This is a genomic window from Enterococcus sp. LJL120 (assembly GCF_054871765.1).
The window spans coordinates 57,672-173,014 of the sequence record NZ_JBTXLV010000006.1; the positions used below are offsets into that span (position 1 = coordinate 57,672).

The 115,343-nt window shown below is 38.5% G+C and carries 115 protein-coding genes and 1 pseudogene (2 of these 116 cut by a window edge); 91 read left to right on the forward strand and 25 right to left on the reverse strand.

The window, feature by feature from the left end; all coding sequences use genetic code 11:
* Positions 1 to 285, forward strand: partial view of an N-acetylmuramoyl-L-alanine amidase gene (locus tag ACYSNU_RS10930; RefSeq protein WP_461737237.1) — the 3' portion only. The gene continues 189 nt to the left of window position 1, outside the view; 285 of the gene's 474 nt are visible here — the last part of the coding sequence; the start codon falls outside the window, past its left edge; it ends in the stop codon at positions 283 to 285.
* Between the two features lie 38 nt (positions 286 to 323).
* Here ACYSNU_RS10930 and ACYSNU_RS10935 read toward each other — a convergent pair whose 3' ends face one another.
* The 3 genes from ACYSNU_RS10935 to ACYSNU_RS10945 form a co-directional block, all read right to left on the reverse strand.
* Positions 324 to 707, reverse strand: coding sequence for an MmcQ/YjbR family DNA-binding protein (locus tag ACYSNU_RS10935; RefSeq protein WP_461737238.1), 384 nt, complete (start codon positions 705 to 707; stop codon positions 324 to 326).
* Between the two features lie 202 nt (positions 708 to 909).
* On the reverse strand, positions 910 to 2,730 hold the full coding sequence (locus tag ACYSNU_RS10940) for an ABC transporter ATP-binding protein (protein WP_461737239.1): 1,821 nt from the start codon (positions 2,728 to 2,730) through the stop codon (positions 910 to 912).
* The gene (locus tag ACYSNU_RS10945) at positions 2,720 to 4,486 is read right to left on the reverse strand and encodes an ABC transporter ATP-binding protein (RefSeq protein WP_461737240.1); all 1,767 of its coding nucleotides are present in this window, start codon (positions 4,484 to 4,486) and stop codon (positions 2,720 to 2,722) included. Before ACYSNU_RS10945 ends, ACYSNU_RS10940 begins: the two co-directional genes overlap by 11 nt.
* Positions 4,487 to 4,713: 227 nt before the next feature.
* Here ACYSNU_RS10945 and ACYSNU_RS10950 point away from each other — a divergent pair, with 227 nt between their 5' ends.
* Entirely contained in the window at positions 4,714 to 5,487 is a 774-nt protein-coding gene (locus ACYSNU_RS10950; protein WP_461737241.1) for a MerR family transcriptional regulator, read from the forward strand.
* A gap of 75 nt (positions 5,488 to 5,562) precedes the next feature.
* Here the strand turns inward: ACYSNU_RS10950 and ACYSNU_RS10955 are convergent, their stop codons facing one another.
* The 4 genes from ACYSNU_RS10955 to ACYSNU_RS10970 all read right to left on the reverse strand — a co-directional run bounded on the left by ACYSNU_RS10955 (position 5,563) and on the right by ACYSNU_RS10970 (position 9,530).
* Positions 5,563 to 6,543 (reverse strand): tRNA dihydrouridine synthase, encoded by a 981-nt coding sequence (locus ACYSNU_RS10955; protein WP_461737242.1) that lies wholly within the window; start codon positions 6,541 to 6,543, stop codon positions 5,563 to 5,565.
* A 228-nt stretch (positions 6,544 to 6,771) separates the two neighbouring features.
* Complete coding sequence (locus tag ACYSNU_RS10960; RefSeq protein ID WP_461737243.1) at positions 6,772 to 7,218, reverse strand: hypothetical protein; 447 nt, start codon at positions 7,216 to 7,218, stop codon at positions 6,772 to 6,774.
* Positions 7,219 to 7,468: 250 nt separating this feature from the next.
* Positions 7,469 to 8,743 (reverse strand): sensor histidine kinase, encoded by a 1,275-nt coding sequence (locus ACYSNU_RS10965; protein WP_461737244.1) that lies wholly within the window; start codon positions 8,741 to 8,743, stop codon positions 7,469 to 7,471.
* Between the two features lie 16 nt (positions 8,744 to 8,759).
* A complete protein-coding gene (locus tag ACYSNU_RS10970; RefSeq protein WP_461737245.1) occupies positions 8,760 to 9,530 on the reverse strand; it encodes a LytR/AlgR family response regulator transcription factor in 771 nt (256 codons plus the stop codon).
* Between the two features lie 789 nt (positions 9,531 to 10,319).
* Between ACYSNU_RS10970 and ACYSNU_RS10975 the strand changes: the two genes are divergently transcribed.
* From ACYSNU_RS10975 to ACYSNU_RS11070, 20 genes are all read left to right on the forward strand, one after another.
* Entirely contained in the window at positions 10,320 to 11,441 is a 1,122-nt protein-coding gene (locus tag ACYSNU_RS10975; protein ID WP_461737246.1) for a tyrosine-type recombinase/integrase, read from the forward strand.
* Positions 11,442 to 11,752: 311 nt separating this feature from the next.
* Positions 11,753 to 12,499: a winged helix-turn-helix domain-containing protein gene (locus tag ACYSNU_RS10980; RefSeq protein ID WP_461737247.1), complete on the forward strand. Its 747-nt coding sequence runs from the start codon at positions 11,753 to 11,755 to the stop codon at positions 12,497 to 12,499.
* A gap of 120 nt (positions 12,500 to 12,619) precedes the next feature.
* Positions 12,620 to 15,841 (forward strand): pectate lyase-like adhesive domain-containing protein, encoded by a 3,222-nt coding sequence (locus ACYSNU_RS10985; RefSeq protein WP_461737248.1) that lies wholly within the window; start codon positions 12,620 to 12,622, stop codon positions 15,839 to 15,841.
* 14 nt (positions 15,842 to 15,855) lie between these two features.
* Complete coding sequence (locus ACYSNU_RS10990; protein ID WP_461737249.1) at positions 15,856 to 16,182, forward strand: LPXTG cell wall anchor domain-containing protein; 327 nt, start codon at positions 15,856 to 15,858, stop codon at positions 16,180 to 16,182.
* Complete coding sequence (locus tag ACYSNU_RS10995) at positions 16,175 to 16,990, forward strand: WxL domain-containing protein (protein WP_461737250.1); 816 nt, start codon at positions 16,175 to 16,177, stop codon at positions 16,988 to 16,990. Before ACYSNU_RS10990 ends, ACYSNU_RS10995 begins: the two co-directional genes overlap by 8 nt.
* Before the next feature lie 66 nt (positions 16,991 to 17,056).
* A complete protein-coding gene (locus ACYSNU_RS11000) occupies positions 17,057 to 17,878 on the forward strand; it encodes a WxL domain-containing protein (RefSeq protein WP_461737251.1) in 822 nt (273 codons plus the stop codon).
* 110 nt (positions 17,879 to 17,988) lie between these two features.
* Positions 17,989 to 19,092, forward strand: coding sequence for a DUF916 and DUF3324 domain-containing protein (locus ACYSNU_RS11005; protein ID WP_461737252.1), 1,104 nt, complete (start codon positions 17,989 to 17,991; stop codon positions 19,090 to 19,092).
* A gap of 38 nt (positions 19,093 to 19,130) precedes the next feature.
* Positions 19,131 to 19,820, forward strand: coding sequence for a hypothetical protein (locus ACYSNU_RS11010; protein WP_461737253.1), 690 nt, complete (start codon positions 19,131 to 19,133; stop codon positions 19,818 to 19,820).
* Positions 19,789 to 20,583 carry a signal peptidase I gene (lepB, locus tag ACYSNU_RS11015; RefSeq protein WP_461737254.1) on the forward strand — a complete coding sequence of 265 codons (795 nt, stop codon included), beginning with the start codon at positions 19,789 to 19,791 and terminating at the stop codon, positions 20,581 to 20,583. The genes ACYSNU_RS11010 and lepB overlap by 32 nt, the downstream gene beginning before the upstream one ends.
* A gap of 25 nt (positions 20,584 to 20,608) precedes the next feature.
* The gene (locus tag ACYSNU_RS11020) at positions 20,609 to 20,992 is read left to right on the forward strand and encodes a hypothetical protein (RefSeq protein ID WP_461737255.1); all 384 of its coding nucleotides are present in this window, start codon (positions 20,609 to 20,611) and stop codon (positions 20,990 to 20,992) included.
* Between the two features lie 228 nt (positions 20,993 to 21,220).
* Positions 21,221 to 22,243, forward strand: a complete 1,023-nt coding sequence (locus ACYSNU_RS11025) for a helix-turn-helix domain-containing protein (RefSeq protein WP_461737256.1) — start codon at positions 21,221 to 21,223, stop codon at positions 22,241 to 22,243.
* A 324-nt stretch (positions 22,244 to 22,567) separates the two neighbouring features.
* A complete protein-coding gene (gene ttdA, locus ACYSNU_RS11030; protein WP_265460117.1) occupies positions 22,568 to 23,494 on the forward strand; it encodes a L(+)-tartrate dehydratase subunit alpha in 927 nt (308 codons plus the stop codon).
* Complete coding sequence (gene ttdB / locus ACYSNU_RS11035; protein ID WP_461737257.1) at positions 23,491 to 24,102, forward strand: L(+)-tartrate dehydratase subunit beta; 612 nt, start codon at positions 23,491 to 23,493, stop codon at positions 24,100 to 24,102. The genes ttdA and ttdB overlap by 4 nt, the downstream gene beginning before the upstream one ends.
* 23 nt (positions 24,103 to 24,125) lie before the next feature.
* A complete protein-coding gene (locus ACYSNU_RS11040) occupies positions 24,126 to 25,490 on the forward strand; it encodes a citrate:proton symporter (protein WP_461737258.1) in 1,365 nt (454 codons plus the stop codon).
* A 194-nt stretch (positions 25,491 to 25,684) separates the two neighbouring features.
* On the forward strand, positions 25,685 to 26,020 hold the full coding sequence (locus tag ACYSNU_RS11045; RefSeq protein ID WP_461737259.1) for a hypothetical protein: 336 nt from the start codon (positions 25,685 to 25,687) through the stop codon (positions 26,018 to 26,020).
* Positions 26,021 to 26,036: 16 nt separating this feature from the next.
* Positions 26,037 to 26,435: an acetyl-CoA carboxylase biotin carboxyl carrier protein subunit gene (locus ACYSNU_RS11050; protein ID WP_461737260.1), complete on the forward strand. Its 399-nt coding sequence runs from the start codon at positions 26,037 to 26,039 to the stop codon at positions 26,433 to 26,435.
* 84 nt (positions 26,436 to 26,519) lie between these two features.
* Positions 26,520 to 27,638 carry a sodium ion-translocating decarboxylase subunit beta gene (locus tag ACYSNU_RS11055; protein WP_461736740.1) on the forward strand — a complete coding sequence of 373 codons (1,119 nt, stop codon included), beginning with the start codon at positions 26,520 to 26,522 and terminating at the stop codon, positions 27,636 to 27,638.
* Positions 27,639 to 27,733: 95 nt separating this feature from the next.
* Positions 27,734 to 27,859, forward strand: a complete 126-nt coding sequence (locus ACYSNU_RS11060; RefSeq protein ID WP_265456672.1) for an OadG-related small transporter subunit — start codon at positions 27,734 to 27,736, stop codon at positions 27,857 to 27,859.
* 12 nt (positions 27,860 to 27,871) lie between these two features.
* The gene (locus ACYSNU_RS11065; RefSeq protein ID WP_461737261.1) at positions 27,872 to 29,263 is read left to right on the forward strand and encodes an oxaloacetate decarboxylase subunit alpha; all 1,392 of its coding nucleotides are present in this window, start codon (positions 27,872 to 27,874) and stop codon (positions 29,261 to 29,263) included.
* A gap of 150 nt (positions 29,264 to 29,413) precedes the next feature.
* Positions 29,414 to 29,815, forward strand: coding sequence for a DUF805 domain-containing protein (locus tag ACYSNU_RS11070; protein WP_461737262.1), 402 nt, complete (start codon positions 29,414 to 29,416; stop codon positions 29,813 to 29,815).
* Positions 29,816 to 29,873: 58 nt separating this feature from the next.
* Here the strand turns inward: ACYSNU_RS11070 and ACYSNU_RS11075 are convergent, their stop codons facing one another.
* Positions 29,874 to 30,248, reverse strand: coding sequence for a hypothetical protein (locus tag ACYSNU_RS11075; protein ID WP_461737263.1), 375 nt, complete (start codon positions 30,246 to 30,248; stop codon positions 29,874 to 29,876).
* Between the two features lie 464 nt (positions 30,249 to 30,712).
* Between ACYSNU_RS11075 and ACYSNU_RS11080 the strand changes: the two genes are divergently transcribed.
* From ACYSNU_RS11080 to ACYSNU_RS11175, 20 genes are all read left to right on the forward strand, one after another.
* Positions 30,713 to 31,393: a response regulator transcription factor gene (locus tag ACYSNU_RS11080; protein WP_461737264.1), complete on the forward strand. Its 681-nt coding sequence runs from the start codon at positions 30,713 to 30,715 to the stop codon at positions 31,391 to 31,393.
* Positions 31,394 to 32,299, forward strand: coding sequence for a sensor histidine kinase (locus tag ACYSNU_RS11085; protein ID WP_461737265.1), 906 nt, complete (start codon positions 31,394 to 31,396; stop codon positions 32,297 to 32,299).
* A gap of 76 nt (positions 32,300 to 32,375) precedes the next feature.
* Positions 32,376 to 33,068 carry an ABC transporter ATP-binding protein gene (locus ACYSNU_RS11090; RefSeq protein WP_461737266.1) on the forward strand — a complete coding sequence of 231 codons (693 nt, stop codon included), beginning with the start codon at positions 32,376 to 32,378 and terminating at the stop codon, positions 33,066 to 33,068.
* Positions 33,065 to 35,518 carry an ABC transporter permease gene (locus tag ACYSNU_RS11095; RefSeq protein ID WP_461737267.1) on the forward strand — a complete coding sequence of 818 codons (2,454 nt, stop codon included), beginning with the start codon at positions 33,065 to 33,067 and terminating at the stop codon, positions 35,516 to 35,518. The genes ACYSNU_RS11090 and ACYSNU_RS11095 overlap by 4 nt, the downstream gene beginning before the upstream one ends.
* A 105-nt stretch (positions 35,519 to 35,623) precedes the next feature.
* The gene (locus ACYSNU_RS11100; protein ID WP_461737268.1) at positions 35,624 to 36,064 is read left to right on the forward strand and encodes a hypothetical protein; all 441 of its coding nucleotides are present in this window, start codon (positions 35,624 to 35,626) and stop codon (positions 36,062 to 36,064) included.
* 229 nt (positions 36,065 to 36,293) lie between these two features.
* Complete coding sequence (locus ACYSNU_RS11105; RefSeq protein WP_461737269.1) at positions 36,294 to 36,521, forward strand: hypothetical protein; 228 nt, start codon at positions 36,294 to 36,296, stop codon at positions 36,519 to 36,521.
* Between the two features lie 971 nt (positions 36,522 to 37,492).
* On the forward strand, positions 37,493 to 38,500 hold the full coding sequence (locus ACYSNU_RS11110) for a serine hydrolase domain-containing protein (protein ID WP_461737270.1): 1,008 nt from the start codon (positions 37,493 to 37,495) through the stop codon (positions 38,498 to 38,500).
* A gap of 123 nt (positions 38,501 to 38,623) precedes the next feature.
* Positions 38,624 to 38,974, forward strand: coding sequence for a VOC family protein (locus ACYSNU_RS11115; protein ID WP_461737271.1), 351 nt, complete (start codon positions 38,624 to 38,626; stop codon positions 38,972 to 38,974).
* 126 nt (positions 38,975 to 39,100) lie between these two features.
* On the forward strand, positions 39,101 to 40,072 hold the full coding sequence (locus ACYSNU_RS11120; protein ID WP_461737272.1) for a MerR family transcriptional regulator: 972 nt from the start codon (positions 39,101 to 39,103) through the stop codon (positions 40,070 to 40,072).
* A gap of 125 nt (positions 40,073 to 40,197) precedes the next feature.
* Complete coding sequence (locus tag ACYSNU_RS11125; RefSeq protein WP_461737273.1) at positions 40,198 to 40,647, forward strand: hypothetical protein; 450 nt, start codon at positions 40,198 to 40,200, stop codon at positions 40,645 to 40,647.
* Between the two features lie 71 nt (positions 40,648 to 40,718).
* The gene (locus tag ACYSNU_RS11130) at positions 40,719 to 41,258 is read left to right on the forward strand and encodes a hypothetical protein (protein ID WP_461737274.1); all 540 of its coding nucleotides are present in this window, start codon (positions 40,719 to 40,721) and stop codon (positions 41,256 to 41,258) included.
* A gap of 155 nt (positions 41,259 to 41,413) precedes the next feature.
* A complete protein-coding gene (locus tag ACYSNU_RS11135; protein WP_461737275.1) occupies positions 41,414 to 42,037 on the forward strand; it encodes a hypothetical protein in 624 nt (207 codons plus the stop codon).
* Positions 42,038 to 42,196: 159 nt separating this feature from the next.
* On the forward strand, positions 42,197 to 42,667 hold the full coding sequence (locus ACYSNU_RS11140; protein ID WP_461737276.1) for a GNAT family N-acetyltransferase: 471 nt from the start codon (positions 42,197 to 42,199) through the stop codon (positions 42,665 to 42,667).
* Between the two features lie 31 nt (positions 42,668 to 42,698).
* On the forward strand, positions 42,699 to 43,241 hold the full coding sequence (locus ACYSNU_RS11145; RefSeq protein WP_461737277.1) for a flavodoxin domain-containing protein: 543 nt from the start codon (positions 42,699 to 42,701) through the stop codon (positions 43,239 to 43,241).
* 78 nt (positions 43,242 to 43,319) lie between these two features.
* Entirely contained in the window at positions 43,320 to 43,547 is a 228-nt protein-coding gene (locus ACYSNU_RS11150; protein WP_461737278.1) for a hypothetical protein, read from the forward strand.
* A gap of 52 nt (positions 43,548 to 43,599) precedes the next feature.
* Positions 43,600 to 44,271, forward strand: a complete 672-nt coding sequence (locus ACYSNU_RS11155; RefSeq protein WP_461737279.1) for a response regulator transcription factor — start codon at positions 43,600 to 43,602, stop codon at positions 44,269 to 44,271.
* Positions 44,259 to 45,416: a HAMP domain-containing sensor histidine kinase gene (locus ACYSNU_RS11160; protein WP_461737280.1), complete on the forward strand. Its 1,158-nt coding sequence runs from the start codon at positions 44,259 to 44,261 to the stop codon at positions 45,414 to 45,416. The genes ACYSNU_RS11155 and ACYSNU_RS11160 overlap by 13 nt, the downstream gene beginning before the upstream one ends.
* 305 nt (positions 45,417 to 45,721) lie before the next feature.
* On the forward strand, positions 45,722 to 46,600 hold the full coding sequence (locus ACYSNU_RS11165; RefSeq protein ID WP_461737281.1) for an ABC transporter ATP-binding protein: 879 nt from the start codon (positions 45,722 to 45,724) through the stop codon (positions 46,598 to 46,600).
* A 1-nt stretch (position 46,601) separates the two neighbouring features.
* Positions 46,602 to 47,801 carry an ABC transporter permease gene (locus tag ACYSNU_RS11170; RefSeq protein ID WP_461737282.1) on the forward strand — a complete coding sequence of 400 codons (1,200 nt, stop codon included), beginning with the start codon at positions 46,602 to 46,604 and terminating at the stop codon, positions 47,799 to 47,801.
* Positions 47,785 to 48,414 carry a hypothetical protein gene (locus tag ACYSNU_RS11175; protein WP_461737283.1) on the forward strand — a complete coding sequence of 210 codons (630 nt, stop codon included), beginning with the start codon at positions 47,785 to 47,787 and terminating at the stop codon, positions 48,412 to 48,414. Before ACYSNU_RS11170 ends, ACYSNU_RS11175 begins: the two co-directional genes overlap by 17 nt.
* A gap of 65 nt (positions 48,415 to 48,479) precedes the next feature.
* Here the strand turns inward: ACYSNU_RS11175 and ACYSNU_RS11180 are convergent, their stop codons facing one another.
* Positions 48,480 to 48,728, reverse strand: coding sequence for a DUF3781 domain-containing protein (locus tag ACYSNU_RS11180; RefSeq protein ID WP_461737284.1), 249 nt, complete (start codon positions 48,726 to 48,728; stop codon positions 48,480 to 48,482).
* Positions 48,725 to 49,303, reverse strand: a complete 579-nt coding sequence (locus tag ACYSNU_RS11185; protein WP_461737285.1) for a hypothetical protein — start codon at positions 49,301 to 49,303, stop codon at positions 48,725 to 48,727. Before ACYSNU_RS11185 ends, ACYSNU_RS11180 begins: the two co-directional genes overlap by 4 nt.
* Positions 49,304 to 50,077: 774 nt before the next feature.
* On the opposite strand from ACYSNU_RS11185, the pseudogene ACYSNU_RS11190 reads away from it, so the two are divergent.
* Positions 50,078 to 50,191: pseudogene (locus tag ACYSNU_RS11190) on the forward strand (helix-turn-helix transcriptional regulator); the annotation flags it as partial.
* Between the two features lie 395 nt (positions 50,192 to 50,586).
* Here the strand turns inward: ACYSNU_RS11190 and ACYSNU_RS11195 are convergent.
* Positions 50,587 to 51,225, reverse strand: a complete 639-nt coding sequence (locus tag ACYSNU_RS11195) for a helix-turn-helix transcriptional regulator (RefSeq protein WP_461737286.1) — start codon at positions 51,223 to 51,225, stop codon at positions 50,587 to 50,589.
* A 256-nt stretch (positions 51,226 to 51,481) separates the two neighbouring features.
* On the opposite strand from ACYSNU_RS11195, the gene ssnA reads away from it, so the two are divergent.
* From ssnA to ACYSNU_RS11340, 29 genes are all read left to right on the forward strand, one after another.
* A complete protein-coding gene (gene ssnA, locus ACYSNU_RS11200; protein WP_461737287.1) occupies positions 51,482 to 52,816 on the forward strand; it encodes a putative aminohydrolase SsnA in 1,335 nt (444 codons plus the stop codon).
* Between the two features lie 21 nt (positions 52,817 to 52,837).
* On the forward strand, positions 52,838 to 55,843 hold the full coding sequence (gene ygfK, locus ACYSNU_RS11205) for a putative selenate reductase subunit YgfK (protein ID WP_461737288.1): 3,006 nt from the start codon (positions 52,838 to 52,840) through the stop codon (positions 55,841 to 55,843).
* A gap of 61 nt (positions 55,844 to 55,904) precedes the next feature.
* A complete protein-coding gene (hydA, locus tag ACYSNU_RS11210; protein WP_461737289.1) occupies positions 55,905 to 57,278 on the forward strand; it encodes a dihydropyrimidinase in 1,374 nt (457 codons plus the stop codon).
* Positions 57,279 to 57,418: 140 nt separating this feature from the next.
* Positions 57,419 to 58,618 carry a diaminopropionate ammonia-lyase gene (gene dpaL / locus ACYSNU_RS11215; RefSeq protein WP_461737290.1) on the forward strand — a complete coding sequence of 400 codons (1,200 nt, stop codon included), beginning with the start codon at positions 57,419 to 57,421 and terminating at the stop codon, positions 58,616 to 58,618.
* Between the two features lies 1 nt (position 58,619).
* Complete coding sequence (locus ACYSNU_RS11220; RefSeq protein ID WP_461737291.1) at positions 58,620 to 59,939, forward strand: YgeY family selenium metabolism-linked hydrolase; 1,320 nt, start codon at positions 58,620 to 58,622, stop codon at positions 59,937 to 59,939.
* Between the two features lie 18 nt (positions 59,940 to 59,957).
* Positions 59,958 to 61,151, forward strand: coding sequence for a knotted carbamoyltransferase YgeW (gene ygeW, locus ACYSNU_RS11225; RefSeq protein WP_461737292.1), 1,194 nt, complete (start codon positions 59,958 to 59,960; stop codon positions 61,149 to 61,151).
* Between the two features lie 209 nt (positions 61,152 to 61,360).
* Positions 61,361 to 62,299, forward strand: coding sequence for a carbamate kinase (gene arcC / locus ACYSNU_RS11230; RefSeq protein WP_461737293.1), 939 nt, complete (start codon positions 61,361 to 61,363; stop codon positions 62,297 to 62,299).
* A gap of 17 nt (positions 62,300 to 62,316) precedes the next feature.
* On the forward strand, positions 62,317 to 62,700 hold the full coding sequence (locus ACYSNU_RS11235) for a RidA family protein (RefSeq protein ID WP_461737294.1): 384 nt from the start codon (positions 62,317 to 62,319) through the stop codon (positions 62,698 to 62,700).
* Positions 62,701 to 62,855: 155 nt separating this feature from the next.
* The gene (locus ACYSNU_RS11240; RefSeq protein WP_461737295.1) at positions 62,856 to 64,172 is read left to right on the forward strand and encodes a nucleobase:cation symporter-2 family protein; all 1,317 of its coding nucleotides are present in this window, start codon (positions 62,856 to 62,858) and stop codon (positions 64,170 to 64,172) included.
* A 238-nt stretch (positions 64,173 to 64,410) separates the two neighbouring features.
* Positions 64,411 to 64,977 (forward strand): nucleoside-triphosphatase, encoded by a 567-nt coding sequence (locus ACYSNU_RS11245; protein ID WP_461737296.1) that lies wholly within the window; start codon positions 64,411 to 64,413, stop codon positions 64,975 to 64,977.
* Between the two features lie 77 nt (positions 64,978 to 65,054).
* A complete protein-coding gene (locus ACYSNU_RS11250) occupies positions 65,055 to 65,426 on the forward strand; it encodes a winged helix-turn-helix domain-containing protein (RefSeq protein WP_461737297.1) in 372 nt (123 codons plus the stop codon).
* Entirely contained in the window at positions 65,407 to 66,402 is a 996-nt protein-coding gene (locus ACYSNU_RS11255) for an XdhC family protein (RefSeq protein WP_461737298.1), read from the forward strand. The genes ACYSNU_RS11250 and ACYSNU_RS11255 overlap by 20 nt, the downstream gene beginning before the upstream one ends.
* Positions 66,403 to 66,422: 20 nt before the next feature.
* A complete protein-coding gene (locus tag ACYSNU_RS11260; protein ID WP_461737299.1) occupies positions 66,423 to 67,445 on the forward strand; it encodes a FecCD family ABC transporter permease in 1,023 nt (340 codons plus the stop codon).
* A gap of 2 nt (positions 67,446 to 67,447) precedes the next feature.
* Positions 67,448 to 68,239 carry an ABC transporter ATP-binding protein gene (locus ACYSNU_RS11265; protein ID WP_461737300.1) on the forward strand — a complete coding sequence of 264 codons (792 nt, stop codon included), beginning with the start codon at positions 67,448 to 67,450 and terminating at the stop codon, positions 68,237 to 68,239.
* Complete coding sequence (locus tag ACYSNU_RS11270) at positions 68,223 to 68,954, forward strand: Rossmann-like domain-containing protein (RefSeq protein WP_461737301.1); 732 nt, start codon at positions 68,223 to 68,225, stop codon at positions 68,952 to 68,954. Before ACYSNU_RS11265 ends, ACYSNU_RS11270 begins: the two co-directional genes overlap by 17 nt.
* A 3-nt stretch (positions 68,955 to 68,957) precedes the next feature.
* Positions 68,958 to 70,082 carry an ABC transporter substrate-binding protein gene (locus ACYSNU_RS11275; RefSeq protein WP_461737302.1) on the forward strand — a complete coding sequence of 375 codons (1,125 nt, stop codon included), beginning with the start codon at positions 68,958 to 68,960 and terminating at the stop codon, positions 70,080 to 70,082.
* 413 nt (positions 70,083 to 70,495) lie between these two features.
* Positions 70,496 to 73,066: a selenium-dependent xanthine dehydrogenase gene (gene xdh, locus ACYSNU_RS11280; RefSeq protein WP_461737303.1), complete on the forward strand. Its 2,571-nt coding sequence runs from the start codon at positions 70,496 to 70,498 to the stop codon at positions 73,064 to 73,066.
* A 50-nt stretch (positions 73,067 to 73,116) separates the two neighbouring features.
* A complete protein-coding gene (locus ACYSNU_RS11285) occupies positions 73,117 to 73,704 on the forward strand; it encodes an NTP transferase domain-containing protein (protein ID WP_461737304.1) in 588 nt (195 codons plus the stop codon).
* 1 nt (position 73,705) lies between these two features.
* Positions 73,706 to 74,848, forward strand: a complete 1,143-nt coding sequence (gene sclA / locus ACYSNU_RS11290) for a selenocysteine lyase SclA (RefSeq protein ID WP_461737305.1) — start codon at positions 73,706 to 73,708, stop codon at positions 74,846 to 74,848.
* Positions 74,845 to 75,882, forward strand: a complete 1,038-nt coding sequence (gene selD / locus ACYSNU_RS11295; RefSeq protein WP_461737306.1) for a selenide, water dikinase SelD — start codon at positions 74,845 to 74,847, stop codon at positions 75,880 to 75,882. Before sclA ends, selD begins: the two co-directional genes overlap by 4 nt.
* A gap of 21 nt (positions 75,883 to 75,903) precedes the next feature.
* Positions 75,904 to 76,494 carry a sulfurtransferase-like selenium metabolism protein YedF gene (yedF, locus tag ACYSNU_RS11300; RefSeq protein WP_461737308.1) on the forward strand — a complete coding sequence of 197 codons (591 nt, stop codon included), beginning with the start codon at positions 75,904 to 75,906 and terminating at the stop codon, positions 76,492 to 76,494.
* Positions 76,495 to 76,511: 17 nt separating this feature from the next.
* The gene (locus ACYSNU_RS11305; RefSeq protein ID WP_461737309.1) at positions 76,512 to 76,763 is read left to right on the forward strand and encodes a DUF3343 domain-containing protein; all 252 of its coding nucleotides are present in this window, start codon (positions 76,512 to 76,514) and stop codon (positions 76,761 to 76,763) included.
* A 17-nt stretch (positions 76,764 to 76,780) separates the two neighbouring features.
* A complete protein-coding gene (gene yqeC, locus ACYSNU_RS11310) occupies positions 76,781 to 77,500 on the forward strand; it encodes a selenium cofactor biosynthesis protein YqeC (RefSeq protein ID WP_461737310.1) in 720 nt (239 codons plus the stop codon).
* Positions 77,473 to 78,294 (forward strand): selenium-dependent molybdenum cofactor biosynthesis protein YqeB, encoded by an 822-nt coding sequence (yqeB, locus tag ACYSNU_RS11315; protein WP_461737311.1) that lies wholly within the window; start codon positions 77,473 to 77,475, stop codon positions 78,292 to 78,294. Before yqeC ends, yqeB begins: the two co-directional genes overlap by 28 nt.
* A gap of 34 nt (positions 78,295 to 78,328) precedes the next feature.
* The gene (locus tag ACYSNU_RS11320; RefSeq protein WP_461737312.1) at positions 78,329 to 79,168 is read left to right on the forward strand and encodes a sulfide/dihydroorotate dehydrogenase-like FAD/NAD-binding protein; all 840 of its coding nucleotides are present in this window, start codon (positions 78,329 to 78,331) and stop codon (positions 79,166 to 79,168) included.
* Positions 79,161 to 80,582, forward strand: a complete 1,422-nt coding sequence (gene gltA, locus ACYSNU_RS11325) for an NADPH-dependent glutamate synthase (RefSeq protein WP_461737314.1) — start codon at positions 79,161 to 79,163, stop codon at positions 80,580 to 80,582. Before ACYSNU_RS11320 ends, gltA begins: the two co-directional genes overlap by 8 nt.
* A gap of 517 nt (positions 80,583 to 81,099) precedes the next feature.
* Positions 81,100 to 81,867 (forward strand): SDR family NAD(P)-dependent oxidoreductase, encoded by a 768-nt coding sequence (locus tag ACYSNU_RS11330; protein ID WP_461737315.1) that lies wholly within the window; start codon positions 81,100 to 81,102, stop codon positions 81,865 to 81,867.
* A gap of 177 nt (positions 81,868 to 82,044) precedes the next feature.
* Positions 82,045 to 82,980 (forward strand): ABC transporter ATP-binding protein, encoded by a 936-nt coding sequence (locus ACYSNU_RS11335; RefSeq protein ID WP_461737316.1) that lies wholly within the window; start codon positions 82,045 to 82,047, stop codon positions 82,978 to 82,980.
* Complete coding sequence (locus tag ACYSNU_RS11340) at positions 82,973 to 83,743, forward strand: ABC transporter permease (protein ID WP_265455506.1); 771 nt, start codon at positions 82,973 to 82,975, stop codon at positions 83,741 to 83,743. The genes ACYSNU_RS11335 and ACYSNU_RS11340 overlap by 8 nt, the downstream gene beginning before the upstream one ends.
* 596 nt (positions 83,744 to 84,339) lie before the next feature.
* Here ACYSNU_RS11340 and ACYSNU_RS11345 read toward each other — a convergent pair.
* Together ACYSNU_RS11345 and ACYSNU_RS11350 are read right to left on the reverse strand one after the other, a co-directional pair.
* Positions 84,340 to 84,963 carry a DUF6796 family protein gene (locus tag ACYSNU_RS11345; protein ID WP_461737318.1) on the reverse strand — a complete coding sequence of 208 codons (624 nt, stop codon included), beginning with the start codon at positions 84,961 to 84,963 and terminating at the stop codon, positions 84,340 to 84,342.
* Between the two features lie 352 nt (positions 84,964 to 85,315).
* Positions 85,316 to 86,665, reverse strand: a complete 1,350-nt coding sequence (locus ACYSNU_RS11350) for an FAD-dependent oxidoreductase (RefSeq protein WP_461737319.1) — start codon at positions 86,663 to 86,665, stop codon at positions 85,316 to 85,318.
* Positions 86,666 to 87,015: 350 nt separating this feature from the next.
* Between ACYSNU_RS11350 and ACYSNU_RS11355 the strand changes: the two genes are divergently transcribed.
* From ACYSNU_RS11355 to ACYSNU_RS11400, 10 genes are all read left to right on the forward strand, one after another.
* Positions 87,016 to 88,101, forward strand: coding sequence for an MFS transporter (locus ACYSNU_RS11355; protein WP_461737320.1), 1,086 nt, complete (start codon positions 87,016 to 87,018; stop codon positions 88,099 to 88,101).
* Positions 88,102 to 88,504: 403 nt separating this feature from the next.
* The gene (locus ACYSNU_RS11360; protein WP_461737488.1) at positions 88,505 to 89,278 is read left to right on the forward strand and encodes an NAD(P)-dependent oxidoreductase; all 774 of its coding nucleotides are present in this window, start codon (positions 88,505 to 88,507) and stop codon (positions 89,276 to 89,278) included.
* 635 nt (positions 89,279 to 89,913) lie between these two features.
* The gene (locus tag ACYSNU_RS11365) at positions 89,914 to 91,389 is read left to right on the forward strand and encodes an adhesive domain-containing protein (protein WP_461737321.1); all 1,476 of its coding nucleotides are present in this window, start codon (positions 89,914 to 89,916) and stop codon (positions 91,387 to 91,389) included.
* 46 nt (positions 91,390 to 91,435) lie between these two features.
* Positions 91,436 to 91,654, forward strand: coding sequence for a hypothetical protein (locus ACYSNU_RS11370; protein ID WP_461737323.1), 219 nt, complete (start codon positions 91,436 to 91,438; stop codon positions 91,652 to 91,654).
* Positions 91,627 to 92,058, forward strand: a complete 432-nt coding sequence (locus ACYSNU_RS11375; protein WP_461737489.1) for a WxL domain-containing protein — start codon at positions 91,627 to 91,629, stop codon at positions 92,056 to 92,058. Before ACYSNU_RS11370 ends, ACYSNU_RS11375 begins: the two co-directional genes overlap by 28 nt.
* Positions 92,059 to 92,099: 41 nt before the next feature.
* The gene (locus tag ACYSNU_RS11380) at positions 92,100 to 93,071 is read left to right on the forward strand and encodes a DUF916 and DUF3324 domain-containing protein (protein WP_461737324.1); all 972 of its coding nucleotides are present in this window, start codon (positions 92,100 to 92,102) and stop codon (positions 93,069 to 93,071) included.
* A gap of 241 nt (positions 93,072 to 93,312) precedes the next feature.
* Positions 93,313 to 93,774 (forward strand): hypothetical protein, encoded by a 462-nt coding sequence (locus tag ACYSNU_RS11385; RefSeq protein ID WP_461737326.1) that lies wholly within the window; start codon positions 93,313 to 93,315, stop codon positions 93,772 to 93,774.
* Positions 93,775 to 93,987: 213 nt separating this feature from the next.
* Positions 93,988 to 94,422, forward strand: a complete 435-nt coding sequence (locus ACYSNU_RS11390; protein WP_461737327.1) for a DUF3788 domain-containing protein — start codon at positions 93,988 to 93,990, stop codon at positions 94,420 to 94,422.
* Between the two features lie 254 nt (positions 94,423 to 94,676).
* A complete protein-coding gene (locus ACYSNU_RS11395; protein ID WP_461737328.1) occupies positions 94,677 to 95,675 on the forward strand; it encodes an effector binding domain-containing protein in 999 nt (332 codons plus the stop codon).
* A gap of 302 nt (positions 95,676 to 95,977) precedes the next feature.
* The gene (locus ACYSNU_RS11400) at positions 95,978 to 97,327 is read left to right on the forward strand and encodes an MATE family efflux transporter (RefSeq protein ID WP_461737329.1); all 1,350 of its coding nucleotides are present in this window, start codon (positions 95,978 to 95,980) and stop codon (positions 97,325 to 97,327) included.
* 385 nt (positions 97,328 to 97,712) lie between these two features.
* On the opposite strand, the gene ACYSNU_RS11405 is transcribed toward ACYSNU_RS11400, so the two are convergent.
* The 3 genes from ACYSNU_RS11405 to ACYSNU_RS11415 form a co-directional block, all read right to left on the reverse strand.
* Positions 97,713 to 98,120, reverse strand: a complete 408-nt coding sequence (locus ACYSNU_RS11405) for a cupin domain-containing protein (protein ID WP_461737330.1) — start codon at positions 98,118 to 98,120, stop codon at positions 97,713 to 97,715.
* A 68-nt stretch (positions 98,121 to 98,188) separates the two neighbouring features.
* Entirely contained in the window at positions 98,189 to 98,761 is a 573-nt protein-coding gene (locus ACYSNU_RS11410) for a hypothetical protein (protein WP_461737331.1), read from the reverse strand.
* 85 nt (positions 98,762 to 98,846) lie between these two features.
* A complete protein-coding gene (locus ACYSNU_RS11415) occupies positions 98,847 to 99,308 on the reverse strand; it encodes a MerR family transcriptional regulator (protein ID WP_461737332.1) in 462 nt (153 codons plus the stop codon).
* Between the two features lie 134 nt (positions 99,309 to 99,442).
* Between ACYSNU_RS11415 and ACYSNU_RS11420 the strand changes: the two genes are divergently transcribed.
* Together ACYSNU_RS11420 and ACYSNU_RS11425 are read left to right on the forward strand one after the other, a co-directional pair.
* Entirely contained in the window at positions 99,443 to 99,991 is a 549-nt protein-coding gene (locus tag ACYSNU_RS11420) for a cyclophilin-like fold protein (RefSeq protein WP_461737333.1), read from the forward strand.
* A gap of 41 nt (positions 99,992 to 100,032) precedes the next feature.
* On the forward strand, positions 100,033 to 100,941 hold the full coding sequence (locus ACYSNU_RS11425) for a MurR/RpiR family transcriptional regulator (RefSeq protein WP_461737334.1): 909 nt from the start codon (positions 100,033 to 100,035) through the stop codon (positions 100,939 to 100,941).
* A gap of 40 nt (positions 100,942 to 100,981) precedes the next feature.
* Here the strand turns inward: ACYSNU_RS11425 and ACYSNU_RS11430 are convergent, their stop codons facing one another.
* The gene (locus ACYSNU_RS11430) at positions 100,982 to 102,487 is read right to left on the reverse strand and encodes a glycoside hydrolase family 1 protein (RefSeq protein WP_461737335.1); all 1,506 of its coding nucleotides are present in this window, start codon (positions 102,485 to 102,487) and stop codon (positions 100,982 to 100,984) included.
* Positions 102,488 to 102,733: 246 nt separating this feature from the next.
* Here ACYSNU_RS11430 and ACYSNU_RS11435 point away from each other — a divergent pair, with 246 nt between their 5' ends.
* The 6 genes from ACYSNU_RS11435 to ACYSNU_RS11460 all read left to right on the forward strand — a co-directional run bounded on the left by ACYSNU_RS11435 (position 102,734) and on the right by ACYSNU_RS11460 (position 109,083).
* Complete coding sequence (locus ACYSNU_RS11435; protein ID WP_461737336.1) at positions 102,734 to 104,617, forward strand: beta-glucoside-specific PTS transporter subunit IIABC; 1,884 nt, start codon at positions 102,734 to 102,736, stop codon at positions 104,615 to 104,617.
* Between the two features lie 119 nt (positions 104,618 to 104,736).
* Positions 104,737 to 105,372, forward strand: a complete 636-nt coding sequence (locus ACYSNU_RS11440) for an NAD(P)-binding oxidoreductase (protein ID WP_461737337.1) — start codon at positions 104,737 to 104,739, stop codon at positions 105,370 to 105,372.
* A gap of 24 nt (positions 105,373 to 105,396) precedes the next feature.
* Positions 105,397 to 106,311 carry an AEC family transporter gene (locus tag ACYSNU_RS11445; protein ID WP_461737338.1) on the forward strand — a complete coding sequence of 305 codons (915 nt, stop codon included), beginning with the start codon at positions 105,397 to 105,399 and terminating at the stop codon, positions 106,309 to 106,311.
* Between the two features lie 14 nt (positions 106,312 to 106,325).
* Positions 106,326 to 107,546: an MFS transporter gene (locus ACYSNU_RS11450; protein WP_461737339.1), complete on the forward strand. Its 1,221-nt coding sequence runs from the start codon at positions 106,326 to 106,328 to the stop codon at positions 107,544 to 107,546.
* The gene (locus ACYSNU_RS11455) at positions 107,533 to 107,757 is read left to right on the forward strand and encodes a tautomerase family protein (RefSeq protein ID WP_461737340.1); all 225 of its coding nucleotides are present in this window, start codon (positions 107,533 to 107,535) and stop codon (positions 107,755 to 107,757) included. Before ACYSNU_RS11450 ends, ACYSNU_RS11455 begins: the two co-directional genes overlap by 14 nt.
* 582 nt (positions 107,758 to 108,339) lie before the next feature.
* Entirely contained in the window at positions 108,340 to 109,083 is a 744-nt protein-coding gene (locus ACYSNU_RS11460) for an SDR family oxidoreductase (RefSeq protein ID WP_461737341.1), read from the forward strand.
* A gap of 137 nt (positions 109,084 to 109,220) precedes the next feature.
* Here the strand turns inward: ACYSNU_RS11460 and ACYSNU_RS11465 are convergent, their stop codons facing one another.
* The 4 genes from ACYSNU_RS11465 to rplS all read right to left on the reverse strand — a co-directional run bounded on the left by ACYSNU_RS11465 (position 109,221) and on the right by rplS (position 112,428).
* Positions 109,221 to 109,538 carry a carboxymuconolactone decarboxylase family protein gene (locus tag ACYSNU_RS11465; RefSeq protein WP_461737342.1) on the reverse strand — a complete coding sequence of 106 codons (318 nt, stop codon included), beginning with the start codon at positions 109,536 to 109,538 and terminating at the stop codon, positions 109,221 to 109,223.
* Positions 109,539 to 109,955: 417 nt separating this feature from the next.
* On the reverse strand, positions 109,956 to 110,537 hold the full coding sequence (locus ACYSNU_RS11470; protein WP_461737343.1) for a helix-turn-helix domain-containing protein: 582 nt from the start codon (positions 110,535 to 110,537) through the stop codon (positions 109,956 to 109,958).
* A 738-nt stretch (positions 110,538 to 111,275) separates the two neighbouring features.
* The gene (locus ACYSNU_RS11475; RefSeq protein ID WP_461737344.1) at positions 111,276 to 111,437 is read right to left on the reverse strand and encodes a hypothetical protein; all 162 of its coding nucleotides are present in this window, start codon (positions 111,435 to 111,437) and stop codon (positions 111,276 to 111,278) included.
* A gap of 643 nt (positions 111,438 to 112,080) precedes the next feature.
* Positions 112,081 to 112,428, reverse strand: a complete 348-nt coding sequence (rplS, locus tag ACYSNU_RS11480; protein WP_265456693.1) for a 50S ribosomal protein L19 — start codon at positions 112,426 to 112,428, stop codon at positions 112,081 to 112,083.
* Positions 112,429 to 112,630: 202 nt separating this feature from the next.
* Here rplS and ACYSNU_RS11485 point away from each other — a divergent pair, with 202 nt between their 5' ends.
* Entirely contained in the window at positions 112,631 to 113,122 is a 492-nt protein-coding gene (locus ACYSNU_RS11485; protein ID WP_461737345.1) for a GNAT family N-acetyltransferase, read from the forward strand.
* Between the two features lie 71 nt (positions 113,123 to 113,193).
* On the opposite strand, the gene ACYSNU_RS11490 is transcribed toward ACYSNU_RS11485, so the two are convergent.
* The 4 genes in view from ACYSNU_RS11490 to ACYSNU_RS11505 are tightly spaced (at most 19 nt apart) and all read right to left on the reverse strand, a layout consistent with a single transcriptional unit that may run on beyond the window.
* Entirely contained in the window at positions 113,194 to 113,958 is a 765-nt protein-coding gene (locus tag ACYSNU_RS11490) for an ABC transporter permease (RefSeq protein WP_461737347.1), read from the reverse strand.
* Entirely contained in the window at positions 113,955 to 114,866 is a 912-nt protein-coding gene (locus ACYSNU_RS11495; protein WP_461737348.1) for an ABC transporter ATP-binding protein, read from the reverse strand. Before ACYSNU_RS11495 ends, ACYSNU_RS11490 begins: the two co-directional genes overlap by 4 nt.
* A complete protein-coding gene (locus ACYSNU_RS11500) occupies positions 114,866 to 115,057 on the reverse strand; it encodes a PLD nuclease N-terminal domain-containing protein (protein ID WP_265456701.1) in 192 nt (63 codons plus the stop codon). Before ACYSNU_RS11500 ends, ACYSNU_RS11495 begins: the two co-directional genes overlap by 1 nt.
* 19 nt (positions 115,058 to 115,076) lie before the next feature.
* Positions 115,077 to 115,343, reverse strand: the 3' end of a protein-coding gene (locus ACYSNU_RS11505) for a PH domain-containing protein (RefSeq protein ID WP_461737350.1). 1,110 nt of this gene lie beyond the right edge of the window; only the last 267 of its 1,377 coding nucleotides appear in the window; its start codon lies beyond the right edge, outside the window; it ends in the stop codon at positions 115,077 to 115,079.

Sequence of the window (115,343 nt, forward strand, 5' to 3'; positions counted from 1 at the left end):
GAAATCCGGGCCTACGTTGACGAAGAAAAACGAGCATGGCACGCGAAAGATGAAAATAGTCGTTCGATTGGCATTGAGTGCTGCAATGTCAGCGGGGAACCTGATTGGTTAGTGTCTGATGAGACAGTCGACAGTTTAGTTAGATTAATTCAAGATATCCAGACTCGCTATGATATTAAAATAATTGAAGGCCATTGCGATGCGCCGGGAAATGAGACCGCCTGCCCAGGACCATCTCTTTATCCCAGATTAGCAGAAATTCGTCAGCGGGTGGGGCTGAAATAAAAAAGACCGGCAATTTTTTCAAAATGCCGGCACTGATACTAACTATTTAATTCTGCCTTCTGGGCCTTCGTTAATTTAGCGAAAACTAACTCATATGAAGTCTTAATCATCGCTTCAATCATTTCATCGGAAATTTCAGGAGCCGTTAAGCGAATCGAGTTCCAATGTTTTTTGTTAGCATAATATCCCGGGATGATGATATCTGGATATATTTCCCGCAGTTCTTCATTTTTTTCAGGAAGATTTTTTAAGGTAATCAAGCTCTCAGCGCTAGCTTCTGGGCTCATCATGCCAAACTGTTTGCCTAATAAATCAAAATAAATCGTACCCCAGTCCTCACGAAAATAAACCTTGGCCCCAGGTAGAGAATTGCCATAGTCTTTAAAATGTTCAATTCTTTTTGTAATCAACTGTGTCTCCATCTCAATACTCCTTAGCTTTTCTTCAAGAATATAATGAAAAAAGTTAGGCTGCAAGTAAATTTTGTGTAGAAATTTACTTGCGGCCTAACTTTTTTTTCGTGAAATTAATTTTCGTTAGAAAGCGAATCCCAGTGTTTACCAGTAATAGCCGCTGATTTTTAGAATTGTTCTGAAAATCAGCGGCTATTTTTTTGCATTTTATTTAGGCTTGGAACTGGCTATTATAAAGACGGGCATACAGAGAAGGCTGGCTGAGCAATTGACTGTGGGTACCGTGTTCGATGATATTGCCTTTGTCCATCACGAGAATCAAATCGGCATTTTTTATCGTCGACAAACGATGGGCTATCACGAAACTCGTCCGGCCCTGCATCACTTGATTCATCGCCGTTTGAATATCTTTTTCAGTTTTCGTATCAATACTTGAGGTCGCCTCATCTAAAATCATCACGCGAGGATCAGTTAAAATGGCCCGAGCAATGGTAATCAATTGTTGCTCACCTTGGGATAAGGTGCTGCCTTCACTTGAGATGATTGTCTGATAGCCTTCTGGTAACTTTTTGATAACGGAATGGCAGCGGGCTAATTTTGCAGCGGCTTCGATTTCTTTTTGTGTTGCTTTGGGATTGCCGTAAGCAATATTTTCGGCAACCGTGCCATGAAAGAGCCAAGTATCCTGTAGAACCATACCAAAATTGCGGCGCAACGCTTTCCGAGAGAGCTTGGTAATCGGCTGGCCATCAAAGGTAATTTGTCCGGCATTGACGTCATAAAAACGCATCAGCAAATTAACAAGCGTCGTCTTGCCGGCACCGGTAGGACCGACAATTGCCACCATTTGCTTTTCTTTAATGGCTACATTGACATCTTTCATTAAAGGTTTTTCCTTTGTATAACTAAAGGAAACATGGTCGAATTGAATGGCACCCTTTGGTTGATCCAAAGTGATTAATTCGTCATCGCTAACCTGCACTTCCTCTGGTAAATCCAAGATTTGATAAATTCTTTCGGTTGCAACTAGCGCTCCTTGAAATGAATTGATCATATAAGAAGAGTTTGTAATCGGCTCGGAAATTTGAGTGACATATTGCAGGAAAGCCTGCACCAAGCCCACTGTTAAAATTCCTTGAATAGCTAAATTAGCACCAATTAAAGCCGCCAGAATGAAGGCGATTTGGTTGATAAAACGGATTGCCGGATAAATCGAGTAGACGACAAACTGAGAAAATTTGTTGGCTTGATACTGGGCTTCAATGTCTTGGTCAATCGTTTGAATGAAACGTTCCTCTTGACCGTAGACCTTGACCACTAAATTTCCCGCCAATGTTTCTTCTGTGGTAGAGCTTAATGCGCTCAGGGTGGCCATATGCTTTTCAAAAAGCTCATTATTAATTTTTGAAATAATCGCCGTGCCCACGCCGCCTAAAATTAAAACGGCTAAAATTACAAAGGTCATATCCACCCGAATTGTAAAGAGAATTCCAATACCTAAGAGAATACAGACGACTGAATAGACCATCTGATTAAAACCGGTGACAATCATATCAGAAATCTTGTCAATATCGGTGGTGGCTTTACTTAAAAGCTCACCGACCTGGGTTGTATCATAAAAATTCATCGGCAGCTTCGTCATTTTTTCCGTCAGCTTTTTCCGTAGCGAGAGACTGAGATTCTCTGAAACACTGGCAATCACATATTCTTGGAAATAGTTCATGATAAAAACTAAAAGACCAATGACTGCCAAAGCGATAATGCCACTGATAATCTCTGTTTGAATGGCGGCCCATTTATTTGAAATGCTGCCGTCACTCATCACGGCAATCACTTTATCAATTAATATTGCAGCAATCCATGGCACTAGCATGTAGAGAACCGTGGAAATGACATTTGAGAAAAAGACCGTCACAACCTTAACTTTTTCTTCCATTAAGAGTTTCCAGAACAACAAGGCGGCCCGCTTTGTATCTTTTGGGGTATCCGCTAAGGCTGTTTTGGGAATTTTTTTTCGTTTATTAAACAACATTTTTCTTTCCTCCATCAGTAATCAGGCCTTGAGTTAAGGCGAGTTCACGATAGTATTTATTTTCGTGAAGCAATTGTTTGTGCTGGCCAACTCCAACAATCTGGCCTTCATTTAAGACAACAATTTTATCGGCAGCGGCAATCGTGCTTAAGCGTTGAGCCACGATAATTGCTATTTTATTTTTTAGATAAGTTTTCAGTTGATGTCGCAGTTTGGCATCTGTTTCATAATCCAAGGCTGAAAAGCTATCGTCAAAAATATAAATGTCCGCTTCTTTAGCTAATCCACGGGCAATTGCTAGCCGCTGTTTTTGCCCGCCAGAAAAATTGGTGCCGCCTTGGGCTACCGGAGCATTGAATTGTTCAGCCGTCGAAGTGATAAAATCATGGGCTTGCGCCACTTTAGCTACCTCAATAATTTTATCCATCCCTAAGTCTTGATTTGAAAACTGCAAACTGTCCTTAATGGTGCCGCTAAATAGGAAGGCCTTTTGCGGAATGTAGGCAATTTTTCGCCGCAGTTCCTTTAAAGGCAGTTTGCGGGTGTTGATATTATTGACTAAAATTTCACCGCCGGTAGTGTCCTCTAAACGCAACAAAACTTTTAAAAGAGAGCTTTTGCCGGAACCCGTGCCGCCAACAATCGCGAGCGTTTCGCCAGCGCGAATCGAAAAATTAATATCCTTCAAGACGCTCTCTTCGGCGCCGGTATAGCGGAAATCAACCTGTTTAAACTCTAATTGTTGAATTGAAACACCTGCTGTTTTAGCTAATTTTTTGACACCAGTTGCTTGATCTTTTTGATCTGAAATGCTGCTTTCCATAGTGATTATTTCACTGATACGTTTAATTGAAGCAATCCCTTTTGGAAACTGGAACAATACTAAAGCTGAAGTAATCAAGGTCGAAATCGTCGTGACGGTATATTCGACTAGTGCTGTGATGCTGCCGACCGCTAAAGCATTTTGTGAGACTAGCTGCGAGCCAAACCAAATAATTAAAGCCATGACAATCACCATCAAAGAAAAAGCTAAGGGCGTTAAAATGGAGAAGTGCTTGTTTATTGCAATATTATTATCGGTATAACTTTCAAAGGTTTTATTTGAACGTTCCTGCTCTTTATGGGAATTGTCAAAGGCTCGAATAATTCGAACGCCGGTGAAAAATTCCCGTAGAACTAAAGTCATCCGGTCAATTTTAATTTGAATCTGGATAATATTTTCCACGGAACGGCTCATAGTGACATAAATCGCCGCTCCAAAAATCACAATTGAAAAAAGCGGAATCAGCGCGAGCAACGGATTGATTTGAATCGTTAAAATCAAAGAAAAAATCGACATAATCGGGCTCGGCAAAATCAGCTGCAAAAAGGTCAAAATAATTTGTTGAGCATTGACATTGTCATTGGTCATTCTAGTGACCAATGAGGCCACGCCCACATCATCGACTTGCTTAATCGATAATCTTTGGATGCTGCGGCTCAGCTGTTGGCGATTTTCTTTGGCAAATTTTGCCGAAAAGTCTGCTGAAAAATAACTGCCTAAAATACCCGCCAAAGTTCCCAAAATCAAGATAAAGACCATCTGAATACTGACTTTTGTAACCATTCCGGCATCTTTTAACAAAATTCCCTCGTTGATCATATGGGCGACTAAAAAGGGAATAATGAGTGTCGCAAAGGTGGTGATGGTGATAAAGAAAATACTGATTGCCAATAAGCCCTTATTCTTTTTAGAAAACTCTTTTAATAAATACATGATATCCTCCTGATTGATTTGCAATGAAGCCATTGCAAAAAAATAGCTTGATTTTCATTCGAGTAAAATACCAGCGAACCACTTGTAGTACTAGCAGCCGGCAACAGGTTTGAAAATCAAAAAATGAAATTTTTCTGGAAGGTCTTTACTTCCCAGTAGCTCTAGTCTAAACTTTAAAGTAGCTTTAATGTCAAGGTTTTTTCTAAAAAAAATTCAGGAGGACTGAGATGCAGGAAATTTTTTCGATTGATGATGTTGCAAAAATTTTTAATGTCGCAAAATCTTCTTTAAGATATTGGGAATCGGAGGGCTTGATAAGCTCTACTCGAGATGCCTCCAGCCGCTATCGGCAATACACAATTAAAGATTTATTGGAGATTGGTGACATTGTTTTTTATCGCAAGTTAGGGATTGCAATTGAACAGTTAAGGAAAATCGACCAGATGAGCTCAGCAAATATGAAAGAAGTCCTGCAAAATAAACGTGAGGACCTGCTGACAGAAATTCAAAATCTTGAGAAAACTGTTATGAAAATTGATACGAATATGCAACACATTGAAAAATACAATTATTTAAAAGACCACCAATATCAATTGGAGAAACCAGATATTCAGTATTTGATTGACTCTGCCGTCAGTGAAATTGAAGGCACTCAGCTCTTTATTGAGGATTCTTATAATTCGGCAATTTATTTTAAGGCAGCTAAGCAAGCCTTTTATTCAGGCAGCGTTGTTCACAGTCTAAAAAATGATGAAGCGCAACGGGTGATTTTAACCAGCCAAGAGGCAGCCGCTAAAACATTTGTCACTTGTTTATTGACGATGACAGATATGCAGGTAGCGCTAACTGATTTAGACAGCCAGCTAACGGCTATAAAAAAAATGGGCTATCAGATTGGGGCAACAATTTTTGGTCGGTATTTATTTGCAGCAGTAGAGGATGCAAATCTCGGTAAGCAAGAATTTTATAAATTATGGGTTGAGGTGAAAGAGGAAAAATAAAGGTTGTTCTGAGTTTTCCTACTATTCTAAAGAAGAAAATTCTATAGGGTAGAGGAAACTCGGAACAACCTTAGTTTATTTAGCGAAAATTTCTGGATTGCTTTGATGGAAAGCGGCTAAAATCTCACGAACCTGATCCGTTGATTTAGTATTCATTAATTGAACCCGTAAATCGTTGGCCCCGGCAAAGCCTTTGACATATATTTTGAAAAAGCGATGCAGGCCCACAATTGAGCGGGGAACGAGCTGTGCATAATAATCTTGTAAATCAAGCTGCAGCTCTAACAGCCCAATTAATTCAGCAGGAGTGTGCTCCTGTGTTTCTTTTTCAAAAGCGTAGGGACTTTTAAAAATCCCCCGACCAATCATTATACCGTCGACACCATATTCTGCAGCTAAGGCTAGGCCCATTTGTCGATCTAAAATATCGCCGTTAATTGTGATCAAAGTTTGCGGAGCGATTTTATCCCGCAGCTCGATAATTTTGGGAATAAATTCAAAATGGGCGGCTGCTTTACTCATTTCTTTTCTCGTTCTTAAATGAACGGAAAGATTTGCGATATCTTGTTGCAGCAAATGGGTAATCCAAGGCTCCAGTTCAGCAGTTTGTTCAAAGCCAATGCGGGTTTTCACACTCACTGGCAGACCGCCAGCTTTGGCAGCTTGAATTAAATCAGCCGCCACCTCAGGCCGCAAAATCAAGCCGCTGCCTTTGCCCCGTTCGGCCACATTCGGAACCGGGCAACCCATATTTAAATCAATTCCCTGAAAACCCATCTCGGCTAAGCTGATACTCATTTCTTTAAAAAATGCTGGTTTGTCTCCCCAAATATGCGCTACCATCGGTTGTTCATCTTCAGTAAAAACTAAACGGCCTCGCACGCTGTCGATGCCTTCAGGGTGACAAAAGCTATCAGAATTAGTAAATTCCGTAAAGAAAACATCCGGTGCCCCCGCCGTTTTGACAACATGGCGAAAGACAACATCTGTGACATCTTCCATTGGTGCTAAGATAAAAAAGGGCTTTGGCAAATCAGCCCAGAAATTTTTTGACATGATTGACTTCCTTTCAGTACACGGATTCCTTCAAAACATAGATATTGTACTAGGAAAATTTGAAAGAAGCAAAGTTTCTGGTTAATTAGAAACGCAAAATTTTCCAAGCTAGATAATTCAAGAAGTCTAGATAAAAAATTAAAGGAGATTTTTTAGTCTGGCAAAGTTTTACTTTTTTTAAAAGCAGATGAGGCATTTGCACCTTAATGTTTCGGGAGAAGCCTAAATTTACTCACTCAGATTGTTATAATGATGAATGACTTTGGGAACCAAAACTCTGACATAGAGCCAGATGATGATAAAAAAGCAGCTGGGCAGACTTAAATCCAAAATAATTCTCAACAGCTGATTGCTGAGGTTGTGGGTTATAATGTAGGTGATATAACAGCTACAAAAAAAGCTCAGTAGCACATCCTGCAGGTAAATAATTTTTAATTTTAAGGCTCTTTTGATTTTCTTGCCATAGCGTAATTCATAATTATTTGGGTTAATTAAAAGGGTAATCAGGGTACCTAAAACCCCCAGTTTGCCGCTGCGATCCGCCAGCAAAATCAAAAAAGCAAAGAGGATAATTGCGGGAATTATAATAAAGATTTCTTTTAACTGCTGTTTAATTTTGAGCTCCTCCTTTGGTTGGTGAATTATAAATTGTGCTGCTAAATCTACAGTCTGCAATAGAAAAGTCTTGATAAATTGCCCAAGCATACCTGAATGACACAAGGAAAAAGACTAAAGACTAAAAGAATATTTTCACAATTTATTTTACCAGGAAATTCTATTGGGCAATTCAAGTTTGCTCTTAGCTAAGTTAAAATTTTATTAACACCGGCATTTTTTACTTTTAATAAGCCAGTTCTGGGCATCAGATACATTTTTAGGTAAGCTGGGCTTTTCAATGCGAATGCCTAACTAAAAGCTAGCTGAGTTAAACTGACATAATAATTTTAGCTGAAAAAGTATCAGCCTTGATTTCTATTTGGAAATCTAGATTAGTGTAGTCTGCAATAATATGATTTAAAGAGTAGAGCCCTCGACCACTATGATTGGTTTTCGTCGTAAAATTTTTCTTAAAGATTTTTTCAAGGGAGACTTTTTCGTGAATGGTATTTTTGACCTCAAAAACTAGCGCATTTTTAGTGCGAAAAATTTTTATCCAGATAGTTGTATACTCATCTGGCAGGATGGCTTCGTAGGCATTATCCAAAAGAATTGATAGACACCGCACAAGATCAATTACTTCAACAGTAAATTCTTGATTAATTTTTTCAATTCTCAAGTTTAATTCTGACACGTCTTTGACCAACTCTAAGCGATTAATAAAAGAGATGATTAAAGCTTGCAATGGATAATTATTTAGATTTGTAACGGAGTAGTATTTAGAATCAATTATTTTATTGGAATAGACAACGATTTTTGCTAGATAATCTTTGGCACTTTCTATATCATCATTTTCTAAGTATTGTGATAAGCTAATCAAAATATTTTTGTAGTCATGGCGAAAGTTCTGTAATTCACTATAGCTTTTATTAATCGAAACAATTGAGCTATCGAGATAATCATTCTTTGGATCATTGGTAGAAAAAGTTGAAAACACCACTGTAAAAGCTGTCAAAAGTAAGGCGGTGACAATCATCAATGCAAAACTCAAAACGATTGCAGAAAATGTCATTCGGTAAATATAATACTGGTTAATCGCAAAAAGAATAACATAAGCAACACTACTAATAATCGAGTATTGGAGATACTTTTTTTTTATCGCAATAAATCGTTGAGTCAGGTGATATTTTTTGTGAACCTTATTTGAAATCAGCGTTAGCAGAATTAGCAAGACTAGATGGAGGGGGATAAATACAGGCCAGTGGGTATCCCCATCGTGAATATTGCTACCAAAGAAGATTCTTGAAATGCTGTAGGTGACTAACCAGACTATCGAATAAATCAGGCCGCTTCTAAGGGAAGAGTATGCCGACACGAGCCAAGTATTAAAGGAAGTCCGAATTAAGTAAAATTTCAAAATAAAATAAACATATAACACTAGTAAGCTGTAAAAAACGGACATAAATGAAGTCAAAAAGATAATCGCGAGCATCAACGCCAAGATTGCTGTTTTTTTCTTAGGTAGCAGTCTCTCATAGTCGCACTGGAGGAGCAGCCAAAGGTGGCTCATAGTCATTAATCTGAATAAATTTGGATAATCCATTGTCTGAACAGCCTCTCTATACCTCCAAATTTTTATAACGTTTTTTCAATTTAGCGATGTGTCTTGAGCCGATAAACAATTCCCGCTTATCTTTGAAATAAATCATCCCTTGGCTTTGATTAAGTGAGCTAATCATTAAAAGATTAATTATATACGATTTAAGAGAATTAAAAAATGCAGGTGAATTGAGCTTTTTTCTGATATCAACTAATCTTTCATTTGCGATAAACTCAATATCCTTAGTTTTCACAACCGTCTTTTTTTGCAGGCCTGAGACCGTTGTAATGTAAGAAATATCAAAAGGGTTAACGAGCGTTATGCCTTCTGACGTCTTTAGTTCAATTACCACGTTTTTTTCAAGTCTGTTTAAGATGGTATTTTGAATTTCATTTAAAATAGGGAATAGTGCATCGTTAGTCATGATATTTTCAGAGATATTTTTTGTAAGATAACCAGATGGATAAATTTGCTGATTTATCGAAAATTGACTCAAAGTATCATCGCTTGTCAGAAATATGATAAAAGCATTTGAGTTCCTCCCACGTAATAATTTGGCCAACTGAATGCCAGTGAAATCCGTATTAAGATGAATATCAATAAGAAAGACATCATTGTCACAGATGGTAAAATTCGCAACATCGCGATAAAGTTGGATGTAGTTGAGGGTATCATCAATACACAGGTTTATGTATTCACTCTTCTCAGTAAAATCAAGCAAGCATTTGGAAATCGCCATTCTGTGAGCCAGTTCATCCTCAATGATAAACACATTAGCATCATATTTCATTCTGTCACCCCTATCGATAACAATTTAAGTGGATTCAAACTTTTTTTCAAAAAAAAGCTTTTTTGAAGTCAATGTTATATAGCTTAGGTGTCGTTTTTGTAAAAAATAAGTATTGTTGAAGTTTAACTTCAAGCTCAGTAAAGTTAACTCTATTCAGATTTAAAATATAAAAATTGCTGAGAGAAAAGTCACAGAAAAAAGTAGGGTCAGACATGCAGATTAGTTTGATTTTTTTTAAATATCAGAGAAAAATAAAAAAGTACCAGCCGATATTGAGAGCTCTTAAAGGATAGAAAGCTTGTTATTTTAATCTACTTTAGTCAAACAAAGTTACAAAGTTTTCCATCGAGGTTCAAAAGTAAATTAGACTTCTGCTACATTGATTCACAATAGAAGAAACTTTTTTCTAGTTGCAGAAAAAAACAAAACAAAAACAGTTATTTTTCAATTGATAAAATAACTGTTTTTTTTATGTATTAAATTACTCAAATCAACAAGAATGTTACTCCAACAGGCAACAAACTTTCTTTTTGAAGGCTATAATATGACTTCAATATGAATCATAATATTTTCATGAATGTAATTTTCTCAATTCTCTCACAATTGAGAAAGGGTATTGATAAGGATTATTTTTGATAACCTTTGTGATACAAAATATTGTAGCACATTTTATTTTTAATGCAAAGAAATATTATTAAAAAATGATTCTTTTCTTCAGTTTAACTGCAGGCTGCTTTATTTTATTGTTGTTTTCCGTCAATTAAATCGTCAAAAGAAAGTGGGATTACTATGGCCAGAAAAGGTGAAAATATCTACAAGAGAAAAGATGGACGTTGGGAAGGTCGCTATATTTCTTCTCGAACAACCACAGGAAAAGCTAAATACTCTTCTATTTATGGAAAGAAATATGAAGACGTTAAAAGAAAACTACTTCAAAAAAAAGTCGAGCAAATTAGTGATTTTACTATCAGCAAGCGAACTATAAAGGCAGAAAAATATTCTGAATGGCTAACTTATTGGATAGACAAGATTGAAAAGAAAAGGGTGAAAAAAACTACTCTGTCAATTTATTCGCGACTAGTTGAAGTACATATCAACCCTTCTATTGGCGAACTGTTGTTAGATGAGATTTCCTCGAAGAAAATTGATAAGTTCTTGGAGGAGCTGCAGGAGAAGGATTTAGCTCCTGGTACTGTCAGAAATATTTTCAATGTTGTCAAGAAGTCTTTAGTTGATGCGTATCAACAAGGTTATATTCGCGAATTACCCGCCAATGGCGTGCAATTACCTAAACTTGTCAAGCATGAGGTTAATACCCTAACCTTAGCCCAGCAAAAAAAATTGGAATGCACCGCCTTAAAAGAGTCAGGCTGTTCAGCTATTATCATTGCCTTGTATTCTGGGATGCGCATTGGCGAAATTAGCGGTTTGCAATGGAAAGATATCGACTTTGATGAAGACATGATCTATATCAGAAGGACTGTCTCAAGAATTTTCACCCTTGACTCAGTTCAAACCAAAACCGAATTAACAGTTGGTAGTCCGAAATCGGCTAGCTCAATTAGAAAAATTCCGATTGCTAAAAATTTGAAAAATTATCTACAAGAAAAAAGAAAAAACGCAGCATCGGAGTATGTAATCGAATCATCAAAGGGATTAACAGAACCTAGAACCATTACCAATCGCTTTAAAAGAATTTTAGAAGAGACCAATTTGGAAAATATCAATTTTCATACATTAAGGCACACCTTCGCCACCCGTTGCTTGGAGCAGGGAATGGATATTGCGAGTCTCAGCAAAATACTAGGACATCAGTCAACGAAGATGACTTTGGATACCTATGCGGGTTCCTTAATGGAGACCAGAAGAAAAGGAATCAGCCAATTGGATACTCTTTTAGAAATTGTCTGAGAATAATTAAGCGTCAGAGAGAATGGTCAAAAAGCAAAAAAAACTCTCAGAATAAGCCCTTTGAAAGGAAAATTCTCAATTGTGAGAGAATTGAGAAAAATAACCAGCTGTTTTTTGAAAAGGGCTGATTAAAACAGTCTGCCTACAATATTATAACAAAAAAATCGATAATAACAAACATTCATTCCTTCTGTTTTGTTTTAAATTTTAATTTTTGTGAAGTAACAACTGTAAAGCTGAACTATATGTAATTTGTACAGATGGATTAAAAAGAGTAAACAATATATTTATTTTAGAAAGAAGTTGATTTTTTGAAGTCTATCATGATCTTGACTAAAAACATCCTAGTCGAATCGGAATTAGAACAGAAATTAAAAAGTTTAGGATATGAGGTATTTTCCTCATCCCAAATTTTCAATGAAATTTTATTGGGATTCAAAATAAAGATTACACCAATCTTTAATCTCGTAATTATCAGTTCAAGTATTAGTGAAGAAGAAGTTGAGACGATACTGAGCATTGGTTTTCAAAATGTCAGATTTTTGCGACTAGAAAATTTTGAAGGGGATGACAATGCACCGATAGAGTCTCAGAAGTGCCATTCAATTGATTATATTGATAAGGATTGTTCATTAAAAACATTAAGAGAAGTTCTATCAAAAAAAGAAGAAGCTGAAGTTATAGAAAAAAAATATAGTGCAGATCAATATTTGCATCAAAAACAGAACTTTCAACATGGGGATAAAAAACTATACTATGAAAACTTCACATCATCAATGTCTGCCAAGGAGCGACAAGTTTTTCGGGTATTGGTTGATTCAGAGGGGGACTATATTGATAGAAAAAGTCTAGCCTCGCATATTTGGAACTCAAGTTCTTCATCAAATTTAGCACAGCTTTCTCAAATTATCAGCAGAATTCGAGTAAAGATGGAGAAAAACAATATTATCAATTTATCAGAATCAAATAGTTCCTATTTAATCACCCATTGGAAAAAAGGCTATACACTCTCTGAAACTTTTTTTCAAGATTATATCCCTGTAAGGCTAGTTGAGTAAACCTAAGTAGTTTCATTCTTAAAAGAGTATGCCACAACAGGATTTTTGAATGGAGATGACCTTCATATCCTGGGTTAGAGAATGTCACTTAAGATTTAAGCAATGAAGGGAGGTGAAAATATGAGAAACAGAAAAAGAAAATTATTTAGTGTTCTTTTTCTAGGTTTGTTGTTGGGACTTAGCTTATTTTTTAGGCCATCTGCGGTCAGTGCGACAGAAGTCACGGTTTCTGATTGGAGTAGCTTTAAGACTGCCTATGAAGATCCAAACGTTACGAAAATCAAGCTAAATAATGACATCATCCGAGCAGATACTTCTGCGTCAAATAATATTCAAACCCAGCGTTCCACGTCTCTTGAAATTGATGGCACGAAGCCAAATCCAGTAGATGATTATGACCATTATCAACTTTATATAGGCAGGACCTATTTAGGAGTTGTAAATCCAGCTGCTAGTGAAACTAATGCAACGCTTCATGTCCATGATGTCATCATCTCTAATTATAGTACGGGAACCACGGCTGCTTCTTCATCCATATTTGGACTACCCAACTATACGCCAACTGATGCGAACTGTTATACAAAAAATTGGACATTAAGATTGGGAAATATTGTTGTACCTAAGAGTGATACAGAACGTGTGGCACGTTTCACTAGAGGCCAAGTCACTATTTATGGAAAAAACAAGGTTAGTACATGGGGTGAAAATTTCTACACCGGTGGTATGAAATTTGAAGATGGAACCGAATATTATGGGGATATAACGAAGCAAAACTATTCAGTAATCTGGTATCGACATAATACAAAGCCAACTGACACGGGTAGTTCAGAGTTTGATATTGGCGCGAATTGCGATATCAAGTTGAGAAACGTTGGGAGTCTTAGTAACACAACCTATCCAGCTATCTATCAATATTTTTCCAAAATTAATGTTGGTGAGAACAGTAAATTTACCGCCACAGTACCAGGCTCATCTTTACAATTTCACGGAAATGGCCAAACAATGACCGCTGAAAATGGCTCAGTAGTTACACTAACCAGCTTGGCTTCTGACATTAGTTTGCGGGATAGTTCGACGTTGGGTGGCGATTCAACAATCGTTGGTAGAAACGAAGGACGTATTCCATTTAATAGTGGCTATGCTACAAATCTATCGATTAATTTTAAGCCAGGTTCTTCCTTCTTTGTCATCGGGAGTACCGGTAGAAATGATGCTTTGATTACTTTAGGTGAAGCAACGAATAGTAGTAATAACAAGATTACATTGGACTCGCCTTTGCAATTTGACATTAGAAACACTGGGTCTCAAGATGCCGTCCAAGTTAATCGAAGCAAAGTGAATTCTTTTAACGTAATAAATAGTAATTTGTCCTTCTGGCAAGTTGGCTCAGATATATTTGGTAACGCAAACTTTGATTATCCGGATGTTACAAGTTTTATTTATCAGGATTTAAATGTTCCAACTTCTAGTGAAACAGAGTTACAAACTAAGCTTTCGGCGATTAAAACGAACACCAGAAGTAATGTTTCACGGATTTCAGGATTAAATTCCAAACCTGATGTTCTCTGGCAGTATCAATTGACAGATGCGGATAAAAATCTGTCAAACTTAGCTCGTATTCGACTAGGCTCTGTGCCGGATAATACAGGGTTAGATGAGAATGGTGATTTACATTATATTGACGTGTTTGCAAACTCTGGCTTACCAGTGAAAGTAACAGATTCGGTTTCTTCTGATGAAAAAGATTTAGTAACTGATGCGAATGGGTATATTTCCACAACAGTCGATAATTTTTATTCAGCGGGTACGATTTTAAGTGCAGTAGCCACACGTGGCAAGTTGATTTCTGATACTACGGCATCATTGCCAGTATTTGATATCACACCACCTGAGCCGGTCCAAATCAATGGCGGAAAAGTAACAGATATCGACTTGTATTTGAAGGGTGAAGGTGCAGAGGCTGGAGCAAACGTTCTCGTTAAAGTTAACGGAAGCTTACTCAGTTCGACTGCTGTTGTTGGCGCTGACGGAAAATTTTCAATTACTCTGCCAAATAAGCTAACTATTGGAGATAAAGTCACAGTGTATTTACAAGACGATGCCGGCCTTGCTCCTACAGGTTTAAAAAATGTAGCTCCAGCTACTAACGATTCGATAGGAAATATCAATCCCGATAATGCTTTAAACTACGGAGATGCCACCTTCAATCCGGCTGCCACTTATACTGTTGAGAAGTCGATTATTGATACTGCATCTGCGGAAAAAAGTTTTACTATTTCGAGCGGGGCAGCCAATGTCTCAACAGGTGAAGTCTTGCGGTATTCTGTCGCAGTGACTAACGATGAGGCGGAAGGCAGCGGTATTTTATGGTCTGATGTGGTGTTAACTGACATTTTAGATGAAGGTCTTGACTTTGACAGCTCTAGTGCTGATGTTCAAATCAACGGTGTAAGTGCTGCTAGTACATTTGACGCTGAGACACGGAAATTGAGTGTTTCGCTGGGAGATATTTTGCCAGTAACCAGTACCGGTGAGAATAAGATAATCCTATCATTTAATGTTTCTGTGAACCGAAAAGCAGTTGGTCGTACCATCGTCAACACAGCTAATCTATCAGGGAAAACAGCATCTGATGAAACCTTCGAGATTGCTTCAAACAAGTCTGAAACTAATCCTATTTTAGACAATACCTTGACAGTTAATTTCAAAAATCTTGACGGTGAAGTGATTCATGAGCAGGTTGTTATTTCTGGAAGCCTGAATCAAGTCGTTGATTTAACAAAAGAGCAAGATGTATTAGATGCAATTGCTTTAATTGAAACGCAAAACTATCAATTAGAGGAACGTCCAAGCTCTGAACAAGTAACCATTACAGGTAATGGAGATGAAGTAACTTACGTTTTCGATGGGATTCTGATTATTAAATCAGCACCGAGTGTTATCGATTTTGGCAATATTATTTATGACTCGACTGTAAAACGTGTAGACAATCCTAACTTAGGGAATGAGAGTCTTTCAATTTTGGATACACGTTCTAGAAGCAAAGGTGGCTGGACATTAACCGCCAAGCTAAGTAAAGAGATGAAAAATAATAGTACCCAATCGATTATGAATGAGGCGCTCCATTATATTACCGAAGATGGTACGGATATCACATTGGATACCAATGCGTCAGACATTGTCGTTAATCCTAGTGGAGGCAGTGTCGATGTTTCTAGCACTTGGGGGACGACCGCGACCACACCGGGCTTGAAGCTAGTAGCCGATCCATCCAAAACGACGATTTCTAATATCGGTAGTTATTCAGCAGAAATTACTTGGACGATTGCAGCAGGACCATAGGGGGAGTTAGTAGGATGAAAAATAAAAGATTTTTGGTTTTCCTCAGTTGTTTGGTTCTGCTGTTGGGCTTTACAGTACAGGTTGCGAGTGTTCACGCCGCAAAAGATGCAGGTGGTCAGGTCACGGTAGATGGTGGGATTACGTTTTACGAAGGAACCACAACTTCTGAAAGTAGTACCACTTCTTCAGAGCCAACGGGAAAAGAATCTGGTGGCAAGCTTCCGCAGACTGGTGAAACCGTACGTAATTTTAGTTTCATCGGCGGGGGATTGATACTGTTTAATTTATTGATAGTCTTCTTGCGTTATAAGAAAAAAAAGGAGGCAGAGGGAAATGGTTAAAAAATATCATAAATCATTCATGGCTTTTGCTACTTTGCTAACTTTTCTTATTTTCTTTTTGGGAGGGAATCAATCCGTCTTGGCCCATAGTACTGTTTCAAAGGGGTCTGTTTCTGTTGAGGATACCGGTAAGACGAATCCAGTTGATCCGGAGAATCCTGAAAATGAGGTGGATCCAGGAGAATCGCCTTCGACTGAGGGACCTTTAAGAATTGATTTCGTATCGGAATTAAAATTTGGCTTAAATGATTTATCTAAAGAAAATCGAGTATATACCTCTTTAGCCCAGTTGTTTCATGATGAAACAGATGCAAGAGGGTATTACATTCAAGTTACTGATCGCCGCGGAGACTCCAGTGGTTGGGAATTGCAGGTCTCACAAGACCATCAATTTAGTAACTCAATTATTCAATCAACAGATGGCCAAGAACTGAAGGGAGCCAGCTTATCCTTTGATCATGGCTGGGCGAACTCCGTCAGTACGGCTGAAGCTCCCCTCGTTACTCGCGACACAATCGCGATTAATGAAATGAACTCGGCGTATACCGTAGCGACTTCTTCTAAAGGAGCAGGCACTGGAGTTTGGACAATTGAATTTGGTGCGTCGAGCGGAAATAAAAATAACCAACCGAACACATTATCACCTTTAGTTGATAAATCAGGGAATCCGGTAATTGATGGAGTTTTCAATAAACCAGCTTACAGTAATTCAGCGATTACTTTGAGTGTTCCAAAGACAACTAAAATTCAGCCAGTAAAATATTCCACGACATTGACATGGATTCTTACTGCTGGTCCCACAAATTAATATTTTTGGCAAATAGAGGAATCCCTCTTTTGTAATAAAGGAAGAACTATTAGGAGGAAATAAAAAATGAAATTCAAACGTTTATGTGCAACAACTTTATTATCAGTCATTGCTGTAGGGGCAACAGCTCCAGTATTAGCTAGTGCAGCAACTCAAACTCACTCTGCAATCTCTGAAGGCCGGGTGACGGTTGAAGCGGGTGATTTAGATCCTACAGATCCAATCGTTGACCCAGAAAATCCAGGTAAAGATATTGATCCGGATAATCCAGAAATCACTCCAGGAACAGATCCAGGCACATTAGGGATTACAAACGTTTCAAAATTAAATTTTGGAACAATTAAAACGGCTTCTAAAGCAGTAACTGCAAATGCGGCTGCTTTAGTGACTAAAACTGATGACACTGGTGCCACCACAGAAACTCGTGGAGCTTTAGTTCAATTTGGTGATACTCGTGGTACAAACGCTGGTTACACAGTAACCGCTCAAATTACTAGACCCTTTGAACTGAAAACTGATACTACTAAAAAATTAGACGGCGCGACAATCAAATACAACTATGGAATCATGGAAACTCGGGCAGACAATATGGCAACACCAGGCACAATGTCTACATCATTAGACGCATTGGGCTATGATTCTACTGCAAGTGCTGGCAATTCGATTACCGTTGTGTCTGCTGCTCAAGGCAGTGGTGCCGGGGTTTATGTTTTAGAATTTGGTCAAAGTAAAGACTACACAGGCGCTAATACAGTATTAGGGATGACCGGTACTAAAGAGACTGATGACAAAGCTGTTACATTAACAGTACCAGCAGCAACTGCTTCATCAATGGTCTTAGGAGATTATACTGCTGATATCACTTGGACAATTGGTGCATTAGCATAATTTAAGCTCTTTGGTTTTACTATTTTATGAGCTGATGAGAGCATCTCTCATCAGCTCATTAGTTTTGTAAACATATACATATATTCATGACAATTTATTTTGAAGGTGGTATGACAGCAATGATGTTTAGACATATAAAAAAATTTGTAAAACTCTTTTTTCTATTCGTTATAGGAATGATTAGCGTAACAATGGGTAATGAGAAAGCTTTGGCCACTGCTGATCAAGGTAATGGTAGTTCAGCGACAGGCTTTAATTATCAAGTTATGCTTCCAGAAAATCAAACAGATTCGAGTTTAGGCTACTATGATTTAGCTATGAATCCAAGCCAACAGCAGGTTATATCGATGACACTGACTAATCCGGGAGAAGAAGCTATAAAAGTTGGTTTAAAACTTAATGCTGCAAAGACCAACAATAACGGCGTGATTGAGTATAATCGTCCAGATATCGAAAAGGATCCCTCGCTGCAGTTTGATTTTAATCAGCTGGTCTCCGTACCAGAGACGATTGATTTAGCTGCTGGTGAGACTAAACAATTAGATATTTCAATTCAAATGCCCGAAACAGCTTATGATGGTGTGATTGCGGGTGGCCTTACGATGCAAAGAATTATTGATGAGACAGAAGGCTCTGATTCCGAAGCAGGGTCCTATGTGAATAATAAATATGCATATGCAGTTTCCATTTTGTTGAGGGAAGGGAATAATGATTTACAACCTGATTTACAATTCAACAAAGCTTATGCTGGTCAGCAAAATTATCGAAATACGATTTTTGTTAGTTTTTCAAATACCGTTGCAACCTATGTTAATAATTTAACGGTAGACGCTCAAATTACGGCAGAGAGTTCAAATGAAGTCTTGTGGGAAACACGAAGAACGACAATGCGGATGGCCCCCAATAGCTTCATAGACTTCCCAATCAGCATGGCTGGCAGCCAGATGGAGCCGGGACAATACACTGCCCACGTAAATGCTTATATTGGGGATCAGAAGTGGGAATGGCATGAAAATTTTGAGATTTCTGAAAAAGAAGCAAATGAATATAATGAAAGAGATGCAGGCTTGGTCCAAGAAAGAGGAATTGACTGGCGCTTGATTGCTACGATTGTAATAGGGTTTATTGCCTTGGTTGGAATCATCTTTTTCATTGTAACAAGAAGAAAAAATAAGAAAAAAAAGTTGGCTAAAAAATCCAAAAAGAAATCCTAGTCACTATTTAACAGAATTCACAATTCAGGGGGGATATGATGTCTATCATAGAATGGGGTGTCATCATTGGAATTTCAATTACACTGATTCTGATTTTTTTCACTATTTATTTTTTTATAGCGATGCTATCACAAACAAAAAAGCTGGCAGGTATTCCGAGTTCTCCCCCAAAAAATTCTAAACTAAAAAAAAGATGGCGGGTAGTAAGAAAAAGAATCTATTTAAAAAGAAAAAAAGATGTAAAAATGGTCGTCTTTTTTTCTTTCTTGGCCCTACTATTTGGTGGCGGAACAGCCTACCTTAGCTATTATCAATCCACCAACTTATCTACGGAAGATTCCGATTTGGTTGTACGGTCATATTTGTTACTGCGTGATTTTGAAGGAAAAATAAATGATGCCGCAAATGCAACAGAAGAAGCGGATACGGTGAATAGAGATATCCGGTATTTAGCGACTAATCTAGCAAGCTATGCGAGTAAGACAGCGAGTTCGGCAAATACCGCAGACGGTCAAACTGTTTTAAATAGGTATTACGCAGCACTAGGAGAACTTGGAATGAACGCAAGTCGTCAGGTGACAGAATTTTACAATAATAGTGAGCTGGTTGTCACCTATGAAGGTGATATAGACCGACTTAAAGAACTTGAAAGTAAAGCTTTTGACTATTATAGCGTCAACCAAGAGGCACTAGAAAATGAGGCTAGTGAAAATTCCGATGGAGAATAGAAAGAAGCTGAGGAAAAGGCCGAAAAAAGCGGTTGGTTCAGCTAAGCAGCACAAAACGCGAAAAAATAAATCAAATGCTCAGACAGTCCCGCAAAAATCAGCTTTGCTTAAAAAAAGTAGCAAAGCTGAATTTCTTAAAAGCAAAGGTAAGGAGCCGTTAACACGCCCTAAAAGAAAAACAAGAAAAAAAGGTAAAAGATTTAAGTCTCAAAACTCGCTATCAAAGAAAAAGCAGGTTAGTAGGTCAAAACAGCGTTTTAAAGTGCTTTTTATTATATTCAGTATGACTTTGATTACATGTATATTTGTTAGTTCGGTTTTTTTTGAAATTTATCGAGTTAACGGGTATAGTATGGTGCCGACTTTAAGGGACAGAGATCTGGTGCTGATAAAAAAAGAGAAAAGTGTTCAGCGCTTTGACTTGGTTCTAATAAAACGTGGTACTACTTATCAGATTAGAAGAGTAATAGGTCTGCCAAAGGAAGATATTCAATATATAAATGATAGCTTGTATGTGGACGGAGAGATGGTTGTTGAAAGATTTTTAATCAATCAAATTAATGAGGCACAACAATCTGGTGGAAATTTTACGAAGGATTTTAGTCTCATAGATATCTCTGGGGCTTCGAAGATACCGGAAGAAGCATATTTCGTCTTAGCGGATAATCGAGAGTACAGTTCTGATAGTCGTGATTATGGTCTGGTGAATAAAAACCAAATTATAGGTGTAATAACAATCAATTTTTCTGATTTAAAAACATGAAATGATTTACCCGATGGAGGATATGATGGCTGCTGTTAAAAAAAAAAGAGTTGAGACTATGTTGGGGACATCTTTAAAGAAGCAAATAATAACTAATAAATATGGACCAGCAAAAGAGGTTCAGAAGATTTTCAAAATGGATGTGGAACAGTTTTATTTTGCTTATTTCACTATAAAAAATCAAAAAAGAACCTGGGGCTTGTTTCTTATTTACACCATAATAATCAGTTCAATTTTTATTGTAACTGGATTGGTGGGAATGATTTCACCCTATACAGCACTAATTTTATATCTCATCCTAAGCTCTTTAGGATTGATAGTAGCTATTCTTTTATTTAATTTTGAAAAGCGAAAATTGGCACTCTATGAGTATCTGTACTTCAAATTGAGATGGAAAATTAAACAATAATTCCTAAAACTAGCAAAAATTACACCTCTATAGCGAAAAGCTGCTTAGATTGTCGAAGTAAATATAATATGATTGCCGCCTTAATGCTTCAGTAATTTTTAAAACTCTGGATAAGGATTTTTTCAAAATGACTGGAAACATCTGATTTAGCCACTAAACAGTGAGTACTCCTATCAGGAAAACAATGCTATAATCAAGAAAAAAAGTGTCATATTTGGAGTTTTTACAATGAATTTAAGAGAGCAGTATCAATTTGATAATTTAAGTGTTCAGTTTGACCAGCTGGTGTATCGAGTTGGCAGCTATCACTACAATTGGCATTATGAAATCGAATTATTGTGGCTGTTAAAAGGTCATATTGAAATTAATGTTGACGGCAGCATTCATGAGCTGCAAACAGGGGATTTATATGTAATCAATTCCAATAGTGGGCATGCGACGTTTGCGATTGATCCTGATAGCACCTGTTTGCGGCTGTATCTTTCCCCTGATTTTTTTATTAATCAAGGGGTGGAGCTGGGCGGTGGCAGCTTCAAATTGGACTCTAGCCGTGACCAGCGCAATCCCCACTATGTGTCTTTTAGAAAAGATATGGCGCAGCTGCAATTGTTGGGCCATCAGGCGAGTGCCGCTTTTCAAAAAAATAGTCTCTTTTTTTCGATTAGCCAAAAGCTATTGGAATTTTTTGTTCCCGCTGAGAATAATAAAGAGACACCGCTAGCTAAGCGGCAGTCTTTATTAGACGATGCAATTTCTTATCTGGAGGAAAACTTTAGAAAAGAGGTTTCACTGGAGTCGTTAGCCCAAGCGACCAATTACTCCACGACCTATTTGTCAAAATTATTTAAAAGCGAGTTGGGGATTAATTTTTACGAATATCTGACCCGTTGCCGCTTGCAACATGCAGTTAAAGCGTTGGCAGACACCCAGTTGAAAATTGCCGATATTGCTTATGAAAATGGCTTTAGTGATATCAAAGCCTTTAATAAAATGTTTAAGAAACATTTTGCCCTGACTCCCAGTGAGTATCGAAAGCAACTGAACCCTGATTTGCGGGTAATTGATCAATCCTTTAAAGAAGAATTGTCACCAGAAGATCAACAAGTGGCGTTGGCAATTTTACAGGCTCAAGCTGCTAGCCAAGAAACACAGCAGGTTAATCCCTGCAGCTATTGTGCCAGAGATGATTACCAAGAAAAATACAATGAGCTTTTAGCCAAGTTAAAAGCGATCACTTCAACTGCTGATTAAAAAACCATTTCCTCAAAAATCGTCTGTTTTCAAAAAGCATTTAATTCTATGCAAATTTTTGATTTTCAGTGCTGATTTTTGAGGATTTATTTTTTGGCTATCACAAAAATCGGGATACCTTTTTTTTGCTATCCAACATTATGAAAACGGAAACATTTGCCGCTACTGTCGCAAACAGCAGTGGCTTTTTTTGTGTTGAAGGAGAGAAAATAAGGACTTTATTCAATGTTATTACTTTCACAAGGAAGCAGCATCTCGATAATTATTGGCTAGTTGAAAAAGGCTTTTCCAATGATAATACAGATAACAGCAAGGAGGAGTATCATGACTACAAAATATACTTACCAAGAAAAAACTTTATCACCTAAGGCTCAGCAAATGCGGGATATTTTAGTTGACTACATTGCCGTGGTCAGCCGGCGTTTACCTGATGACGTGACAGCAAAATTAAGTGAGCTTTCTAAAATTGAAGTCGATCCATTGCAACAATTGGTGTATAACACCATGTGGGAAAATCAAATGTTAGCTGAAAAATTAGAACGACCCAGTTGTCAAGACACTGGGGCATTACAATTTTTTATCAAATGTGGCAGTCATTTCCCATTATTAAGCGAATTGAATGACATTCTAAAGGAAGCCGTTTTTTTAGCAACACAAAAAGCACCACTACGTCACAATGCAGTGGAAACCTTTGATGAATACAATACAGGATTAAATATTGGTTCTGGCTTACCTAGTGTTTTCACAGAAATTGAAGGCGACTCCGATAAATTGGAAATGTATGTTTACATGGCAGGGGGCGGTTGTTCCTTACCAGGGGCGGCTAAAGTTTTAATGCCAGGCGAAGGCTATGAAGGTGTCGCAAAATTTGTGATGGATCAGATGACCAGCTACGGGATTAACGCTTGCCCGCCATTATTAGTAGGTATCGGTATTGGCACTTCGGTGGAAGTTGCCGCTATGAATTCTAAATTAGCTTTGATGCGGGAAGTCAGTAGTGAAAGCCCGAACGAAAATGCCCGCAAGATGGAACATCTACTAGAGGATGGCATCAACAATATTGGCTTAGGACCACAAGGCTTCGGCGGAAAAAAATCCGTCATGGGGGTTAACATTATTAACACTGCCCGCCATCCTTCCGTTATTGGCGTGGCCATTAATGTTGGCTGCTGGTCCCATCGCAGAGGAAAAATTTTATTTGATAGCGAATTAAATTATTCATTACCGCTACATCAGGAGGTAGAACTATGAGAGAGTTTCATTTAAAAACACCCGTGTCCGCTGAAGATATTGCCGATATTCGTGTAGGGGATATCGTTTATTTAGAAGGGATTTTAGTCACCTGTCGCGACGTGGCCCATCGGCGAGTTGTCGAAGAGGGACTGCCTTTGCCGGTGGATGTCAAAGACAAGGCAATTTTACACGCTGGCCCAATTGTCAAAGAAAACGAAGATGGCAGCTATCAAATGATTTCTGTTGGACCGACGACTAGTATGCGGATGGAAAAATTTGAAGAGGATTTTATTAAAGAAACCGGCGTTCGTTTAATTGTCGGCAAAGGTGGCATGGGAGCGGGTACACAAGCCGGCTGTAAAAAATATCAAGCGCTACATCTCGTTTATCCAGCGGGCAATGCCGTTTATGCCGCTGAAAAAGTCGAAGAAATTATCGATGCGCAGTGGAAAGACTTAGGAATGCCGGAAACTCTATGGGTAAATCAAGTTAAAGAATATGGTCCATTAATCGTTTCAATCGACACTCTAGGAGACAATTTGTTTGAAAAAAATAAAATTGAATTTAACCGACGCAAAGATGCAGAACTAGAAAAAATTTATCAGGAAGTGCGTTTCATCAAATAGCTTTATAGAAAAGAGGAAGCCTCATGCTTTTATTCTTGGCATTGTTAATGATTGTTTCATTTGTCGTTTTATTGGCGAAAAATAAACTTTCAATTGTCGGCGCTCTGGTTTTAGTGCCACTGTTTTTCGGATTAATTGTGGTTGTTCTAACAGATGCCACTTTTGCTGATTTATTTCAATGGATTACGGATGCGCTGTTCTTCAGTGTCAATGATGAATCCGGCAGTGTTTCCATGGGGGTTATCTCCCCAGGCTTATTAATTTTATTTGCAGTGATGTATTTTGATTTAATGTTAAATGTGGGATTGTTTGACCCCTTGTGCGAATTTTTTATAAAAAAAGCCAAGGGGGACCCGCTAAAAGTGACGATGGCCACCGTTTTAACAGCCACGGTAGTCACAATGAACGGGGACACCACCACGACGATTATTATCTGTGTAGCAGCCTTTTTGGAATTGTATAAATTTATGAATATGAAACTCAGTTATTTAGCAATCTTAATTGTTGCCCCCATCGGAATTTTTAATCAGCTTCCTTGGGGCGGGCCGACGATTGCTGCCAGCACAGCCATTGGTGTGTCAGTGACGGAACTATTTAATGCCCTGCTACCAGGGATGCTAGTAGCAGAAGTATTTGTCATTTTTCTTGCTTATCGTTTGGGCTTAAAAGAACGTAAGCGCTTAGGTTTTTGCGACGGTTCTGATTCAGCGATTGATGACATTATGATGGCAAAAATGTTAGCCTCAATTCAAGATAAAGATCCAGAATTGAAACGGCCTAAATTATTCTGGTTTAATCTGTTGTTAACGATGGGTATTTTATATTTGCTGATTCAAGATGTAGCCCACGGTGCCGTTTTATTTATGATTGGAAGCGCTATAGTCTTGACGGTGAATTATCGCAAAGTCAGTATCATCAATGAGCGGATTGATGACATTGCCGCCGATGCGCTAGCTCCAGCTTTAGCCACCTTTGCTGCAGGTGTTTTCTCAGGCGTCTTATCCGGCAGTGGGATGGCAAATGCTTTAGCTCAAGGCATCACCATGATTATTCCCGAAAATTTAGGCGCCCATATGGCATCGATTTACGCTGTCATCTCTGCACCGGCAATTGCCTTTTTGCCACAGGATGCCTTTTACTTCGGCATCGCCAAAGTTGTTGCTGAGGTGATGGAATCCTATGGCTTAACGGCTACCCAAGCAGCAGTTGCATCGATGGTAGGACAATCCTTCCGTTTGATTTCGCCAGTTATTCCAGCTTTATTTATGCTGACAGCTTCGACTGAATTAAATTTTGTTGATTTTCAGAAGAAATATATCAAATACTGCTGGCCAATTTTAATCATCTATCTTGCTGTGTATGCAGCAACCGGGTCATTGCCGCTTTAAACAGAAGAGGCTGTGGCATAAGTCCAACGAACGGTCAAAAATCTGACCTATTCAGCAGCTCATCTAATTTCAAAAATATTTTTTTTGAAATTACTGGACTGTTTAGTAGAAGCATCAAGGTGTTCAGAATTTTGACAGAGGGAACTTATGCTACAGCGTCTTTTCTTTTTGAAATTTTAAAAAGAGGAGGGAGAATGTTGTTTCCATTTTTAAAACGCAGAGCATCAACGAAAAATCAGGCAGATATCAAAACAAATAATCAGCAGACAATCAAACAAGTTGCTGAAGAAACGAAATCTTTTGAAGCTTTGCCAGCTTTTATTCCAACAAGTCCCAGAGAATATCAGTTGGTGAGTGTGATTGCCACCGCAATTGCGGCTGGCGAAAACAGCGACAGTCAATTTGTGGTTAAACGAATTTTAAAACGCAATCCAGAAGCCCGCACGGTCGCTTTAGTTGCCGCCAGTCTTGCCGCAGGCACCGCAGAAGACAGTCAGCTTGTCGTCACGTCCATTCAAAAGAAAAAATAAAACGGAGGGTTACACAATGTTACGTAAATTTAAAATTTCAATCGATGGTCAAGAATACTTAGTAGAGATGGAAGAAATCGGTGGCGTGCCACAACCAGCCGCACCTGTTGCGCCGGCGGCCCCTGTTGCGCCCGCTGATCCTGCTCCAGAAGCAGCACCTGCTGCACCAGCACCAACGCCAGTTGCTTCAACTCCAGCTGGTGCCGATGCGATTACCGCACCGATGCCTGGCGCTATCTTAAAGGTTTTAGTAAATGTTGGCGATACGGTTGCTGAAAACCAACCAGTCATGATTTTAGAAGCGATGAAGATGGAAAACGAAATTGTGGCACAACATGCAGGCACCGTTATGGGTATTCATGCAGCACCTGGTGACAATGTGAATCCTGGTGATCCATTGATAACCATTGCCTAAATAAGTTAGAGAAAAATTCTATTTATATAGAAATTAAAAAGTGAAGTTATGTAGAAGTGAAATTAAGTTGAGGAAGTGAAATTTGTGGAAACATTGATTGAAGGGTTTATCGGTATGGGGCAAGAGCCCGGCCGGATTGTCATGATGGTGGTCGGTGCCGTCTTAATGTATTTAGGAATTAAAAAAGAATATGAGCCGACATTATTAGTTCCAATGGGGTTGGGAACGATTTTAGTGAACTTCCCGAACTCTGGTGTACTGGCAGCCGGTGGCGAACCAGGGCCTTTCCAAGTCCTGTTTGACTTCGGTATCAGTACAGAATTATTCCCGTTGCTATTGTTTATTGGGATTGGCGCAATGATTGATTTCGGCCCGCTGTTACAAAATCCTTTCCTGTTATTATTCGGTGCTGCGGCGCAATTCGGAATTTTCTTCACAATTATCGTGGCTGTTTTAATCGGTTTTGATATTAACGATGCAGCGTCAATCGGGATTATCGGGGCGGCGGATGGACCAACCTCCATCTTCGTAGCCAATACGTTGAATTCGAAATATCTTGGGGCCATCATGGTTGCCGCGTATTCCTACATGGCGTTAGTGCCAATTATTCAACCGGTGGCGATCAAAGCGGTGACAACCAAACATGAACGCCGGATTCGCATGAACTACCGGGCAGGGGAAGTATCGCAAACAGCGAAAATTATTTTCCCAATTGTCATTTCGATTGTGGCTGGCTTAATTGCACCAGCGTCCTTACCATTAGTTGGGTTCTTGATGTTCGGAAACTTGTTGCGAGAATGTGGTGTGTTAGACCGTCTGTCGTTAACGGCCCAAAATGAATTGGTAAATATTATCTCAATTCTATTAGGTTTGACAATTTCTGTGCGGATGCAAGCCAACGAATTCCTGCAAGTCGATACCTTAATGGTAATTGGCTTAGGGTTAGTCGCATTCGTAATGGACTCAATCGGTGGGGTACTTTTTGCCAAAGTCTTGAACTTATTCCGCAAAGAAAAAATCAATCCAATGATTGGGGCGGCTGGGATTTCAGCGTTTCCAATGAGTAGTCGAGTGATTCAAAAAATGGCAACCGAAGAAGACCCACAAAACTTTATCTTGATGCATGCGGCGGGTGCCAACGTGTCTGGACAAATCGCTTCAGTTATCGCTGGTGGATTAGTTTTAGCCTTGTTAGGCGGTTAATCACAAAATTCTTATCCAAGTATCCCTCAACCTGCTAAACGTTGAAGGAGCTTGGTAAAGCGCATTACACGATATAAAAATGAGGAGGAACCAACATGTCAGAAGCGTTACAAACAGCGTTGCAGTTATTAGTTTTTGGTTGGGGCGGCGTCTTCGTCGTGATTCTAGTCATCTACTTTGCCTCAATGATTTTGAGTAAATTATTTCCAGTAAAGAAGTAAGAGAGGATTGCAATGAAAAAAATTCGTTTCATGGAAACTGTCTTGCGGGACGGTCAACAGAGCTTAATTGCCACTAGAATGCCGACATCCGATATGCTACCCATTTTAAAAACAATGGACGAAGCCGGCTTCCATTCTTTAGAAATGTGGGGAGGGGCAACGTTTGATTCCTGCCTGCGCTTTTTAAATGAAGACCCGTGGGAAAGATTGCGGGCGATTCGTAAAGAAGTTAAAAACGCCAAATTACAAATGTTGTTACGAGGACAAAACCTCTTAGGCTATAAAAATTATGCCGATGATGTGGTGACTGATTTCGTAACTAAATCGATTCAAAATGGGATTGATGTGATTCGTGTGTTCGATGCCTTAAATGACACACGGAATTTGAAAACCTCTGTCTTAGCGGGGAAAGCAGCTGGCGGACATATTCAAACAGCGATTTCTTACACCACCAGTGATTTCCACACAGTCGATTATTTTGTGAAATTAGCCAAAGAAATGGCTGATTTAGGTGCAGATTCAATTTGTATTAAAGATATGGCGGGAGTGCTTACACCTGAAACTGGTTTTGAATTGGTGAGCCGCATCAAAGATAGTATTGATTTACCATTAGAAGTTCACACTCACGCAACTAGCGGAATTTCTGAAATGACGTATTTGAAAGTCGCTGAAGCGGGTGCGGATATTATCGATACAGCTATCTCTTCTTTTGCTGGTGGCACGAGTCAACCGGCAACGGAATCAGTTTCGATTGCTTTAGAAGGATTAGGCTTTGATACAGGCTTAAACCAAGAAAAATTAACCGAAATTGCCGAATATTTTAATCCGATTCGTGATCGTTTCCGCAACGAAGGCATTTTGAATCCGAAAGTGAAAGATGTCGAACCGAAAACGTTAATCTTCCAAGTCCCTGGTGGCATGTTATCCAATTTATTGAGCCAATTAACAGAACAGGGCTTACAAGATAAATACGATGAGGTATTAGCTGAAGTGCCAAAAGTGCGGGCTGATTTAGGTTATCCTCCTTTGGTAACTCCGTTGTCACAAATGGTGGGAACTCAAGCGTTGATGAACGTGATTTCTGGTGAGCGTTACAAATTAATTCCAACTGAAATTAAAGACTACGTGAAGGGCTTATACGGCCAACCACCTGTCGCTATTTCAGAAGAGATTAAAGAAAAAATCATCGGCGATGAAGCAGTCGTGACCGTTCGGCCGGCTGATTTGATTGCGCCCCAGTTACCTGAATTTAGAGAAGAAATCAAAGAGTATGCAAAATCAGAAGAAGATGTCTTAGATTACGCTTTGTTCCCACAACAAGCCAAAGACTTCTTAGGCCGCAGAGAAGATCCTTTCTATGATGTGCCAGTGCAAACAGTCAGTGTCACAATTGAAGCCAAATAAAATAACTATTTAAGAGATAGAAAATCACAAAATCTTTCGTGATTTTCTATCTTTTTTGTTGTCATCCTTGACTTAAACTGATTTAACAGAGAAATACACGTTGACATTTTCTTGGTTTTTTGAAATATTTTTAGTAAGGGGGGCGACGAAATGATTAAGGCGTATAAAGAATATTGGCAAAATATTACCAATATGGAGGGCTCTGCCACAAGAAGCCAATACTGGTGGCCACAGGTCGTTAATTACTTTGTAATGGGGATTTATTCATCTATAGTTGGGATTCAAAATTACGTTGAGTTTACGACCAGAGATCGCTATGTTGTCTTAGAATGGAATATGGTAACTATCGGGTTTGTCCTTTTAGGTATGCTGATATGGCTTGCAAATTTTACAGTTAGAGCCAGAAGACTGCACGATCGAGATCACAGCAATTGGTGGATAGCCTGGTATTTACTACCGCTATTAGGTGCGCTAATTATTTTTTTCGAAATGATTTCGCCGGGCAGATATAGCTTCAACAAGAGATGGCCCATCAACCAATCCGATTTTTGATGGAACGAGATCGCTTCGGCGGTCTTTTTTTGGTGGACAGGCTAAGAGTTACAAGGAATTACTCGATCTCTCTTTTTTTGAACCTATTCAAAATTCTTTTCAATAAATGAGGTTGAAAGGAAGATGTTATATTCTGCCAATCTTGAATATCAGGAATTTCGTTTTTATTAAAGTAATTTAAAAACATTGGGACAATTTCTTCAGCGCTATCTGGGATATAAGAATAGTGAGTCATTTCGCCTGTTGGTGACAGAAAGCGGATTTCGACAGCGGCAGCATATTGGAGATAAAGACTATCATGGATTGGCTTTTCTGGTTCTAGAATAACGAATTCCGTCTCATTTTTGACCAATGCATTTGCGATAAGCTCACTGGTAATCTCAGCAGAATGATAGATTTTGCCATCAATGGTTAGTTTAAACTGATTTGCCATTTTCAAGGCTCCTTTGTAAAAGTTTGAAATTATTATATCATGATAATTTTAACTAGTAGATTATGATAACAGGAGAGAGCAAGATAATTTTCATAAGTTAAAAATGATTTTTACTAGATTATTTAAGGACATTAGTCGCCTCGCAATTCTTGTGGAGTCTAGAAAAACAATCAAACGGATAGTATAATTGATAGGATACGTATTTAAGAGCCGTATTATTTCATTGTTGGAAAATTTTTTATAAATAAATTTTTTCAGGAGAAAAAACGTTCAGGTGCAGGATAACTAACTTTCATGCTCTTTCCGCCTTTTTTACAGCCTATCTGAAAAAATATGACGAAGGTACCAATAGAAAAAAAGTTCATTTTTGCCAATTAGAATTAAGTAGTAACGGCATTCTACTTTTGAAAGTAACAATATGCAACCATAAAAAAACGAACTAGCAGATTAGGAAGGCTGATTTGATGGAAAAGACCATTCTAGTAATTGAAGATGATCAAGATTTAAGGCGGGGAATTTCATTTAGTTTAGAACAAGAGGGCTATCAAGTGGTAACCAATGATCGAGCTAGTGGAACAATTGCTTTAATCAAAGAAAAAAATCCTGAACTCATTATGTTAGATGTCAATTTACCAGATGGAAATGGGTTTGATTTATGCTTGGAGATTCGTAAATTTTCTCAAACCCCCGTGTTCTTTTTAACTGCTTTGGATATGGAAACAGATGTGGTGCGGGGAATTACCATTGGGGCTGATGATTACATCACGAAGCCTTTTTCTTTGGCTATTTTGAAAGCTAAAGTGGCCGCTGTTTTTCGCAGAATGGAAGTCAATAATACTGAACTTATCAGTGGCCCCTTTCGCCTAGATTTAGCGACGCATCGTTTTTTCAAAGAGCAGGAGGAAATTTTTTTGTCCACAACAGAATTTCGCCTACTCCACTATCTGATAAAAAATTCAGGCATTGTTTTAGAAAAAGACAAGCTGCTGTCAGTTCTTTGGGATGACCAAGGGAAATTTGTCGATGAAAACACCCTCTCCGTGAATATTCGGCGATTACGGAAAAAGATTGAAACCGACAGTAAACAACCTGAATTTATTCAGACGATTCATGGTGTGGGTTATCTTTGGCAAAGGGGGAAATAAATGACAGCCTTCGGACTTATTTTATTCATAGCACTAGTTTTTATTTGCTGGCTGTTTTATTTACGGCGAGAGTATCAGAAAAAGTTAGTCTCAATTGAAGCGGTTCTTGATCAAACGCTTCAACAAAAGCTGCCGGAAAATACCTTAGCCTTTCAAGAAGGCCAAGATTCAAAAATTGTCTATAAGGCTAAAAGAATTGCAGCGATGAATCAAGATTTTAATCAACAAGTAGTCCTTGAACAAAATCGGACACAGGAGACCATCGCGAATATCTCTCATCAATTAAAGACCCCAGTAGCCAGCTTGTCGATGTATTTAGAACTACTGGAAAATAGTTCTTTAACAGCAATGGAGCAACAGGAGTTTATGGGGAGAATTCAAGGCAATGTGGAACGCTTGCGTTTTTTAACGGAGGAAATTTTAATGATTGCTCGACTTGAGACTAATACATTGGTCCTCAATCAACAGATTTCCCCATTGCAAGAGACTCTTATGCAGGTCATTCAGCAACATAATTCTCAAGCAGAAATAAAAGAATGTCGAATCGAGCTCGTTAGCCAATCTGATTTGAGTTTGACATACGATTCTCGCTGGCTGCTGGAGGCTTTGAGTAATATCGTTGATAATGCTGTCAAATATGCCCTGCCAAAGACGACCATTGGAATTTCGGTCGAACAATTAATCTCCTATACTCGCATCCAAGTTACCAATCAAGGACCGACCATCTCAGCAGAGGAGCTGCCTAAAATTTTTCAAAAATATTTTCGTGGCAGCAATTCTCTGGCTGAGGATGGCGTTGGGATTGGTCTTTATTTAAGTAAACTGATAATTGAAGCAAGTGGTGGTTATCTGGTGGCAGAATCACAGCAGCAACTCACGACAATTTCTATTTTCTTACAGAACTGACAGAAGTTTAGCCGTATTTGTCATAATGCTGACAGATATGCTTGCTATAGTGGTCTTGTGAGAAGGGGGAAACGTGATGAATATTTTAGAAACGAAACATTTAATGAAGATTTACGGGGCTGGGGAAATTCAAGTTTTCGCGGTTAATGATGTGAATTTGACGATTAAGCAGCGGGAATTTGTGACAATTGTTGGGACTTCCGGTTCAGGTAAAAGCAGTCTCTTGAACTTAATTGGCGGCTTGGATCGCCCGACTAGTGGTGAAATTCAGATTGCTGGTAATGAACTGGAGACTATGAGTGAAGAAGAGTTAACGATTTTTCGCCGGCGCAGTATCGGCTTTGTTTTTCAATCCTTCAATTTGGTGCCCATTTTGAATGTCTATGAAAATATTGTGTTGCCAATTCAACTTGATGGCAATCGAGTGGATGAAGAATTTGTCGCAGAAATTATTGGTGTACTGGGGCTAAAGGGAAAAGAATATAGCTTGCCAAATCAGCTTTCAGGTGGACAGCAGCAGCGGGTAGCAATTGCCCGTGCGCTGGCGTCAAAGCCCGCGATTATTTTAGCGGACGAGCCGACAGGAAATTTAGATAGCCGCAGTAGCCAAGATGTGTTGGGACTATTAAAGCAAACCACCAAAAAATTTCAGCAGACCTTGATTATGATTACCCATAATGATCAAATTGCTCAGCTGAGTGACCGAGTTATTCGGATTGAAGATGGCAAGCTTTCGGAAATTTCTGTCACAGGTGGTGACTGGGGATGAAAACACAAAAAGAGATTACTAGTAAACTATGGAAGAAAAGTTTTGCTGCAAACAAACGCCGTAATGTCTTTGTGATTTTAGCCATTGCTTTAACGACACTCTTGATTACCTCGGTGATTTCTTTAGGCTCAAGTTTTGTTGAATCCAACAACCAGCAAATGATTCAATACGTCGGAACTGTGGCAGATGCCAGCGTGAATAATTTGTCAGACAGTCAGTTAACGACGCTAAAAGAGGATTCAGATATTTTAGCTTATGGCCAACAAACGACCGTTGCAACTGTTGCAGCAGATAGCATCAAAAATGATAAAGTCCAATTGCTGCTCCATTGGTTTAGCAAAGGGGAGTGGCAACAATTAAGAGAGCCTGCCATCTCTGATTTTGTCGGCAGCTATCCGGAAAAAGAAAATGAAGTTTTAGTTCCAATTTATGCTTTAGAGGCTTTAGGAATCACGAAACCTAAAATTGGGATGGAGATTCCAGTGAGCTTTACGGTAAACAATCAAGAAATAAGCAACACCTTTACATTGTCTGGCTATTATACTGAATACATTAGTCAACGGGCGCCAGAATACAGCTATTTACTTGTGTCTGACGTTTTTAAAAATAATTATTTGCAAACAAATGAGAATGTTTTTACTTCTTTTAAGTATCAAGAGGGCGTAGATATTGCTGAGGCGAATAAAGCCTTAGCTAAACAATTGAAACTAACAAGCACACAGGAGATTTCACCTACTCTGCGAGAATCTACACAGGATATGGGAACGGTCTTAATCGGCATTGTTTTGTTTTTGTTGATCATTTTAATCTCTGGCGGACTACTGATTTATAATGTGCTGTATATTTCGATTGCCAATGATATTCGTTTCTTTGGTTTATTAAAAGCCGTTGGAACCACAAAAAAACAACTGCGAAAAATTGTTTTAAAACAAGCCCTTTTGTTAGCGATAATCGGCATCCCAATCGGGTTATTGATTGGCACTGGGATTTCTTTTTTGCTTATTCCCTTTGTGCTTCAAGCAACCGTCTATGCGGATGCAGCCGTCGTCTCTTTCCAACCGTTGATTTATTTGGGCGCTAGTTTATTTTCTTTTATGATGACGCTAATCAGTGCTGTTAAGCCCGCCAACTTTGCAGCAAAAGTTTCACCAGTTTTGGCGTTGCATTATACCGAAGGAACCGGACATAAAAAGCAAGTTCATTCTTTGCATGGAGGAAAATTATCTACATTGGCTTGGCGCAATATCTTCCGTGACAAAAAAAGGGCCTTGGTGGTTATCGTTAGTTTATTTTTAGGAATCACTTCTTTTGTTGCTGTGAATACGGTAATTAAAAGTATTGATTTTGAAAAGTTTGTCCTTAGTGAGCTAAGCCATGATGTGACCATTGATAACTCACAGACCTTCCAAAATGATAATTCTAGTCAAAACCAAGCAATCACCCAGTCCGTCAAGCAACTATTAGACAATCAAACAGGAATTTCGAACGTAGCTGTCACTTACCGTGTGTTTGTGACGATTCCTTATGAGGCTAATCAGTATGCAAATTACCTTGAAACTTATAATGACAGCTTTAAATATGGACAAGTCGATACGAGTCAAATAACTACTGAGAATTTTGTAGGTGAAATTAGAAGCCTTTCGACAGCTGAAGCGAAAAAACTAAGCGGCGCTGATTTTGATAGCGAGGCTTTCGAAAATGGCGAGTTCGCTTTGGTGCAATCTGATAAGCCACAGGATTTTAAGCAGCTGAGTCAAATTAACTATACCGAAAAGAGCACCCAGTCATCGGGCTCATTTACAATTGGTGGCTTTATTCCCACAGATTATCAGGCGGTGCAAACTCAAAACGGTGCACCGGTCATGTTTATTGCTGAAAACTATTTTCATACGTTATTTCCAGCTGGAGAATTAGCTGATTGTCAATTTGATGTCGCGCAGGAAAATGAAACCACAATCACGAGTCAATTGGAAGCTATTTTAAGTGGACAACAGGCTTATGTGCTGACGACAAAGCTCGAGATGAGTCAAAGAGCAGAAAATGAAACGCTGATGTTAAGAGTTTTAGGTAACACATTGGCGATTATTTTAATATTGATCGGGCTCTTAAATTTTGTGAACATTTTGACCACCAGCATTTTAGCTCGCAAACAGGAATTAGCAACAATGGAAAGTATCGGCATGACCCGCAAGCAAGTTATTCAGATGCTAACATTGGAGGGCATCTATTACAGTTTAATTATCACTTTGTTAGTTGCGACATTTGGCATGGCTCTAACTTACGGTATCTTTTTAGCAGTAAAACAAGTAGCGTCTTATGCCAGTTTTACGCTACCTGTTATACAAATTATTGTTGCACTGCTGCTGGTATTTATTTTAGGCCTTCTTGTTCCCCGATTAGTAATGAAGGAAGTCGGTAACGGACCTTTGGCTGAACGAATTAAAAATTAGTAAGAAGCTGACCTTTTCGTAAACTGCGGAGGTCAGCTCCTTTTTATTGAAAGGAGCTTGCCAAAATAGTTGTTGATATTACAATATAATTGAGGAGGGATGAAGATGTCCGTATGTCCGGAATGCTATAGTAGTCATAATAAAGCCACCCCACTTTTAAATAAAGAAGCCTGTCTTAAAGAACATACTCAATATATTTGTGGGACATGTGGCCGCTGTATTTGCATTGAAGCTGATGCTAAACGAGATGTTCGCCGCTGGAATTTCCCCTTCAAATCCCTTGAGCTTGCCAAGCTCTATTTAAGAACCGCTGATTACACAGAACAGCGGAGCTGCGGTATCTATGGACTTGTCAATGACTCAGGAAGAAGGACTTACAAAATATTTTCTACGCAGGAAGATTTTATTTCTTATTTGAAACGCGCTGGGAAGCGCCCATTGCAAAATGACGCTTTGTATCAGAAGAAGTGTTATCAAACTTTTGAGAAAACTGAAGTGAGACGTTTAACAGAAGCTGAAGTCAGTGAGTATTTGTCTAATAATTGAGGAGAGGTTCCAGAAACCAGGATTCATAATAACAAATTGTTAAAAAAGGCTATTGTGTCTAGTGAAAACAAAAATTATTGGTAGGTTCATTGGGCGTCAATCAATACGGCACTAGATTGCAGTGAGAAAATCAGTAAATAATTACCCTTCAAGTTTATGGAGAGTGATATAAAAAAGAGTTAGTCATAACTAGCTGTCTAAAGAGCTTTGGGGTATTTGGAGGGAAATCATGAGTTTAGAAAAACTAGTTCAGGAAAATGCTTTTACTTATCAGGAAAGAAAAGATACTAAAATTTTCATTTATCATTATGGAAAGCAGGTAATGATTCTTAGCGGTAAAAGGTCTGCTCAATTATTGAAAAAGTTGGAAAAAGCAACACCGGAAGAGAGCCAGTTGATATTAGCAAAAATCACCGGAAACTTCAAAAGAGGCAATGAAAAAATTGTTAATAAATGATATTTTTTTTAAAATTCAAATCAAAAATTATTGTCAGATTTTTAATAGTAATGGTTTTGAGTTGATTCTTGATAATTGTCAAAATAACTTGGAGCTTGATTAAGTAAACTAAGTGGCTGCAGCTAATCTTAATAGGATTGCAATGATAGGATAAATCATTCTTTAATTGGTGATGAACTCATTGTACCAAGTGTAAAACAAGAGAATGTCGAAATAGAAGCGGTTATTGTCGGTAGCATACTAGAAAACAGCTGCAAGATTCTGATAATCTGGCATTGAAAATATTCAATAGCCAAGCCAAGAGCAATAGCGGCACAAAATTACTATCAAGTTTTTTAGGGATTTTGGGGATTATTATATTGGTTTGCGGTTATTTCTTATTTTTGTATAACAAATTTTTTGTAGAATAATGCCGGATTACATGGACTTTATTGGGCTTCTCATTTTTTAGATGTTTCATTATCGTTACTTTTCAAGCAGAGTAACTTAAAAGCCTGTAGTAAATCGCTGAAAACAACTTGAGCTATTCATCGGAAATAAAAATACATAGCCCCATAACAAGAGAAATAATTTCTGCCCCTTCAACTTCCATGCCACCTTTTTCTAAAGCGTCGCCAAAGTCAGCTCACCATTTTTCAGCGTGCTATACAGTATCTGAATTCAATTTTTGATTTCGAATAAAAAAGCGGAAACAAATTGACAAAGTTAAGGTGATTAACTAAAATTTTAAATGACATTATTTAATAGTGTGACACCCAGCAAAGTATTCAAAGAGGATTGAAAGCGTATCTGAATCCAATAAGCTAAATTAAAAAATCAGGTGCAGGCAGGTAAGAATTTAAGTTTAATGAACCTGCGGCTAGTCCTATTCTAAGTACAGAAATTAAATCTCGAGTTACTCCATTTAATTTGGAGGTTAAGAGAGCGCTTAAAATATAGAATGAATCAATTTTAAAGGAGTTGAAGTGTTGATGTTGAATCAAACAATCTTAGATGAATTAGCCAAACAGTATGGCGTTCCAAATGTTGAGGTTTGTTCTATTACAAATGGAAAGCTTGAGGAATATTCAACCAATACGGAAAAAGAACAGATTGGAAATACGTTGTTTAATGCTTGCTCAATCAGTAAGCTCGTAACCGCTGTTCTCGTCTTGCAACTAGCATCAGAAGGAAAACTTGGGATTGATACACCCATCAATCAATTAATAAAAAAATTGCCGCTTCAATCGAATACAGGCTTTCCAACGTTGAGGCAGTTGCTTTCACATACTGCAGGCATTCAAGACCCAGCAGGCTCTTTTGATATATTAGCGTTCAAAGATGCACCACCAAAAGTTTTAGAGCTACTTTTGGGCAAAACAATTTATTGTAAAGAAAAAATTAGCATTAGAACGGCACCAAACCAACAATTTGAATATTCAGACGCTGGTTATGCTGTAGTTGAGTATGTGGTGGAGGAAGTATTACAGGAACCTTTTACCAGGCTTGTGGAAGAAAGAATTTTTTCTAAACTTGGGATGACCAATAGTTTTTATCCAGAAAACTATGCTTTTTTTGCTGAAAAAGATTGTGTCAAAGGGTATAACAAAGACAATGAACTAATTGCAAATAGTTATAGTATCTATCCATACGCTAGTGGTGCTGGTTTATGGAGTACACCAAGAGATTTAGCAAAATTGTTAGTAGAAATCTCAGCTATTTTTTCAAATAAGAGTCAATTGGGCATTGAGAAAAACTTTTATGATGAAATGAAAACAGCTCCTGACTATGCCTCTTACGCAGGTTTAGGAGTATTTTTAGATGTGGTTGAAAATCAAATAGAGTTTAGCTCCTTTGGCTGGGGTCAAGGCTATCAATGCGGCTTGCTTTTTTATCCAGAACCAGCTCAAGGTCTTGTTGTCATGACGAATAAAGATAGTGGTGTTCATCAATTAAAAGGCGTGATCGGAGCTATCTTTGAAGAATGGAGTAAAGGCTGAACCGAGATTATTAGTTGTTAGCAAACAGTATAATTTGCAAAGAGAAGTTTTGACATCAATTAAGGAACACATGAATAGCATTTAAATCAAATTTGAAACTAGTTTAATTCAGGAGCTTAAATTATGGAGATCAATCTTACCTCCCTCTACATTTGCGTCAAAGATATGGCACGAGCGATAAAATTTTATACAGATTTTTTTGAAAGAGCCCCAATCGTCTCAGATGATATTTACAGTGTGTTTGATATAAATGGTTTTAGATTTGGCCTCTTTGCTTATCAAAAAATGGCTGAGCCCCACACTTTTGGCAGTAACTGTTTGCCAAGTCTAGAAGTCCCAACCGTTACTATTTTACAAGAAAAAATCAACAATCTTGAAATTTGTTTTCCCTTGACAAAAATTGGTGAAAACTGGGTCGCTGAGTTTGTTGACAGCGAGGGTAATCACATTGAGATTACCTCACCACTCACCTAGCAAACGTAAGCTAACTTATATTTAGTTCAAATATTTTCAGTAGCTAAAAACATTCAACTTATTCTTGACTCTACCTTTAGGGAAGCATATAAACTAAAATTAATAAATTTTAAGGAGTTGTTTTTTATGGGAGATTTAATCAAAATTCGTGAGGTATCAAGTAAGTATAATATTACCGCCAGAGCACTTCGTTATTATGAGGATATGGGATTGATTACCAGTGTTCGTAATGAAGATGTGGCTTACCGGATGTATGATGATGCCGCAGTTCAACGCTTGGAACAGATTTTGATTTTACGCAAGCTTAATATTAGTATCAAAGATATTCAACGAATTTTTGCATCAGCAGGATCTGAAGTGGTGTTGGATGTTTTGGGACAAAAGGTCGAAAATATTGATGAGGAAGTAGCACTATTAAATGAATTAAGAGAAATTGTTCTGGATTTTATTGAAGAGATTGAAAAGGTTAATTTCTTAGATAATTCAGATATCAAACAACTCTACAACAAGGCGAAGGATATTGAGACAGAGTTGACGAATGTGGAGTATGCTGGTAAGCCTAATAATGTGAGTCGCTTGGTAGAAATCACTGAAAAGCTAGATAAAAAAGTTCCAGATGTGATGGTCGTTAGAATTCCTAGTTTTAGAGCGGTGACTTCTGGTAAACGTTCTTTTGAAGAAATTTTTAGTCCAGGTGGATATATGTTCAAATTATGGCAACATTATGAGCTATATCAAACAGTGATTTTTGATTGCTTAGATTTTCTTTTGGTCAGTGAAGAAGAGGGGGAAATGATCTGTGCTGTGAAAGATAAAGTGACACAAGCGGATGTCAGCCCATTACAAATCATTGATTTCCCCGGGGGACTTTACGCTATGGCTGTTAGTATCGATGAGGATGATGAAAGCATTCAAAAAGTTCATGAGAAAATTTTTAAATGGGTGGCAGGCACGAACTTTGAAGTTGACCAAGCTCGTAGCTTTATGTTTAACATGCCCTATCTAGATGAAGAAAATAAATATCAGCAGGATATTGAAAAAGGCTTAGGCTATCGTCAAATGCAGCGTTATGTTCCACTAAAATTAAAAGAAGCTTAAAAAAAACACGTCTAGTGATTATCAAGCAGTTAGATAATAGTAGGCGTGTTCATTTTATCGTTGAAAACAAGTAATAATTTTATACAATGAAGTAAGGAGTTTTTTTATGATAGGGGGACTTTACATTGAGAAAAACATTACCTGAAGTGGCTAGCTATTTAAAAACTATTTTACCACCAGTAGCCGATGAGATGGATAGCATTCATTCTGATTTTCTGGAGATAGCGGGCGAAGAACAGATTAGGATAGGTGTGCTAAGCTATCGGACTTTTTTGGTCCGTTTATTTAACCAAGTAATGCTTGAGGGCCATACATATGACACAAGTAAAAAAGTCAATCATGCCTATGAAAACCGTACAACCTTGTCTGTTTATTATCCCTTTTTAAATCATTTAAAAAATCTGTTACTAAATATTGGTCTCATCGGTACACCTAGCGCTGATGATATGGATTTGATTTGTTCACCAGAGATATTTAATAAAAAACTTTCCACTGCAAAAACTCTTGAATGTTTGCGCTTTTTAAACTGCTGTGGATTAATCATTTCTGAGGTAGATCTTACACAAAAAAAGTAAATTTGTTTGAGCTATCTGAGATCAAAGTAAGTTATCCTGATGATCCAAAGATGCTCGTGGGATTAAAAATCATGGCTTTCGCTGAAGCTCAACGAGGTAATCTGAACAATCAAGATATTTTCTTTCGTTGTGATTACCATAGTTTAGAAAACAAACAAATAGAGCCTGATAGAATTCTTACAGATACAATTTCTTCTTTATCCAAGGAGATTCAAGATTTTGTATCGGAGCTCAATGAACGATATATAGCACAAGGATTAACCAGTATAATTGAAATTAAAGGATTTCATATCTATATCAGATATTGCTATAAACGCAAAGATGTTTTTGGCTTGAATGCTTCTTTGAACAATGGCTTTCATCTGAACGTAAAACCATTGAAAACTGAAAACTATCACGAACTGATTCAAACATTGCCCAACTATTTGAAGGAAAAAATTGAAGCAGGGTATGGCTGTGGGCGTAAACGAACGATTGCAAGATGTGACGGCGGCTGTCGTGGGATGACAATTCCATTAGATGACACGATTTTAGATTTAAAAAAAGATATCATAACTTGGTTTGATCAGGAAATCAGCTGGAGAAATAAAAAATCAGCAGGTGGAAAATGAGTAAACTCCCAATTTTTAAAACTCTTACTAGAGTAATGTTAACAATATAGAAGAATTAATTATTACGGTGACGGCAAAGACACTTGAAAGAGAAACGAAGAGCATCTGGATAAATCGGCCATTAAATGGCAATTAAGAAATTTATTGGAGGAGATATGAGATTTTTAAAAGCGAAGCTGGCAAGTGAAAAGTTGTCAGAAAGAATTGTTTATTGTTTAATTACTTTTTTAGTCAGTTTTATCATCATAGTTATTTTAAGTTACTTTTTATTACCAGATGGTTTTTTGAAAGGAAAGCAAAGTGCCAGCTTTGAATTGACCAATAGCCTTTTTGAAAATGCCCTGCGCATTTTTTGCTGGAACTTGTTTTCTGTAGTTTTCATTTTTATTGGCTCACTTTTTTCAAAGAAAAGAAAGAATGAATTGAATTATTTTTCGACAGGCTATTTGGTCTTTTTTGTGTTAATTGCAATTAATGCTGTAACCTTGGGCACTTGGTCATTTTCTGTTGAACGCACTGCTGTGCCGTTAGTTGAAAGAATATTTGGGCTATTTCATTTTACTCAGAACGCTGGTTTGATAGAAATGTTCGGTCAGATGCTGATTCTTTGCTCACTGGCAACAATTAGTATTGTCAAAGTATCCGGCAAAGAGGTCATCACCAAGAAGTTCAGAGATATTCGGCTAACAAGGCCAGAAATCATCGTGGTCTGTTTCGGTGTGGGATTGATGCTTTTGGGCGCCTTTATTGAAGGACTCGCCATTCAAAAGATATTTTAAAAATGATTTTAGAATATCAAGCTGTTCTTATACTTCCCAAATGCACCTCAAAATGATTTTAAATGACAGCTCCCACAAGTTTTTTACCTGCCCTCAACAATTAAACAAATGAAAGAGCAATAAACTAAAGCCACAAAGTAAAATGAACAGGAGCCAACTATGGATTTGCTAACACAACGCTGTCGGATTCGTGAGTTTAAAGAAAAAGATGTATCGCGATTTGCGGAGTATCACAATGATAGTCACTGGATGCAGTATCAAGGCTTTAAAAATCTCAGTGAAGAAGAATACCGCTTGAGTTTGCTTTCAGATAAGGAGCTAACGCAGGGAAAGCAATACGCAATTGCTGATATACAGACGGATGAGCTGTTAGGGGATATTTATTTGCAGCAGGAAAAAGATGGATGTTGGCTGGGCTATTCCATTCATCCCAAATTTTCTCGTCAAGGATACAGCTATGAAGCTGTATCAGCGATGATTGATTTTTTATTTCAGCAGGGCTATCAAAAAATTTTTGCAGAAGTAGAAATCGAAAATTTCGCCTCTATTCAGTTACTTGAAAAGCTGGAGTTTCGTTTATTCAAGGCTGAAACAGAATTAATTTATTTACGAACTAATAAAAAAGTATAATGAAAAGTGGATTTTGCATGGTAAAATTTTTGTGAGAGCAAAAGAAAAAGCAATTGAAGCTACAAAATACTTCTACAATAAGGAGAAAAAAATGAAAACATTGATTGTTTATGGGAGTAAATATGGCTGTACAGAGGACTGTGCGCAAACCCTCAAGGATCAGGTAAAAGGAGCCAGCACACTTGTGAATCTGAAAACTAATCAAGCCGTAGATTTGGAACAATTTGACCAAATTATTATCGGGAGTCCAATTTATGTTGGGAAAATCCGCAAAGAGGTCAAGCATTTTTGTGAAGTTCATTTAGCATCGTTGTTAAAAAAGAAGGTGTCCTTATTCATATGCTGTACAACACCCGCTGAAGTAGATGCCTTTTTTGCCAGCAACTATCCGCCAGAATTACTGGCTCACGCGACGAAGACTTATAATTTTGGTGGCGAGTTAAGGCAAGAAAGAATGGGTTTTTTAGATAAAAAACTCACTGCTCTGATTGCTAAAACAGAACCGAAGGAAACAGGGCTTTTACCTGGAAATCTGACGGAATTAGCGACGTTTCTTAATGCTTCACAGGTGTAGCGACTAAGTTTTAAAGTCCACTTGGGCTAATTTTTTGAGAAAAGTTAACAAAATTAAACACTTTTAGGAGGGTTCAACATGAGTAAGTTTGATCCGTTATGGCAAGCAGTGAAAGAAGACGGTCGTAGTTCTTTTAAGTTGAGTTTTGATGAGATTCAAGCGAAGGCGGGAATTCCGATTGACCTTTTTTTTTTGAAATTTAAAAAAGAGCTGCCTAGCTATGGCTATGAAGTGGGGAAAATCTCCATGAAAGAAAAGACTGTCGTGTTCAATAAACTGACTGATGAAAAAATTAGCAGTGACTGATTCAGGTATTCTTCAAAAAGAGGAAGCTAATTCATTGGATGGGAGCGGCAAAATGAAAAAAATTTTAGTCATTGATGATGAAATCGAGTTACTAGAAACCCTCAAAGATTATTTAACCCTCTCTGGTTATCAGGTATTCACCGCTGAAAATCCTTTAGAAGCTCGAGCTAAACTATTGTTAAAGCCGGATTTAATTTTACTAGATATAGCTATGCCAGAAATGGATGGGATTACGTTTTGTAAAGAAATTCGCGGAGTGGTCAGTTGTCCCATTATTTTTCTTTCTGCGCAAACCGATGAAGAAAGTCGTCTTGATGGACTGATGGCCGGTGGTGATGATTACCTATTGAAACCATTTAGTCTTAAAGAATTAGCAATGCGGGTTACGGCTCATTTAAGAAGAGAAGAACGTCAAAAAGACCAAGGTAGTTTAGGTTTTTTTGGGGCACTTTACATCAAATATGATCAAAAGGAAATCTGGATTGAAAATCAATTAGTGCCGTTGACCAAAACGGAATATCAAATTGCTGAATTATTAGCCCGGCATCCTGGTCAAGTATTTAATCGAGAAGAGATTTACGATGCACTCTGGGGTTTTGATAAAGAAGGCGATGCAACGATCATCACGGAGCATGTGCGCAGATTACGGACGAAGTTTAAAAAAATGACAGCACAGGAAATTATTCAAACAGTCTGGGGGCTAGGGTATAAATGGATTGGCTAGACGAGCGAATAGAGCAACTAAAAGGAAATGCTAAGAGTATTCGGTTCAGCTTAACCATTATTTTACTGGCTGGCTTTTTAATTGTCTTGTCCGCATGGCTTTTGACAAATGCCCTCTGTGTCTCTTGGGAAAGATTATTGCTGGAGGACACGAGTCATTTGTATTTTTATGAAATTTTTACGTGGCGACCGACAATCAATCTTGAAATTGACTATCTCTGGCCGATAAGATTATTAGAAGCCGTGCGCTTTGGCAGTATTTTTATCTATTGCTTACTTGCGATTTATTTTGTGGCGGATTTTTTTTCCAAAATGAAAATTCAACAGCCCTTATTATTAATGCAGTCAGGCATGACAAAAATTAATCAAGGAGATTTAAATCAGCCTCTTTATTATGAAGGGCCAAAAGAATTCACTGAGCTGATTCAAGAATTTGATCAGCTGCGTCAAAGTCTCAGAGGAAATCAAGCTGAGATTAAGCAATTGCATCAAGACCAAAAAAATGTGAATGCCGCTTTTTCCCATGATTTAAGAACACCCTTGGCAGTCATTCAAAACAATGTGGAAATTATTGAAGAGTTTTATGGTACAGGCCAGCTTTCAAAAGAGCAGCTCAGCAAAAGCCTAACCAAAATCAAAAACAATATCTTGCGTCTGACGGACTTCTCCGAAACAATGAAAACTATCCAACGGTTGGATGAAATTCAACTCAATCGCAAACAACAGTCGTTGCACCATTTAATTGAGTTAGTTCAAGACTTAGGGAATAGTCTATTAGGTGCTAAATTTTCATTCCATACATCTGGTGACATCTCAACAACAGCTCTGATAGATCTAAATCTCATAATGGAAATCATTGAAAATCTGTTAAGTAATGCCAAAGTTTATGCTAAAAATAGTGTGGAAGTGACCTTACAAAGAGAGGGCGGCTATTTATTTATTTTTGTCAAAGACGATGGCCCTGGATTTTCTAAACAGGAATTATTGCAGGCGACTCAAGCGTATTACTCAAAGGATAAAGCGGGGCATTTTGGTCTTGGCTTAACAATTCCTGAAGCACTTGTCAAAAAACACGGTGGCGTGTTGGAGCTGGCCAATGGCGTAACTAATGGCGCAGTGGTCTCCGCTACTTTTATTATTAATTAAATTGAGACTATGACATTAGTCTTTTTAACAGATAAAATTCCGAACTATATTGTTTTTGTCTCTGCGGGCCATTGGGTTCTAGAGACAGAAAATGGTATGTGACTGCGGTCCAGTTGGTCCTCGTCTCAACTCTGCAATATTTAGTGACTCTCACTGGAACTTGTTCGTGAAATTTAGTTCTGTTTTACTAATGTCCCAGTCTTTTTTTCTGGAAAAATCTAGAATGTAGAGAAATTATAGAGATTTGCTTGCTAAGCTGTATACAGGAACCAAGAATGAGTTTTTGATAAAAGGAGAGTTTCAGGATGGGAATTAAAATTCAACAGTTCAATCAGTTTTACGGCAAAAAGCAAGTGCTCTTTGATATTAATCTAACAATTCATAAAGGGATGTATGGCTTACTTGGTAGAAATGGCGCCGGCAAATCAACATTGATGAAAAGTTTAGTGACCTTACTGCCCGTCAAATCTGGCAGCATTGAAATGGCTGGGGTTTCAAGTCATGAATATCAAAAGATTCGTTCGATGATTGGCTATTTACCCCAAGATTTTTCAATGTACGGCAATATGACCGTTTTTGAAGCGATGGATTATTTGGCAGTGCTAGCAGGACTCAAAGGCCACGCTAGAAAAACCAGAATTACCGAGTTATTGGAGCAGGTAAACTTGTCTGCCAATTACAAAACGAAGGTCAAGGCGATGTCTGGTGGGATGAAGCGTCGCTTAGGGATTGCGCAAGCTTTACTCAATCAGCCGCAAATTATTATTGTCGACGAGCCGACAGCCGGGCTTGATCCTGAAGAGCGGCTGCGTTTTCGAAATTTATTGAGTGAGATTAGCGAAGAGCGAATTGTTCTGTTATCTACGCATATTGCCAGCGATATTGAAGCGACTGCTGATCACCTGGCAATTATGGATCAAGGAAGAATTATTTTTTCTGGAGAATTAATGGAATTATTAATGCTCACAGAAGGCAATATTTATGAGGTTTTGCTGCCTCGGACTGAAACAGAAGAAGTTAAGCGACAGGTCAAGGTCATCAGCTTACACGCTGAAGGCACGTCGACCCGAATTCGTTTTATCGGCAACCCAACTGCTACAGTAATGCAACATCCGCTAGTGGTAAAAGTTCAACCGACATTAGAAGATGCCTACCTCTATTGTTTAGAAAAGGCAGGTGAGTGACATGGCTCTACTTTTTCAAGAAATGAAAACGACAGTCAAAAGTCTGACGTATTGGATAGTGATTGCAGTGGTTGGCTTTTTTATCTTTACACAATTGGGCACTGACTTAACGGCGGTTAAAGCACCACAGCCAAATCAAGAGGACTATGGGACTAAAATCACGACTGATACCCAGGAAATTCAAGAGCAGACCTATGGAGACCTATTGTGGGATTATTATTCTGATGATTACACAGCTTATCCGTTAGGCTTTTTTAAATCAGTAACGCCGAGTGAAACCGAAAAAAATCAAATTAAAGAGATATTGGAAAAAGCCAGCGGGAAGAGCTATCAAGAATTAGAAACGGAATTACTTGCTTCTCTAGAAACACAAGATGGCATGACAATTTTTAAAGGGTATGCTTTCCCATTACTCTCAGGAAATTCCTATACAGATTTTGAAGAAGATATGGAGCAGGTGACCAAAATTCTTGGAGAAGGGTCTGATTTTGACCAAAATAAATACGAACAAACTAAGGTGCCAATGACCTACGAAGAAGCACTTGAAGAATATGAACAGATAATAAAAGACGATCAGGTGAGTGGCGCCTATGCTCGAATTGTCTGTGACTATTTCGGAATTATTTTGGCTCTTGCGCCAGTCTTTTTGGCAGCGACTGTGGTATTGCGGGACCGGCGTTCTCAAGCGCAGGCAGTCATTTATACTAAAAAGACTGCGACAGTAAAATTAATTGGATTACGGTACATCAGCACGGTGATGTTAATTTTAATTCCAGTCTTGTTGTTTTCTTTGATGCCGGCCTTGCAAAGTGAAATGATTGCCAGCAAATTAGGCGTGGCAAGTAATTTATTCTTGTATTATCAATATATTTTACTCTGGTTGACTCCGACCATTTTGGGTGTTGTCGGTTTGAGCTTTTTAATCACAGAGCTCTTTGGTGGTATTGTCGCAATTGCAGCACAATTTATTCTTTGGTTCGCCAGTATCAGTATAAATGGCCAATTGATTGGGGCAAAAGGGTTGAACCTGATTCCGCGTTTTAATACAGTAGGCAAGACGGATATCTTTTCCAAGCTCTTACCAGAGCTGATTACGAATCGAATTTTTTGGAGCGTCCTTGGGATAATTTGTCTATTTGGAACCATTTTAGTTGTGGACTTTAAGCGCAAAGGAGGACGACTCTTTGGAAAAAAACAGTAAGCTGGCGTATTATTTTTTCAAAAAGTATTTTAGTTTCTTCGTTGTACCAGTTATTTTATTGACTTGTTTTTTACCAGTTGTTGTGGGGATGGAAAACTTAGTTACTTCTCAAGCAGCGATTGTCCTCGAACGATTTTTTACCTTGATTGGTGTCGTCTTATTTGTGCCACTTTTTTTACTAGACGAACAACAGAGTATTTTACAGGTGGTGCGGACAAAAGAGACGGCCTACAGCCAAATTCTTATTATTCGTCTGGCCGAAATTTTAGCAATGATAGCTGTGGCCTTACTCCTATTTTTAGGAATTCTAAAAATAAATCAATCCACCTTTGATTTTATCAACTTCTTTTTAGCAGAATTTGCGACAGTGATTTTTTTAGGGGGACTTACTTGTTTTCTTTGGAGCATTTTCAGGCAAATGATTCCTAGTTTAATGGTGACATTTGGTTATTTTGTCATCTGCTTAACGAGTAGCAAAGATCAATTGGGACCATTCTATTTGTTTACTTTAGTTAGTGAAGATTGGCAATCGAAGCAGCTGCTGTTTGTGGTGGGGGTAATTTTATTAGCAGTCAGTATTTTTCTGGCCAATCGTATCACCAGTCGGAGGTAGGCAGACTCAAGTTAAAACAAGCTATGAAATCCTGTGGAGAACAGGTTTTCATAGCTTGTTTGATATTAAGCATGTATACGGTCCGCTGTAATCACACTATAGGTGTTGGCATTAACCGTGATACGAATTTTTTTGGTCGCATGCTCGATATAAAAATTCTTCCCTCGGCGTTCTATCGTACTTTGAGAAGCTGAAATAATTTCAGACATCAATTCCTCAATTTCAAAATTTGTCAGGGCTAGTTTAAGTTTTTTATTGATTCGTTGGTAGACTAAATCTGTATAGCAAAGGTGCTCAAGAATTTGTTCTTTCATTCAACTAAAACCTCCATGATGCGCTCCAAAAGTGTGTCCCAAGGGCGGGCATTTATCGTTAAAACTCCTAGCTCATTGCATTTTTCTGCGAGCCACTTACCATAGGCATAACTAATTTCCGCTCGATAGGGCTGAAGTTTTCCCTCCCGAGCTAGATAATTTTGCAGAATTTGCGCCTTCTCAAATTCATTAATAAAAATTGTTTTGACTCTCGAACTTTTTAGCGGGGTAGCGAGTTCAGGTAAAATGAAATCTCCTTCTAATAGCATTGGAATATTTTCTTCAAGGTGGTCAGCAATCACGGCGTTTAGCCCTGGTGTGAGTTCTCTGCCAACATTTATCAAATGAGTTACTGCTGCTGCAACACCTTCGTCAATCCAATTAGGATGTGTATTCCAATAATGGATAGCCGGATGGCTAATTGGTGTTGTGGTCGTCTCCAGCAACACCTGAAAATCATCTACACGTACCAAATCAAGCTCCAGCTGACGGGCCAGTGGACGGGCAATCATAGTTTTTCCAGAACCCGAGGCCCCACCAATTAATAAAATATCCCAACTTCGTGTTTTATCCATCTAACCCTCCATTAACAAAAGTCTTTCTCTTGATTTTATGCTATTCAATACCGATATTCCAGTTAATCTAGAGCTGCTAACTTAACTTATGCAATAGAAATCAATCTTAGGGTCTAGTCTCTTAAAAAAACTTGTTACACAGCATCATTAAAAAAAATTGCTAACACTTTTTTTTTAAATTGTTAAGTAAGCTTTGTCCTTGGATACTAGCAAAAATCCAAAAAATTGCTAATCTCAACATTTGGAAAATTGTGTTTTTTAAAGCGAAGAAGGCGAGGTCGATGTTAGAGTGTCTTGAAGTTAGCAATTAATACAAAAGATATTAAGGAAAAGAATTTAACTTGATATTTAAAAATATGAAACACTTTTTTACTATGTTAAAAATTCATGCTATTGTTTATTGGTTTTTATCAGAAGAACCCAAGGTGGGATTTCTAAAAATCCTACAAAAAAAGAATGACAAACTCTTATCTCATGAAGAAATTTTTTCAGGTATTCTCAATTACAGTTTTTTTCTCTCGCATGGACAATTTAGACAAGATTACGCCTCTCAATCTTTACGCAATGTTCAAACTCATGTTTATAAATAAAAATTTTTGTCCTACTACTTTCAATGATGCCATTAATCCACAAAATACGTTCGATTTGTTAGTCCAGCATGCATTAGTTCTGGGAATATTTTCACTTTTTTAATTGTGATAGGCTCAGTATCGCTTTTATATACAATTGAAAGCAATATATATTGCTAAAAGACCTATATATAGTATAACAAGAATGAAGAGAGGTGCTGAGGGTGTGAAGAATCTAAAAATGAAAGTTGCTCGGATTGAACGTGACATGAGCCAAGAAGAATTAGCTAGTGCAGTAGGTGTTACACGACAGACTATTGTGAAATCATATAATATCCGCCCTAACTCCGCCCAAGTTTTCGCTTGGGCGGAGTTTTTGAGCTACTTATCATATTTTTTTGAGTCTCTATACGAATATATCCACGGCCTCTATTCTGATCATTATCATCACACGAACTAATTTGTCCAAGATGTTTGAAATATAAGAATGACCTAAACAAACCTAATCAGCTTTTATGATTTAAACTGTTTTCTAGCAATATTGTTGTGTTTTTTAAGTGGCAGAAATTCCACTAGTTTTACCAAGTCCAGCCCGTCATCGTGTTTTTGCATTTTACTAAATCAATTAATCAAAGTAACTAAAAAAATCCAAAGCAAAATTTTTCATCTTTTGCTTTGGATTCACTCCAATTGAACTCACTTAATTTATTACTGTCATGTAGCATCAATATAACTATATAAAGTGTATTTAGAAATATTGAAAAATTTTGAGATTTTATCTCCAGATTTGGTAATTAAAAAGGCACCTTTGTTGTTTAAAAATTGGATGCTTTTGATTTTTTCATCCTTAGTCATTAGGGCAACAGGTTTGCCGACAATTTTGATGGATTCTTCAATTAAGTCATCTAGCAATTCGTTGACATTTTGTGGAATGTAATCTGGTTCTTTGGCATCCTCTGATTCTTCGGTGGCAATTAGCGACTTTATTGCTGATTCTGCGACAATTAAATTGGTGATATCTTGATTGATGGCGAAGATGGCATCGAGTTGACCCTCACGATTTTTTAGATAGACAGTACTGGATTTTAAAATTCGTCCATCATGGGTACGGGTCAAATAATTGATATGATCTTTTAATGTCCGAGGGTCTTTTTTTAAAGCCTCTAAGACTACTTGGGAAGGGCCGTCACCTAATTGTCGTGAGGAAACATGCCCATTTTCAATTGAGACGATTGAATTGTCAATACTCTGTTCTTGGATCTTATGAATGACAACTTCACAATCTTCACCAAATTGTCCGGCTAAGGCACGGGCAATTTGCGTTAAAAAAGTTAATTGCTCATCTGAAAGCATGCTAATCTTCCTTTCTAAAAACGTTCTCAAAGCTTATTAAATTCATGATAGCACGGGATTTTGTGAATAACAAGATTTTTGACTAAAAAAAATTTTTTAGGTAGCATTGTTTTTTTTTAGGTAGAGTGCTATACTCAAAAAGAAGAGAGCTTTAACAGAAAAAAATCAGTCAATTTAGCAGTTTAAAAACGACCAAATTTTTTTATCCAAATCAATGAAAGCGATTGCTTATTTTAATAAAGGGAGGAACAGTTACATGCTATTAATCGGAAACGGGCGCTTGGTGACTAGGAGTCAAGGAACAAGTTTTTATGAAAATGGTTGCGTGGCAATTGATGGAAAAAAAATTAAAAAAGTTGGCGACACCAATCAATTGAAAAAGGAATTCCCCGATGCAGAATTTATTGATGCAAAAGGTGGCATCATAATGCCGGGATTTGTTAATATGCACAATCACATCTATAGTTCCTTTGCTCGAGGTATGAGTATCAATGGTTATGCGCCACATAATTTTATGGATATTTTAGAAGGTTTGTGGTGGCGCTTAGATCGCACTATGAATCTGGCAGATTGCTATCACAGTGGAAAAGTCGCTTATCTTGATAGTCTGAGAAATGGTGTGACAACAGTTTTTGACCATCATGCTAGCTATGGTGATATCGCCGGCAGCCTGCATGAATTGTCAAGAGCAGCGGATGAATATGGCATTCGAACTTGTCTTTGTTACGAAGTTTCTGATCGAGATGGGGCTGAAAAAATGAAAGCTGCCGTCAAAGAAAATCTTGATTTTATTAAAGCGAGTCAAAAACGGAGCGATGATTTACAAAAAGCCATGTTCGGTATGCATGCTGCTTTTACTTTATCAGATGAAACTTTAGAATATTGTGTGGCTAACACACCAGCTGATGTCGGTTATCACATTCATGTGGCAGAAGATATTGCAGATGTAAAAGATTCACTGCAAAAATATGGCAAACCTATTGTCAATCGCTTGTATGATTTTGGGATTCTTGGTGAAAAAACAATGCTGGGCCATTGCATTCACATTGGTCCTCACGAAATGGAATTGATTCGTGACACTAACACGATGGTTGTGACCAATCCTGAATCGAATATGGGAAATGCTGTCGGTTGTCCGCCAGCTTTAAGAATGTTTGATGACTATCAAATTTTAATGGGACTTGGCACCGATGGCTTTACGAATGATGTCACAGAATCCTTTAAGTTTGCGAATCTAATTCATAAACATCATTTGGCCGATCCAACAGCCGGCGGTAGCCAAATTCCAGCGATGCTTTTTGATAATAATCCACAGATGGCGAATCGTCATTTCAAAACAAAATTAGGCGTTTTAGAACCAGAAGCCGCCGCTGATGTGATTGTTGTTGATTATCAAGGACCAACACCGATGACGGCAGCCAATCCTAATAGTCACATTTTATTTGGTGTTAATGGAGCAATGGTCAGAGACACAATTATCGATGGCGTTGTTAAGATGCGCAATCGTGAAGTGGTCGGCATTGATGAAGAAAAAGTTTGGCACGAAGCTCAAGTACAGGCCAATGATTTATGGCGTCGGATTAATAACTAAACAGTTGAAGGAGTGAAAAAGATGAGCGATATGATGCGCCCAATTTCAATTGACGCTTTATTCAATTGGGTTTTGAATGAATATCAAACTGAGGGCACAATTTTTGGCATTCGAAAAATATACCAAGCAGATTCCCAGAAGGTAATGACTTTATTTGGCGAAAAAATGGAAACCCCTTGCGGCCCAGCTGCCGGACCCCATACGCAATTAGCTCAAAATATTATTGCTGCCTATTTAACCGGTTCACGATTTTTTGAATTGAAAACGGTTCAGATTATCGATGGCGAGGATTTGCCTGTCAGTAAACCTTGTATCACTGCAGCAGATGAATGCTACAACGTCGAATGGTCAACTGAGCTAAGAGTGCCACAGGCAATGGAAGAGTACGTAAAAGCTTGGTATGTTTTAAAAATTCTCAGCAAAGAATTAGCAATCGGTAGTCCTGATGGATTTATCTTTAATATGAGTGTTGGTTATGATTTTGCCGGTATTCAATCGGAGAAAATTGATCGCTTTATTGAGCAGCTGAAAGATGCCAAAGATACGGCGATTTGGCAGGAATGTCAACAAGCAGCCAAAAAATATCTAAAGGATTTTAAACAGGTTGACGAAGAGTATCTGGCAACAATTGATTCCCATGTCTGCCGTTCGATTACTTTATCGACATTGCACGGTTGTCCACCGGATGAAATTGAACGGATTTCTACTTATTTATTAACTAAAAAAGGTCTGAATACATTTATCAAATGCAATCCGACAATGCTAGGCTATCCTTATGCAAGGGAGAAAATGGATAGCTTGGGTTTTGATTATATCGAATTTGATGATCATCATTTCAAAGAAGATTTACAGTTTGAAGACGCTGTTCCTATGATTCAGCGGTTGCAGCAATTAGCCGATAAAGAACAGTTGAGCTTCGGAGTTAAAATCACCAACACGTTCCCGGTAGAAATTGCCCAAAACGAATTACCTGGAGAAGAAATGTATATGTCCGGACGCTCACTTTTTCCGCTAAGTATTGGCCTAGCCAAAAAACTTTCCGATGCTTTTTCCGGCAAGCTACAAATTTCTTATTCCGGTGGAGCAGATATTTTCAATATTCGAGAAATTTTTGAGGCGGGTATTTGGCCGATTACCATGGCAACTACTTTATTGAAGCCGGGTGGTTATCAACGGATGAACCAAGTAGCAAATCTTTTAGGGGATGCACCTTATCCGAAAACGGTGCAAGTGAATTTAGAAAAACTAACTGAAATTGTCGCTAAAATTGAAAAACAAAGCCATTATCATAAGTCAATTAAATTACGAGAGAGTCCTAAAATTGAACGGAATGTCCCGTTAATCGATTGTTATACAGCACCTTGTCGTGATGAAGGTGGCTGTCCGATTGATCAAGATATTCCAGCCTACTTACGCTATGTCAGTGAAGGGAAATACCTCGAAGCTCTACGGGTGATTGTTGACAAAAACCCTCTGCCATTTATCACGGGAACAATTTGTGCCCATCCATGTATGACCAAGTGTACCCGTCAATTTTATGAAGAAGCAATTCAAATTCGGGAAGCGAAATTGGAAGCGGCAGAAGCAGCTTATGATCAATTGATGACTGAAATGGTTCGACCTGAGAAAAAAGTCGGTGCTGCAAAAACAGCAGTGGTTGGCGGCGGGCCCGCAGGAATTTCTGCTGGTTACTTGTTAGCACGAGAAGGAATGCCAGTGACTGTCTTTGAAAAAGCCACGACTCTTGGCGGTGTCTGCAGCCAAATCGTACCGGAATTTAGAATATCTCCTCAATCTGTAGAAAATGATGTTAAGATGGCGGAATTTTTAGGAGCTGAGTTTAAAACTGGGCAAGCAGCGCCAACTTTAACAGAATTAAAGAAGCAAGGCTTCACCAATATTATTTATGCAATTGGTGCTTGGAAACATGGAAAGCTTCACTTAGAAACGGGTTCAGCTTTAAACTCTTTGGAATTTCTAATCGCTAATCGTAAAAATCCTCATATCAATCCTTACGGGGAACGGATTATTGTCGTCGGCGGTGGTAACACAGCAATGGATTGCGCTCGGGCGGCTATGCGCTTACCGGATGTAAAAAAAGTTTCAGTTGTCTATCGGCGTGATAAACGCAATATGCCAGCGGACGAAGAAGAATTGTATCTGGCACTAGCTGATGGTGTTGAATTTTTGGAATTGTTAGCGCCAATCAAATTGGAAAATGGTCGCTTAACTTGTGAAATGATGCGCTTAGGTGAACGGGATCAATCGGGTCGCCGTAAGCCAGTTGGTACTGGAGAATTTGTCGAAGTGCCAGCAGACACAGTAATTGCTGCTGTCGGTGAAAAAGTTGATACTGAATTTTACCAATCAATCGGCATGGAAACTAATGATTGGGGCAAGGTCATTGTCAATCCCCAAACTTTGGAAACTAATTTGGAAAATGTCTATGTCATTGGCGATGCGAATTTAGGACCGGCAACGATTGTTGAAGCGATTGCCGATGCCACCAAGGCTTGCGCCAATATCTGTGAACTGCACCGAAATCATTTTGAAACAGATAATATCAATCAAGATCGCCAAAGTGTGCGGCAAAAACGTGGGCTCTTGTACGGAGCAGAAAATTCCGTCTGTCAAGCTAGTCGCTGTTTGGAGTGTTCAACCGTCTGTGAATCTTGCATGGATGTCTGTCCCAACCGAGCCAACATTGTGGTGACCATCAAAGGTTCTCCGCAAATTGTGCATATTGACCGCATGTGTAATGAATGCGGTAACTGTGAAACCTTCTGTCCATATCAAAGCGCGCCTTATAAAGATAAATTTACTCTATTCCAAACAGAAGCAGACTTCCATGATAGTACTAACTCAGGATTTTATGTCCTTGATAGTTTGTCGAAGGATTGCCTGCTGCGACTAGGAGCGCAAGAACAAGTTGTCAATGTCAATCAAACTTATCTGGATGTTCCAGAAGAAATTTTGGATTTAATGGATACGTTGATTGAAGAATATAGCTACACCTTGATGGCGTAAAAAAAAATCTAAGCCAACTTAAATTTAAGTTTTGAAGACCTTTTTGAAAAGAGGGAGAGCCATGTCGATTTTATTAAAAGGCGGTCTTGTGGTTACCGCAGTGGATAGACGTCAGCTAGATGTCAGAATTGAAGGAGAAAAAATTGTCGAGCTGGGAACGAGTTTACCAGTGGCGGACTCACAAGTCGAAGATGTTTCTGGTTGTTTTATCCTGCCGGGTTTTATTGATGCCCATACTCATCTAGAGCTAAATAATGGAGCTGGTTCCATTAGTACCGCAGATAATTTTGCCACTGGCAGCCGTGCCGCTTTAGCAAATGGCACAACGACCGTCATTGATATGGCGACACCGGACAAGGGTGGTTCTCTGCAAGATTGTTTAGACACTTGGCAGCGACTCGCAGCCGGTAAAAGTTCCTGTGATTATACCTTCCACATGTCGATTATCGACTGGAATCTTGATATTAAAAATGAGATTGCGGCGATGATTGCAGCGGGGATTACTTCTTTTAAAATGTACATGGCCTATGATAATTTGCGGACAACCGATGCCGAAATTTATGAAGCCATGACAGAAATAAAAAAATTTCACGGGATACTAGGAGTGCATTGCGAAAATGGTGACTTGGTCAATGAAGGCATAAAAAAATTGTTGAAGGCAGGTAAAACCAGTCCTCATTATCATCCGCTGTCTCGACCTGATGCAATTGAAGCAGAAGCGGTGGAACGCTATTTAACGATAGCGGCTCAAGCCGAACTGCCAGTGAATATTGTCCATTTGAGTACGGAGAGATCACTGGCAGCTGTTCGCAGAGCCCGCAAACGAGGGCAAAAACTTTTCGTTGAAACTTGTCCACAGTATTTAGTGCTGGACAATCATTTATATGACGCCCCTCATTTTGAAGGAGCTAAATATGTCTGCTCACCGCCTTTAAGAAGTTTGAATGATCAAAAAACTTTGTGGGAGGGAGTAGCAGCAGGTGAAATTGATACAATTTCAACCGATCACTGCAGTTTCAATTTTAAAACTCAAAAAATTCTAGGGATAGACGATTTTAGCAAAATTCCTAATGGGATGCCCGGAGTCGAGACCCGGCCACAGCTAATTTATACTGCCGGTGTTACTACCAAGCGCATCAGTTTAGAGGCAATGGTGGGACTTTTATCAGAAAATATTGCCCGCCAATTTGATTTATTTCCCCAAAAAGGGATTGTCCAAGTTGGCAGTGATGCCGATTTAGTCGTGTGGAATCCGGCAGCAACAAGCGTCATTTCAGCGGCTACCCAATTACAAAATGTCGATTACACACCTTATGAAGGACTTAAAACGCAAGGTCAGGCACAAAGTGTTTTCCTTAGAGGTCAAAAAGTTGCGGAAAGTGGCAACGTCCTTAAAGAAAAGCAGGGGCAATTCGTCTTTAGAACACCTAAATAAACAATGCCTTTAAGACATAAGCAAAAAGAAAAAAACGGCTGTTTCATCTGCAAGAAGCTTGTGTTATAGCCGCTTAAACTAAAGCAACACATAGAAATGAAAAATTTGTTACTAAATTTTACAATCGAGGAGGATTTTAGTTGGAAGAAATAAAATGGCTGAAAAATGAGATGCCAAAAACGGACGATCAGTTTTTACCTTTAATGTCAGAAGAAAATATCGGTAAGGCGTTGGCTTTTCATCAGAGCTTTCCGCAATATACGACGACACCTTTAGCTGAGTTACAGCAGCTATCCAATTACTTAGGATTTAAAGACTTTTTTGTCAAAGATGAATCTTATCGCTTTGGCTTAAATGCCTTTAAAGTGTTAGGCGGATCATTCGCTATGGCAAATTATATCGCTGAAAAATTAGGTGTTGATGTGTCAGAACTGGGCTATGAGGAATTAACTTCACCAGATTTAAAAGAAAAATTTGGTCAAGCGACTTTCTACACAGCTACTGATGGTAATCATGGTCGTGGTGTAGCATGGGCGGCTAATAAATTAGGTCAAAAATCAGTGGTGCTTATGCCGAAGGGTTCAGCAGAGATTCGTTTTGAAAATATTCAAAAAGAAGGTGCTGAAGTCACGATTGAAGAAGTTAATTATGATGAATGTGTCCGCATGGCCAATCAATTAGCGGAGGAAGCCGAAAATGGCGTAATGGTTCAAGATACTGCTTGGGAAGGCTACGAAAAAATCCCGACATGGATTATGCAGGGCTATGGCACGATGTCTTTAGAGGCAGCTAAACAATTACGGGCTGCGGGCGTTCAGCGACCGACCCACATTTTTGTACAGGCGGGTGTCGGCAGTTTAGCTGGAGCAGTCATTGGTTATTTTGCCAATCTTTATCAAGATAATCCACCGATTATGACGGTGGTTGAGGCTCAGGCAGCCGATTGTCTTTATCAATCAGCCAAAGTCAAAGACGGCAGTATTCGTTTTGTTGAAGGGGATTTACAGACAATTATGGCTGGTTTAGCCTGTGGCGAACCCAACACGATTTCCTTTGATATTTTAAAAAATCACACTGACTTCTTTATCTCTGCACCGGATTGGGTTTCTGAAAAAGGTATGCGGATTTTAGGCGCACCTCTTAAAGATGACCCACAAGTGATTTCCGGAGAATCCGGAGCGGTGGCAATGGGGGTTGTCGCTAGTGTGATGAAAGACCCGGCTTATCAGGATTTAAAACAAGCATTGAAATTGGATCAAGATTCAGTTGTCTTAATGTTTTCAACTGAGGGCGATACCGATCCAGAAAATTATAAAAAAATTGTATGGGGGCAAGAGTAACATGAACTTTGAAGAAATTAACCAAGCGGCAGCAGCTTACGGACCAGCCATGACTAAATTCTTACGGGAATTAGTCAAAATTCCTGGGGAAAGCGCTGAAGAAAAAAATAAAATGGAACGGGCTAAAGCAGAGATGGAAGCTTTGGGCTTTGACAAAGTGACCTTTGATCCAATGGGTAATCTTTTAGGTTATATGGGCACCGGTGAAAAAATCATCGCCTTTGATGGTCACATTGATACAGTGGGCATTGGTGAAATGAGTAACTGGAAATTTAATCCTTATGACGGCTACGAAAGCGATGAAGAAATTGGCGGTCGGGGTACTTCTGATCAAGAGGGCGGAATTGTTTCGGCAATTTATGGCGCTAAAATTATGAAAGACTTAGGTCTCTTATCTGATGAATATACAGTTTTAGTTACTGTGACGGTTCAAGAGGAAGACTGTGACGGACTATGCTGGCAATACATCATCAAAGAAGATAAGATTCGTCCAGAATTTGTGGTTTCAACTGAGCCAACCGATGGCGGAATTTATCGGGGACAACGGGGTCGGATGGAAATACGGATTGATGTCAAAGGCGTTTCGTGTCACGGTTCTGCTCCTGAACGGGGAGACAACGCCATTTATAAAATGGCGGACATTTTACAAGATGTCCGGGCTTTAAATAATAATGGCGATACAGAAAGCACTTCAATCCGTGGCTTAGTCAGAATGCTGGATGAAAAATATAATCCTGAATGGCAGGAAGCTCGTTTCTTAGGTAAAGGGACAGTTACGGCTTCACAAATTTTCTATTCTTCACCTAGTCGTTGTGCTGTTGCTGATGGCTGCTCTGTTTCTCTGGATCGCCGGATGACTGCTGGGGAAACGTGGGAAAGTTGTCTCGAAGAAATTCGTCAATTACCAGCAGTTAAAAAATACGGCGAAGATGTAGTGGTATCCATGTATGAATATGATCGGCCATCTTATACCGGTTTATCTTATCCAATCGAATGCTACTTCCCAACATGGGTTATTCCTGAAGACCATGTCGTAACAGAATCATTGATGGAAGTCCATCACAACTTGTTTGGCGATCAACGCCGAGGTTCTAAATCAACTGTCGCCATGAGAGAAGCTCGTCCGCTATTAGATAAATGGACTTTCTCAACCAATGGTGTATCAATCATGGGCCGCAATGGTATTCCATGTATTGGTTTTGGCCCTGGTGCCGAAGCGGAAGCCCATGCCCCAAATGAAAAAACTTGGAAGGAAGATTTGGTTCGTTGTGCCGCAATGTATGCAGCATTACCAACGACCTACTGCCAAAACATCAAATAATATCTAAGGAGCTTAAAGATGGATACTTTTAAAGAATATATTGCAAAACTAAATCAATTGGAATTTTCAGAAATGTACGAAAACGACTTTTTCTTAACTTGGGAAAAATCCCGGGATGAGTTAGAGGCGGTCTTTACCGTGGCTGACACATTACGCTATTTACGGGAGAATAATATCTCCACGAAAATTTTTGACAGTGGTTTAGGAATTTCCTTATTTAGAGATAATTCAACTCGGACTCGCTTTAGCTTTGCTTCGGCCTGTAACTTACTAGGTCTAGAGGTTCAAGATTTGGATGAAGGCAAAAGTCAAATTTCCCACGGAGAAACGGTACGGGAAACGGCCAACATGATTTCTTTTATGGCAGATATTATCGGCATTCGTGACGACATGTATATCGGTAAAGGCAATGCTTACATGCATGAAGTTTCAGAAGCAGTTCAAGAAGGTCATCAAGATGGCGTCTTGGAACAACGGCCAACTTTAGTTAACCTACAGTGTGACATCGATCATCCTACCCAGTCAATGGCAGATGCTTTGCATTTGATTCATGAATTTGGTGGCGTTGAAAATCTGAAGGGCAAAAAAATTGCCATGACTTGGGCCTATTCACCTTCTTATGGCAAACCATTATCTGTACCTCAGGGAATCATCGGCTTAATGACTCGTTTAGGGATGGAGGTAGTTTTAGCTCATCCAGAAGGCTATGAAGTGATGCCAGAAGTAGAAGCAGTCGCAGCAAAAAATGCTGCTGAGTCCGGTGGCTCCTTTACTAAAACGAATGATATGGCGGAAGCCTTTAAAGATGCCGACATTGTCTATCCAAAAAGTTGGGCACCTTTTGCTATGATGGAAAAACGCACTGATTTATATGGCAATGGTGATTTCGATGGTATCGATCGTTTAGAAAAAGAATTATTGCAGCAAAATGCCAATCATAAAGATTGGGAATGTACCGAAGAAATGATGCAGCTAACGAAAGATGGTAAAGCCTTGTATATGCATTGCTTACCAGCGGATATCACTGGTGTCAGCTGTGAAGAAGGAGAAGTCGCAGCATCTGTTTTTGACCGCTATCGGGTGGAATTATACAAAGAAGCCAGCTATAAACCTTACATTATTGCGGCGATGATTTTCTTAAGTAAAATTGAAAAACCAACCGAAACATTACAAGCCTTAGCGGATAAGAAAACACCTCGAGCTGTTCAATAAGCTAAGTAGCACCAAATTTTCTCTTAATGCTAGTCAGATGTTTTTCTCAGACAGAACACAAACAACAACTTTACAACATTCTTAGTGAATACCCTTAAAAATATGTAGAACCAAACCGTACTATTCTGAGATGTCAACTTTCTGAGAGATACTGAGAAAAACATCTTACTCTATATGAAAATAAACGAACAAGTAAAGAAGGTGGCTGAATGACAAAAAGAATTGTCGTTGCTTTGGGCGGTAACGCATTAGGCAATAATTTAAGAGAACAAATGTCGGCTGTGAAGGAAACTTCAAAAGCGATTGTCGATTTGATTGAAGCAGGTTATCAAGTTGTTTTATCCCACGGAAACGGTCCTCAGGTGGGGATGATTCAATTGGCAATGGAGGAGCTGACGCTAAGCAATCCTGAAAAATATCCAAGAATTCCCCTTTCCGTCTGTGTAGCAATGAGCCAAAGTTATATTGGCTATGATTTGCAAAATGCTTTACGGGAAGAACTATTAAATAGAAAAATCAATCACCCAGTCGGAACTGTCATCACACAAATTGTGGTGGATGCGAATGATCCTGCTTTTGAGCAACCGACTAAACCAATTGGTCGTTTTATGGCTAAAGCAGAAGCTGATCAGCTGGTTGCCGAAAAAGGTATTAAGGTGATTGAAGATGCTGGTCGTGGTTATCGGCAGGTGGTTGCTTCCCCTCAACCCCAAGAAATTATTGAGCTCAGTACGATTCAAACTTTATTAGAAAATGGGCAGACTGTGATTGCTTGTGGTGGCGGGGGCATTCCTGTTATTCAAGAAGGGCAGCATTTAAAAGGTGTTGGAGCAGTGATTGACAAAGATTTTTGCAGCGAATTATTGGCGGAAAAACTGGATGCCGATGTGTTGATTATTCTTACCGCCGTTGAAAAAGTATGTATCAATTTTGGCAAAGAAGACCAAGCAGAATTGTCCCAAGTCTCAGTTAACGAAATGAAACAGTTTGCTAAAGAAGGCCAATTTGCTCCTGGTTCGATGCTGCCAAAAGTTGAAGCAGCGATTCGTTTTGCTGAATCGAAGCCCGGCCGAAAAACTTTAATTACCCTCTTGGAAAAAGCCAAAGCAGGGATTAAAGGAGACACCGGAACGACTATCGTGAACTAGACAGAAAGGAAGAACAGATGACCAATAAAATGATTAATTCAGCCGCGGCACCAGCCGCAGTTGGCCCATACTCTCATTCTATCTTAGCCAACTCTACACAATATATCTCAGGACAATTGGGCTTAGATCCAGCTAATGGTACAATGAAAGAAGGAGTTGAAGCCCAAGCAGAACAGGCATTAATTAATTTAACAGCGATTTTAAAAGAGGCTGGTCTAACTAGTGAAGATGTGGTTAAGACGACAATTTTTCTGAAAAATATCAGTGACTTCGATAAAATTAATCGGATTTATCAACAATTTTTTACAACTAATCTGCCTGCCCGCTCCTGTGTGGAGGTGGCAGCTTTACCAAAAGGTGGATTATTTGAAATTGAAGCAATTGCAGTGGCCAATAAATAATAATGATGGAAAAAGACTGTTTTTCTAGGGTCAGCTCAGAGTTAAAGCTATTTTTTTAAAATTCTTGTGAACTTCTACACGTTAAATAAGCTTTAACAATTTGTCTCAGCAATGCGCACGGCCTTTTTCCTAAATGATGAAAAGGATGGATTGCGTTGAAGGATAAAAAAGCTTTATTTCAGTACGATGCAAAACTGCCGATTGCCGAAGCGATTCCGATGGGGCTCCAACACGTTGTGGCGGCTGTTGTGGGGATTGTCACACCTGGGATTATGATTGCTAAGGTTTGCGGGCTGAACGCTGCCGATACAACAATTATGATTCAAACTTCATTAATTTTTTCGGCGATAGCAACCGTAATACAGTTATTTCCAATTGGCGGCCGGGTTGGTTCCCGTTTGCCAGTAATGATGGGAGCCAGCTTTGCTTATGTGCCGATTCTCTTGGCTATTGGCGGTGATTTTGGTATCGCTGCGATTTTTGGCTCGCAGCTGGTCGGCAGCTTAATTGTAATTTTAGTTGGGCTCTCCATTAAAAAAATTCGCGGTCTCTTTCCGCCAATTGTGACTGGAACTGTTATTTTGAGTATTGGTTTTTCTTTATTTCCAGTAGCAATTAGGTATATGGCTGGTGGTGTCGGAAATGCCGATTTTGGTTCCATGCAAAATTGGTTGGTGGCTCTGGTTACATTTATTGTTGTATTTTATTTTAATTATTTTGGGAAGGGTTTCTTAAAACTTTCTGCCATTTTAAATGGCATGATTGTCGGCTATCTTTTGTCTTTGGCTTTGGGCATGGTCAATTTCACGCCAGTTAGCGAAGCGGCTATTTTCCAAATGATTTTACCGGGCCATTTTGGTTTGGAGTTTAAAATTGTTCCGATTTTGACTATTATTGTGATGTTTATTGTTGATGCAGTGCAGGCGATTGGTCAATTTACCGCCACTACTGTCGGAGCAATGGACCGTGAACCGACGGATAAAGAATTGTCCGGTGGGATCATGGGGAGCGGCTTTACCAATTTCCTCGGCAGCTTCTTTGGCTCAGTGCCCGTTGCAACATTTGGTCAAAATGTCGGCTTAGTAACGGTGACGAAGGTGATTAATAAATATGTGATGGTTTTTGCCTCGGCTATTTTATTACTAGCAGGTCTGTTTCCAAAAATTGCCTCGATTTTAACCACAATTCCTTATGCGGTAATCGGTGGTGCGACGATTTCAGTTTTTGCGACAATTTCTATGACGGGTGTCAGAATGATTACTTCTCAAGAATTGACCGTCAGAAATAACGGAATCGTTGGTATTTCCTTAGCCTTTGGAGTCGGCACAGCGTTATCTGCTGGCTGTTTAGCTGGGTTTCCCGATTGGGTGACGACTATTTTTGGCAATTCAGAAGTTATCTTAACCACCATTATGGCGATTATTTTAAATCAAGTTTTAAAAGATAAAGAACCAGCTTCACAGTTAAAATGAAGCCTTTAGCTGGTCTGTGACAAAAGTTAATCAAGCAGAAATTAAGTTTAAAAAAAGAAGTACGAGAACAGCTTTGATGGATTACTGAAATTTCATTTTCCTAAGCTTGTTTCAGAAGACCTTTGTACCAGTAATTTTCCATCACTAGGTATTATGAAATTGCTAAAACAGGTAAACTTGGTTTCAACTTTTGTCACAGCCCTGCTACTTTATATATTTTTTCAGAAACGAGGACAGGATGACTAATTTTTTTCTTGAAGGCCCACGGTTTTCTGGTAAATCTAGCTTGCTATTCAATCAATTAACCACTTTTGAAGATCTCGCCGGTTTTTATGTCGAACGTTGGCTGGATGAACAGGGGCAGGTGATGGCTTTTGAATTAAAGGATGCGGCTGATTTAGCAAAATCGATTCCACCCATTCCAGAGCATCGCTTTATTATCAAAGAACCGAAGCCTATATGGAGAACCGAGGTTTTTGAAGACTTCGGTAGCCGTTTATTGGAACAAGCAGCTGCTTCCAATAAATTAATCTTGCTAGATGAAATTGGTGGTATTGAATTATTGGCGCCCAATTTTAGCACACAATTAGTAAATCTTTTCTATGGGTCTCATAAAATACTAGGTGTTTTTAAGAGCGAAAAAAATTATCAAGAACAATGCCAGAGAATGGCAGCGCCGTTAGTCTTAGACAAAAAAAGAGCGGAGTTAAAAGCGGCTATTTTGAATCAAGGGGAAATTTATTATTATGATCAAGAAACTGCAGCAAGTGTAAAAGCTCAACTTCTTGAATTTCTAAGTTACTAATTTTCTATAATATTTTTTTTACTACGCGCTATCTTTTCTGAGAATAACGCAATGAATGTAGATGAGGAGGTTGAGAAATGATACTGGATTTTGACTATACCTTAAGCCTCAAATTACGGAAAGAAAAAAATTTTTTCGGTCCGGGTGTTGTTCAGCTATTGCAGGAAATTGCTGAAAGTCAGTCATTAAATGTTGCTGCCAAAAAAATGCAAATGTCCTATAGTAAGGCCTGGCGGATTATTCAATTTGCAGAGGCAGAATTAGGCTATCCTTTGATTAATCGCAGTGTCGGCGGCAATAGCGGCGGTGGTTCAACCTTAACGCCAGCCGGCAAAAAGATTACTGAACAATATTTAGCCTTTGAAAAAGCGGTTTATACAAAGGCAGACGAATTATTTAAAGATATCTTTATTGAGGAGGTGGAGACAATTGAAGGAAATCTTTCTTAAACTATTTGAACAGCTGCAGGCAGGTCAAGATGTGGTCATGGTGACAATTATTGCCAGCGGCGGATCAGCCCCCAGAAAATCCGGTTCTCGGATGTTAATCAATAAGGAAGGTTTAATCGCCGGAACTATCGGCGGCGGCGCAGTCGAGTATCAATCGCAAAAATTGGCGGAAACCTGTCTTGCTCAGAAGAAAACTGTGACCCATGGGTTCCTCCTCAGTCCTAATCAGGTGGCTGATATCGGTATGATTTGTGGTGGTCAAGTGACAGTTCTTTGCCAATACTTCTCAAAAGAAAATGCAGAGCTAGTTTCGACTGTTGCGGCCATCAACCAAGCGCTAGCAGATAATCTAACTTTCCAATTATTTTCTTCATTAACGGCTGGAGATTTGCGTCTTTATCTTGATGGAAAGTGGTCTGGCCCAGCCCTCTCATTGACTGAACCAGTTGAAAAAATCGAAAGCGGAATTGTTGAAGCTGCATCAGGCAATTTTTACGCAGAAACTTTTCAAATGACCGGACAAGTTTTTGTCTTTGGTGGGGGACACGTCGCCCAAGCGCTCGTACCGGTGCTTCACTTTCTAAATTTTTCAACGGTAGTCCTAGATGATCGACCTGATTTTTTAACGGAAACTTTATTTCCGTTAGCTGAAGAACGGATTTTAGTAGATTTAACTGACTTTCAGCAACAGGTGAAAATAGGTAAACAAGATTATGCAGTGGTGATGACACGGGGACATTTATTTGATTTAGAAATTGAAGAACAATTGCTGCAGACTGAGGCTCGCTATATTGGGGTGATGGGCAGCCGCCATAAAGTAGCGGCTCATATCAAAAAATTGCAGGAAAAAGGTTTTGCTAAAAGTAGTATTCAACGATTAACGATGCCAATTGGCTTAGCTATCGGAGCTCAGACTCCAGAAGAGTTAGCTATCAGCATCGCCGGTCAGTTGATTGAGGTCCGCAGTCAAGTTTAATCGAAGGAAGGGGAATTTTGATGCAGTCAGCTCTTGAGAAAAGAAAGAAAACCGTGCTACTTCTATTAAGCGGACTTTTCCTATTTACTTTTATTTTGTCCTTCTTTTTAGGAAAGTATCCAATTTCGTTTCCGGATTTTTTTAAAGCCGTAGCAGCACAGTTTATTGATATACCGCAAACTTGGGATCCGCAAATCAATACTATTTTATTTAATATCCGTTTCCCTCGAATCATTATGGCGGTAGTGATTGGTGCCGGGATTTCGGTTGCGGGGGCGACTTATCAAGCACTTTTTCAAAATCCGATGATTTCTCAAGATATTTTAGGGGCCTCACAAGGAGCAGCCTTTGGGGCAGCGATTGCTTTATTTTTCTCATTGAGTTATTCGCAGGTTATCGGCTTGTCTTTTATTTTTGGCATAATTGCTGTAGTGCTCGTTTTAGCTTTAGATCGAGTGCTTAAAAATCAAACAACCCTCAACTTAATTTTGATTGGAATGCTGGTGGGGACATTATTTTCTTCAGCAATTTCCTATTTGAAATTAGTCGGCGATCCTTTAAACACATTGCCGGCAATTACTTATTGGTTAATGGGTAGTCTTTCCTCTATTAAAATGACCAATGTTTATTCGGCAGTCCCGTTGATTCTTGTTGGTATGTTGCCGATTTTTCTTCTACGTTGGCGTTTAAACGTAATGACCTTGGGGGAAGAGGAAGCCTTGAGCTTAGGCGTCAACACCAAGTTATTACGGTTAATTTTGATTTTTTCAGCCACCTTAATTACAGCCGCCGCCGTTTCTGTCAGTGGCTTAATTGGGTGGGTCGGCTTAGTTGTGCCTCATTTTGCCCGTTTACTTATCGGCAATGACAATCGTCACAGCTTACCAGCGACAGCTTTAGTAGGTGGGATCTTTTTATTAATCGTCGATGACTTAGCACGAACATTAACCACTAGTGAGATTCCAATTGGGATTTTAACTTCCTTCATTGGAGCACCGATTTTTCTTAGTTTAATTGCCAGAAATAGTCGCAGGGAGGTCTGAGAATGTTATTAGAGGTTGAAAACTTATCCTTTAGTTACCAGCAGCACAAAATTTTAGAAAACATCAGTTTCCAATTTACCGAGAATCAGTCTGTTTGTCTGTTAGGTAAAAATGGGATTGGTAAGAGTACCTTGTTCAAGTGTTTGCTGGGTTTTTTAACACCGCAAAAGGGCAATATTCTGATTGACGATCAGCTGATGAACAGGGCTCCTGTTCAAGAACGAGCCAAAAAAATCGCCTATATCCCGCAAAAACAACAGGCAGTTTTTTCTTTTACTGTCTTTGAGATGGTCTTGATGGGAACAACGGCCGGCTTAAAAGGTTTTCAGCAACCGGGAAAAAGCCAGTATCAATTAGCGGAGCAGGCTCTTTCCATGTTAAAAATTCAGCATTTAAGAAACAGTTTCTTTTCTGAAATCAGTGGCGGCGAACAGCAGTTGACAATTATTGCTCGTGCTGTGGCCCAGCAGAGTAAGATTATTTTAATGGATGAACCCTGTGCTAACTTGGATTATGGAAATCAGGTGATGGTGCTGGAGATGATTAGCGAGTTAGTGGCCCAAGGCTATCTGATTATTCAATCGACCCATGATCCAAATCATGCTCTACAATATGCCGATCAAGTTTTAGTGATGCAAAAAAATGAGGAGCTTTTAAAAGGGACCCCTGAGAGAATTTTAACAGCGACGGCCTTAGAAAAAATCTACCAAGTTCCTGTCGAACTCTATTGTCTTGAAGCAACCCACGAACAAATTTGTGTTCCCAAAAGGAGTCGTTATGTGGCCAATTTATGATCAATTGATTGCTGGAATCCCGGCGGATGCTACTGTTGTTGATCTGCAACAGACTCAACGCTGGACTTTAGTTGCTAGTGAATTTGCTGTTGGTTCGGCAATGTCTTTTCAAGCAGAGATTAAGGAGCCGGAAAAATTTCGCGGAACAAGCCTGCGGGAATTAGCAGGCTTGATTAAATCAGAGGACTTGTCCATGGCAAGCTTGGGTTTGGCGGCTATCAATAGTTTTTATAATCAAGAAAAAATGTTGCAGAATAATTTTTCAAATTATGTTTTGTTAGAACAAGATGCCTTGAAACAAATTCACGATTTAAATCAGGAAAAGGTTGGCATGATTGGGCATTTTCCCTATGTCGATCGCTTTCCCGAAATAAGAAAATTTACAACAATTTTTGAACTAGCCCCTCGTGAAGGTGATTTACCAGCCGAGCAGGCAGAAGATTTACTACCAGAAATGAAGACTGTATTTATTACCGCCTCCACATTAGTCAATAAAACGTTACCCCGATTATTAGAACTGGCTCAGAATGCCCAGGTTATTTTAGTTGGGGCCAGCTGTCCGTTGACGCCGATTTTATTTTCGGCTGGGATTGATCAAATTGGCGGCACTTATTACCAACTATCTTTAAACGAATTATTAAAGAAAAAAGAAGAGAAGAGACTGCCTTTAAGTAAGTTAGGAAGACCTGTGTTGGCAGTTAAGGATGGAGTGTAAATGATGAAAAATGTCAGTAAAAAATGGGGTTTAACAGCAGGATTAATTTTAACTGTTTTAGTAACAGGTGCTTGCAATCAAAATACGGCAACAGAGCAATCTAGTAGCGATTCCAGCAGCCAAACGACGGCTCAAAGTTCAACGAGTGAGGAAACGACTAGAACCTTTGTTGATTCAGCTGGCCGCTCAGTGGAAATTCCAGCAACGATTACCTCGGTCGCACCATCAGGACCGTTAGCACAAATCGTCCTTTATACCAGTGCGCCGGATTTATTGGCCGGCATTGCTAGTCCCTTTTCAGATACAGCCAAGGAATATATTGATCAAAAATATTACGACTTACCCGTCTTCGGTCAATTTTATGGAAAAAATGCTAGCTTGAACATGGAAGCTTTAAGTGCGGCCAACCCAGATGTGATTGTTGACATTGGTGAGAAAAAAGATTCAGTGACGGAGGATATGGATAATTTGCAGGAACAATTGCAAATTCCAACAATTTTTGTTGAAGCAACTTTGGATAATATGCCTGCTACCTATGAAATGTTAGGCGAGCTATTTGGCAATCAAAGCGACATGCAGGAATTAAGCAATTACTGTGAAGAGGTTTTAACCAATGCCGAAACAATTTCCGCTGCGCTTTCTGATAGTGAGAAAAAATCAGTTTATTATGCAACTGGCGATGCTGGTCTAAATACCAACGCAACTGGTTCTGTTCACACACAAGTCATCGATAAGGTGGGGGCCATCAACGCTGCTGAAGGGGTCGAAGCAGCTTCTCAAGGAGGCGGTTCAGTCGTTTCTCTAGAACAATTACTGCAATGGCAACCTGATTATATTATCGCCGGTTCGCAAGCCGTTTATGATTTGATTACAACGGATGAATCTTGGCAGCAGCTTGAGGCTGTCCAAGCAGGCAATGTTTATCGGATTCCCGATCAGCCCTACAATTTTCTTAATACACCACCATCTGTTAACCAAATAATTGGTCTGCAGTGGCTGGGGAACTTAATTTATCCTGAGCAATATGATTTTGATATCAAAGAGGAAATTCGCACCTTTTATGATTTGTTCAATCACACAAGTATTACTGATGAACAAATGGATGCACTGTTGACAAACGCAGAATAAAAATTTTTTTCAAAATAATTTTGTTACCCAAACGATTAGAAGTTAAAATTTTTCACCACAAGACAATCAAACAAAAATGATTACTTTCGCTAAATGTTTCTCACTTCTGAAAGAATTAAACCAATAGAATTGACTTTCAGTACTTTCCTATGATTGCTATTCTCTAAAATTTCAAATTCAAATCGAATGCGAAAGCGAATAAAGCAATAGTCGAAAGAAATTTTTGTGAATTATTGTCTACTTTGGAAAAGACAAACTGATAATCGGTTGGGTATTTTTGTGGCTATTTTTGCTTTTATATCGGTTATTCAAATTTCAAAACAAAAAAAGTTTTTTTGCTTAAAAATATTTTTTAGTTTATTGTATTGTGATATAATCAAAGCATAAAATAATAGTTGAATTGAGGTGCAAAGATGTACTCTTTTACAGTAAATGATCAACCGGTAAGCTGTTCAGAAAATAAAAAGCTGATGGATTTTCTAAGGGATGATTTACGATTAACCGCTACTAAAGATGGTTGTAATCAAGGGGCCTGCGGTGCGTGTACCGTTCTGATTAACGGGAAAACTTCAAAGGCTTGTTTATTCAGCTTGGAAAAAGTTGCAGGGAAGGAAATTCTGACGGTTGAAGGTCTATCTGAACGGCAAAAAAATGTATACGCTTACGCATTTGCTCAGACGGGTGCCGTTCAATGTGGTTATTGTATTCCAGGATTTTTAATTTCAGCACAAGGCTTGCTGAATAAAAAGCCTGATCCGACAGATGAAGAAATTCGTAAAGGGGTCAGAGGGAATATTTGTCGCTGTACCGGTTATGTCAAAATTATTGAAGCGATTAAGCTGGCCGCTAAAATGTTTCGGGAAGAATTACCGATTCCGGAAGTCCATTCCAGCGGCAAATTAGGGGAAGATTTCCAACGGGTCGATGCCGTTGAAAAAACTTTAGGTACGGGAATTTATGTGGATGACATTGAAGTGCCGGGCATGCTCCATGCCTCTGCCATTCGTGCAGCTTATCCACGAGCTAAAGTTTTGGCGATTGATTCAAAACAAGCCTTGGCTCATCCAGACTGTGTTGCAGTTTTAACGGCAGCGGATGTCCCAGGCAATAATAAAATTGGCCATCTGGAATTTATTTCCGACTGGGATGTGATGATTCCTGTTGGAGATATTACCCGCTATGTTGGTGATGCGATTGCGTTAGTGGTATCTGAGAAAAAAGAAAGTCTAGCAGCCATCAAAGAATTAGTTGAGATTGACTACGAAGAGCTGCCTGCATTGACCACCGTAGAGGCCGCCCTAGCGGAAGGGGCGCCGAAGATTCATGAAAAAGGGAATTTACTTTCCCATGAGCATTTAATCAGGGGTAATGCAGAGGAAGTTTTGCAGAAATCGGCGCACGTTGTATCTGAGCATTATTCAGTACCGATCAATGAACACGCTTTTATGGAGCCAGAATGTGCGATTGCAATGCCAGAGGATGATGGCATTTTACTTTATAGCGCTGGTCAAAGTATTTATGATGAACAGCGGGAAGTGGCTCGCATGCTGGGCTTAGATCGAGAAAAAGTCCACGTTCAAGCAAAATTAGTGGGCGGTGGTTTTGGCGGCAAAGAAGACATGAGTGTTCAACATCATGCTTCATTGGCGGCTTGGTGTTTACAAAAGCCTGTCAAAGTTCTATTGAGCCGGGAAGAAAGTCTGATGGTTCACCCGAAAAGACATGGAATGGAAATGGATTTCACCACCGGATGTGATGAAACAGGTCGCTTAACCGCAATGAAGGCAGTCATTTACTCAGACACCGGTGCTTATGCATCTTTGGGCGGGCCTGTGTTGCAAAGAGCCTGTACCCATGCGGCAGGACCATATATTTACGAGGCGATTGATGTTGAAGGCTCAGCCGTTTACACCAATAATCCACCGGCTGGAGCTTTTCGTGGTTTTGGTGTTTGTCAAACTGCTTTTGCTACTGAAAATAATTTAAATTTACTAGCGAGTAAAGTCGGGATTACGCCATGGGAAATTCGTTATTTGAATGCTGTGTCACCGGGAGACTCTTTACCAAATGGACAATTGGTGTCCAATAATGCGGCGCTGAAGGAGTCCTTGATGGCGGTCAAAGAGGCCTACGATGCTGCACCAACGGTTGGTATTTCTTGTTTCTTTAAAAATAGCGGAATTGGGGTTGGCTTACCAGATGTTGGCCGCTGTATTGTTTCCGTTGAAGAAGGCAAGGTCCATGTCCGGACAAGTGCAGCTTGTATCGGTCAAGGCATGGCGACGGTCACAACTCAAATCGCTTGTGAAGCGCTGAATTTACCTGCTGAAATGATTATCGCTGAAAGTCCTGACACTAAGCGAACGCCGAACTCAGGAACAACAACCGCATCACGACAATCTTTATTTACTGGCGAAGCAACTAGAAGGGCTGCCATGCAGCTTCGTTATGAATTAGATATGGGACGCAGCATGGCAGATTTAGAAGGCAAAGAATTCTACGGCGAATATTCTGCGGTGACGGATCCATTAATTAATGACAAAAAAAATCCCGTCAGTCACGCGGGTTACGGTTATGCGGCTGAGTTGGCAATTTTAGATGAAAGAGGCAAAGTCGAACGCTTTGTTGCGGCTTACGATGTGGGACAAGTAATTAATCCTAAGGCCTGTGAAGGACAAATTGAAGGCGGCATCGTGATGGGGATGGGCTACGCTCTAACCGAAAAATTCTTATTAGAAGATGGTTATGTGAAGGCTCGTTATGCCAATCTAGGTCTATTAAATGCGGCCCAAGTACCACCAATTGATATTGTCTTTGTCAAAGCCGAAAATATTCATGAAGGCTTAGCCTATGGAGTTAAAGGCGTTGGTGAATTGGCGACCATTCCAACTGCGCCAGCGATTGCCGGAGCTTATTACGCTCGTGATGGTGTGTTGAGAAATAAATTACCAATCGAAGATACACCTTATCAAAAGAAACGCTGATAGCTTCGAGAAACTAAACTGAAAAATTTTTAGCAATTGAGGTGAGGCTAATGACAGCAATCTCATTAATAGCAATGGCAGCAGGTTTTTCAAAGCGAATGGGACAGAATAAATTACAGATGAGGTATCAAGGACAAACATTTATCGAAAGAATGTTTACCTTGACTGAAGCTTATCCCTTTTTTGAAAAGATTTTAGTGATTTCTCCTGAAAATTTAACGGGGGTTCAAGTTCCTGAGGGGTGGCAGCTTGTGTTGAATCAAGAGGCTTGTGATGGTCAGACGACAACTGTTCAACTAGGAACTAAAGCTGCAAAAGGTGATGGCTTTCTTTACTTGCCAATAGACCAACCGTTACTGACACCCGAAATATTACAGGAAATTTTAGTTACTGCTACAAGTGATAACATTGTTTATCCATTACATGCGAATGGAGCGCCCAGCAGTCCAGTGTATTTCGGAAATCATTTTAGAGCTGAACTTGAAACGGTAACAGGAGAAGGCGGGGGTCGCACTGTTCGCAACAATCATCCAGAATCATGTAAAGGTATCTCATTGTCTCGGCCCGACCTTTTACTAGATATTGATACAGCAGAAAGCTATCAACAGTTATTAGAATTATCTGAGAGGCGGGATTAAGTTGGTTCAAAACGTCTATTTGAATTATGCAGCAACCTCCATTCAAAAGCCGCAGCCCGTCATAGATGAGGTCTGCCGGTATCTTCAGTTTAATAATCAATTTAACGATAAACGCAGTTACGGTAATCAAGAAGACGAGCTAGTTTTTGCTGGCCGCGAAGTTGTTAATGATTTTTTTCACGGTGAAGATTCTGCTCGAGTGATTTTCACAAGCAATGTCACGCTGTCTTTGAACATGGTGTTTAACGGCTTGCTTCAACCGGGAGATCATGTTATCACTTCAACTGTTGAACATAATGCTGTCTTAAGACCTCTCTACTTGTTAGAGAAAAAAGGTGTTGCTCTCCAGCAGGTTTCTTGCAGTCCTGATGGGCAGCTTTGTTCGCAAGATATAGAAAAAGCGTTTCAGCCCAATACTAAAGTGCTAGTGTTGACTCACGCTTCAAATGTCTTAGGTACGATTTTACCAATTAAAGAATGCTTTGCTAAAGCACAGGAAAAAGGAATTATTACAGTTTTAGATATTGCTCAGACGGCTGGATTTTTGCCAGTTGATATGCAGGAATTACATGCCGATGTCTTGGCCTTTACCGGTCATAAAAGTTTGTACGCTCTGTCAGGTATCGGCGGCTTTTTATTGAGCGAGACGGCTGCCAAAAAAATGCAGCCGTGGCTGACTGGTGGAACTGGCAGTCTTTCACACTCAAAAGAACAGCCGGACTTTCTGCCAGATCGATTCGAATCAGGCACCTTAAACAGTATTGGAATTTTAAGTCTGACAAAAAGCATTGAGTGGCTGCAGGAAATTGGTTTAGAGAATATTCAAAAAAAGGAGCAGGCTTTATACAACTACTTTTTAGCTGGTTTGCAGCAGCTGCCCCTAAGGATTTTAGGAACACAGAAAAAAATAACTTCAGTGCCAATCTTGTCAGTGGTGCCAGACAAAATGCCGGTGAATGAATTAGGTGACCGCCTTTTTCATGATTATCAAATCGTTACCCGCTGTGGGTTGCACTGTGCGCCAGACGCCCACCAAACTGCCGGCACCTTTGAAACCGGGGCTTTGCGGTTTAGTTTAGGCTATGAAAATACTGAAGCTGAAATTTCCTACACCCTGAAAGCACTGCAGGAGGTTTTAAGATGAATCCAACAAACGAAAATGAAATCAGTATTTTATCTAGCTGTACCTCAGGTGGTTGCGGTGCAAAGTTGGCAGCTAGTGATTTGCATGATATCTTGCAGCAATTGCCGCAACTAACAAATAAGAATTTGTTAGTCGGCTTTGATAGCACAGACGATGCAGCGGTCTATCAGCTGAATCAAGAGGGCATTATTTCAACATTGGACTTTTTCTCTCCAATGGTAGAGAATCCCTTACGCTTTGGTCGGATTGCCGCAGCCAATGCTTTAAGTGATGTTTACGCGATGGGCGGAGAAGTGTTATTTGCTTTAAATATGATTTGTTTTCCGCAAAAGCTACCTTTGACGATATTACAAGATATTTTATTAGGTGGTTCGCAAAAAGTGCAGGAGGCGGGTGCTGTGATTGCTGGCGGCCATTCAATTTATGATCATGAACCAAAGTATGGATTGGCGGTGACCGGTCGAGTTAATCCGCAAAAAGTTATTCATAATAATACACCACAAGCGGGTGATCTGCTGATTTTAACAAAGGCTTTAGGTGTTGGTTTGGTTCAGTCTGCGGTGCGGGGCGGTGTTGTTCAAAATGACGACGAAGAAATTTGTCTACAATCTATGGAACGACTCAATAAATACGCTGCTCAAAATCTCCACGACTTTCCAGTGCACGCATGCACCGATGTAACCGGCTTTGGTTTGTTAGGCCATGCCTTAGAAATGGCAGGCGAACACTTTACGTTGGTCATTGATATGGAAGCGTTACCGTTATTGCCTGGGGCTTTAACCTATGCTGGCGAATATTTAGCGACAGCCGGTGGTCAGCGAAATCGCCAGTTTGTCAAAAATGTTTCGTTAAAAGGCATTGATGCCGCTATGCAGGAAATTCTATTTGACCCGCAAACTTCTGGGGGCTTGTTGATTAGTGTCGAAGCGAAACAAGCTGCTGAATTATTAACTAGTATTAAAAAAACTGACCCAGTTGCGACCATTATCGGTGAAGTTGTCCCCCGAAGCCAGACCGCAATCTTATTGGTATAAATTTTGTGAGGAGGAAACAGTATGGAAAAAATTACGGTTAATATGTTAGGCAAGCCATGTCCGATTCCAGTGATTGAAGCCAAAAAAGCGCTACAAGAGTTAGGTGATAAAGCTGGACTTGTCGAAATTTTAGTGGACAATCAAGTAGCTATTGAAAACATCAAAAAAATGGCTAAAGGGAAACACATACCAGTTGAAATAAAAGAAATAACCGCTGAAGAATTTATTGTTCTGCTAAAAAAACCGAACTCACAGGAGGAAAAAAATCAAGAGTCCTCAGAATTTGTAGTCATTTTTGGGAAACAGATTTTAGGAGAAGGCAATCCTGAATTAGGAAAAATGATGATGCAAAGCTATATCTATTCCTTAACGGAGCTCCCTCAAGCTCCGACGCAGCTAATTTTCTTTCATGGAGGAGTCTTTTTAACCAATCAGGACTCGCCAGTTTTAGAGGATTTAAAAAAGTTGGCAGACCGAGGAACAGAGATTAGTACTTGCGGCGCTTGTTTAGATTTTTTTGATATCAAGGAGCAATTGGCAATTGGTGAGATTACCAACATGTATACAATCAGTTTGACTTTAGCTACAGCGGGGAAAGTGATTTCATTTTAAGAAAAGTGGTGAAGAGAATGGATTACTTATTAACTTTTCAAAATGTGCATGGTGTGATGAAGGGGCAGAAGGCTTTACAGGACTTGCCGATTGAGGCAACCATCATACCGCTACCAGTTAGTCTTGGCGACTTATGCAATATGTGCCTGAGAGTAAAACAAGTGGATATTTTAGAGGTCGTCAAGATGCTAAAAGAAAAAAATGTGCCCCTGCTGGAAGTTTTCAAAATTGGCGGGACTGATCAAGAGAGGATTTATCAAAAATGGTAAAGTTGAGCAATTGTTTTTTGACAGCAGGGAAACAATTCTTCTCAGTCATCGGTAGCGGCGGTAAATCAAGCCTGATTCGTTATCTCGCTGAAGAGTTGCGGCATCAACGGATTTTAGTTTCGACAACTACAAAAATTGCCTACCCGCAGCCGGCAGAGTATGACTATTTGTTTACAGATGCCTTTAGTATAAATCAGCCAGCGCTACCGGGAATTACCATTATTGGCGATGTGTTATTGATGGAAAATCAGCAGAAAAAATTACAAGCTTTGAAAACTGTTAACTTTTCTGCCTTAGCAAAAAAATATGACAAAATTTTTTTGGAAGCAGATGGCTCTAAACAACTGCCACTAAAAGGCTGGGCTGTTTTTGAACCCGTGATAGTAGCTGACACAACAGCTACTATTGGTGTGTTACCAATCAAAGTGCTGGGTAAAAAAATTTCTGCTGAAATCGTTCATCGGCTGCCAATATTTCTTTCGTTAACGGAAACCAAAGAAGGCGAAATTATTACGCCACAGATATTGTCAAAGTTAGTAGAAACTGGACTTTTTCAAAAAGCGCAAGGACAGAAAATTTTGTATCTTAATCAAGTAGAAACGTCAACAGAATTAAAAGGTGCTGAAGAAATTAACCAATTGCTGAGGAAAACGGCTACTGTTGATAAAATTGTTGCTGGCAGTGTCAAGGAGCAGACAGGAGTGATTCTATGGCAAAAATCAACGATGCAATTGTAGTTGTTCGAGGTGGTGGGGACATTGCCACAGGAGTCATCCAAAAATTTAAACGAGCGGGTTTTAAAGTCGTTATTTTGGAAGTTGCTTTTCCATTATCAATTAGAAGATCCGTCGCTTTAAGCTCAGCAGTTTTTAAACAAAAATTTAAAGTGGAGGATGTTACTGCCGAGCTTATCGATAGTCCAATAGACTGTCAAAAAGTGTGGCAATCAAATTGCATTCCGTTGTTAATTGACCCTGAAGGAGAAACACTAGAAGTCTTGCAACCGTTGGTGGTAGTTGATGCGATTTTAGCCAAGAGAAATTTAGGGACGACTCGTAAAATGGCCCCCATCACAATTGCGTTAGGCCCCGGCTTCACTGCTGAAAAAGATGTGGACGTAGTAATTGAAACCATGCGTGGGCATTCCTTAGGGCGCCTGTATTTCACCGGGGCAGCTCTTCCCAACACTGGAATTCCAGGCGAATTGGGTGGGAAAAGTCGTGAGCGGGTAATTCATGCGCCGGTTGCTGGAACTGTAAAATTGATTTCGCAAATAGGAGATGTGGTCAAAAAAAATGAGCCATTATTTTTTATTAATCAGCAAAAAGTTTTGTCGCCACTTGATGGTACAGTGAGAGGTTTGATAGCAGATGGCGCAATTGTTTCCAAAGGATTAAAATGCGGCGATGTCGATCCGCGACCAGCCAGGGAGGTTGACTGGCTAACCATTTCAGATAAAGCCCGCAATATTGGTGGAGCTGCTTTAGAGGCGTGTCTTTATTTGGGGCAACAAAGAGGATTGATTGAATAAAGAAAGTAAGATAGAAGAATTGGAGATTAAGAGCATGTTCAAAATCAAAAAGAGTAGTCAACTCTCAGAAAATGAGTTTGACTTTTGGATTGAGGCCCCGCTGATTGCAAAAAAAGCTGAACCGGGCCAATTTATAATTTTAAGAATCGATCAACTTGGCGAACGTATCCCGCTAACAATCTGTGATAGTAATCCTGAGGCTGGTCAAATTCGCATAATTTTTCAAGTGATTGGCAAGTCTACAGCAGACCTAGCTAAATTACAAACTGATGATAGCATTTTAGATGTCTCTGGACCATTGGGGCAGCCGACCGAAATCAAAAATTATGGGACCGTGATGATTGTTGGCGGGGGCGTTGGAATAGCCGCCATTTATCCGATTGTAAAAGGCTTGAAAAAAGCCGGTAATCGGGTAATTACTATTTTAGGTGCGAAAACGAAGGAATTAGTGATTTTACAGAAAGATTGTGAAGCCTATTCTGACGAAGTCATTGTGACCACTGATGACGGGTCGCTCGGACAAAAAGGTTTAGTGACTGAGGCGATGGAACAGGTGATTCAGCGGGAAAAAATTGATTGTAGCTGGGCAATTGGACCAAGCATCATGATGAAATTTTGTACTTTAACTGCTGAAAAATATGACTTGCCAATCTATGTTTCGTTAAACCCGATTATGATTGATGGTACTGGGATGTGTGGTGGCTGTCGCGTGACAGTGGACGGAAGCATCAAGTTTGCCTGCGTAGATGGACCGGAATTTAAAGGCAGTGAAGTGAACTGGATTGAATTTATCAGCCGTATGAAGCAGTATAAAACAGAAGAAATGGCTTGTTTAAGTCCATCTCCAGGAAAGCAGGTGACTCCCCATGGCTAAAAAGAGCCGAACTAAGACACCGATTGCCGAACAAGACCCACAAGTTCGCAGTCATAACTTTGATGAAGTTTGTCTGGGATATACAATTGAAGAAGGGCAAGAAGAAGCTGTCCGCTGTTTGCAGTGTCGTAACGCCCCTTGTATTGCAAAGTGTCCTGTGATGATTGATATCCCTGGTTTTATTTTAGCCATTAAAGATGGAGATATGGCTAAAGCTGCTGAAATTCTAAGCAAGTACACTAACTTACCAGCGATTTGTGGCCGGGTTTGTCCGCAAGAAAAGCAATGCGAGCAAGTTTGCCGGCTTGGTTTGGCAAAAAATTATGAACCAGTAGCCATCGGTAAACTAGAGCGATTAGTGGCGGATTGGTCATTGGAAAATCAAGATTTTTCTGCTGAGCCTACAGCATCTGTTGAAAAACTTGGTAAGGTTGCTGTGATTGGCTCCGGCCCTTCTGGATTAACAGTTGCAGGCGATTTAGCGAAACTAAATTACGATGTGACAATTTTTGAAGCCCTGCATGAGCCCGGTGGTGTTCTAACTTATGGCATTCCAGAATTTCGCTTGCCAAAAAGAATTGTAAAAAAAGAAATTGAATCGATTGCCGCTTTAGGTGTCAAAATTGAAACCAATATCATTGTTGGTAAGACTCTTAAAATGACTGAAATCATGGCGGACTTTGATGCCTGTTATATTTCAGTGGGCGCTGGAACGCCCAATTTTATGGGAATTGCCGGGACTTCTTTGAATGGCGTGTATTCATCAAGTGAGTATCTGACGCGAATTAATTTGATGCACAGCTATGAGTTTCCTCGATATGCAACGCCGATTAAACATTCTAAAAAAGTTGTGGTGATTGGCGGTGGCAATGTGGCGATGGATGCTGCTCGTTCTGCTAAGCGATTAGGTGCTGAGGAAGTGACAGTGGTGTATCGCCGCTCATTGGAAGAATTACCTGCAAGAATTGAAGAATATCATCATTCTGTTGAAGAGGGCATTGAATATCAGTGGCTGACTAATCCAGTTGAATATCTAGGCGATGAAGAAGATAATTTAATGGGAGTCAAGTGTATCAAGATGGCTTTAGGTGAGCCTGATGAATCAGGTCGCCGCCGCCCAGAAGCAATTGCCGGCAGCGAATTTATAATTAAGGCCGACACAGTGATTGAAGCGATTGGCCAAGGCTCTAATCGAGTTCTTTTAGATACCTTCCCGGAATTAGCCTTGAACAAATGGGGTTACATTGCTGCTAATCCTGAAACTGGTCAAACCTCTATTCCCGGAGTTTTTGCGGGAGGTGATATTGTCACGGGAGCAGCGACCGTCATTTTGGCTATGGGCGCTGGTAAAGTCGCTGCTGTTGAAATTGATAAGTATATTCAAAGTAAAGCAGCTGTTTTGGAAAATCTTTAAAAAGTAATATATCGCTTAGAAATGTTTTTCTCCTAAGCCGCTGCAAGTAACTGATTTCATAGACTTATATAATATTTTTCATTTTGTTTTGACTGATAGTCAAAGCTACAATTCTCTGTCCTTTTCTACATTGCAAAAATAAATATCCTCATATAAAGTAAAAACGAATAACCCATCAAACTAGGATTGATGGGTTATTTGTTTTGGGGATATATCTAGAAATAAAAACTCTTTGATTATTAATCAGGAAATATTTGATTTTCAAGTACATTAAATTAAAAAAAAGAAAAGGTTGCTTGTAAACATAAAACTTTTCTCTTGACTTAAAGTGGACTTGAACAGGTATTCTTAAAATAATTCACAGGAGGAAGAGGTATTCCCTAAAATAAATAAATTATGAAGATGAAATTTATAATTCATTATTAAGGATTGAAATACAGTTCAACCAAACATTAGGCGCAGATGAATGATGAGTACATGAAAACTAAGAAGTAATTTTTGAAAGGATGACAACAAATTGACAAAAAAATATACAGTAATTACAGGGGCTAGTTCTGGAATTGGACGGTCTGCCGCAATCAAATTTGCTGAATTGGGAAAGAACTTAATCTTAGTTGCTAGAAATGAAGCACTATTGAGTGAGCTAAAAAAAGATTTGGAAGAAAATTTTGACGTTTCAGTTATTGTAAAAAAAGTTGATTTGGTTCAAAAACAAGCGGTGAAAGATTTTTATGCCAGCTTAGCGGACTATCAAATTGAAACCTTTGTGAACAATGCTGGCTTTGGCAAGAAAACCACCGTTGATCAAATGGATTTAGAAGATATCAGTGAAATGATTGATTTAAATATTAAGGCTTTAGTCTATCTATCTACAAAATTTGTGGCGCAATACAAGGATGTAGCCGGAACAACTTTAGTGAATGTTGGTTCTTTGGCGGGCTATTCGATTTTTAATGAGTCGGTGGTCTATTCAGCAAGCAAATTCTTTGTCAGTGCTTTTACTGAAGGCTTGGCTAAAGAATTGGAAGTGAATAATCATCCTTTAAAAGTGAAAATTCTAGCGCCAGGGCCTGTTGAAACTAATTTTGAAGCAGTCGCTAAAAACGTTCCAAAAGTTAACTACCAAGAAGCTTTTCCCAAATATCATACAGCAGACCAAATGGCTGATTACCTAATTGAACTAATAAATAGCGATAAAGTCTTGGGTAAAGTCAATCGTGATGAAATGACATTTAGTCTAGTGGATGGGATATTTGAAAAAATCGGCTTCGACACTTCAAAATAGTATGTTTGAGTAGCCTAATAATTTTACTTGTTGTGGACTAATGGAATCATTGAATAATAGACTAAAGAACTGAACTCATTTGGTTATAAAGTCAAAGAATAATCTGTTAGAATGATACGAACACTGCTTTAGTGGTTTATCAAGTAACAAATGATTTAATAATGAGGAGAAATACGAATGACTTACGCACTTGAAATAGAGAATTTAGAAAAAGAGTATGATACAGGCGTAAAAGCCTTAAGAGGAATTAACCTTCGAGTTGAAAAAGGCGACTTCTATGCTCTTCTGGGACCAAATGGGGCCGGCAAATCAACGACAATTGGCATTATCACTTCACTTGTAAATAAAACATCGGGGAAAGTCAACGTTTATGGATATGATATTGATACCGATTTAGAAAGGGCAAAACAGCAGATTGGCCTAGTGCCACAAGAATTTAATTTTAATCCTTTTGAGACTGTGCAACAAATTGTTGTGAATCAAGCTGGTTATTATGGTGTCCCACGAAAGGAAGCACTAAAACGTAGTGAAAAGTATTTAAAACAATCCAATTTATGGGAAAAACGCAATGAACGTGCTCGCATGCTCTCTGGGGGGATGAAACGCCGGCTAATGATTGCTCGAGCATTGATGCATGAGCCGCACCTATTGATTTTAGATGAACCGACTGCAGGAGTGGATATTGAACTTCGACGGGAAATGTGGGTGTTTTTAAAAGAGCTAAACGAAAATGGCACCACGATTATTTTAACAACCCATTATTTAGAAGAGGCAGAAATGCTCTGTCGAAATATTGGTATTATTCAATCGGGGAAGCTTATTGAAAATACTAGTATGAAAAATCTTTTATCAAAATTACAGTTTGAAACATTTATTTTTGACTTAGCCCCTTCTGAAAAAACGCCTGAAATAGTTGGGTACAACTATCTTTTAGAAGATGAGCTGACCTTAGCGGTTGAAGTGGAACGAAATCAAGGAGTAAATGATATTTTCAGCCAACTCAGCAATCAAGGGTTGAAGGTCTTATCCATGCGAAATAAATCGAATCGTCTAGAAGAACTATTTCTAAAAATTACAGAAGAGAAAAATCTGCAGGAGGAAAATGATGCTTAGTCTTTATTTTACAGCTTTAAAAAGTCTCGCAGTCAAGGAGACGAACCGCTATATGCGCATTTGGGTGCAAACTTTAGTCCCACCAGTGATTACCACCTCATTATATTTTATCATTTTCGGGAAAATGATAGGTGGCAGAATTGGCGATATGGGCGGTTTTTCCTACATGGAATTTATTGTACCGGGTTTGATTATGATGTCAGCTATTACTAGTTCTTATGCAAATGTTTCTTCTTCATTTTTCTCACAAAAATTACAAAAGAATATCGAAGAATTATTGGTGGCACCAGTGCCACCACATGTTATCATATGGGGCTTTGTTCTTGGCGGCGTTGGGAGAAGTTTGCTAGTCGGCACATTTGTTACGATAGTTTCCCTATTGTTTGTGCCCCTCAATGTTCATTCATGGGTTATTGTTGTCTTGACATTATTAATGACAGCAATTCTATTTTCATTGGCGGGATTACTCAATGGTATTTTCGCACAATCCTTTGATGATGTATCCATTGTCCCAACCTTTATCTTGCAGCCTTTGACTTACTTAGGTGGCGTGTTCTATGCTATCTCAATGCTGCCACCAATTTGGCAAACTATTTCAAAAATCAATCCAATTGTTTATATGATCTCTGGTTTTAGGTACGGCTTTTTGGGTACAGAAGACGTGCCGATAACAATTTCGATTTTGATATTAGTTTTATTCGTTCTGGTTCTTTACACTGCATGCTATTATTTGATTCGTACTGGCAAAGGGTTGAGAAGTTAATCATCTATAGCCTTTTTCACGCAATGGTTACAAGCAGTAATTTGTAACAAGCCCACCAGAGTCAAGTTTGGTGGGTATTTATTTGGAAGTAAAAACTTAAATAGATAGATTGAATATTAAACGTTTGGGAATAATAACTTATTATTTCAGATATAAGGTGAATTAATTTTTTTAGATTACTTCCAGGATATGTTTTATTTCGTAAGATGGGGTTATGATTGATTGAGTGCATGAATAAAAAATTTAAAGATTATTGGATACAAAAACTCCAGGTTACTGTAATTGTTTTAGTTTGCGAGTTACTTAAGCTTATTGATTTTAAGAATTAAAAAAAATTTCTAAAAGGAGAGCCTAAACAAAGAGGAGTCAATCAGACAAATGTCTTACGGGCTTTTCTTTGTGAATTTAGAGTAGTCTAGTTATGGACTGGCTGAAAAAAATAAAGTTGGATTTCAGATTCATTGTGAACTGTTTTTTTCTTTTATTTCAAAATTGCAGTTTAATTGCTGATACAACAAAATCAAATCATTCTAAGTCGTGAGTGGATTAACTCAGGGTTTTATGTATTAAGTCTAAGGGCATTAAAAATTTTGAAGCTAACCATAGATTAGCAATGTCGCATAGTAAATAGTGGATATAAGGTTTCCCCATCCGCCATAGAGGATAACTAAAAATGGTTGTGGAAGATATTTCCACAGGGGTTTTAATAGATATAAAATTCCAGGTGAAATGAGACTAAAAAATCTGGGGTAAATAGTTTTATCAAACATAAACAAGAGGAATAGACCAAAATAGCTGATTCCTATAAAAATAGCTGAAATGGAGCCCATCAGAGTGATTGTTGAGGCTATTTTTTTCATTTGGAAAGAAGCGTCTTGTTTTTTAATTAGCCCAAGATAAATAAATTGCGAATGATAAGCACCACCAATTATAATCCCAAGGCAATAAGTGGCATAAATCATAAACACGAGACTACTGCTTACTGATTCAACAATAAAGAACAGATGATAAAAACCAAAGCAATAGATAAACGCAGCTATAGGACCTAGGATGCTTCCTAGCTTTAAGCGCCACTCAGGAATTTTTGTCATGATATCTATCACAGGATTTAAACTTCCATCAGATTCATAGGGAGTAGTAACAAAATAAAACAACATATCGCCGGAAAACATGATTAGAGAAGCAAGTATTCCTAATCCTAATGAAACTTCTAAGTTCATTTATTTTAGCCCCTTTTGTCTAGTATAACAAAATTATCAGAGGAAATTGGTTCACTTTAAAGTTCACTAACGACGGATTTCGTCTACTCAAAATAAGTAACTAGTTCTTACCATACTATTGAGTGAGAGCTAGTATTTTAGACTTATATTGTTGACACCTACAGTCTGTTAAATCAGGGTTTACTTAACTGAAAAATTTTAATTCGCTAAGAATAAAGGTTGGAGTTTATACTCCGACATTTTCAAAAAAGCCAGTAACCTAGACGAAAATCGTCACGTTACTGGCTTTTTTTGAAGCATACTTTGAAATTTGTTTTTTTTATTCACTAGTGTCGTCAGGTAAAGCAATATTTTAAGGAATGCGATTTTCTGTAAACATGTTATCAGGGTCATATTTAGCCTTAACCATACGTAATCTATTTGCGGTTTTCTCAGACCAAACCCGTTTAGTTTCAGCAGCACTCATATCTCTGGAATAGGCACCATACACGCCTTCTGCAATTTTTTCAAATGGCGCAAACAACGGCAGAGCTTCATCAGCGAATTCGTGATTAAACCAAAAGGCAATTAACAGCTCTGCGTTACGATTAGACCAAGCGTTGAAATCACTGCTGACATCATTGACTGCACCACCTAAAGCTCTAAGCTCCACACCATAGACAAAAGGATGGTTAAGTAATTGAGTGATTAACTCAATGGTTTCTGATGAAAGCTCCTTGATTAAAATATTTTTGCCATAAGCAGTATTTTTACCTGCCAGCGGAGTATGTTCAGGTTTAACAAAATCAGCATACTCCATCACCTGTAAAGATTCTTCGACCACACTTGCTAAGTCCTGCGTTTTTTTGAAAACCGCTTGGGCAGAAGGCGAATCAGCCCTATACCAGAAATTTTTAACTTGACCGCTGACAGTGTTATCAGCTCCTTGGTTGAACAAGATAATACTAGTCAATTTTCTAGATGAATCAGCGACCCATTGTTGCCAAGCCGGAATGAAATCTTTTAGGTCTTGAATAGAATAGTTGATTTTTTGCACAATTATCGGGACATCAAAATCAGATTGTCGACTGTCAACTACATCTGCTTGGAATAAAAAATCGACTACAACACCAAATTGACCGCCACCACCGCGGATTGCCCAAAATAAATCTGGATGATTTTCTTGATCTAGCCAGCGTTTTTTTCCATCAGCGGTAATAATCGTTGCACCGATAACTTTGTCTATGGTTAATCCAAAGGAACGCAGGACAATCCCCATACCGCCTGAGACTGCTAAGCCGCCAACGCCTGTATCACCATGGTCGCCACTGGAGATGACCAGGTGATGCGGATTGAGTGTCTGAGCAACCTCACCCCAGATGGCACCAGCCTCTATTTTTACCAAACCTTTTGTTTCATCCATAATATGTACGTGATTGAGACTAGAGAGATCTAAAACAATTCCATCATCATTGACGGACGTGGTGGTTAAACCGTGACCACCGCTTCTAACAGAAAAAGGAATGTTTTGAGAAACATTACGATTAATTTTAGCGACAAATTGAACTGCAGCCATCACATCAGCTTCTGTTGCAGCTAACAAAACCAGCTGAGGGTAACCAATTCGATAATCATTGCTCCTTACTTCGTCATAGCGAGAATCATCAGAGAAAATAGCAATCTTTTGCAACTCGACAGGTAAATCTGAAAATTTCACTTCCATTTTGCATCCTCCATCTTGGAAAATTTTCTGTCTCAAAGTATTATGGCATGGCCGCAAAGGAATGTAAAAATCGAAGACTAAAAAATGTATTCGTTTTCAAAAAATTAATAATTGATGTCCTTTTTTTCAGAATGGACCATAAAGCTGGTGGTCTTTATAACAAGTATAATTAAGTTTCGAAACTCTGATAACTTGAAGTTTTCAGAGAGTAGACCAAAAAAGTTTTATGAATGGCGAAAATTGGTTTAGACAGGGAGATACCAATTTTATAAAATATTCTGACAACTAGATGAATTTTACCGAAGGGAGTTTCTAAAAGATGGCTAAACTCTTATCAGTCGGGGGTTTTGATGATTGCTTTGACCTATGCCTTAGCGCGAATGAGTGCTGGTTTGTTTATGCCGAGTATTGCTCAGTCTTTAGCTCTGACTGATTTGGAAATTGGTTTAATCGGATCATCGGGTTATCTTTCCTATACTTTTTCGTTGCTCGCTGCAGTTCCACTTATTGACTTTCTTGCGAGTAAGAAAGCCACTTTACTTGCCGGTTTTTTTGCGACAAGCGGATTGTTAGCAATTGGCCTGTCAAGTTCATTCAAGACGTTACTTGTAGCCGTGTTTGTTGCTGGACTTGGTGGCGGCATTGCCTCTGCTGCATGGACACAGATTGTGAAAGAAACGGTCCTTCAAAAAAATTGGAATCAGATGAACACTTGGATTAATAGTGGGGCCAGCTTAGGCTTTGTTTTAATCACCCCGCTAGTTCTGTTTTTTAGAAATCAGTGGCGCCTCAGCTACTTTATGATGGCTTTTTTTGGTAGCCTAATTTTAATCAGTAATTTCTTAGTTATCCCAAACGTTAGCAAACTAAAAAAAATCCGGCTAAATTTTACTAGATTTATCAAACAAGATGCCTTAGTATTATTAAGCGCTTCATTTCTATTTGGATTTGTTTCAGCAATCTATTGGACCTTTTCAAGAGTTTATGTTGCTGAAACAAACTTGCTCGGGGAAACTGAGAGTTTAATTTTTTGGTTGGTGATGGCTATCAGCGGCTTTTTGGGTGGATTTTCGGGGAAAATAGCCAACGAATTTGGCCTTGCGAAGTCTTTTCACCTGAGTTTTCTCCTTATGAGCCTTGCAATTTCTATGCTTAGCTTAGCAAATTCTTTGTTGTTGTTTACTTCGGCAGTTCTTTTTGGCGGTATTTATGTCCTTTTGACTGGATTTTTTATTGTTTGGGGAACGAAAATTTTTTCAAAAAATCCGGATGTCGGCGTGAGTTTTTCTTTTTTTGCTTTGGGGATTGGGCAAGCAGTCGGTGTTTTTTGCAGCGGGCTATTTATCGAGGCGTTTTCGTATGAGTGGGCCTTTTATTTCTACGCAATCATTGGCTGTTTTTCACTATTGATTAAAGTTTCTAAAGAAGTTAGATAGTTTCTAATTATAGCCGTCTGCTGAATCAGTGAAAGCATCCTTCTACCAAGTAGGGAAAAATACAAAGATTCTAGGTAAGAGCGATATAGAAAATTCTAAGCTCATATTGTTTAAAATAAGGTCAAGATGTGTGTCGGTTTATATTGATTGTGGCTAAAAGGGCTGAGTTTGTATCCAAGTCTTATTAAAATTATGGCGAGTCTGGCCATATGGATTGCTAGTTAAAGTAGATCTGTTGTCATTGCTTGATAAATGACTTAGGAGGAAAAAGATGAACAAGAAATTTCAGAAACTTGTTGCGATTGAACCCACGCGACTTTTACCCGAAGATGAGAGTCGATTAAAAGAACTAGCTGTTGAAAGTATTTTTTATAATAACTAACCTGAAAATGATAATGAAATTATTTCGCGAATTGGCAAGGCAGATGGTGTTTTCGTCAGTTTTTCAACGGAAATTTCAGGCAATGTTATTGAACATTGTCCCAATATCCAATATATCGGCATGTGTTGCAGTCTCTATGCGCCAGCAAGTGCCAATGTTGACATTTTGACTGCTGAAAAACATGGCATTATCGTCAAAGGGGTTAGAGATTATGGCGATGAAGGTGTCAGAGAGTACGTGGTGAGTGAATTGATTAAATTTTTACAAGGACGTGACCGCCCTCAGTGGAAAAACGAAGTTTTAGAATTGACCGGTTTAAAAATTGGAATTGTCGGTATGGGGACACTGGGCAGTCTAATTACTAATACGCTGCATTTTTTTCAAGCAAAACTCTTCTATTACAGTCGTAGCCGCAAACCAGAGATTGAAAAAGAGCTAAGTTGCACTTATTTACCATTGGCTGAGCTGTTACAAGAGGTTGATGTGTTAATCACTTGTCTCAACAAAAATGTCTGTCTAATTGGCAAAAAAGAATTCGAGTTGTTTGGCTCTGGCAAATTATTTATGAATGTTTCTGGTTCACCTGCCCATGAGATGTCTGCTTTAAAGGATTGGTTGAAAAATCCTAATAATTACGGGCTGAGCGATACGATAGAGGGTTTAGGTAAAGAAGTTAGTGACTTTCCCAATGTTTTTACTGGAAAAAAACATGCCGGTATGACTTTCCAAGCGAAAGCAAGGTTAGGGCAAAAGGTTGTATTGAATGCAGAGGAGTTTTTAGCCCAAGGAAAATGATGAAAAGCTTTGATTTATTATTGGATTGATGATCCAGTAGACAATAATGGAACTCAAAAAAATGTGGCAGTCTTTAAAATAATCTGCCTTCAGCAAAATTATTCTTACTCACAATTTGATTTTCAAGTTGTTTAGTTTTTAGTCCTTTACCTGTACTCAGGCAAAAGGATTTACAAAATCAGCTACCTTTTTAGTCCACTATTAATAGCCTAGAATAATTTTTTCATTTTAGCTCGCCAAATAGGTGGGCTTTTTTTGCTAACTAAATCTTGAATTAAGACTAATAGATGAGAGGGAATCTAGATTTTTCATCGGTAAACTTCACCATCCATTGAAGTCTATGACAAGCAATGAATAAAATTGCTCTCATTCTAGTAAAAAATTATCTCGTCATCGACGAACTTATTATGCGAACAACTTAGCTCATTTTTGTTTAAAAAATCAAAAAAAATGAAGAATTATTTTACTATCGTAAAAAAATAGTGTATAAAGTGGAGGTTTCGGCTCCTCTCAGTCCTTTGAAATAATATCTTAAAAAGAAAATTAATAAAAGAAAGGCATTAATTTTGTTCATAAAAGCAAAATGTTTTAAATTTGATGTGTAAAAAAACAACAGTTATGCAAAGGTGGCGCTCATGGAAACTCAACAGCGATTTGAAAAAATTTTTTCCTCCAAAAGAAAAAGGCTTTATGCAATCAGCTTGATGATTTTCAGCATTTTGGGGGCCATCTTTGCTCAACTGTTTTTCGTGGGGCGGGCAGAAGCCGCGATTGCGGATATTGAAATTCTTGCAAACGTTAACACTGATAATAGCAGTCAGACAACTAGTGACAACCGATGGCCGACAACCTCAACAAGGGAGGTGACCTTTCAAATTCGTGGTGGCGGCCTTGGAAATATTTCAACACTTTTGACTGGACCTAAGACGGCTGTTTTGGTAATCCCCGCTAATTTAGCAGGGGAAGTAAGTCCATTGGGGAATGCTGTGATTGAAACAAATTTAACAGTGGACTTACGGAATATTAGTTTACTGACGAATCTTTTTTCGGCAATTGATAACTTATTAAAAGTTTTAGTAGATATTGTCAATGGTGTTTTTGGCACCTTAGTCGGGGTCAATTTAAATCTCGATGAGGTTTATCAACAGCTGGGGCTTTTGGATAGTCTGGAAAGTTTACCAAATCAAAGCTTCACTGAGCCATTGACCCTCAGCCAAAATAATCAAGTAATGAGTGTCAATTTGGACAATGGTATTGGCAAAATTTTAGCGGACAATTTAAAGGGGATATTACAAAATCTTTCCAGTGCTGTCGGTGCTTTATCTGCTGAAGGCAGCGGCTTGGTGTCAAACACTGTTGCTCTTTTAATCAATACAGCATTGGCACCAGTCAAATTAGCATTGACGGGAGCCATTGCCGCAGTACTGCCATTATTAGAACTTGGCGGTTCGTTAGTTGGGGTATTGGCCGATGCTTCTTTGCTGGGAGATACGACGGTGACAATGAGTACAGAAATTGCGGCCCTGCCAAATGCTGCGGTAGATTTGGATGCTGAATTTTTCGGAACGGTTGTGAAATCGCAAGTGTTGGATATCGACATTTTGAAAAACAGCTCAGGAATTTCATCTATTTATTATTTAGGAGAAAGGTTTGAACTTGCACAAGAATTGTTGCCGACACGATTTGATTTTGGTTCCCACCCTATTCAAACAATCGCCGACGAGACTTTTCATATTACTGAAGGCTTGGGAGCCTTTCAGGTGGAGGATACGCGAACTATCACAAAAGACTGGAGTATGAAAGTCAGTCAGATAAATAATTGGAGTGATACGTCGGAAAATCAGCTCAGAAATACTAGGATGACACTGTACGGTGGTCCGGTCATAACGGATTTTTCTGACGGCAACATTATTCATCATTTTGAAAATGGGCTGACAATCCAACCTAACGAGCAACAGACTCTTTTTTCTGTTAAAGAAATTAATTCTATAGGAACAGTCACAATTCCTTTGGTCCGAGCCGAACTTTTTATTCCTAAAAACACTCCAAGAAATGCCACTAGTTATGAAACAACACTTGTCTGGACATTATCAGAAACACCAACCTCATAAAACAAGTGATTACGATAAATTAAAATAAATTTTAGGAGCGAAAGAAATGAAAGTAAATAAGTGGTTTTTATTAAGTCTCATCGGAGCGGTTAGCGTGGCTTTGCCTGCTGTAGCTTATGCGGATACTGACACGGAAGCAGTGGTCCGCTATACAGACGGCGGGATCAACTTTGATCCGGCTGATCCTGAGAGTGGAACAACACAATTGCCGACAAATATTGACTTTGGTAGCCAAACATTGCAAACCGCACAGGTGAAAATTTAACAGCGACAAATCAAGACGGTTCTACCACAACAGGCGGTGTAGCCGTTAGTGATAATCGGGAAACGCCAACTGGCTGGCATGTCAAAGTTAATCAACTTGCACAATTTCAAAATGCTGACAGTCAGTCTCTAGAAAATGCTGCGTTAACAATTCGCACGGGCTCAATTTACAATAATATTGGTCAGCAACTGAGCGGAGCAGAACAAGAAAATCAGAACCATGCCCTCACAATCAATGAAGATTTAATTATTTTGGAGGCCGCAGCTGGAGAAGGAAAAGGTGAAACAAGTCTAGCTTTAGCTGGATTTGATTTAGCTGTTCCTGCTAATATTGAAAAAAGTGCAACTCAGTATGGGACCACCTTAAATTGGATTTTTTCGGAATCCCCTAGCACAGTTGAATAAATAAAGGAAAAGAGGATGTTGTAGTAAAAAAAGGGTTGGCAATGTTGGTTATGGTACTTTCGTTATTTTTGGTTAAAGGCGAAGTGAAGGCTGCTTCATTAAATGTGTTTGAAGTGACGGTCAATCAGCCGACAAGTCAGATTGATCCTCAGCAAACGTATTTAAATTTAGAGCTGGCGCCATCAGCAAATGAAGTGATCACAATTGATCTTAAAAATACAACGGAGCAGCCCTTAAAGCTCCATTCATCTTTTAATCGAGCTATCACCAACAGCCAAGGTGTTGTGGAATATTCTGGGAAACATACGGATACTCTTGAGGCCTTAGGAACCGATATCGAAGATTTGGTGCACTTTGATGGAGATGAAATTCAATTGGCTCCCAATGAAGCTCGGACCATAACGGCTGAAATTACCATGCCTGAAGAAAATTTTAGCGGTGTTTTAGCCGGCGGATTTTATTTCGAACAAATACCGGATGGTCAGGCGACGACCGGGATTCAAAATATTTTTTCGAGGGAAACGGCTCTTTTACTGAGAAATAATCAAGAAACTGTCGTACCAAACTTAGAAATTTTAGCAGCCAAGCCCAAGACAGAAAATGGCCGTAATCAAATTGAGTTGACCCTGGAAAATACTAGCGGAACCTATCTCCACAATCTGCAAATTGATCATGAAGTCGTCGTCAATACTGAGCAGTTTTTGACAGGTAGTAAACAGGGCATGAGTGTGGCCCCGTATTCTCATTTTAATTACAGTCTCCCCTTGGAGGATGTCGAATTTAAAAATGGTGATTACACAGTCCACCTAGTTGCAACAGCTAATGAAAATAGCTGGGAAGCCAGTCCGACTTTTACTGTCAATCGGGAGACTGCCAAGCAATTGAATAATAGTGATGTGATGATTGAAGAGACTCAGATTCCTTGGTGGCTGTTTTTAATCGGGGGAATTATCTTGCTTCAGCTAGTGGTGATAGTTGTATTGCTAAGTAAAAAACGCAAGAAAAGTTTCTAAAACAGCTTTGTGCTTTATTAGAATAAATAACTAGACATGTAACGGTGAGCAAGTTTAAAAAACTGCTTGCCGTTTTTGCTTGTAAAAAGGGGCAGTTTACAATTAAAAAAGTCTTTTAAAAATAAGAATCCAAGTTTCCTCCATATAATTCTTTAAAATGAAGAATTATGCCTCTGCTTCTGATAAAATTAAAGAGACTTAGTTGTAATCACATAATAATATTCTATAAGGAGAAATATTGATGACCAAAGTTGAATGGTACGAAGGAAAAGAAGGGAAAGCAGAACACTTAGTCTATTTGAATAAAGAGGGGAAAGAGTTAGAAAAACTGTTGAATGGAACTAAGACGCTGATTATTCGTGGAGCAGCTGGCAAAAAATCACCATTAGGCGGCAGAGCGAAAGTTGGTGATGCAGTTTATTTTGTAGAAACCGGCGGGGATTTGACGATTGGATATCGTGGAGTCATTGCAGAAGTTGTCGAGTCGCCAAAAATGGCTAAGGAAGAATCGATTCAATTTGTTGAAAAATATCAGGATCAGTTAAATCTATCAAAAAAACAATATGAACGCTGGGCTGGCAAAAAATATCTCGCAGTATACAAAATTGAACAGCTTGAAGCAATCGAACCTTTTACGTATAATCGAGAAAAAAATATGGATGATTGGATTATTACAGATGACATTAACAAAATTAGGGCATAATTAACTGGTAGTTTTTGTTATTTGTAAAATGAGTTTGTGCTGTGGGGAAGTCAGCCCTTAGATAAGGATATGAGACGCAACCGACGCCAAACTTTCTGCAAAAATGTTGACAACTAACCACCATAATAAAAATCTGATAAAACAGTGTTTAGAGAAACTTAGTCGAACGTGCGATGCTGTTGAGCAGTTTACACAAAGAGAGGATAGATATAAATGTTATGGAGTGAAAAATATACCAGAGATATTGAACCAACGCCGCTGCAAGTTAAGAATTTTATCAATAATCCGCTGTTTGAAGAATTAGACCACTATTTACAAGATACTTATAAAATAAAAGCGAAAAAAGCTTACAGCGGTTGTTCTATGGACCAGGGGATTTGGAAAGGCTGGAATATTAAATATCAGAAAAAGGGCCGTTCTATTTGTACCCTCTATCCTCAAGACGGATATGTTTTAGCCTTGCTACCTTTAAATCATAAGGAGTTAGCAGAGGCAGAGACGCTTTTACCGACACTTTCCAATGAGACTCAAGAAATCTATAAAATTGCTAAGGTTGGTCATAATGGAAAGTCATTGCCGTTAAAAATTCAAAGTGAAAGCACAGTCAAAGATGTTAAACAAATTGTTTCCTTGAGAATTCATGAGTAGCGACTTAGGATATAGCTGACAAACGAAGCATTTCAGTTACTCAGATAGTAATCCAATTTTCACTGTCAAATTGAATCAACTGGCAGTGGTTTTTTATGTTCAATAAATGAAAAGAGTAGTGGATAAACTCAGAATTTTCTAACTCAATAAATCATTCAACTTTAGCAAACAAAAAGTAACCATGCTTTCCCTATAGAAAGACTTGACTTTAACGTCGTGTCGCAGTTTATCATGGAGATAGAAAGGAGAACATCATGGGGTTAAAGACAATCACACAAGTGTCAAAGGAGTATGAAATTTCTACAAGAACACTGAGATATTATGAAGAGCTAGGATTGATTCAAAGTCAAAAAATCCCAGATTATGCTTATCGTATGTATGATACTGAGAATTTAATTATCCTACAGCAAATATTGATTTTTCGTAAGTTGCGCATTCCTTTAAAGGAGATTCAGATTATTCTAGAATCTAAAAATAGCGAGAAGATTTTTAGTATTTTGGAGCAGGCGATAGTTGGTATTGATAGCGAGATGATTGCACTAAAAACTATCCGGCACGCCTTAAGGATAGTTGTGGATGAATTGAAAAAACTTTCTTTTGAACATACCGAAATAAATAACTTTGATGATACTCAAGTGATAAATCTAATTGAGGAAATCTCCACTCAAACATTGAAAAGAAAGGAGAGCTTGCCATTGGCGACTATTGACGAAGCAAATAAAACGATTGAGAGTATTAAAGATTTACGGATTATTTATGTTCCACCGATGACAGTTGCAGCTTTTCACCTAGAGGGTCAAAATAGAGAAGAAGCTGTAGGACTAGAAATTCAGAAATTCATCACAGAAAACCAGTTGAAAGAAAATAAACCAGATTTTCGTTTATTTGGCTTTAACAATCCAGCTGGTGATGAGAACATATCCAAAGGTTATGAAATGTGGGTATCAATACCAAAGGAAATGGCGGTGAATCCACCGTATGTAAAAAAGCATTTTCAAGGTGGATTATATGGGGCTAAAATGATTAAGTTTGGTGATTTTCATGAGTGGGAAAATTTATGGCAATGGGTGCTCACCAACGGGGAATATGAATTTGATTATAGCTCAAGAGTTATACCTCTTTCTAAAGAGGCCGACCCTGCACTAGAAGAAACGCTCAATGCCATCAACCACATTGAAAGTGCAAATAAAGAGCATCTGCAACTTGATTTATTGGTGCCAATCTCATTAAAAAAAGATACTAATCAAGAATAAATTTGAATTATTCCGTTCATACCTGTGTTACTCCTGGAAAATACTTTTCATAAACAACAAAACTTTTTATGAGTCCATTAACGATGGATTTCATTGACTTCAAACCTCACTACCAATTTACTTCAGTGTGTAGCAATTTTTATTCGCTATAAATAAAAAGAGCAGTAGATAAACTAAGGATTTAGTGATTTTTTTGAAAATAGTAAGTGATAAAAATTCTATTCACATTTCATGGGTTACATTGTCACCATCAACTAAATATGCGCGATGAATGATGATATAATTGTTTAAGGGTGATTGTTATGGAGACAGATTTGACTTATGGTAATCCAATAAAAAAAGTTTTTTGGTTTACAATTCCGATCCTTATTGGAAATCTATTTCAACAATTCTATAATATTGCAGATACAATAATCGTTGGGAAATTTTTGGGAGTTAACGAACTCGCAGCTGTTGGGGCAACAGGAAGTCTAATGTTTATCGTGCTTGGTTTTAGCCAAGGCTGTGGTGCTGGGTTTTCCATCATTATATCGCAGCATTTCGGAAGTAAAGATCACGAGAAGGTAAAACAGGGCTTCGGTACTAGTCTTGTAATAAGTGCTTTAATCGTGCTTATTTTAACAGTTGTCAGTTTTGCAGCGATTCGTCCACTATTAGTATTTATGCGTACGCCAAGTGAAATCTTTGATTTGTCCTATCAGTACCTGTCAATTATTTATTTAGGGACAATTGCTTCTTTTGCTTTCAATTTATTGAGTAACGTACTGAGGGGGCTTGGAGATAGTCGAACGCCTCTCTATTTTTTGATTATAGCTTGCATATTAAATATTTTTCTTGATTGGTTTTTTGTTCAAATAATACCTTTAGGTGTAAAAGGAGTTGCGATTGCAACTGTTATGGCACAAGCTATGGCTTCAATTGGGTGTATGATCTATATCAAATTCCGATTTCCTTTACTTCAACTTTCCAAGGAACATTTCAAAATTAATAAACATGAAGTCAAAAAGCAATTAGCTTTAGGAATTCCAATGGGTTTTCAATACTCAATTATTGGTTTGGGACAAGTCGCAATCCAGTATTTTTTAAATTTATTAGGAACCGCAGCGGTGGCTGCTTTTACAGCAGCCGGAAAAATTGAATTTTTCTCTTCTATGCCAGTTCAAGCTTTAGGAACAGCACTTGCTACTTTTGCTGGTCAAAATTTAGGAGCAAAGAAAGTCAACCGTATTCTATACGCCTTTAAGCGCGTTTTTCTGATTTCACTTGGAATAGCTGTGTTGATGGGTGCTATAAACTGGTTTGCGGCTAGTAATTTAATGAGAATTTTTGTTAACCAATCTGAACTAGAAGTTATTAAACTTGGTGCCCAAGTCTTACAGGTTAACGGATTAAGTTATTGGTTGCTGGCAATTCTTTTTATTTGTCGTTTTACTTTGCAAGGGCTTGGAAAAAGCTTCATTCCTACTGTCTCTGGAGCAATGGAATTACTTAGTCGATTCCTTGCCGCTTTTGTTTTATCGAAACAGTTTGGCTTTTTTGGACTGGTATTAGCTAACCCCCTTGCCTGGTTATTAGCAGCATTACCATTATTAATTGCTTGTTTTTACACCTTACGTCGGCTAAAATTCCAAGAAAATAACTATCATTCATGAAAATATCGATTAGTCCAAGTAGTTCGTCAAACCAATGGTTGGCGGGCTACTTGGTTGTGTAATAAATTTCACCTTTTTCTACCAGTGAACAATTGTACAATATTTTTCTTGGGGATTCGATAACTTTACGATTTAACAGAATCAATGCTTAAATCGATTAGGGTTAATCCACTAACGACAGATTTCTTCTACTTAGATAGTAATCAATTTTTCACTGCCAACTTGAATCAGCTGGCAGTGTTTTTTTATGTTCAATAAATGAAAAGAGAAGTGGGTAAATTCAGGATTAGTGGACTCATCATGAGCCTGCTAAGACAATTCAAGATCAGAAATCACTCCTAATGTCGTCATATCTCAACATTAGGAGTGATTTTTGTATATTAGTTTAAGCCAATTTATTGTACTCATCTAAATCTACTGGTTCCATCCAATCAGTTCCACCAGCTTGAATATTTGTTGAAATTGAAATATGGGTGAACCAAGAATCTTTAGCAGCTCCATGCCAATGTTTTATATCTGCTGGAATCTGAACCACATCACCTGGATGAAGTTCTTGAGCGGGTTTACCTTCTTCTTGATGCCAGCCACGACCATTCGTGCACAATAAAATCTGACCTCCTGCGTGACTATGCCAGTTATTTATACAGCCAGGCGCAAAAGTAATATTACTAGTCGGACAGTTTAAATCATTTTGAGGGACTAATGGCTGGCGATAAACGTCTCCATTGAAATACGGGTTTTCGAATATTTCTCCTAAGGGAAAAACAGGTGTAACTAATTTTTCGTTAGACATTTTATTTCCTCCATTCTCATTTTTCTTATTTAAAGACTGAGAGTGACTCTCTCAGTAAATAAACGAATTTAAAAGTTTTTAGCATAAACAAATTGAATCATAGATTGCGACCGTTGCGTAAAATCAAGAGACGACAAATCATTGCTACTTCTAACACTAATTTTTTGACTTCCGAATAGGGTCTGTATTTCTGGAGTGATTTGTTTGACAACAAATCGATTAAAACCAACTTTAGAAAGAGCCTCAAACTGAACCAATGTTTGAATGGTAGTTGAATAATTTACATGAGATTCAGGCAATAAAAAAATTCGGTTTCCATTTAACTCAAGTTCTTCTTCAATCATCTGGGCATTCAAATTTAGCGACAAAAAGCCAGTAGAATCAGAAATTTTTTGAAAGTAAAATTTTTTTGAAAATCGATTGAGCTCATTTTTTGTTGGTTTTAGTGAGGATACTGACATTTGAATTAGTTGAAAATAGTCTTTTTGAGTTAGAGTGTCTTGTGAAATTCCAATTACTGCAAAATCGTCTTCAATGTATCGATGCCGATAGAGCCAGAAAAAATTTTTATAAATTTTGTCTCGCGCGACAGTTTCCAAAGCGTCAAAAAGAATATAAAGGGCTGAAGCTTCTTTTTTCATGTTGATAACATCTCCATTCACAGAGAGTGTATCCTTGAGAGTATACTCTCAGTCAATAAAAATTTTCCAATACAGCTAATCCTATTTACTCTAGAAAAGGATGTAGTTCTTCTGAGCGTTTTTTTATTGCCAATATGTCTGCAGGTATTTCTGATTCAGACATATTCTCATGAATAGTGGTAGTCCCAGCTTCCTTTGAAACTTGATAGCGCCACTTTTTATATTGAATAAATGCTAAGTACTCTTCCATTTGCACAATTTGTTCTTTGACAGCTATTTCTCGTTCCTCAAACAAGGCCAAACGATCATCAATCGTTTCGTCCCCAGTCATGGCCCAATCCACAAATTGTTTGATTTCTCGTAAAGGCATACCGGTATTTTTTAGACAATCAATCAGAAAAAGCCATTTAAAGTCTTCCTCTTTAAACAAACGAATACCACTTTCGCTTCGTTCGACAAAGGGTAGCAATCCTTTGTTTGAATAATATCTTAATGTATGTGGGGATGTGTTAATAATTTTTGCGGTTTCAGCAACAGTATACATCATGGTTAGAACCTCCTTTAGACTTTAGAGCAACTCTAAGTTCTTATAACGTTATCACGGGTTTAAAATTATTTCAACTGAAGCCTTGACTGAGAGTATACTCTCAACTTTATCCTAGTGTTAAAAGGAGGGCTTGTATGAAAAATAAATTTGTATCAATTGGAATTCTTTTTGTCCCTTTACTGCTAACAGCCTGCAATACAGAAACTGAAACTGTGGAATCGAGTGGTAGTGTTTCTTCACAAGACTCAGCGACCCCTAATGAAAGTAGCAGTTTTACCGAAACTACTGAAAATACAACAAGAGAAAGTTTGGAGGAAGAAATTATGTCAGAGATTTCTGTTAAAATTTTAGTTCAAGATCAAGAATTGGATGCTATTTTTTTTAATAATGATACAACGCAAGCTTTATTATCCCAGTTTCCATTGACAATCCCGATGATGGATTTGTACTCCAGAGAAATGTGTTATCGTTTTGCAGAAGATTTACCGGCTTCACAAGCGACTACCAGCGGCTACCAAGTTGGTGATATTGCCTACTGGACTCCTCGCCATAGTTTTGTGATTTTCTATGAACAAAATAATGAAGTGATTAGTAATCTACAAATTGTTGGACATATTGCTTCTGGTGTTGAACTTTTTGCCACAACAGGCGATACTGAAGTTACATTTGAAGTGAACAATTAAGAGCTAGGCTTTAGTGTTCACTAGGAAAAGGTGGAATTAGGATGTACTTATTTCAAAAAATTGAAGAAGATGCTGTCCGTCATGAAGATGCCAGGAAATATATTGGTGATTTCCTTTTATTAGAAAAAGGAAATGTTAGCCAGTATTCCATGCAGCAGATTGCTGAAAAAACATTTACCTCTAAAACAACTTTATTTCGCTATGCAAAAAATCTTGGCTACTCAGGTTGGAAGGAGTTCTTACAAGATTTTTTGGAAGAGGTTCACTATACAGAGCATCATTATTCTAAAGTAGACCCTAATCTTCCTTTCATGCCAAAAGATACCATTACCGATATCATTGAGAAAATTACGACCATTCAGACAGAGAGTTTGCGAGAAACTGCCGACCAGATGAATGTTAAAAGCTTGGAATTAGCAGCTGAACGAATCCTTCAAGCAAGACGATATATAGTTTTATTTGGTATCAGTCCCAATAATCTATTAGGCGCTATTTTAAAACGAAAGTTTGCAAGTATTGGCATTCTAATGGAAGTCGCATTGACAGATGAAAGTGGAACATACGCTTCCGCAATGAAAGAAGGCGATTGTGGTATTATTCTTTCTTATTCTGGGAACAATGAAGAACGTGAACCGATGCGCTTTGTGAAGACTTTAAAAGAACAAAAGGTCAATCTAATAGGTATTACTGGTGGCGGCAAAAATTTTCTTAGAGAAGAAATTGATTGTATTTTAACCATTTCTTCCAGAGAACGCCTGTACAGTAAAATTTCGAATTTTACCACAGAAGAATCGATTATGCATATTTTCAATTTACTGTATGCTGTCTGTTTTTCAAAAAACTTTGAGGAGAACTATGAGCATAAAGTTGTGACTTCTAAAAAGTTTGAAAATCGCCGCAATGCTTCTTTGATCAATATGCAAGAAGGGAACTTTGAAGAATCCGATTAAGCCAAAGCTGACCAGACAATTGACTGGTCAGCTCATTTTATTAGACGGTTACTTCAACTGGTTCATTTTTTTCAAGTGCAGATGCCCCATTTGTTGCAATCACTTCTTGATACCAGTAGAAAGATTTTTTCTTGCTTCTTTGATAAGTCCCTTTGCCATAATCATCCAAATCAACATAAATAAATCCATAACGTTTGGACATCTGACTAGTTGAGTTCGACAATAAATCAATGGGACCCCATGCTGTGTATCCCATTAAGTCCACACCATCTTGAGTAATTGCTTGATACATGGCATTAATATGGGCCTTAATGTAATCGATTCGGTACTGGTCATCAATGATGCCATCAGGTAATACTGTATCTTTTGCACCTAAACCATTTTCGACAATCATCAATGGTTTTCGGTAGCGATCATATAAGTCAACTAAAGAAAGACGAAGACCAGATGGATCAATTTGCCAACCCCATTCACTAGCTGGCAGATGGGGATTTTTAATTCCAATCGTTGTATTACCAGCAGTCAATGCTAGGCCAGTAGCATCCGCTGCCACGCAAGAAGTTTGATAATAGCTAAAGGAAACAAAATCAACTGGATTATCTTTTAAAATTCTAGCATCTTCTTCGGTCATATCAATCTGAATATTGTTGTTCTTAAATTTTGCTTTTAAAAAGGCTGGATATTCACCAAAGACTTGAATGTCGCAAAAGGCATAGACTTGACGCATTTTTTGTTGCGTGGCTAAAACATCTTCGGGCTTACAAGAAAATGGATAGTAAGTCAATTTGGTCGTCATACAACCAACTTTTGCTGTAGGGTCAATTTGATGAATGAGTCCAACGGCTTTGGCACTTGCGACAAATTGGTGGTGCATGGCTTGATACATAACATTTTCAAATTCTTCTTTTGGAAAACGAGACTCAATTAAGCCGCCGGTCATAAAGGAATGGCGTAAAATACTATCAATTTCATTAAACGTCAGCCAGTATTTCACTTTTCCTTTATAACGACTGACAACAGATCGTACATAATTCATAAAGAAGTCAATGGCTTTACGATTATACCAGCCATTGTATTCTTGGCAAAAATACAATGGTGGCTCATAGTGGGATAAAGTAATAATTGGCTCGATGCCCTGGGCTAAACATTCATCAATGACATTTTCATAAAATTGTAGCCCCTTCTCGTTTGGTTCGACTTCATCACCTTTAGGAAAAATTCGTGACCAGGCAATCGAAAAGCGATAAACTTTAAATCCCATTTCGGCAAACAGAGCAATGTCTTCTTTATAATGATGATAGTAATCAATACCGTGGCGTTTTGGATAGCTATTTTCGTCTGTACTTGCAAGTGCCTCTGCAATCATTTCATCCGTTATATCAGTATTGGCGTGAACATTGTTCAACTCTTTTAATGACTTAGGATCACGAAAACGCATCATATCTGCAGTAGAGGGTCCTTTATCGTCTTGATTCCAAGCACCTTCAATTTGATTGGCAGCAGTTGCGCCACCCCATAAAAAATCTTTTGGAAAGGTAGTTTCCATAATAAGCAGCTCCTTTTATTTATCTATATCTAGCTTAGCAGAAAATTTTACCGTTGTTGTTTCGCTCTGTTCCGTAAATTTATCTTTCAACAGTCTTTTGGAGAAACGCTGTTCCTACTTCGTTGGAAACGCTTGTATGTAACAATTTACCATGCTAATCTGTGGTTAGAAAAATTCGGAGTTAAACTTTGCGCAAAGTTGCCAACATCCAAATTATCCTATCAATGTAAACAAAGGAGCAGGAATATGAGTGATCAATACAAGGATTTAGCAAAACAAATTGTTGATAATGTTGGTGGCGTAGATAATATTGATTCTTTACATCATTGTCAAACTAGACTGCGTTTTAAACTAAAAGACAACGATAAAGCAAATCAAGAAGCGATTGCAGCTTTAGAAGATGTACCCAAAGTGTTAATTAATGGCGGGATGTTTCAAGTTGTTATTGGGATGAATGTTAGAGAAGTGAATGAAGAAGTTGAAAAATATATGAAAGAAAAAGGTTTTACTGGAGGTGGTAGTGCAGAAAATAATGCTACTGAAAAGAAAAAGCCCTTAGATGTCGTTGCTGACTTTGTTTCTAGTATTTTTTCTCCAATCATTCCTGCTTTAGCGGGGGCCGGTATGGTCAAAGCGTTATTAGCTATTCTTGTCACGTTTAATTTAGTGGATACAGCGAATCAAACATATATCATCATTAATATGATTGGAGATGCGACTTTTGCTTTCTTACCAATCCTACTGGCTTTTACCACAGCACAAAAATTGAAAATCAATCCTTATTTAGCAGCCGTTGTTGCCGGAATTATGGTTCATGCAACTTGGGGAACATTAGTTGCAGCAGGTGAGCCAGTAGATTTATTTGGCTTTTTGCCCTTATACCTTGTTCGTTATACAAGTTCAGTTATACCAGTAATTTTAGTTGTGCTAGTCCAAGCGCCAATTGAGAAATTTTTAAATCGAATTGTGCCTAAAGCATTACGGCTTGTGTTTGTGCCGATGATTCTATTTTTAATCATGGGTGTGTTGGCTTTATCCATAATTGGACCAGCGGGAGATTATATCGGAACCGTCTTTACTTTTGCCTTCACTTGGTTGAGTGATAATGTCAGCTGGGCTCCAGCGATGGTAATGGGTGGTTTGTATTCTCTATTAGTAATCTTTGGGTTGCATCATGGCTTAGCGCCATTAGGATTTGTTTCTTTGGCGCAATTAGGGTACGATGCTGTATTTGGACCAGGTGTGTTAGTTGCGAATGTTGGTCAAGGAACAGCGACATTGATGGTTGGCTTACTTTCTAAAAATAGCAAAACCAAACAAATCGCAACTTCTGCTGGAATTACTGGTTTAATGGGAATTACTGAACCAGCCTTATACGGTGTGAACGTACCAAAAAAATATCCATTGATTGCAGGCTGTATCGGTGGGGCTCTGGGTGGACTATTTGCCGGAATTACCGGAACTAGAAGATTTGCGACTGGTTCGTCAGGATTACCTGCCATCGTCATGTATATTGGTGACGATACAATGCGCTTCTTTTATCAGATACTTATTTCGGTGACAATTACCATTGTTGTCACAGCTGTAGTCACTGTTGTTTTATTCAAGAAATATGAAAAAGATTCAGTTGAACAAGCAGATGCTCAAGAACCTATTATGACAAATCAAGAAGTGACAATTCTTAGTCCAGTTGCTGGTAAAGTTATTCCGCTATCTGAAGTAAAGGATCAAGTATTCTCAGAAGGTATTTTAGGTAAAGGTGTTGCCATTGAACCGACTTCAAACGAAATTTATGCTCCTGTTACCGGAACCGTTACAACATTGTTCCCAACAAAACATGCAATTGGGATTACATCAGAGAACGGTACAGAAATATTGATTCATATCGGTCTAGAAACGGTTGAATTAAAAGGTGACTTTTTTGAAGCACATGTCAAGCAAGGCGACCAAGTCACACAAGGACAACTTTTAATTACAGCAGATTTTGATCAAATTAAGCAAGCTGGTTATATTATTCAAACGCCAGTCGTCATTACAAATTCACAAGAATATCGTGATGTCGAATTCTCTCAAGATAAAACGATTACTACTGACGATATTCTTTTAAGCGCATTGCCAAAACTATCATAAATTATAAAAAATTTGGATACTCTTAGTGTCCAAATTTTTTTATGCTTTTCTCTTGACTGAGAGTACACTCTCAAGCTTAGCCTATAGAAGTAGTAGAAATGAAAAGAGGGATATCGAGTATGAAAATATTTATCATTGGTGGTTCAGGCAGAGTTGGCCGAGCCCTAACTCAGGAATTAGTCAGTGAAGGACATGTCGTATATGCAGGAGCTAGAGATATCAGTAAAGTGATAGATGATCCAAATGTGACTCCTGTGTACTTAGACTTACATGCAACAGTTGAAACTATTTCAGATGCTTTTAACGATGCAGAGATAATTTATTTTACAGCTGGCTCAAATGGATTAGATTTGTTTCAGATAGAAGCCTATGGGGCTGTTAAAGCAATGCAAGCAGCAGAAATGAAAGGCATCAAACGGTTTGTTCTATTGAGCGGTTTTTTTGCGACAAGGCCGGAACACTGGGATGACCCAGAAATACTCGGCATGAAAAATTATTATATTGCCAAGTTTTTTGCAGATAATTGGCTCATGACCAATACTAAGCTTGACTACACAATTTTGCAGCCTTCTCGTTTAATAGAAATTCCTAAAACCAATCAAGTTGCATTTGGTGCCAGTGAGTTAGGAGAAAACTCAATTGGAGATGTGGCAGAAGCATTAGCAAAAATCCCTTTATTTGAAAATACCAAAAACACTATAATCCGTATGGCATCAGGTAGACAAACAATTGATGCTTGCTTAGCTGAAGTGTAGAAACAACTAAAGGAGAGCTGAAAATTGGCACAGTTTATTCAAATGCTTACTATTCAACTGAGTTTGGTTATTTATATTTTCGTTGGGATTCTCTGTTACAAGTTAGGAATTATCACAGATAAAAACCGCCAACAATTCATTGATTTTATCTTACTGATTATTATGCCTTGTATGATATTTGATTCCTTTAAATCAGTGACAGTCGATATTTTAAAAGAAGGTTTCTTAGCTTTACTGATTTCTTTTGGAGTATGTTTTTTTACCTCTGTTATTGGGCGCTTCATCTATTCTTATGCACCTGAAAATCAACGAAATATTTTAAGATATGGCACTTTGATTAATAATGCTGGTTTTGCTGGACTTCCAGTAGTTCAGTCAATGTTTGGGGCAGAAGGCTTAATACTAGCATCCATTTTTCTGATTCCTATCCGAATTTTTATGTGGTCAGCAGGAATTACGATGTTATCAGAAGAAAAAAAATCACCGAAAGTGGTTTGTCTTCAATTGGTAAAAAATCCTTCGATTATTGCAGTGATTTTAGGCTTAATAAGAGGGCTATTAGAAATTCAATTCCCCGTATTCTTAGATACCTCAATTGAATCACTTTCAGCGGTGGTTTCGCCTTTCGCTATGATTGTGATTGGTTCGATTATTGCAACGATTCCGCTAAAGGGATTAATAAACAGAAGTATTCTTTGGTTTTCAGCTGTTCGCTTAATCTTGATACCTTTCATTACTTTTTTGATTATTTCAGGATTAGGACTGTCTTCAACTTTAGTTGGCACGGCAGTCATCCTTACTTCAATGCCGGCCGCAACCACAACTGCTTTACTCGCAGCGCAATATCACTCTGATGTGTTATTTGCCTCAAAAATTGTCTTTGTCACAACAATTTCATCAATCATTACAAGTCCGCTTTTAATGTTATTACTTAATTGATAGAAGGTAAAAAAATGGAAATCTCAAACAAAAATAAAATGAATCGCATGTTTCTTTTCTCCTCATTAGCTTTAATTGGTCTTTTTGCGGCTTCTGCTAGTCCGATTCCTTTATATTCAACTTATACTGTCCAAATTGGTTTGACAAAGTCGCTTATTTCACTAACTGCTGTTTTCTATTTTGTTGGTTGCATTATCTCATTGATTATTTTATCGAGGTTAGCTAACTGTATTGGCAGAAAACCAGTTGCTCTCACAGCTCTGACATTAGGATTGATAGGATTAGCTTTTTTAATAGCTGCTGAACAACCAGTAATAATTATTATTGCCCGTTTTTTTCAAGGGTTGTCTTGTGGGCTAGCCTCAAGTGTCCTGTCTTTATTAATCGCAGAAAGTGGTATTTTTAAAAAGAGTAGCTTAGTAACTGCGATTTCTGGCTCGGCAATTTTTCTGGGTTTAGGAATCGGTGGGTTATTATCGGGAGCTTTAGTTCAACTAAATTCTAATGGAGCGTCTCTTGTCTATTGGATTATCCTATTTTTCCTAGTATTTTGTCTTGTTGGGATAGCCTTTAGTAATGACACTTTATCCGAAAGAAGAAAAGGTGCGTTGAAGTCCCTAGTTCCCAATATATCGATACCTGACAAAGCGAAACCTTATGCTGTGCCGGCGGCTTTTGTATTCATGACAAGTTGGTCAATGGGGGGCTATTTTCAAGCTTATAGCTCGACAGTTGGAGCAGAGATTTTTAATATCAACAGTCCTCTTCTTGCTGCGATTATTCTTTCCATGTATATGATTCCTAATCCGATTGGCATTCGAATAGGACAATTTTTTTCAAGAACTAGAGCTCAGCAGATTGGCGAAATTTTGTATGCCAGTTCGGTTGGACTACTCGTAGTTTCTTTTACTATACAGTCATTAATTTTGTGTTTTGTTGCAGTACTAGGTGCAGGGATTTCTCAAGGGATTAGTTATTCTAGTGCCATGCAAAACTTGCTCGATAATTCAAAGCTAGAGGAAAAAGCAGGTGTGTTGTCCTTTATATATTTACTATCCTACGGTGGCGCAGCTTTGCCTAGCTTTATATCTGGAAGGATTAGTTCTGTTGTCAGCTTTACGGATATCACGCTTGCTTATTCTATTTTGAATGTCATTTTATGTTTACTAACCTTAGTTTCTCTAAAACGAATGAAAAAAGTAAGTGGAAGGAGGAAAAAGGATGCCACATATTGATTTGAAGATTTCAGCAGAAGTCCCAGAGGAGATTAGAAAAGAGTTAGCCTTAGCTTTTGAAAAAGATTTAGTTGAGATAGCCAAACGCTCTCCTGATGAAATATCGATAGCCATTGAAGGAATTCCTAAAGGAGAATGGCAGCCCATATACGATCAAGAAATCGTTCCTAAGATGGCTGAGTTATATAAAAAACCAGGATACAAACTATAATTTTTAATGAACAAGCCAATGAGGAATTGAAATAAAAAGCGTGATGAAATGGGGTGAGTTCCTGTGATAATAGGAAATATATCCTTAGTGTTTTACAGTATGATGTTATTGCTCCCACATGGGATAATCTTTATTTTAGAATTTTTTAGAAGTCTTTTTTCAAAAGAAAGAACATCGATTTCGAAGCATATTTTAAAAAATTCGCTTTATTATATTTTGCAATGTCTCTTGCTAACAGTCATTATTGGGTGTCTAATTTTTTTATTTCTAAATGCGGATACTTGTTTTGTAGGAAGGAACTTTTTACGATCTAACTTACTTATTTTTTCTCTCGCCGTTTCTTTTTTAATTACTCTAGTCAGATGTATGAATTATTTTATGAATCATACATTGGCCAGTAAACAGCAATTTTATCCACTAGTGACAATTTATCAAATTATATCAGTTTTTAGTGCAGGATATTTTCTAACTGTAGGTCTAAATTTACTCAGCTGATAAGATATTGAGTATTATTTTTGACTGAGAGTATACTCTAAAGCTTATGCTAGTGTTTGTGATAATTAAATTTTTGGAGGTTTTATTATGTCAATTGAAAACAAAGTTGTGGTCATTACAGGTGCTTCTTCCGGAATCGGAGAAGCAACCGCAGAATTATTAGCTAAGGGTGGTGCCAAAGTTGTTTTGGCTGCTAGGCGAGCAGATAAACTAAAAGAGATTGTCAAACAAATTAATCGAGATGGTGGCCAAGCTATCTATAAAGTAACTGATGTGACAAAACAGGAGGACATGCAGGCTCTGATTGATTTTACGCTTTCTGAATTTAGTGGACTAGATGTCTTATTTAATAATGCTGGGATCATGCCAACTTCTTCGGTCAGCGCATTGGAAGTTGAAAATTGGAAGAAAACTGTTGATATTAATTTAATGGGCGTCTTGTATGGCGTTGCAGCAGTTATGCCGATTTTCACAAAGCAAAAGCATGGCCAAATTATTACAACCTCTTCAGTAGCTGGCCTTAAATCTTTTGCGGGCTCAGGTATCTATGGCGCTACGAAGTTTGCGGTAAAAAATTTAATGGAAGTTATCCGAATGGAAAGTGCTCAAGAAGGAACCAATATCCGCACAGCTACACTATATCCAGCAGCGATAAATACCGAATTATTAAGCACAATTACAGACGAGTCAGCCAAACAACGTATGGAAGCTCATTATGAACAAGTAGGGATCAGCCCTGATGCGGTGGCTCGAGTGGTTGAGTTTGCGATTAATCAGCCTGAAGATGTCAATGTAAATGAATTTACAATTTATCCGACAAAACAAGTATAGTAAAATTTTAGAGAGGTATTTTACTAAATCTCATGCCTCAAATTTGAATTAGATGTATATTTACTTAACTAAAAATCCTCAAGTCATCCTACTAAACCAATGACTTGAGGATTTTCAATTATTTTTGGGAGTCTCGTTTATTGAAAGACTTCTTTCGCTAAGTTAAATGCAGACCATGCTTTGGGCCAGCCTGTATAAAATGCTAGCTGAGTAATGATTTCAACAATTTCATCTTTTGTAACACCATTATCTTTCGCTTTGTTCAGATGGACAGTTAGCTGTTCAAAATTTCCGGCAGAAATCAAAGCGGAGACTGTGACAATACTCCGATCTCTTGCGGATAATTCTTGTTCTCTGGACCAGACTTCTCCAAACAAGACATCATCATTCAATGCTGCAAACTGTGGGGCGAAATCTCCTAATTTATCTCCACCTGCTGTAACTTTTTTTGTCATGTAATTTCCTCCTACTCCTTGAGTATCTAGATTTTACACTTGAGAGTATACTCTTAGTCAAATGAATAGCTTAATGACTATGAACCAACTTCATACTTAAATTTAAAAAAAATTATCGAGCAAAATAATTTATGCAGTATCTAGATATACGTTAAATCAATCCTTTTATCTATTTATGGTGAATTTGTGTGAGAAATTTTTACTGCAAAAAAATTTCGTGAGTCCACTAATGACAGATTATATCTGCTAAAAAGTTTTAATCCACCAAGATTTTGTTCTTGGTGGATTTTTCACTACTATAAAGATTAAAAAGTTCGTTGTGTAAAAAGGGGGGATTGAGTAAAAAAAATGGAATCTGACTCCCCAATTTATACGCTGAATTATCATTGCTAAGATCGATATACCAAGGGGCTGTTTTTATAAGGAGTAGGTAAACATCGAGTATAATATTCCGGTGAATAAGCCCGTACTAATTGCTGTGATGAGAAGTAGGATTAGATCAGCGGAGTTTATTTTTTCACTTCTTTTGAGAAAGGGATTCTCTTCAACAGATATTCCGTTCTTGTTCACATAGCTGAGTATCGCTCCATAGGTTTGAAGCAATTTCGAACCCCTATGCGTCATCAGTTTGAATATGGAAAATAACTGGGTGATTAGACAGCCAACAGACAAACATAATGCCCAAATTCCGATTCGGTGATACAAAATAGCTGAGCTAAAGATGGATATAATTCCAGCAAAGGTTGCAACCCAATAACATTGTTTTAGAGGAGTTCGATAGACAATGAGCTCAATATCTCCCAAATCATCAATCAATAATTCAAGTAATGGAATCCCAAATGCAGCACTCAATTTTTTTATTTGAAGGATAGTTGGATACATGTTTCCTAATTCCCAATCAGATATTTCTTTTTCGCCTACACCGATTTTCTGGGAAAGTTCAAATTGTGAAAGATGATTTACCATCCTAAAAGTAATGATTTTATGCCCTAATTCCATAGTCTCTCCCTACAGTTTTCAAATTTGAATGAATTCCTTTTCTGGTCGATGAAGCGATATTAACTGATACAATTTCTTTTTCTTGGGGAAGTTGATAGAATCACTCATTTAATTAATTATCTTCCATTAGGAGTCAGACTTTCCCATTTTACTGTCTTGTAAAATGGGTCACGTTCTCCTGAAGCGAATCGCACATTGATTTTTGAGATTAATACAAGCGTGCCATCTTCAGAATACCTGACCACATATTCTTGATGAGCTACTGGTTTCTTTCCTTTGCCACTTGGTAAAGCTAGAACTACATAAATTCCTTGCAATTTAGATTTTGCTAATAAGACACTGCCACTCTTTTACTATACTATATGTTGAGGTATATGGTAATGTAATGTGTTGATATTTCGATTCACAAAAAAAGCGTTTCGTTGAATGGACATAATCCGATTGCGTTGCATTGAATAAATCTTGCAGTCTCCTATCACACTAAGTTAAATGGTGATTTCCTTGCTAGTCTACAATGTGAAGAACAATAGAATTAATCTAGTTCTAGCAATTTCTTTAAAATTTTTTTTGGTAAATGGAGCAACATAATTTCCTGTTTAAAAAATGTTTATTGTTGAATTGAAGTTAATGAAACAAGTAAAATCCATCTAGGATATAATGATACAAACAAAGGGCTTAACAGACTTAGAAAGAGCCAATATTTGCGGGAATTCTGACCTATCAATTTCTGTGCTAAACTCAAAAGAAATTTAAAATACCAAAAATGGTTATCATAAATCCAATGATAACGCCAAAGTTTGAGTATTTTTTGAGATTCTCATTTAATGAAAAATGCTCTTGCTTTATTATCACAGAAATGCCCATTACTATTAGGCCAATAAAAATTGAAATTAAGTTCATACCAATTCTCCTTTTTAACTAATTGATTTACTATACTTTTTAATGGTCAGAAAAGCGTAGAAACAAATTTCACGCAAATTTCATACACTCACAATAAACTTTTCAAACTTTTACAATACTCAGTACACAAAAAATTCACACTTACAAGTTATTATTAACTCATCCCAATAAAACAAACCCAATAAAACACTTTTTCATTTTTTACTCCTAAGCCCATCGGTCCCCGCCGATGGGCTCCCTTTTTGTCTTCAGGAAAATTTTTCCCTGAATAGTACCGGGCCGCATACAGTTCAACTAAGAGAGAAGGTGGAGACTAGTTAATTCGATAGAAGTTGAACTAGCATCCTAGCCCATAGGTCCTAGCCCATCGGTCCCCGCCGATGGGCTCCCTTTTTGTCTTCAGCGAAAAATTTTTTCCTGAAGAGCACCGGGCCGCATACAGTTCAACTAAGGGATAGGGGGGAGATTAGATAATTCGATAGTAATTGAAATAAGATGCTAGTCCATCGGTCCCTGCCAATGAGGATCCTTTTTGTTAAGTTTGGACGAGTATTTCATATTCAAATGCAACACTAAAAGTTTCAAGCCTAAAGAAAAAGCCCTTGATTTCTCAAGGGCTTGACGTTGATTTGTAAAACAAATATTAACGACGGATTTCTTTGATACGAGCTGCTTTTCCGTGTAAAGCGCGTAAGTAGTACAATTTTGCACGACGAACTTTACCGTAGCGAACAACTTCGATTTGTGCGACACGAGGAGTGTGAACTGGGAAAGTCCGTTCCACACCAACACCGTTTGAAATTTTACGAACAGTGTAAGTTTCGCTGATGCCAGCACCACGACGTTTGATGACTACGCCTTCGAAAAGCTGGATACGTTCGCGGGTTCCTTCGACTACTTTCGCATGAACGCGAACAGTGTCACCAGGGCGAAACGCTGGAATATCCGTACGTAGTTGTTCTTGAGTTAATTCTTGAATTAATGGATTCATTTATTCCTTCTCCTTATTCCAAACATTCATAGGACAGCTGCCCCAGCGGAATATCGTAATAGATGAGTGTTTACACTCACCAAATAATATTACCATAGACCATTTTGGCTGTAAAGATAATTTTCTTGACTGGTGCAAATTTTTGTTGTGGGGCAAGGAGTTTGCTATAATTTAGAAAATTGATTAGAAAAGAGTGTGGGCCATGACAGTAACGATTCGGGCAATTAAAGACAGTGATATTCCTATTTTATGGAAATTGGAAGAAAATATGTGGACCAATGATAATACCCCCAATGCCAATCAGCAACTAAGCTTTGATGCCTATGAAAAAAGTCAAAAGGATCGGGAAATTTTAGTTGCGGTAAATGATGATAATTTATTGGGCTTTATCAGCTATCAAAATCCGACAGCGATGAGCAGTCACAGTCGTCAATGGGAGCTGGGAATTGGTGTTGCTAAGGAGGCCCAAGGTCAGGGGATTGGTAAAAAATTAATTGCAGCGGTCATTGAAAAAGCCCGCCAGCAAAATATCGGCAAGCTTTCCTTAAGAGTGATGGACAGTAATCCACGGGCCAGAAAATTTTACGAAGCGTTGGGCTTTGTTCGAGAAGCCCATTACAAAAATGAATTTTGGATTAATAATCATTGGGTTGATGATTATCATTATGCTTATTATTTAGAAGACACTTTATAAAAATGAATAGAATCGACTGAAATATTCTACAAGTGAAGCTAGCTTGTAGAAATTATTTCAGCCGATTCTTTTTATAGGGCTTTTTTATTAAAGATGAGACAGCTAGCAATTAAACTGAAAATAATCCAAATAAGTGTGACTAGGATAGCTGGATAAAAATCTGATAGCTGCAGGCTGCCATTAATCAGCTGCAGGTTCTGCGAAACTAGATAGAGTGGGTTATACTCACTGACTTTCGGAAAAATATTTGCCAAAAATAGACAGGCCACAAGTCCGCCGCAAAAAAGTAAAGTGCCGCTGGTTTCAAAGAAAAGAACACTACCAAGGTATATACTGGCCAAAAGAAATATTCCGAAAAGCCATAGAAAGCTTGCCGCTAGGAACAAATGATTTTGCAGATCAGTTGGCCAGTAAAAGGCCGTATAAGCATAGGTAACAGCAAAAGCTAACAGATTTCCCAAGGTCCACAACAGACCGCTGACCGTCAGCTTTGAAAAAATGACGGTTGTCCGGGGGAGTCCTTTAGTCAGCATGTTCACTAGAGTTCCTTTGGTCAGTTCGCTAGTCAGACTACTGCTGAAAACAATCACTAAAATAATCAAGCCAAATTGTGGTAGATTTTTATAGTATTGCGTCCATGAATCAAAGGCGGTTGGTGTTGGAACGGTCAAGGTGATGCCTTCCAATGATAAGCTTGAAATTAAATCCGGGGTAAATTTTGCAATCAAAGGATTCATTAAGCCCAGCAATAAAAAGATGACCGTTAATAGCAATAATTTGCCGTTTCTTAATACCGCTAAACCTTCTTTTTTGGTAAAAGCTAGGTAAGCGCTCATTTCACCACCTCCAAGAATAAATCCTCCAGTGTCGGTTCTTGGATTTCCAATTTTACCGGCACAAGCTGCTGCTGATTCAAAAGCTGCATTAATGCAAAAATAGTTTGATCAGCATGAAGGGTACTAATTTTCAGCTGTTCAGAATTTTGTTGCTCAATTGTAAAAGATTGAGCAGCCCTGTCTGTAAATTTTTTGAGGCTGCTGTCATCTTTAAATTCTAAGAGAATCGTCTCTTGTTGCTGTTGATTTTTTAAGGTTTGAATGGCGCCGTTTAAAACAATTTCCCCTTGATCTAAGATGGCCACATGGTCACAAATTTTATCGACATCTGCCAAAATGTGGGTTGAAAACAAGACGGTGGTCTTATTTTTAATCCGCAGCAGAATTTCTAAAATTTCTTTGCGGCCTAAAGGGTCCAAAGCAGAAGTTGGCTCGTCACAAATCAGCAGCCGTGGTTCATTTAATAAGGCTTGAGCAATGCCCAAGCGCTGCTTCATTCCCCGCGAAAAGCCGCCGATTTTTTTCTGTTCTTTTTCAAGGCCAACAAGCTCCAACAATTCAGCACTTCGTTCTTTGATTTTGGCTGCGGGCATATGGGTAATCTCTCCGCAGAGTTTCAAATACTCTGCGGGCTTCATAAAATCATAAAATTCTGGAACATCCGGTAGATAGCCGACAAAGCGGTTGGTTTTAGTTTGGCCAAAGGCGACAGACTCGTCAAAAATTTTGACAGTTCCCGAAGTGGGCTTCAATAAACCCAGCATAATTTTCATGGTGGTGGTTTTGCCGGCACCATTTTTCCCGAGAAAACCGAAAATAGCTTTTTCCGGGACCTCAAAGGAAACATCCTTTAAAATTTGCTGTTTGCCAAAATTTTGATGCAAACGATTCACTTCAATGGCGGCCATCAAGCATCACCTCGCCCGATAGAAAAGTAAAGGACAGGCCCGATAATCGTGACAAAAGATAGCAAAAGCCAGAGCCATTTATTACCAAAACGGTAATGGGGATGCCGTAGCACATGGATAATCGTGGCTGCTGCTAAGGCGAATTCTAAAATAATTAAGGGAATCAAAATAGGTAAAAGATCGGCACTCATGTTTACTCCTCCTCATAAATTAAGAGACATTTTTCAAAATTTCTTGGTATTCTTTTTTTGTTTCCTCTGCATCGCTGGCGGTAAAATAATAATCCCGGTCGGCTGTTTTCAAATAAATAATTTCCTTTTGATCAAGGCGAACGTAGAGCGTTGCCGAGCGACCATTTCCAGCAAAAGAACCGGTTGCATAGTTTTCGGTACCCATGCCGTTCACGCGGATTAAGCCTTTTGGCAAGTCAGTTAGCAGTTCAACAGACTCAATATCGTGAAAGGGGACGCTGGATTT

Coding starts and splice junctions, on each gene's coding strand:
- ACYSNU_RS10935 (WP_461737238.1), bottom strand. CDS start 707: ATGGAGACACAGTTGATTACAAAAAGAATTGAACATTTTAAAGACTAT.
- ACYSNU_RS10940 (WP_461737239.1), bottom strand. CDS start 2,730: ATGTTGTTTAATAAACGAAAAAAAATTCCCAAAACAGCCTTAGCGGAT.
- ACYSNU_RS10945 (WP_461737240.1), bottom strand. CDS start 4,486: ATGTATTTATTAAAAGAGTTTTCTAAAAAGAATAAGGGCTTATTGGCA.
- ACYSNU_RS10950 (WP_461737241.1), top strand. CDS start 4,714: ATGCAGGAAATTTTTTCGATTGATGATGTTGCAAAAATTTTTAATGTC.
- ACYSNU_RS10955 (WP_461737242.1), bottom strand. CDS start 6,543: ATGTCAAAAAATTTCTGGGCTGATTTGCCAAAGCCCTTTTTTATCTTA.
- ACYSNU_RS10965 (WP_461737244.1), bottom strand. CDS start 8,743: ATGGATTATCCAAATTTATTCAGATTAATGACTATGAGCCACCTTTGG.
- ACYSNU_RS10970 (WP_461737245.1), bottom strand. CDS start 9,530: ATGAAATATGATGCTAATGTGTTTATCATTGAGGATGAACTGGCTCAC.
- ACYSNU_RS10975 (WP_461737246.1), top strand. CDS start 10,320: ATGGCCAGAAAAGGTGAAAATATCTACAAGAGAAAAGATGGACGTTGG.
- ACYSNU_RS10985 (WP_461737248.1), top strand. CDS start 12,620: ATGAGAAACAGAAAAAGAAAATTATTTAGTGTTCTTTTTCTAGGTTTG.
- ACYSNU_RS10990 (WP_461737249.1), top strand. CDS start 15,856: ATGAAAAATAAAAGATTTTTGGTTTTCCTCAGTTGTTTGGTTCTGCTG.
- ACYSNU_RS10995 (WP_461737250.1), top strand. CDS start 16,175: ATGGTTAAAAAATATCATAAATCATTCATGGCTTTTGCTACTTTGCTA.
- ACYSNU_RS11000 (WP_461737251.1), top strand. CDS start 17,057: ATGAAATTCAAACGTTTATGTGCAACAACTTTATTATCAGTCATTGCT.
- ACYSNU_RS11005 (WP_461737252.1), top strand. CDS start 17,989: ATGACAGCAATGATGTTTAGACATATAAAAAAATTTGTAAAACTCTTT.
- ACYSNU_RS11010 (WP_461737253.1), top strand. CDS start 19,131: ATGTCTATCATAGAATGGGGTGTCATCATTGGAATTTCAATTACACTG.
- lepB (WP_461737254.1), top strand. CDS start 19,789: ATGAGGCTAGTGAAAATTCCGATGGAGAATAGAAAGAAGCTGAGGAAA.
- ACYSNU_RS11020 (WP_461737255.1), top strand. CDS start 20,609: ATGGCTGCTGTTAAAAAAAAAAGAGTTGAGACTATGTTGGGGACATCT.
- ACYSNU_RS11025 (WP_461737256.1), top strand. CDS start 21,221: ATGAATTTAAGAGAGCAGTATCAATTTGATAATTTAAGTGTTCAGTTT.
- ttdA (WP_265460117.1), top strand. CDS start 22,568: ATGACTACAAAATATACTTACCAAGAAAAAACTTTATCACCTAAGGCT.
- ttdB (WP_461737257.1), top strand. CDS start 23,491: ATGAGAGAGTTTCATTTAAAAACACCCGTGTCCGCTGAAGATATTGCC.
- ACYSNU_RS11040 (WP_461737258.1), top strand. CDS start 24,126: ATGCTTTTATTCTTGGCATTGTTAATGATTGTTTCATTTGTCGTTTTA.
- ACYSNU_RS11045 (WP_461737259.1), top strand. CDS start 25,685: ATGTTGTTTCCATTTTTAAAACGCAGAGCATCAACGAAAAATCAGGCA.
- ACYSNU_RS11050 (WP_461737260.1), top strand. CDS start 26,037: ATGTTACGTAAATTTAAAATTTCAATCGATGGTCAAGAATACTTAGTA.
- ACYSNU_RS11060 (WP_265456672.1), top strand. CDS start 27,734: ATGTCAGAAGCGTTACAAACAGCGTTGCAGTTATTAGTTTTTGGTTGG.
- ACYSNU_RS11065 (WP_461737261.1), top strand. CDS start 27,872: ATGAAAAAAATTCGTTTCATGGAAACTGTCTTGCGGGACGGTCAACAG.
- ACYSNU_RS11070 (WP_461737262.1), top strand. CDS start 29,414: ATGATTAAGGCGTATAAAGAATATTGGCAAAATATTACCAATATGGAG.
- ACYSNU_RS11075 (WP_461737263.1), bottom strand. CDS start 30,248: ATGGCAAATCAGTTTAAACTAACCATTGATGGCAAAATCTATCATTCT.
- ACYSNU_RS11080 (WP_461737264.1), top strand. CDS start 30,713: ATGGAAAAGACCATTCTAGTAATTGAAGATGATCAAGATTTAAGGCGG.
- ACYSNU_RS11085 (WP_461737265.1), top strand. CDS start 31,394: ATGACAGCCTTCGGACTTATTTTATTCATAGCACTAGTTTTTATTTGC.
- ACYSNU_RS11090 (WP_461737266.1), top strand. CDS start 32,376: ATGAATATTTTAGAAACGAAACATTTAATGAAGATTTACGGGGCTGGG.
- ACYSNU_RS11095 (WP_461737267.1), top strand. CDS start 33,065: ATGAAAACACAAAAAGAGATTACTAGTAAACTATGGAAGAAAAGTTTT.
- ACYSNU_RS11100 (WP_461737268.1), top strand. CDS start 35,624: ATGTCCGTATGTCCGGAATGCTATAGTAGTCATAATAAAGCCACCCCA.
- ACYSNU_RS11105 (WP_461737269.1), top strand. CDS start 36,294: ATGAGTTTAGAAAAACTAGTTCAGGAAAATGCTTTTACTTATCAGGAA.
- ACYSNU_RS11110 (WP_461737270.1), top strand. CDS start 37,493: ATGTTGAATCAAACAATCTTAGATGAATTAGCCAAACAGTATGGCGTT.
- ACYSNU_RS11115 (WP_461737271.1), top strand. CDS start 38,624: ATGGAGATCAATCTTACCTCCCTCTACATTTGCGTCAAAGATATGGCA.
- ACYSNU_RS11120 (WP_461737272.1), top strand. CDS start 39,101: ATGGGAGATTTAATCAAAATTCGTGAGGTATCAAGTAAGTATAATATT.
- ACYSNU_RS11130 (WP_461737274.1), top strand. CDS start 40,719: ATGGCTTTCGCTGAAGCTCAACGAGGTAATCTGAACAATCAAGATATT.
- ACYSNU_RS11135 (WP_461737275.1), top strand. CDS start 41,414: ATGAGATTTTTAAAAGCGAAGCTGGCAAGTGAAAAGTTGTCAGAAAGA.
- ACYSNU_RS11140 (WP_461737276.1), top strand. CDS start 42,197: ATGGATTTGCTAACACAACGCTGTCGGATTCGTGAGTTTAAAGAAAAA.
- ACYSNU_RS11150 (WP_461737278.1), top strand. CDS start 43,320: ATGAGTAAGTTTGATCCGTTATGGCAAGCAGTGAAAGAAGACGGTCGT.
- ACYSNU_RS11155 (WP_461737279.1), top strand. CDS start 43,600: ATGAAAAAAATTTTAGTCATTGATGATGAAATCGAGTTACTAGAAACC.
- ACYSNU_RS11160 (WP_461737280.1), top strand. CDS start 44,259: ATGGATTGGCTAGACGAGCGAATAGAGCAACTAAAAGGAAATGCTAAG.
- ACYSNU_RS11165 (WP_461737281.1), top strand. CDS start 45,722: ATGGGAATTAAAATTCAACAGTTCAATCAGTTTTACGGCAAAAAGCAA.
- ACYSNU_RS11170 (WP_461737282.1), top strand. CDS start 46,602: ATGGCTCTACTTTTTCAAGAAATGAAAACGACAGTCAAAAGTCTGACG.
- ACYSNU_RS11180 (WP_461737284.1), bottom strand. CDS start 48,728: ATGAAAGAACAAATTCTTGAGCACCTTTGCTATACAGATTTAGTCTAC.
- ACYSNU_RS11185 (WP_461737285.1), bottom strand. CDS start 49,303: ATGGATAAAACACGAAGTTGGGATATTTTATTAATTGGTGGGGCCTCG.
- ACYSNU_RS11195 (WP_461737286.1), bottom strand. CDS start 51,225: ATGCTTTCAGATGAGCAATTAACTTTTTTAACGCAAATTGCCCGTGCC.
- ssnA (WP_461737287.1), top strand. CDS start 51,482: ATGCTATTAATCGGAAACGGGCGCTTGGTGACTAGGAGTCAAGGAACA.
- ygfK (WP_461737288.1), top strand. CDS start 52,838: ATGAGCGATATGATGCGCCCAATTTCAATTGACGCTTTATTCAATTGG.
- hydA (WP_461737289.1), top strand. CDS start 55,905: ATGTCGATTTTATTAAAAGGCGGTCTTGTGGTTACCGCAGTGGATAGA.
- ACYSNU_RS11220 (WP_461737291.1), top strand. CDS start 58,620: ATGAACTTTGAAGAAATTAACCAAGCGGCAGCAGCTTACGGACCAGCC.
- ygeW (WP_461737292.1), top strand. CDS start 59,958: ATGGATACTTTTAAAGAATATATTGCAAAACTAAATCAATTGGAATTT.
- arcC (WP_461737293.1), top strand. CDS start 61,361: ATGACAAAAAGAATTGTCGTTGCTTTGGGCGGTAACGCATTAGGCAAT.
- ACYSNU_RS11235 (WP_461737294.1), top strand. CDS start 62,317: ATGACCAATAAAATGATTAATTCAGCCGCGGCACCAGCCGCAGTTGGC.
- ACYSNU_RS11245 (WP_461737296.1), top strand. CDS start 64,411: ATGACTAATTTTTTTCTTGAAGGCCCACGGTTTTCTGGTAAATCTAGC.
- ACYSNU_RS11250 (WP_461737297.1), top strand. CDS start 65,055: ATGATACTGGATTTTGACTATACCTTAAGCCTCAAATTACGGAAAGAA.
- ACYSNU_RS11260 (WP_461737299.1), top strand. CDS start 66,423: ATGCAGTCAGCTCTTGAGAAAAGAAAGAAAACCGTGCTACTTCTATTA.
- ACYSNU_RS11265 (WP_461737300.1), top strand. CDS start 67,448: ATGTTATTAGAGGTTGAAAACTTATCCTTTAGTTACCAGCAGCACAAA.
- ACYSNU_RS11270 (WP_461737301.1), top strand. CDS start 68,223: ATGTGGCCAATTTATGATCAATTGATTGCTGGAATCCCGGCGGATGCT.
- ACYSNU_RS11275 (WP_461737302.1), top strand. CDS start 68,958: ATGAAAAATGTCAGTAAAAAATGGGGTTTAACAGCAGGATTAATTTTA.
- xdh (WP_461737303.1), top strand. CDS start 70,496: ATGTACTCTTTTACAGTAAATGATCAACCGGTAAGCTGTTCAGAAAAT.
- ACYSNU_RS11285 (WP_461737304.1), top strand. CDS start 73,117: ATGACAGCAATCTCATTAATAGCAATGGCAGCAGGTTTTTCAAAGCGA.
- selD (WP_461737306.1), top strand. CDS start 74,845: ATGAATCCAACAAACGAAAATGAAATCAGTATTTTATCTAGCTGTACC.
- yedF (WP_461737308.1), top strand. CDS start 75,904: ATGGAAAAAATTACGGTTAATATGTTAGGCAAGCCATGTCCGATTCCA.
- ACYSNU_RS11305 (WP_461737309.1), top strand. CDS start 76,512: ATGGATTACTTATTAACTTTTCAAAATGTGCATGGTGTGATGAAGGGG.
- yqeB (WP_461737311.1), top strand. CDS start 77,473: ATGGCAAAAATCAACGATGCAATTGTAGTTGTTCGAGGTGGTGGGGAC.
- ACYSNU_RS11320 (WP_461737312.1), top strand. CDS start 78,329: ATGTTCAAAATCAAAAAGAGTAGTCAACTCTCAGAAAATGAGTTTGAC.
- gltA (WP_461737314.1), top strand. CDS start 79,161: ATGGCTAAAAAGAGCCGAACTAAGACACCGATTGCCGAACAAGACCCA.
- ACYSNU_RS11335 (WP_461737316.1), top strand. CDS start 82,045: ATGACTTACGCACTTGAAATAGAGAATTTAGAAAAAGAGTATGATACA.
- ACYSNU_RS11340 (WP_265455506.1), top strand. CDS start 82,973: ATGCTTAGTCTTTATTTTACAGCTTTAAAAAGTCTCGCAGTCAAGGAG.
- ACYSNU_RS11345 (WP_461737318.1), bottom strand. CDS start 84,963: ATGAACTTAGAAGTTTCATTAGGATTAGGAATACTTGCTTCTCTAATC.
- ACYSNU_RS11350 (WP_461737319.1), bottom strand. CDS start 86,665: ATGGAAGTGAAATTTTCAGATTTACCTGTCGAGTTGCAAAAGATTGCT.
- ACYSNU_RS11355 (WP_461737320.1), top strand. CDS start 87,016: ATGATTGCTTTGACCTATGCCTTAGCGCGAATGAGTGCTGGTTTGTTT.
- ACYSNU_RS11365 (WP_461737321.1), top strand. CDS start 89,914: ATGGAAACTCAACAGCGATTTGAAAAAATTTTTTCCTCCAAAAGAAAA.
- ACYSNU_RS11370 (WP_461737323.1), top strand. CDS start 91,436: ATGAAAGTAAATAAGTGGTTTTTATTAAGTCTCATCGGAGCGGTTAGC.
- ACYSNU_RS11380 (WP_461737324.1), top strand. CDS start 92,100: ATGTTGGTTATGGTACTTTCGTTATTTTTGGTTAAAGGCGAAGTGAAG.
- ACYSNU_RS11385 (WP_461737326.1), top strand. CDS start 93,313: ATGACCAAAGTTGAATGGTACGAAGGAAAAGAAGGGAAAGCAGAACAC.
- ACYSNU_RS11390 (WP_461737327.1), top strand. CDS start 93,988: ATGTTATGGAGTGAAAAATATACCAGAGATATTGAACCAACGCCGCTG.
- ACYSNU_RS11395 (WP_461737328.1), top strand. CDS start 94,677: ATGGGGTTAAAGACAATCACACAAGTGTCAAAGGAGTATGAAATTTCT.
- ACYSNU_RS11400 (WP_461737329.1), top strand. CDS start 95,978: ATGGAGACAGATTTGACTTATGGTAATCCAATAAAAAAAGTTTTTTGG.
- ACYSNU_RS11405 (WP_461737330.1), bottom strand. CDS start 98,120: ATGTCTAACGAAAAATTAGTTACACCTGTTTTTCCCTTAGGAGAAATA.
- ACYSNU_RS11410 (WP_461737331.1), bottom strand. CDS start 98,761: ATGAAAAAAGAAGCTTCAGCCCTTTATATTCTTTTTGACGCTTTGGAA.
- ACYSNU_RS11415 (WP_461737332.1), bottom strand. CDS start 99,308: ATGATGTATACTGTTGCTGAAACCGCAAAAATTATTAACACATCCCCA.
- ACYSNU_RS11420 (WP_461737333.1), top strand. CDS start 99,443: ATGAAAAATAAATTTGTATCAATTGGAATTCTTTTTGTCCCTTTACTG.
- ACYSNU_RS11425 (WP_461737334.1), top strand. CDS start 100,033: ATGTACTTATTTCAAAAAATTGAAGAAGATGCTGTCCGTCATGAAGAT.
- ACYSNU_RS11430 (WP_461737335.1), bottom strand. CDS start 102,487: ATGGAAACTACCTTTCCAAAAGATTTTTTATGGGGTGGCGCAACTGCT.
- ACYSNU_RS11435 (WP_461737336.1), top strand. CDS start 102,734: ATGAGTGATCAATACAAGGATTTAGCAAAACAAATTGTTGATAATGTT.
- ACYSNU_RS11440 (WP_461737337.1), top strand. CDS start 104,737: ATGAAAATATTTATCATTGGTGGTTCAGGCAGAGTTGGCCGAGCCCTA.
- ACYSNU_RS11450 (WP_461737339.1), top strand. CDS start 106,326: ATGGAAATCTCAAACAAAAATAAAATGAATCGCATGTTTCTTTTCTCC.
- ACYSNU_RS11455 (WP_461737340.1), top strand. CDS start 107,533: ATGCCACATATTGATTTGAAGATTTCAGCAGAAGTCCCAGAGGAGATT.
- ACYSNU_RS11460 (WP_461737341.1), top strand. CDS start 108,340: ATGTCAATTGAAAACAAAGTTGTGGTCATTACAGGTGCTTCTTCCGGA.
- ACYSNU_RS11465 (WP_461737342.1), bottom strand. CDS start 109,538: ATGACAAAAAAAGTTACAGCAGGTGGAGATAAATTAGGAGATTTCGCC.
- ACYSNU_RS11470 (WP_461737343.1), bottom strand. CDS start 110,537: ATGGAATTAGGGCATAAAATCATTACTTTTAGGATGGTAAATCATCTT.
- ACYSNU_RS11475 (WP_461737344.1), bottom strand. CDS start 111,437: ATGAACTTAATTTCAATTTTTATTGGCCTAATAGTAATGGGCATTTCT.
- rplS (WP_265456693.1), bottom strand. CDS start 112,428: ATGAATCCATTAATTCAAGAATTAACTCAAGAACAACTACGTACGGAT.
- ACYSNU_RS11485 (WP_461737345.1), top strand. CDS start 112,631: ATGACAGTAACGATTCGGGCAATTAAAGACAGTGATATTCCTATTTTA.
- ACYSNU_RS11490 (WP_461737347.1), bottom strand. CDS start 113,958: ATGAGCGCTTACCTAGCTTTTACCAAAAAAGAAGGTTTAGCGGTATTA.
- ACYSNU_RS11495 (WP_461737348.1), bottom strand. CDS start 114,866: ATGGCCGCCATTGAAGTGAATCGTTTGCATCAAAATTTTGGCAAACAG.
- ACYSNU_RS11500 (WP_265456701.1), bottom strand. CDS start 115,057: ATGAGTGCCGATCTTTTACCTATTTTGATTCCCTTAATTATTTTAGAA.